The sequence below is a fragment of the Sphingobacterium siyangense genome, from assembly GCF_023277505.1.
GTDB classification, from domain to species: domain Bacteria; phylum Bacteroidota; class Bacteroidia; order Sphingobacteriales; family Sphingobacteriaceae; genus Sphingobacterium; species Sphingobacterium siyangense.
Map to the genome: position 1 here is coordinate 2997121 of NZ_CP080574.1, position 115343 is coordinate 3112463.

The following is a 115343-nucleotide window of genomic DNA, read 5'->3' on the forward strand; positions in this document are numbered from 1 at the left end:
TCATTAATTTCAACAGTTGTCTTACCGTCGTTTTGGGCAATATAGGCTTTGCTAAAATCGACGTCTTTTTCTTGGCAGATGGCCAGGTTAGCTAGTAATACAAAGCATATTAAAATAAAAAAGATATTCCTTTTCATCGTATCGTTATTTCATATAATTATTGATAAGACATGTTGCTGATAGCGTAACGTTTTACCGGTTATGGTCATGTCTGATTGGGGATTTCACTATGAAATGAAATATTCCCGACTGCAATTATAGGGAGTTTTCTGCTTGTTTTATAATAAAATTTGTACAATCAGAAATGAATTCTGCTAATTGAAGAGGTTATATATTCAATTTGTTTAATTTAATATTGATCTTAACTTAATACTGAGGAAACCTTGTGCTTTTATTTTTGACAGCGCAATGGAACACATTCAGCCTATCAAATCTTCCAATCAGAAAAGTTTCAATCTCGTATACGAAAAGTACCATCGACAGATTTACGGTTTTGTACTCAAGCGTACGCAATCGGATTATATTGCAGAGGAGGTAACGCAGCTGACCTTTATCAAACTCTGGAACCAAAGGGAGAAGCTCGACGAGCAGCTCAGTATTCTGTTGCAGCTTTTCGGTATGGCGCGGCAAGTCATGATCGATCTGCTGCGCAAGGAGGCTACACGTTTCAAATATGAAGGGCAGACAGCAGTGACACCTTTTACCGATAGTCTGATCCGGGCAATTGAAAATAAAGACCTTTTGCGTATGATGGAAAAAGATATCCAGAATATGCCGACGATGCGTCGGAAGGTCTTTGAACTGAGCCGTAAAGAAGGTCTTTCCCATAAAGAGATTGCCGCTCAGTTTTCAATTTCCACAAAAACCGTAGAACAGCATATCAGTAAAGCACTTCTTCAACTCAAACAACATCTCTATTCCATCATGCTATAAGTCCTTTATGTTAAGTATTGGCTCCATTTATTAAATAATTGTTAAGAACTAAGGGATCTCGTGCTGGCCTGCGTAATAGGAGTATGAAGCATGATAAAAAGCAGCATCAGATCAAAAAGAAGATCTGGAAAATGCCCTTCTTCGTGAACGAACTTTTCAAGGACGAAGATTGGGAGAAATTTGATAGCACAGCAATGGAGGAGCCTGTGCCTACTGAAACGATGAAAACGCTTATACAGACTGCCATTCAAAATCAGGAAAAAGCGCAGGATCAAAAGGCATTACATCGGTATCGGTTGGTAAAGCTACTGCGATACAGTGCCGCAGCTGCAGTTCTCTTTTTCTTTTCCTTCCATTTTGTTACCTGGTGGACAAAAGATTCAGTTGTACAGCCAGATGCTCAGCGGTCCGCTGCTAAACCAGTTATAGCGCATCAAGATACAGTCTGGACTTCAATAGAAAATAAAAATCCCTATAGTATAACGCTGGATCTACCCGATGGATCCCATGTGCGGTTGTTCGCACAAAGCCATATTCGCTATGTGAAAAATTTTGTTGCCAATGCCCGTGATATTGAACTTAACGGTAAAGCCCACTTTGATGTAGCATCGGATCCGAAACGCCCATTTTCGGTGTTTGCCAGCGGGACTAAAACAACGGCGCTTGGTACATCCTTTACCATTAATACCAAATTGAAGCGTCAGGCTGTGACTGTGGCATTACACACAGGTAAGGTGCTTGTATCCTCGCTTACAAACGGTTTCAAACAGATTTTTTTAGCTGACCCGGGCCAAAAGCTGACGGTTGATTCACGGGGTGCAACAAGAATTGAAGCCGTCAATAAAAAACAGCCATTGAACATGCCTGATCTGTCTGCCCCGGATTTATTAAATCTGAAAAATACACCGATGCCTGCTGTGCTAAAGGCGTTAGAAACAGCATTTAAAAAACAGATCCATTTGGGTGACAAGGGTATTGCCGCTATCCATTATACCGGTGAGATTGATGTACATCACGATTCATTGAAGGATATCTTGACAACAATCTGCCTGATCAATGAATTGCGCTTTGTCGCCAATGCGGATGGAAGTTATACACTATACAAACAGGAAAATACAATTACTGAACATCTAAATAACTAACAGATATGCTCAATAAGAAAAATCCACAAAAAAAGAACCTGCTTATTTTTGCGTTGCTTTCCGCTGGACTTACCCATGTACATGCGCAGCAGCAACAAGTAAAAGGGGCTGTACAAAATGAAAAGGGCGAGTTTCTCCCTGGAGTCAGTGTTAAGGCTATTCAGGTCAATGGAGGTCCCAGTGTGACCACCAGTACGAATAGCCAGGGGCTATTCCATTTTCAGAATTTAGTAGAACATGCAGGCTATCGATTTGTGTTTTCGGCGGTAGGATTTCAGTCCGATACGTTATCGGGTTATGTTATTGAAGCAAGAAAGCCTTTGTCGTTGAGTGTGAAGCTTCAGCATAATGCGGTTAAACTGGATGAGGTTGTCATTGGTTACGGCCGTGTATCCAGAAAGGACCTGACGAGTTCGATCAGCACCATCAAAGCGGAAGAAGCGAACGTCGGCGTATTTACTTCGCCAGCACAGATGCTGCAGGGGAAAGTTGCCGGCCTGACGATTTCAAGCAACAACAGTAATCCCAATGCTACGCCTTCTGTTAGTCTCCGGGGAGCGTCAACGTTACGTAGTGGAGAGGCGATGGAACCCTACTATGTGATCGATGGGGTTCCGGGTGCATCGCTAGCTTTGGTAGCGCCCGATGATATTGCTTCTATTGACGTGCTTCGCGATGCCTCAGCGACCGCAATTTATGGTTCAAAAGCGGCCAATGGCGTTATTATCGTTACAACGAAGCGTGGAAAATCAGGGCAGACCAATATCAATTACAACGGCTATCTGGCGATCGATAAAGTGGCTAAGCATTATGAGATGATGAATGCGGCGCAATACCGTTCTTATGTCAATGATAATGGATTTTCGATGGAACCAACGGACGACTTGGGGGCAGATACCGATTGGCAAAGAGCTGTGGAGCGGACAGGGATATCGAACAATCATAATATATCCATTCTTGGAGGAGCAGAAAAAACACAGTATAGCATCAGTCTCAATACCATCAAAAACAATGGGGTTATCAAAGGGACTGATATGGGGCGGCAGATTGCTCGAGCGTTTTTGCAGACCAAGGCGCTGAATGACCGGCTGACGGCTTCTTTCAATGTCAACGCAAGTATCACCAAGCAGAATGATGTGCTTGCTTTGGATCAGGGACTCAGCGTTTATGATGCGATGTATTATTACTTGCCTGTATCGCCGGTCCGAAATACCGATGGTTCCTGGTTTGAAAAAGCCGACCGTTCGCAATATGCCAATCCACTTTCCTTAATTGAAGAGAATACAAATTTTTCTAAAACTAAGGTGCTCCAGGCGCATGCAAAACTGGGCTATGAGATCTTGCCCGGGTTAACCTATAATATTGATCTTTCGCTGCAAAATAGGCAGTTTAACAATGCACAGTACTATTCCATGTTTTCGATGGCAGCACGTGGTCAGAATGGCAAATCTATCCGTGCCGCGGTAGAAGATGAACGGAAAGTGATGGAAATGAACCTGAGTTATGAAAAGACATTCGCCGGAAAACATAAGGTAGCTGCACTGGCAGGTTATTCATGGGAGGAGAACAACAATAACGATGGCTTTCAATTGACGACTTCCGATTATTACAGTGACGATTTGAGTTATTATAATCCGGGTATGGCCAATGTAGTTGATTTGTTGGGCTTTGGGAACTATTATCTTTCCACCTTGCGTATGATATCTGTTTATGGTCGTGTGAATTATGCCTATAACAACAAGTATCTCCTACAGGCGACGGTAAGACGCGACGGTTCCTCGGCTTTCGGAACCAACAATCGTTGGGCGACATTTCCTTCGGTGTCTGCAGCGTGGCGCCTTTCGGAGGAATCATTCATCCGTGAAACCGGAATTTTTGATGACTTAAAGCTGCGTGCGGGTTTCGGGGTGAGTGGCAACTCATTGGGCTTTGACGCATTTACAGCGCAGTCTGTACGTGGTGCCTCATCCAAGTTTTTCGATTATGTAAGTGCCGATGGTCAGGTAAGCCCATTACGTACTTTGATGGTGCTGCGCAATAGCAATCCGAACCTCAAATGGGAAACAACCAGTATGATTAATCTAGGCCTGGATTTCGGATTTCTAAAAAATCGCCTGACAGGGTCTTTGGAGGTCTATAAAAAGAAAACGAGTGACTTGATTTATGATTATCAGGTAAGCAAATCGAAATATATTTATCCAACGCTGACTGCCAATGTTGGTGAAATAGAGAATAAGGGGATTGAACTGAGTCTGAATGCAAATGCCATTGATAAAGAGGATTTCAAATGGAATACCGGATTGGTGCTGTCCCACAATACCAATAAGGTGGTGAGCATTGCCAACGAGCAGTTTACGCAGGATTATATCGAATTGTCGGATCTGGGTGGTGCTGGGCAGACCAATGTTTTTCAGCAGAGGCTGACACCGGGAGCACCTATAGGTCAGTTTTATACCTGGGAATGGGCAGGCTACAACGATGAAGGGGTGTCGGTATTCTATACCCGAGATGAGAAAACGGGCGAGCGTACAGGCGAAACAACCACAACACCACAGAAGAAAGATCAGGCTGTAACGGGAAGTCCACAGCCCAAGTTGACACTGGGTTGGAACAATAGCTTGTCGTATAAGAATTTTTCTTTAACCGGAATGTTCCAAGGTGCTTTTGGACAGAAAATTATGAACGCTACCCGAGCGCGCCATTCAAACGTTGTTGGTAATGCTGGGCAGAAAAACGTGCTTGCCAGCGTTGTAGAAACCGAGCGCATGACGGATATCAATGCACATTACCTATCGGATCGTTACCTGGAGAATGGAAGCTATCTGCGCTTGGCTTATGTTACGTTGGCCTATACGATACCGATGAAAAATATACCGATTAAAAACCTAAGAGTATATGCAACGATGAACAACGTATTTGTACTGACGAAATATAAAGGTATTGATCCCGAGGTGGGCTTGGGAGGCCTAACTCCGGGAATTGATAACCGCCAGACCTACCCACGGACGCGAACGTTTATGTTTGGCCTTAACTTTAATTTATAAGACAGACCTGTGGGATGGAAAAATTCTTATCGAAACAATCCTGTTGACATAAATGGAGCATGCCACATGGCCTATAGAACAAGAACTAATTTATATGAAACCAACACTATTAATTCGTTTATTAACCTTATCAGCATTGAGTTTTTCGCTGGGATCTTGTACCGATCTGGATGTTGATATAAAATCACAACTGACGGAATTTCCGGATTCGGAACGTGCGGCCGAGGCAATTCTTGCCGATGTATATGCCGCTTATCGAGGCGCAATGGGGCGCGATCATTGGATGGTCCAAACACTCTCGGCAGATGAAGCAGTGAGTGTTTCCATGGGGACAGACTGGTTTGATGGCGGTCGATACCGCGAATTCCATTTGCACAATTGGAACGCAGACAACGGCCTCTTACCAAGTATCTGGAACGATGCTTCCACTGGAATCACCTTAGCCAATAATGCCATTGCATTATTCGGGGAAGATAAAGAAAAGCTGACGGCACCTGCCCGCGCAATCCGTGCTTATTATTATTTTATACTGATGGATAATTTTGGCGCCGCACCGTTGATCACAGGGCCTGTTGATGCTGTCCCCGCACGTTCAAGCCGTGCTGAAATTTGCCGTTTTATTGAGGCCGAATTGCTTGCGGTGAAGGATTTGTTACCGACCACAGTTTCTGTAGCAACCTATGGAAAAGCAACGAAATATATGGCCGAAGCATTGCTGGCTAAGTTGTACCTCAACTGGGCTGTTTATACGGCTACGGACGTAGCCAATTACAATCCAAGTATACAAAATGAAAAATTAAATGATGTGGTTGCGATGTGCGACCAGATTATTTCCTCAGGACAGTTTAACCTGACGAGCCACAAGTTTATTGCCAAATTCCGCCCCGATAATGGTTATCAGGTAAAGGATTTTATATTTGCCATACCCTATGATCGTGAAAAACAGCAGGGTATGACTTATTCGCGCTTCTGGATACATCGAAGCGCCCAAAATCAGTTTGCAACATTGCCTCAAAGTGTTGGGGGGACTTTCCGTGTATTACCAAGCTATTTGGAGAAATTTAATCTGGAAGGCGACGAAAGAAATGCCTCATACATCGGCGGTAAGCAATATTATTGGTCAAATTATACAGAAGATAAGACTCGTCCTTTTCTGATCAGAACTTCCAAACGCGGCATAGATCAGGATTATAATGCTGCGGATGCAGATGCGCAGTTTGATTGGCAACTGGAGACCACTAAAGAAATTACTTTGCGTTCGGATGGTGCGGCCACGCTGAATGTAGGTAATGACCAAAAGGGACGCTCGATGGGGTACAGATCCATTAAGTTTTATATGGACGTAGCCGTTACATCAGCCAATCAGCGTAATCAGAGCAATGATGTACCTGTATTTCGCTATGCCGATATCCTGTTGATGAAAGCGGAGGCTATACTCCGTGGGGCTACCGCGACCAATGGTCAGACCGCACAATCTTTGGTTAATCAGATCCGAGCCTATGTCAATGCACCTGTACTCACGGCTGCCCCAAGTCTACAGGATCTGTTGGATGAGCGGGCACGTGAGTTTGCTGATGAGTCCTGGCGTAGAAATGACCTGATCCGTTACGGAAAATTTGAAGATAACTGGGGATTCCGATCGCTGTATCCTGCCGGCATGAGCGAGAAGTTCCGTCGTATTTTCCCTGTACCAACAACTGTATTAAACGTAAACACCCACTGGCAACAGAATCCTGGTTATTAAAATCTATTGATGAAACGCAGAACTTTTATGAAAAATTCCCTGGGCACGGCGATTACAGCCGGCCTGGGCGGAATTACGCTCAGTAGTTTCGGTCTGACAAAACCTACGCAACTTGAAAGCGAAGACATACAACAGCTTTTGAAACCCAAAGATGCCTATGATCTTCATTTTATGGCTGTAGGCGACTGGGGACGCAATGGTGCCGACCATCAGTTGGCTGTAGCGGGGCAGATGGGCCAATGGGCCGATCAGCATCCCAATGACTTTATCATTTCTACCGGTGATAATTTTTACCCTTCCGGAGTGGTCAGTGAACATGATCCCCTGTGGCATTATTCGTTTGAAAATATCTATACCGCATTTTCGCTGCAATGGGACTGGTATCCCATTTTGGGAAACCACGATTATAAATCAGATCCCGATGCACAGGTACGTTATAGTACGATCAGCAGACGTTGGAAGATGCCTGCGCGTTATTACAGCAAGACATTTGCACTTAAGGATGGAAAAAAAGTACTGATGGCTTTTATCGATACTAATCCGATGATTCCTGAATTTTACAGTAACAGCGAGTATGGGCCACATGTTGCGGGACAGCAACCTGAGAAACAGCTGGCCTGGCTAGATCAGCTACTGGAAAATTCGGATGCCCATTGGAAAATTGTCGTCGGTCATCATCCGCTGTATACGGCGGGGCCGCGGACGACGAATTACGATACCCTGGCGGTTCGAAAAGTCTTGGAGTCTATCTTTGAAAAGCGGGGAGTAGATATCTACCTTTCAGGACATGAACATTCGCTGCAGCACTTAAAAGTGGAAGGCAAGAAGTTTCATCAGTTTATCTCCGGGGCAGGATCAGAGGTAACGCCTGTAAAAACCGATCTGCCGTATAGTCGTTTTGCGAAAGATCAATACGGGTTTTTCTCTTTCTCGATCAGTAGCGAAGAAATAGCTTGTCAGGTTATCAGTCATGAGGGTATAGAGCTGTATCGGACAGTGCTTACAAAAGTATAAGGTCAGAGGGCAGGAGGTGTGGAGCAGATTCGTACCTGCTTCGTACCTTATTCGGATGCGATACAGATATTGTACAGCTGCTGAACAGCTATTGTACAGACCCTGAACAGGAATTACCTGGTCAGAATTTGGTCAATAATGATCAGCAGATTGTGGAGCTCCGAAGGTGGTCCGAACACAATACGAACACAACCCGAATACATTGGCGCTCGAGGTAAAAAAACAGACTACTCTGGGCTAAAAAAGCGGATTGGATTGAAAAAGGTCTCATTGAATAGAAGCATTCATCTAACATACTTTTTTGAGCGTTAGATGAATGCTTCATACGTTGTGTTAAATAGATATGCTGCAGGACTTCGCTGCGAAAAAGAATACAGCGAGCCATATGAGTCCTTTGGCCAGAAAGAAGAGAAATGCTCCAATTCCGGCACGCTTAAGCCATTTAGATTTGTTGTCTTTTTGCTCCATTTATGGGATTAAACACGAACACTCCAATTTTAGTTCGCACTGGCAATAGGAGTGAATACTTCGCCAAAGTTATAAAAAGTTTGGTTAGCAATCTCTACTGCGCGATCATAAGTGGCCGGATCTTCTGAATATTTGTTTAATACCGCTGTAAATCCAGCCCACATGTCACGACTATTTTCGCCATAACCTTCGAAGAAAGAAGTTCCTTTGGTAACGCCATATTTGTTGAGCATCTGCACGATATACGGACCACCCATGATTGAACCTTCTAGGACATATAATGATGCAAGTGCTTCCTGTACATTTGCTACAGCTGGTGCATTTGCTTCTGGCAGGTTATCTACGTTTCCACCCAAAGCTTCGATGTCGCTTTTGATGTAAGATGAGTTGCGGCGTTCGGCCAAATCTGGCAATACTTCTGCGGTAACAAAAGGAGCGATACTATCTTCTACGGCGCGGAAATAAGCATAAAAGCCTTTCAATACTTCTGCGTAATCTGCTTCTGAACGAATATTTTTCAATTGGCGCACGATCGTTCCTTCTACGTTTTGGTGAGCTGCGTGCGTTTGCTCTTTGATATGTTGACTTAACATGTTCTTATTTTTATTTATAACGATTCTATACAAAGATTCGTATTTATTTCCACAAATTTATGCTGTTTTCTGCTTTATCATCTATGAAAAATGGTTTTAATTTAAACATAAGTATGACAAAGTCCGGCTGCAATAAGTTTCTTACTTTAACCTAAAGTTTGTTTTAAGCAAGCGGTCTTCTAACGTTGTGACCGGAAAATAAGTCGTGGATGAAATTGCTGTGAGATTTTCATCTTTTGTAATGTCCTTTAGCGCTGTTGCAAGCCAGGCTTCCTTTGGATCCCCGGGATGGCGGGAGGTTTCTACCGGAGCTAAGGCCAGGTCGACGGGTATTCCATCAAAATAATCACACCAGCCATTGGCATTCCGGATGAGAAACGAGGCCAGGTATACATCGAAATCTCCAATGTGGACTGAAAAAAAACCTACGGGTTTGCCAAAAGTCTGCTGACCAATCAGGCGTATCGGAATATAAGGTTTGAAACTGCTGATCAGGAGTTCGCTTGCCGAAGCCGTGCGTTCAGATACAATGCATGAAAGCTGCTGTAGTGAATTGAAATGTCCCTTTTTGATAAAGTAATGCGTATTGGCTTTTTCACTATAATCTACATCGGCGAGGGTGGCAGGGCGTCCTTTGTATTGGACCACTTTGCCATTTGCATCCAGATAGGGTTGTTTAAGGAGTAGTTTTGCTTTGCCTTGCTGTACATTCGGATGAAATTGCTCGCTGAACATAACTTTTTTATCCAGTTTGGCTGGGCTAATGAGGTTGGCTAAATATTCTGCGGTCTCCACATAACCGCCACCGTTATGACGTAGATCGAGGATGAGATGAGTAACTTGCTTTTGAGCCAGTTCGGCTGCAAGCTGATCCAGTTCGGCCTTTACTGTCTGGAGCTGGGGAAAGGAGGGAATGTAAACATAAGCAATCCGTTTTTTTCCCGCAGACCAGTAGGACAGGTGTGTAGCATACCTGTAGGGTGTTTCTATGCTGGCTATGTGACCACTACTTTTCTTGTCGTTACGACGACGCTCCAAATATGAATATTTGGGTTTATTCGGGATGGTAGACAATTCGTAAGGTCTATCTTTCTTGTGCAAAGCGTATTGGCTGAGGGCAAAAAGTGCCCGCTCATAAGCCGTTTGCTCGGGGTCTATCTGTGCATATTTCGTCCGCGGATCAAAAGTGGTATATGAAGGGAGAGATTCCTGCCAGCGGTATAGCTGTTTGGCATACAGGTAGATTGAGTCGAGAGTCAATTCTTTTTTTGTTCCTGTTTTTGGACTAATAAATTCATCGGGCAAAGTTGTTGTTTTACTGCCGTTCTGACAAGCTGTTATAGCAGTTATTATAACTAATAGACCAACTGTTTGGCTGATTCGACTCATTATATAATGTGCATTTTGTTCCTTTTCCTTGTAGTTGATTCGCTACAAAATGGATAATTATCTGAAATTTAATACTTTTTTACTTTTTTATTTAATATAAAAGCCTAATTTTGTGCCAATTTATTTAATTTTTGATGCCTCCGCTACTGTGGAGCACTCAAAATGTCCCAAAGGTATCCCCTTTGGGATTTTTTATTTTAGGGCAATACAGGTCGCTCTGTTTTGCTTGGTACACTGGATAAACTCTCCAAAAAAGCCAAGATATTTTCCTGTTCTTTACTGCTCAATCGGACATTTTGAATATGCGGCGATAAGGTGCCATTGATCTGTTGTCCTGTCTTTTGAGGCATGCCCTGACTCAGCAGGTTGATCAGTTCACCTAAGCTCGAAATACTACCATTGTGCAGGTAGGGTGCAGTATGGATCACATTGCGCAGACCCGGCGTGCGAAATTTACCTTTGTCTGTTTCCAGTCCTGTTGTCTCAAAGCGACCATTGTCCAAGGCACCTTTGCTGGTAACAGCATAGCCCAGGTTATGAAAATCGAGATCGGTAAAGAAGGCACCATTATGGCAGTTGATGCATTTCCCTTTTGTGCGAAACAGATGGAGGCCTTCGAGCTGTGCATCGTTTAATGCCTGGTAATCTCCTTGGATAAAACGGTCAAAGGTGGTTTCACCACTGCTAATTGATCTTGAATACGCTGCTATGGCATCCAGCAATCCTTCGACGCTCATCGTCTGGCTCGAGTAAGCCGCCTCATATAAACGAAGATAGCCTGGTATAGCTTGCAGCTTAGCGGGTAAAGCAGTCGTATTTCCGCCCATTTCGATGGGGGAGTTGATGGCTTCGGCAATCTGCTCTCGATAAGTCGTTGCGCGGCCGTCGTGGAAGAGTTTGCCTTCCAGGTACCAGACATTTTCCATGGAAGGTGTATTGCGGTGATGCAGTGCGATACCATCTGCCGTTGTTTTTTGGTCGATCCAGTAGGTGTCCGGATTATGACATGAAGCGCAAGTCTTCATGCCATTACCGGTGCGGGGGTCGAAAAATAAGGCTTTTCCAAGTGCTACAAGCTCGGCCTTATCTTTCGATGGGTTTTCAGGTAAAGCGGCCAGTTCACGTACCTTGATATTGTTGTACCAAGTGGCAGCCGGCCATTGCGTTACCGATTTACTATATTGTTGACGTAAGGTTTCTTCAGGCAAAGTAGGAGCTGTAGGCTCTTCTGGGACAGAAGCGCTCTTGCTGCAACTGCATACTGCTAGTGCCGCGAAACATGCTGTGATTAAAGGTTTTGTACGATAGCGAAAATATGCGGTCAAAAATATCTTAGGCAAGGTGTTAATTAATTTAAAGAGATGTTAAAATCACCTTCTGATAATAAGTTTCCGTTTTTATCCATCATCTTCAAGGATTTAATTGCGTTTCCCTGTACAGATACGGGAATGGATAGCTTTATCGTCATCGTTGCAACATCAAAGACTACATTGTTGATAGTATATTCGTTATTGAGGTTATCAATCGCTATAAAATGGTCAAAATCTGCCTTGAAATAAAGTTCATAAGTCTCTTTACTGTTTATGTTCAGCACCAGGTCGCCGCCCTTTTTGCCAGTATAATCCTGCCATTTTATGACATTGTATAATGTTGGTAAGAATACCTCAAAAGCATCGGTGAGTTTCGTGTAACGTCCGGAGATCAGTTTGATGTGGTATTTGCCTGGTTTGAGATCTTCTGGAGTATTAAATTGTGCAATAAAAGATGTTGGAGGTTGAGAAAAAGAAAGTAAGGTCTCTTTTCCATCCTTATCGACCAGATAGCCCTTGGTTTGCGCCTCGTCTGGCAAAATATTTTCTCCTCGTACTACCAAATCCTCATTTTTTGGGTAACTAAGGTAATATTTGCCTTCAAGCAGATTCATTTCTGCCTGTACCAGCGGCTGGTTGTACTGGAATACCAATGTATAATTTTTGCTGGAACCATCTTGTGCCCGCACAGTATAGGTAATTGGTTTGTCGGATTGTAACTGTATTGCTGTCCCAGATGCAGGAGTAATTGTCGCTAATTCCGAAATTTTAATAGTGGGCGTAATGCTTTCGGGCTGCTCCACCAAGGGTGGCCAATATAAGATAATCTGGTCATTCACAATACTGGCTGACAAGGTTTTGCCATCAGCATCCTGAATGCTAAAGGATTCGATGTCGTTGTAGGGTAGGCTGGGGTATTCGGTTTTACAGGACCAGCATGTTAATGCTAGCATAAAAATAGCTAGGAATTGAATGATATGTATTTGTTTTTTCAAAAATGAGTGTTGCATAATTTTTTTTGGTTAAAAAATCGTTATGCGGATGATGATTAGGTTATAAAGATCCGCAACCCATCCACCAGGTTGCGGAATCTTTCATTCATTAAATAGGAAGGACTATAATGCCTTAACTTCGATATTGGTATCTGCTTTTACTTGTAATTGACCTGCCACTACTTGTTGGCCAACATTTGTAAAATTAATTAACTTAACAGCATACGAAGCTCCGGAAGAATTTCCGACCAACACTGTCAAAGGTTGGATTGCTTGGTTTGCATGGCTATCTAAATCATATTCATACCATTCGCCACTACCCTGTGATGATACTGGAGTCGCTGTTGCCCAATCTGATGCTGTAACGGAAGCGATGTCTTTTGCTACCGTTCTGATCGAATAAGATCCATTAGCCTTGATCGAACCATTTACATGGCTAAAGAATGCAACTTGGCCAGAGCTACTTAAGCTTTGTGCACCTGTAGCAAGGTCGACATATACTGCAGGCCAAGTTGCTGCAGCTGCTGGGCTCCACCATTGACCTACAACAGTGTAGTTACTATTTGCCTTAGCTTGGTTCAGCGCTAAAGGAGCTGTTGCTGATTCTGTTGTTGGGGCTGCTGCCCATACTGCTGCCGATAGCACAGTCACGGCCATCGCTGATTTTAAGATAGTTTTGATGTTTGAGTTCATGTTGAGATCTCCTCTTGTTTTAATTTATTTAATTTTGATGCCACCATGGCATACTGTGGATGCTTGTTTATGATTCCGTTATTGTACTTGGAGACAACTGTGTCTTTACAACATCGGCCCAGTCTTTAAATTGGAATTTGATCTGTAAGTTATCAAAGGTTCCGATTGGAAGATTTGTTGGTAAGGAAACCGTCATTTCGGTACGGTTATAAGATTTAATGGTCAATGGATAATCCTTTCCATTGAGTGTCATAATAACAGCTGTCGGATCTAAAATCACTTTATCTAAGTTGGCTTTAATGGTCCAGTCTTTATTTTTTGCCAAATTTAGACCCGATAAGCTAACAATTACATCCGGTTGACGATATGTAATTTTGAGCGGATTGGCTAATGTAATGGTATGGTTGATGTTGGTCACCTCTACATCATAAGTGCCTGCTTTAATATCGGATGGAATGCGGTTTTCCCGTTCGGTACCCGTATAGCTTAATTGGTATCCAATCACCGAAACTTTCAAGCTATTGGGCGTAGCCATCTTAAATCGCTCCTTGGTTTCTTGATTAATCAATGCAATACTCACCAATGAAGGATTGGTATGCATAAAGGTTCCATTAATGGCTGGAAAAGCACCTCCAGGGCCTTTTGTAAGCGAAATAGAAGATGTCGATGCAAAAGTCGCTTCAAAAGATGGTGTACTTTGTAATTCAATCTTTAAGCTATAGGTTCTTGTGGTACCTGTAGCGGACTTTACAGTATACGTCTGGTTCTTTTCATCTGTTTTAACAGGCAAAATTTCTTCGGCTATACTGGCTCCATTGGAGAGTTTAATGTTCGGATCTATCACCAATAGACCGTAGTAGTAGGGGACATAAACCGTAATGGTATTGGCCTCATTGTCGATGGCTCCATAAATAACTTCGTCATTTGGAAGATTGGTGACTTTGTATTCCAGTATTTTATCTGCTGGAAGTAAGGCTAGTTCTTCCGTTTTGGTGCAGCGGGTTAGCAGCAATCCTACAAAAAGGAAGCTTAAAATGCTGTATATTCTTTTCATGTTAGTTTAGTGTCTAATAAGTAAGCTATGCTTATTTTTTTAGTTAGTGATTGTAAATTTGGTACTGCCAGCTTTGGCAAGTACATATTGGAAAGAAAAGTAGGGTGTTGGTGAATCTTTAAACCAATCTTTTGGATCCAAGAGGTCTTTATAGATACTTTGTATCTTGATCTTGGCATAATTCCCCTGGGCTGTACGGACGATCAATGTATTGTTTTCGATAGGATAGCAAACGTGTTTTTTGTTTTCGGCTCCACCACCTTTGATTACGCCATCAAAATCATATAAATACCAACCTAGACCTTCACCAAATGCTCCTGAATCATCTGTACCATATGCTTTTTCACCTTTGCGAAACTCGGCGTCTGAAGGGATATCGATTACATCTTCAAATTTTTTCTTCACAATGAGTATACCGCCTTTCCCTGGGCCACCTTTACCAAATCCATTTGCTGTATTGTTGCAATTGATAAAACTGCGGTATATTTCTGAGCAAGAGATGTCCCATCGTGCGGTTAGTTTATAATCCGGTGTCACAGCTTTGTTCTGTTCCAGGCTGTAATATATTGGTGATTGCGCCGTGGTTGGTGCACTCCCAGCAGGTAAGTCTTCGCCAAAGTTCTTAACCGTAATCAAGCGGTTAAACATAGCTTCTGGTGCAACAGGATCTGGTTCAGGCTCTACTACTGTCGGCTCGCTTTTGCTACAAGACCCCAACACAATTAAAAATGCCAATACCGGTATGAATTTTAATAGGTTGCTGCGTTTCTTTATTTTCATTGTTACTAGTTTTTTGTGTTAGTCGATACTTTGTCCCTTTTCTATACATGTAGTAGGGTTGCTAGTATGTTATTTTTATTTAAATTGATTCTAAATAATAGTAAAGATAAAATCTTTTGCTGATAAAGTGTGTATGAAAATTGGTATTTAATATATTTTTTTCGGTTTTTGATTTTTGGTTAACAAAAGCAGCTGGAATTTTAACCAGGTGATTTGCTAGTATGTTTCTTTAGGCCTTCTCAATAGACCTTCTCAAACTTATATTTCAGTTTACTACTGTTTAACAAACTTTTTAAAATTGATGTTATAGGTTGCATTTCCATTAGCTGCAGTAATGCCGCCTGCTTGAATTACATAAAGCTCATCTGCTTCGTTATTCAATTTCTCACCTTTGTACATTACGATGTACCGATTGGCAGTAGGGTAGACAGCATGATTGTTTGCAAAATCATAGATAATCCATGTTGGGCCTGTCACTGGTGCTCCGGCACTTGACGCATCAATGCCGAGTTTGTCAGTCAACGTGATGTTGGCTGCTAATACCGATGTTAGTGTCAGCTTTTCAATACTCGTGTTTGCCTGATCAAAATAGCCCATTTTATAATTATCTGATGAAGTGTTTTGTAAAGTTGAACCATACATCCCCGAAAGATTGATCATACTCTTAGTTTCTTCCTGAACAGTATTTGTTTTAAAATCATAAAAAGTCTTTACGCCAGAAGGAACTGCGATTGTTGCAGTTGATGAAACAGCTGTCTCATCACTAAGTTTTGGGTCCTCAGGCCTTTCTTCTGGTTGCTCCGTTGGCTCCTCTACCACTGCCTCGTCCTTGCTACAAGAAGTAAAACCTAAACTCAATGCACATAGTAGTGCTGCTGTTGTAAATAATCTATTCATCTTTAATTTAATTGTGTAATTTTTCCTTATTATAATGTGTTTGTATTTAAATCTTTGCTGCCATCCTGCTGTACATAATATCTAAATGTATAGTATGGGGCAGGCCAATTGAGGTTGGTTACCGCCGCTGGGTTTCCCTTATAGGCATTGATCAGCTGTAATTTGGCATATTTGCCATCAGGTAAGCGAATCGCATAGGTACGATTGGGGAGCGCCTGCATAATATGGGTGCTCAAACTATAACGAAACCAGCCATCCGAACCATCTGTTGCTGCCCAGCCAATTTTGTTTACTTCACTTTTATTAAACTCTTCATCCGAAGGGGCTACAGTGACACTCTGATAGGCTTGTCGCAGTAAAACCACAGCGGTATTATTTGCCTGGCCGCCATATCCCGGATTGTATTCATGCTGGGAATTATTCACATAGATCTCCGAATTGTAAGGACCTGTAAAGGCAATATCCCAATCTTTTGTTTTAAGCCACTGCGCAGAATCGGCTTTGGTTTTAACCCATATTTGCTTTTGGTCTTTAAAACGAAAAAGAAATATAAAAAATGGTCTTTGCTCTTTTCCTTCAGTACCTTCACCCATGGCTGCATCGGTATCGCCAGCAAGATCTTTGATCAAGGTACTTTTGCCATCTTCTAATCCGATCGTATAGTCTTTGTCTTTCCCACAGGATACCACTGTCAATAGCAATAGTGCTGAAAAAATACAACGGCCAATCTTGTGAAAGGAAAGCCAGATGCTACATTCTCCAATAATCATGCGAATCGTTCTCATCTTTTATCTTGTACTTTGTGTGCTAAATTCTTGTTCATTAGTCCTTATTATTCTTTTATCCAACGGTAGCTCACGCCGCCCATAATAACGCGTCCAGGTTGCCCAAGTAAATAACGGCTTGTAAAATTGAATAGATTGTCACCGATCAGACGCAGTGTCAATCTGCGGTTCATCAGACTCTTTTCTACCGTCATATTCACCAGTGTATGATAGGGGATAAAGATGTCATATTTGTCGATAAACTGGTTGCCATTGTATTCCTGAAAAGGTGTGGCACTTCTGAAATTGACACGCGCATTGACATTGACGCCCCAGGGTTTATATTCGTATTGGGCTTTTGCGTTGAACATGTGTCTCGAACGGTCTTCAATACCCCAATAATCCGATTTTTTGCTCTGGCGATATTCGCCTGTAGCGGGATCGTTGATCTGGTTATAGGGATAACTTCCCTTGGCAATACTATCCAAAACACTCAGGTCTTTGGCAATCAGGTATTGATAGCCCATCGACAATTGCAGATCTTTGGTCGCCTGATAGGTCAATGAAACTTCAAAACCTTTATTCATGGCTTTGGGCAGGTTGCGGTAGCTATAGATCTGTGCTACTTTGGTCCCGTTACCCACACTGACTGTGTTGATCTGATTGTTGATCCGATGGTAGAAGACCGAGAAATCGGCCTGAAATCTATTGGACGGACTCCAGGTAAGTCCAATATTGTTTGAAATGCTGGTTTCGGCTTTGAGGTTACCCGCCACCAAATTGAGCATATAGCTGTTTTTATAACTCAGTTCTCCGGCTTGATCCATGGCTGCAATCACATCGGCTACGCGCTCTGAGCCCACGACCAAATAGTTGGCTGCTGGATTGAAAAAGACCTGATAGCGCATCTTATAGTCGGGTGCCTTAAATCCTGCTCCGATACCACCTTTGATCAAAAGCTTAGGGCTGAGATGATACTGCAGGCCTAAACTTGGACTCAGATGGCCGTTGTAGACATTGGTCTGATCGTAGCGTAGACCCAGCGTCGTCAATAAGCGGTCTACAGGTTTCCATTCGGTCTGCAAATAGGCGAATGCGCTGTTCAATGAGCGTTTGGCATCCAGATCCTGGTTGTCCATCAGTTCAAGACTGCCGCCTATACCACCGGTAAGTTTGACCTGTTGTGCGGGGCTATACGCAAATTGCTGTTCAATGCGGTGTACATTCTGACCGAATTGCTCGGCACTGGCAACAATACCTTGTTGCAACCATTGTGCGGCAATCTGGGAGTGGAAACGCGAGAAATAGTAACGCGTCATACTGCGCAGTCCCGACTCGAAATTATGGTCGTAACTCGCCGAAAGATTGATGTCCTGATCTTTTTGTTTATCCTGTAGTGTGGCCGATTCGGACCATGCATTGATCATTTCAGATTCTCGGGCTGCATAACGCCCTGTAACGCCCAAAGTGCCATTTTTGCTTGTACGATAACGTAGTCGCCCCTGGAAACTATAGTTGGTATAGGGCGGAAAAGTGGTACTCTTGGAGTCCAGATACTGCTTGTCGGTATTAAAACCATCCGTGCGGTAGTAATTGCCCGAAAAGACGGCGCTCCCGCGTTGATTAGCAAAAGGTGTTTCTGCTTCCAGCGTTGCATCAACGGTATTGAGACTGCCATAAAGAAGCGATGCCTGTGCCTGTGGTGTGATTGCACCATGGCGAGTAATGATATTGATCGCACCACCCAATGCGTCACTGCCGTATAAGCAGGAGGATGCGCCTTTGATAATTTCGATACGTTCGATGTTGGTCACCGAGATACGGGATAGGTCAAAGTTGCCACTATTGCGCCCCAGCATGGGTTGTCCGTCTACAAGGACCATCACGTAGTTGCTGCTGAAACCCTGGATCTGTACACCAACAGCTCTGGAGCCCCCGGCAATATCGTTGACGATGGCAATACCCGTCTGTTCTTTTAAAACTTCATCCAGACGGCGGCTGCCCATAAGCTCAATTTCACGTTTGGTGATGACTTTAACGGGCATGGCGGCATTTTCGGCCTTAACGAGATTGTCTACAGCCTGCACTTTGCCCTGCACATCAACTACATCCATCTGCCGTTCTTCAGCTTTTAACACAATGTTCAACTGCTGATTTTTGTCTTCCAAATCGATAACTTGACGGTACTGCTGATAACCCATGGCCTGTACCTGTAATTCGTAGCGCCCAGCATAGAGCTGACTAAATTGAAATCTCCCTGCAGTATCTGTTTTAAAAGCATATTTGTCCGGATAAAGATATACGGTCGCATTGGCTACGCCTTTATTGGATTCGTTTTTCAATACACCGGAGATTTTCCATTTTTCCTGTGCTTGCAGGGTATAAACCTGGCAGGCACATAAGGCGATCAGGGTGCTTGTTCGAATAGATGAGATGCTTCTAAACACTATTTTTATTTTTACTAATTCTAAATAATGTTACAAAAAACGGTAATCCGTCTGAATTTTTCTCTATGCAAAATGTCATAAATTCTATTTAATCCGTTTTTTGTGGACTGAAAAGTAGTTTGTTTTAAGGGGTATATTGCTGTTTAGTAGTGTTTTATAGTTCTTTTTACGTTGTGGAGTACTATTCTAAAAGATTCGATATAATTTGTATTTAGACTGATTATTGATTTGTTTTGTACTCAAGTTGAACGGCGAGATGCGAAAACCATTCCTGGAAATCCGCTATCGCCATCATGGAGATAAAGAATTACGATGAGTAGATTTTATGTTGTTATACTGTGTTTTGTGATGCAAATCGGTGGATGGGCGACGGCACAGCAGAGAATCATTACGTTAAACAGTTCGTTGACCGAAACGATATACGGACTGGGAGTGGGCGAGCGCATGGTCGCTACCGATGTGACAAGTATATCGCCCAAAGCGGCTGCAGCCTTGCCGAGGGTAAGCAAGAATCGGTCGGTATCGGCCGAAGGTCTGTTATCTTTTAAACCAAGCATTGTTATTGCGAATGAAGGCGACGTATCCAAATCGGTCATTCAGCAGATTCGTGCGGCTGGTGTGAAGTTTGTCTCCATTAAACCAAACTATTCTGTTCCGGGTGCACTTCGTTACATCCACGAGGTGGCAGATGCCGTCGGTGAATCTGCTGCCGGTAAAAATCTGGTTTCCCGCACGAAAGTAAGCTTGGATCATACCATGGAATTAGTGAAAAAGGAAAATCAGGGTAAAGCAGCACCCAAAGTATTGTTTTTATATGCCCGTGGTACAGGTACCATGAGTGTGGCAGGTAAGGGCAGTAGCTTGGATGCGATGATTAATCTGGCTGGTGGTAAAAATGCGGTCCAGGAATTTTCGGATTTCAAACCCTATACGACGGAAGCGCTGGTGCAGGCCAATCCAGATATTGTGTTGCTATTTGATTTTGGCGCGAGTAGTCTTGGCGGTGAGGATGCTATCCTCAAATTGCCGGGCATGCGTATTACGAATGCGGGTAAAAACGGCCGTATCTTGGTGATGAATGCCTCACTACTGGTAAATTTCAGTAACCGGCTGCCAGACGCAATCTTAGAATTGCACCGTGGATTTGGAAAAGTGATGGATTCAAAATAAAGCCGGTGCAAAAGAAACAGAAATTTATCCTATTGGCTTTGGGCCTGGTATTGGGTGTTGTAAGTATTGTTGCCTTGGGGATGGGGGCCTACCATATTCCGTCCGCTGATATCTTAACGATGTTGATGCAAAAATTGCACTTTGGGAGTGCCGAAGCTGTGCACAATATGCAAGGAGATGTTCTTTTTGAGATTCGTATGCCGCGTCTTTTGCTCGGACTTTTGGTGGGTGCAGCACTTGGTATATCGGGTGCTGCGATCCAGGGTATATTCCGCAACCCATTGGCAGAGCCAGGGTTGATCGGGATTTCTTCTGGAGCGTCCCTTTTTGCGGTACTGATTATTGCCTTTGAGACTTTTCTTTTCACCTCTTTAGCGGCCTGGATTGGATATTATATATTGGCTTTTGGTGCTTTTGTGGGCGCTGGTTTAACCGCTTTTTTGGTTTACCGTATCGCCAGTAAAAATGGTCGTCCAAATGTGACGACGATGTTGTTGGCGGGTATTGCCATCAATGCCTTTGCTGGTGCGCTGACGGGTTTGATGACTTATATGTCGACGGAGCAACAGTTACGTACCATCACTTTTTGGATGCTGGGCAGTCTTGGCGGGGCTACTTGGGATAACCTAAGGGCTTTGGCTCCCTTTATTTTGATCCCGGTGCTGATCTTGCCTTTTTTTGGAAAGTCATTGAACGCTTTTTCACTCGGGGAGTTGCAGGCAGATCTTTTGGGTATGCGTACTGATCGCGTCAAACGCTGGGTGGTTGTCTTATCCACGCTTGCTGTGGGAGCATCCGTTGCGGTGTCGGGCATTATTGGTTTTGTGGGATTGATTGTTCCACATACAGTTCGCCTGATGGGTGGGGCGGATCACCGATTTGTGCTTCCTGGTTCATTACTATTAGGGGCACTGGTGTTGACATTGGCAGACGTGATTGCCCGGGTCGCCGTGGCACCCATCGAATTGCCCATTGGCGTGATTACGGCTTTACTGGGTACACCGGTATTCTTGTATATTTTAATCAAAGATAAATAGTCTTTTGGCAGAGGCTTAAAAAATAATCGCATTATGCTACGTGTAGAGAAGATCAACTACGAAGTGAACGGACGAAAGCTCCTGAAGGATATTACCTTTCAGGTGCGCAAAGGGGAAATCCTGGCAATCCTAGGAGCCAATGGCGCGGGTAAATCGACGCTGATGGGAGTGCTTTGTGGTGAAAAAAAGCCGGATTCGGGAGCTATTCATCTCAATGGCAAGGCACTGTCGGCATACGAGCCTGCGGCTTTGGCCAAATGCAGGGCTTTACTGAGTCAACAGCAGCAGATGACATTGAGTTTTAGTGTAGAAGAGATTGTGCTGATGGGACGGTATCCGCATTATAAGAATAGTCCGAAGCAACAGGACTATAAGATCGTGGCCGAAACCATGGAACTTTGTGGGGTATCTGCTTTTGCTGAACGGGATTTTTTGAGTCTTTCTGGTGGTGAACAGCAGCGTGTTCATCTTGCACGGATCCTAGCGCAGGTATGGGATAATCCGGATGCGTTGTTGTTATTGGATGAACCGATTTCAGCATTGGATCTGCACTATCAGCAGAAAGTACTGGCCATTGCACGGGCACTTGCCCGAAAAGGATTTATGGTGGTGCTGATTGTGCACGACGTCAATTTTGCCGCCATGTATGCCGATCGTATTCTGATGCTCAAAAATGGCCGAAAGCTCTTTCATGGTACCCCGGTGGAGGTATTGGCCCAAAAGGAGATCTATACCATCTTTTCGGTCGAGTCCAATGTCATTATGAATCCAAGAACATTGAAACCCTATGTTCAGTTGGAGGAAATGGATATTGACTTGGATTAACTGTGTTATTTAGAAAGGTTATAAATAATTTTAGAATACCATCTTATTTCGTTAATTTTAACTGCTTCAGGCTTATTTAGGATTTGTAATCATGTTGGTGAAAAGTAAAATAGTAGAGTTGGCAGATTGGCTTTTTGAAGAAGAAATTCCGGATGGCTATGTTCCCGACAAACCTTTGGTCGAAAATAGGATATCCATATCCAAAGATCCTGTCCATATGGAGAATTTTCAGCTATCGACTTCAGGATTGTTTATCTTGCATTCGAAAATGCAGTTTGATCGGCCAGTGCAGGTGCTTACGGAGATCGAGGGCGAGACCATAACCAGCCAGTTTATCTTTTTTAAGCCGACAGATAGCAAATTGCCTTACGGCATGAGCCGGCATAATATACGCTACATTCCTTCGGTCAAATCCATTCATGAAGTGGAACCTGGTATTGAATACACGTATTTTATAGCCGTTATTTCCAAAGAGTATTACCTCAATCTGATCAAACGCGATTCGTTATTGCATCAGCAATTTGTGCATGAGATCGAAAAGGGAGAGTATGTGTCATTTTCGGAGGAGGATCTGATGGCAACCTACGAGATGCAGCATACCATAACTGAGCTGATTGAATCTAAAAAGAAAGGGGAGATCCGTCGATTACATACGGAGTCACGTGTTGTTGAGCTGCTGATGTATCAGTTTGAGCAATACAATGAGAAAACGGAAAGCAGTGATTCGCTCTTTCATGAGGAGGATGTGCAGCGACTGGAGATGGCGCGACAGATTCTTGAACAGCGTATTGCCAATCCACCAACGCAAAAAGAACTGGCAGCAGAGGTGCTGACGAGTGAAAGTAAACTACGTAAGGACTTTAAGGAATATTTTTCAGTGACCATTCACGACTACCTCACACGGGTGCGTATGGAAAAAGCCAAAAGTTATCTGCTCGAAGATAAAATGACGGTTTATGAGGTGGCCCTGTTGACGGGCTATGGTCATCAGAATAATTTTAGCAGTGCATTTAAAAAATATTATGGGATCTCGCCAGGTGAACTCAAAATGTAATGGTGAATTCAAAATGTCATAAAACGTTTTTATAATCTGTTTTTTTGGATGGGAAAGATCAGGTCATCTGTGATTGCATAACATTGATACGCTGTAGATAATTCCTTACTGTCTAGCCCTGTAAACTTACTAAATGCAGGCAGGATAATTTGATGATCAGAAACCATAAAACAGGGTAAGCGTAACTGCCTTCTCGGTGGTATGACAATACTGACTCCTGGATGCAGATGGCCGCTAATCCTGAAGGAAGATTGATCTTCCGCATCGATGGGGTGGTGTTTAAATTGTATCTGCTGCAGTTCAAAGATTTCGTCATGTTGGTGAATGTTAAATCGATCGGTCATTTGTTTCGACAGGCGATCATGGTTTCCTTTGACCAAGTGGAGGAGAAGCGTTGGATATCTCGTTTTGAATTGTTCCAATAGTAGCACTTCTTGATTGATACCTGCATGAACCAAATCTCCAACAACAATAACCTGAACGGGCTGATAATAATCCACTAGGCGCTCGAGTCGATTGAGATCGGCTATTGTGGTATCCATGGGGATTGCAATACCGTGCTTTCTGAAATGTGCTGCTTTGCCAAGATGCAGATCGGACAGAATCAATGTTTTTTCTGATTTCCAAAATATAGAGCGTTGATTGTTAAGGATTAATTGCTGCTTATTAAAGGTAATTGTTTGCTCTTTGATCTTCATTTTCTACGTTTCTTTTTTTGCATGTTGGCCTTTTCCATCCGTTGGATACGCTCGATCAGTGCTTCGCTCGACAGCGACTGCCGCAGGCTATCGACCTTGATCGGAAAGCTCAGTGGCGTGTACTCTTCGACAAAGGTATAACGTATTTTACTATTGTTTATCCTGTCGAATGCTTTTATTAAACGATATTCTTCCAATTGTTGGTTGAACACTTCGCTAAAAGCTTGTTTGAGGAGTAGGTTGCTCGGGTCGTGCTCCATTAATACCTTGAAAATAATTCCGGATGAAGCCTGTAGGGATTTATTGTTTTGCTGTGTACCCGGATAATTTTGAACCACCAATCCCGAAATGACAGCAATATCTCTAAATTTACGGCTGGCCATTTCTGCGGAGTTGATGCTGCTGATAACATCTTCCATCAGATTTTTACGGCTCAAGACCTCTTCGAGCTGTGATTGGCTCAGTTGGATGTCCTTGTCGGAATAGAGTTCAAAACCATAATCATTCATGGCCATAGAAAAACTGATGGGGTACAATTTGCTGATGCGATAGGCGACGAGCGCTGCCATGACCTCATGGATCAGTCTACCCTCCAAAGGGTAGAAAAAGAGATGATGTCCTTCTCTTGTTTTGATATGTTCGACAAGAAATTCCGCTTCGCTAGGCACGGCCGAAAGTTCGGTCTGTTTTTCGATCAATGGTGCCAGGAAATGAAGCTCTTTTTCACTGGAAGGAGCTCCTGTTGCTGCAGCCAATTTTTTACGAAGGAAATGGCTTAAATTGGACGATAAGGGAAGTCTACCCCCGAGCCAGCTTGGAGTAATGGCTTTACCCGACGAGTTTCTTACGAATACGGTCATTTCCTTGACCATCACAAGTTCCAGGACGCGTCCCGCAAGAATAAATCGCTCGCCTTTTTTGAGTTTACTGATAAAATATTCTTCGATCATGCCGATATAACCACCGGAGAGGAACTTCACGCGCATCATGGCGTCCCCTACAATAGCGCCTATATTGAGTCGATGCAGAAGTGCCAGGCGACGATTTTTGATGATCCATTTACCTTCTTCATCTTGGATAACCTTGTGAAATTCTTCGTAGCGTTTGCCAATTTTTCCCCCTGCGGTAATAAAATACATGCACCATTGCCATTCTTCCTGATCCATATAGCGAAAGGCATGGGTATTGGCGACGATCGCATGCAGTTCTTCCGAACGAAATCCCCCACCCAGGGCGATGGTTACCATGAATTGAACAAGCACATCGAAAGTTTGAACCATAGGGTCCCGGTTTTCGATCGTCTGCGTTTTTACAGCCTCCTTCAGTGCGGCGACCTCGATGAGCTCCAGGGAGTGCGTAGGGACGAAATAAATCGTAGAGGTTTCGAAAGGGCTATGGCCGCTTCTTCCAGCGCGTTGCATAAACCGGGCTACACCTTTACTCGAGCCAATCTGGATGACTGTATCAACGGGTTTGAAATCTACCCCTAAGTCCAAGGAAGAGGTCGACACGACTGCTTTAAGTTTGCCGCTGCTGAGATTATCTTCGATCCATTCGCGGATATTGGCATCAATAGAGCTGTGGTGTAAGGCGATTTGTCCGGCAAAATCTGGATGTGCCTGTAAAAGGAGCTGATACCACATTTCGCTTTGGCTGCGTGTGTTGGTAAATAGGATTGTGCTTTTGCTCTGGAGTATAATGGGGACGACCTGGTCCGCTAGGTTGCCACCGAGGTGTCCTGCCCAGGGCAATAGTTCCACTTTGCTGGGGTAAATTGGTTTGATCGCTATCTTCTTTTTCTCTTTAGCGACAATTTCGATACGTTTTTTTTCTGTTGGCAACAGAACCTCCATAGCTTCCTCGAGATTGCCTATGGTGGCAGTGATCCCCCAAACGCGCATCTTTTTATAGTGCGATTTGAGGAAGGCGAGCGCCAGTTCGACCATAACACCACGTTTGTTGCCCATCAGTTCATGCCATTCGTCCACCGTGATACACCGGAGATTTTTGAAATACTTATCCCGTTGTTTTTGTGCGAGCAGCAAATGAAGACTTTCGGGAGTGACGAGCAGAATATCGGGCATCGATCGCGTCTGTTGCGCTTTTACTTTCGGATTGGTGTCGCCATTGCGAACCTGAACGACCCAGTCCAGCCCAATATCGTCTATGGCCTTTTGCATTGCTCGTGCAAGATCTTTAGCCAATGAGCGTAAGGGTGTTACCCAAAGTAGCTTCAAACCCTTCTGGTGCTGATCCGGGTTATTAAGAAAGTCTATCAGTACCGCCATAAATAACGAAAAGGTTTTTCCAAATCCTGTTGGTGCAATAACTAGTCCGCTATATCCCTGCGCGTATTTCTCCCAGGCCTTGGTCTGAAAGCTAAAGGGAACATTTCCCTGGGATTCGAAATAATTGTTGACAATTCGAAATCCTTCACTATGTGCTATCTTCTCGTTCACGCTGTTTTATCGTCTCAAATTTTTATTGAATCAATTGTTTTATATCGTCAAGGGTGTCGATCTCTGCCGCTGTTTTGTCCTTTCGCCAGCGTAAAATCCTTGGGAAGCGTAATGCTACGCCAGATTTGTGTCTTTTGCTGTATCCTATCCCTTCAAAGGCAATCTCAAAGACAAGTTCGGGTCTAACCGTGCGGACGGGGCCAAATTTTTCCAGTGAATTTTGTTTGACAAACCGGCTTACTTCAAGGATTTCTTTGTCTGTAAGTCCCGAATAGGCTTTAGCGATCGTGACCAACTGATCGCCATCTTTTACGGCAAAGGTATAATCTGTGTAATGTGCACTCCGGCGACCGCTACCTTTTTGTGCGTAGATGAGTACAGCATCTATACTCATCGGATTGACTTTCCACTTCCACCAGCCTCCTTTTTTGCGACCGGCGTAATAAGGTGAGTCCATTTTCTTGAGCATGATGCCCTCACTGTTAAGCTCGCGAGCTGCAGTTTGGATTTGTTGAAGGGCTGTCCAGTCCTCGGCATTTATCAACGGTGATAGTTTTAATACGGTACCCGGATTGGCTGCATAAAGTTCTTCCAGCTGTACACGCCTGTATGCAAGTGGCTCCTGGCGGAGATCTATTCCATTCAGTTCCAAGAGATCATAAAGGTAGACTGCAATAGGTACTTCCTCACGCAAAGCTTTTGGGATTGTTTTGCGATTGATCCGTTTTTGTAGATCGGAAAAGTTAAGTACACGGCCGTCTTTAACAGCAAGAATCTCTCCATCGAGCACAAAGCTTCCGCTCCATTGACTGAGGGCTGCAGTAATTTCGGGAAACTGGGCTGTAACAAGTTCTTCCCCGCGTGACCAGATGTGTATGTCTCCGCTGCGCTTGATAAGCTGGCCGCGTATTCCATCCCATTTATATTCGACTTGCCATGTTTTAATTGACCCTAGTTCTTCCGGTTCTTTTTCAATAGGATAGGCGAGGCAGAAAGGATAAGGTTTGGAAAGATTGGTATCACTATACGTTCCATGAATAAGTTTTTCAAATTCGACTTCATGTGGATTCCAATCGCCCATGATGCTGTGCGCTACCGCACTCGCCTCAGTACCTGTATATTGAGCAAGGGCATTGATTAAGCCTTTTGCTGAAATGCCCAAACGGAAGCTTCCGCCCAGAAGTTTGTTAAAAATAAAGCGCTCGACGGTGCTTAGCCCGTTCCAGGATCGAAGAACGAAAGCTTTTTTCTCTGCAATGGATGCATTTTGTAAGGCAATGATTTCATCCATCCAGTCGCTAAGGCTTTTTTCTATCAGTTGCGATGCCGATGGCAAAAGTAGAGCCAAGGTTTCGGATAGATCACCTACAGCAGCATAGGATTCAATAAATAACCATTCGGGAATTTCTGTTATTTCTAAAGTCCAGGTTTTGAGGTCTTTAACCGCGATACTCCGTTTCGGTCTTTTCCCCGTCATCAAAGCGAGGAACCAAAGTTTATCTTTGTCAGAGGCTTCCCTGAAAAAATGCAAAACAGCCTCTTTTTTCAAATTGGTCTTGTTGCTGCTGTCGAGAGCATGTATCAATGTTGCAAATTCTTTCATAAGCTATCTTAAGTCGTTTGGACTTGGGGATCTTCTTCATCACCATACTGTGTGGTGACCTCTTCCGCTTCAATGCCGATTTCATTGAGATATTTGGCAAAGGTAGCTGTTTGCCCGTGGGTCACATATACTTTTTCGGCCGAACTGCCACGTACTGTCTGCAATAAACCTGACCAGTCGGCGTGGTCACTGATCGCAAAACCAGCATCTGCGCTGCGCCATCGTCGCGCCCCACGGATTTGCATCCAGCCCGAACAGATGGCATAGGCAACATTGGGTATTTTTTGAAGGAGCTGGCTGTCCAGCAGTGCTGGCGGAAGCAATACAATCTGCTTGTCTAGTTCTTTTGGAGCTGATTTTACGTCCGCAATCTGATAGGGTGGTAGTTTTACACCTGCCTGGCTGTAGGCCTCATTTAATTTAGCAATACTGTAATGTACATATACTGGACCCATTTTATGTACAGCATTTAGAATACGCTGCGATTTTCCAAGCGAATACCCTATAAATACGGATGTCTTATGATTGCTTTGGTTGTTCTTAATCCAAGATTGCAGTCGTTCATTTTGTACCGCTACAGACTCCCATCGATAAATAGGAAGACCGAAAGTACTTTCTGTAATGAGCTCATGGCATTTCATCGGCTCAAATGGTGTACATAAGCCATCCTCCTGAATTTTGTAATCGCCAGTAAATACGACGACTTTACCTTTATACTCCAGGCGAATCTGGGCAGAACCAATGATATGTCCGGCGGGGTGCAGAGAAACTCTGACACCATTGATGTGGACAGGTTCATTGTAAGCGATTCCCTGGATTTGAATATCTGGACCGATCCGGCTCCGAAGTATATTGACTGTGAAATGATGACAGAGGTACTTCTTCATTCCCCAGTGGGCATGATCTGCATGGCCATGAGAAATAACAGCCAAATCAACAGGCTTCCATGGGTCGAGATAAAACTTACCGGGAATGCAGTATATGCCTTTTGATGTAAAACGTATCATATTTGTTAAAACAGGCTTTGACAGACTAAAGTTTTACTTATTTCATGCGCTTTTTTTTGCCAGCGGTTTTCCGTAATTCGATTGGTGGTATTCAGTTAATTTTTTTAGATTTGTTAACCTTGATGCTAAGTTTTAATACACTATGATATTAATTGTTGATGATAATCCGGATAATATTTACTCTTTGCAAAAATTACTGGAATCCAAAAATTTTAAAGTTGATACCGCTCAATCAGGGGAAGAAGCTTTAAAAAAGATCTTAAAATATAAATATGCATTAATCATATTGGATGTTCAGATGCCAGATATGGATGGCTTTGAAGTCGCTGAAAATATAGCGGGATTTAGCAAAACAAAGGAAACTCCGATCATATTTTTGTCTGCTGTAAATACGGATAAACGCTTTATCACCAAGGGTTATGATTCGGGTGGATTGGATTATGTGACCAAGCCTGTGGATCCCGACATCCTGATGTTGAAAGTTAAGACATTTTATCGGCTGTATGAACAGACCCAAGCGCTTAAAGATATTCAACAAACTTTAGAACTTGAGGTAGAACGGCGCAAGCAGGCACAGCAGGAACTGCGGTCTAAGGTGGACTATTTGCATACGCTTTTGGAGTCTTTGCCTCAAATTGCTTTTACCTGTGACAGTGTAGGAAATATTGATTTTGTGAATGGTCGCTGGTTTCAGTTTTCTGATGATGCCTCAAAATTCCCACAGATCTATCCTGGCGATCAATCAATCGAAAAAGAGCTTCAAGCGAGTCTTCGTTCTGGAGAACCCTTGGAAATGGAAGTACGTATCCAAAGGAGGCCATGTGGGGAATACCTATATCAGCTTTTGCGTGTGTGGCCAATTTTGGAGAATGGAGCGAGTAAGTGGGTCGGGACTTTTACAGATATCGATGCACAAAAAAAAGCGGAAAAGGAAAAAGATGAGTTCCTGAGTATCGCGAGTCACGAGTTGAAAACACCTTTAACAAGTATTAAAGCCTATATGCAATTGCTCGACCGTAAACTTAAGCTGGAGGAGGAAAGTGCTGAGGCAAAGTATGTAACCCGGGTTCAGGGCCAAGTTGACAAACTCAACAGTCTTATTTCTGATCTTTTGGATCTGTCAAAGATCGATAATGGGAAGCTGCTAATCAATAAAAAGGTATTTTCTCTCGAGCATATGGTCAAAAGTGCCGTGGACTCCATTGTTCAAACGCATGACCAAAGCAGCATGAAGCTTTTCCGGCAAGGGGATATTACGGACGTACAGATTTATGGTGATGAGATCCGTCTAGAGCAGGTGTTGGTTAATTTTTTGACGAATGCATATAAATATGCTGCTGGAACTGAAAAAGTAATTGTTGACTGCTCTATTGAAGACAGCAACGTGAAAATAAGTGTAATAGATTTTGGGATCGGCATTCCAGAAGAGAAGCAAGGTGATGTGTTTGAGAAATTTTATCGTGTGGAAGAAACGTCGTTCGATTTTCAGGGGCTTGGGATAGGACTTTATATCTGTGCTGAAATTATTCGCGCCCATCATGGAACCATTGCTGTGGAAAGTTCGGGTGGACAAGGGGCGACATTTTATTTTACCTTACCTTTAAATTTACCTCTAGATGCCAAATAGTAAGACACTCAATAATCTAACGGTCGGAATAGGTTTTTCCTTAGTCATATTGCTGATAAGTTCTACTGCATCTTATGTTGGTATTCAGGAACAAAATAAATACCGTGAGGAGCTTGGTGTGACAAGGAAGATTATCAGTACATCCAATAATTTACTCATTGCATTACAAGGAGCTGAGACAGGAAACCGGGGTTTTCTTTTGACCGGAAAGGAAAGCTATTTAGAACCTTTTAATAAAGCATTAGAAAGCTTGCCCACAGAATTAAAGGCTATAGAGACGCTGACCAGGATGGATCCGGTGCAAAAAGTTCGTGTTGATAGTCTGTTAACTGCTGCGCAATGGCGAATAGAAGTCTTAAAGGAGGCCGTCGATACTAAAAGAAACGGTGGTGTGGTTAGCTTGGCTCAGTTGGATGTTAGTAAATCGGCTATGGATAAATGTCGCACGATTATTAATGACATTATCCAAAATGAAGACGATACAATCAATCAGAAATCTACCAATCTGGACAATTCGTCGTTTATCACGACACTTTTTATCGTTATCAGTGCATTGCTTTCTCTCATTATTACCAGCTATTTTTATTTCAGGTTACGGGCAGATTTCAAAAAGCGCGCTTTGCTAGAAAAATCACTTCGTGACAAGGATGAAGCGATTTCAAGACGATTAAATCTCGTTCAAAAAATAACCAATCGCATCGCATTGGGGGAATATGACGTCAAAGCAGAAGAGGTAGAGGATGATGATTTGGGAGCAATAGCCAAATCGGTCAACCGAATGTCCAAATCGTTGAAGAAATCTTTTGACCAACTTAAAGATAACGACTGGTTGCATGCCGGTTATGCAAAACTCTATACAGGGTTGGTGGGGAATAAGAGTGAAGAAACGATTGCGGTCGATTCTATCAAAACCCTGATCGGATATATGGGGGCTGTTAGTGGTGCAATCTATATCTTTAATAATGAAAGGTTGGAGCTGGCAGGAACGTATGGACTGGATAAACAGGTACAAAAATATTTTTTACCTGGCGAAGGATATATCGGTCAGGTATTTACGGATCGTGAACCAAAGACCTTGAATAATTTAAATACGGCAGACTATCTCGTGAGTTTTGCCAACGGAAAAATCAATGTACCTCATATTCAGCTTTTACCAATGCTGGTTGATGATCAGGTGCTGGGTGTATTGGAGGTTGGTCAAATGGAGAGTTTTACTGCAGTGGAAAAGATATTTTTGAGTGAATGTTCCCGACAGATTGGGATTGCACTAGTTTCAGCAAAAGGAAGGGCGAAAATCCAGACCTTATTGGAGGAAACACAGGTGCAATCTGAAGAGCTATTAACCCAACATGCCGAGCTTGAAAGCTTAAATACTGAATTGGAGGCGCAAACATTGCGTTTGCAATCTTCGGAGGAAGAACTTAAAGTGCAGCATGAGGAACTGATGCAGTCCAATCAAGAGCTGGAGGAGCGCTCGCGTTTGCTTGAGGATAAGAATCTGATGATTGCGGAAAGGAATCAGGAGATCCAACAAAAAGCTGAGGAGCTGGCGCTAAGTACCAAATATAAGTCGGAATTTTTGGCTAATATGTCCCATGAACTTCGTACGCCACTCAACTCGATCTTATTATTGTCGCGCTTATTGTCCGAGAATGTGGAGGAAAATCTGAATTCAGATCAGATTGAGTCAGCCAAAGTTATACAAAGTTCGGGAACAAGTTTGCTCACATTGATTGATGAGATTCTGGATCTTTCCAAAATTGAATCCGGTAAGATGACTTTGGATTATGCGTCGTTGGATCTGAATGATATTTTGTCGGATTTGAATAGTTTGTTTTTGCCGATTGTACAGGAAAAAGGTTTGCTGCTAAAGACGAATATCAGCGATAAGGTCAACCGGAGATTTCAGGGAGATCGGCTTCGCATCGATCAGGTACTCCGTAATTTGATCTCAAATGCGATTAAATTTACCAAAGAGGGCGAAGTACGTCTGGAAATCTATGAAGATCCAAGCGATAGCGATCGATTGGTGTTCGCTGTAGTCGATTCGGGCATTGGTATACCACTTGAAAAGCAAAAGATTATTTTTGAAGCCTTTCAACAAGCTGATGGCTCAACGAGAAGGAAGTTTGGTGGTACTGGATTGGGGCTTTCCATTAGCCGCGAAATCGCGCGCTTACTCGGTGGAGAGATCCGGTTGGAAAGCGAAGTAGGCAAAGGCAGTACGTTTTTGTTTATTATTCCGAAGTCGAAAGTTGAAGTCAAAGAGATATTGACCAAAGAGCAGCAATTGGTTGAGGAGATATCTTCGGAAGTAGAAGAGGTCATTGAGATTGTTAAAGAAGATAGTTATAATCCGGTCACGATTAGGATCCCGGAGGAGATTCCAGATGATCGGGATACGGTTGTAGAGGGGGATAAGGTGATTTTGATTGTGGAGGATGATATTAATTTTGCGAAGGCACTCTTGAAGTATACCCATACGCAAAACTATAAAGGTGTAGTTGTTGTGCGTGGTGACCATGCACTCCCAGCCGCTGAAAAATATCACCCCGTTGCTGTTTTGCTCGATATTCAATTGCCAATTATGGATGGATGGGCTGTCATGGATCAATTGAAGGGCAATAAGGCTACGCGGCATATTCCGGTTCATATTATGTCTTCGCTTGAGGTGAAGAAAGAAAGTTTGTTAAAAGGAGCGATCGATTTTATTAATAAGCCTGTTGCGTTAGAACAAATGACTTCGGTATTCCAAAGAATTGAATCGGCGTTAAGTCGTTCGCCGAAGAAGGTGCTTATTGTTGAAGAAAATCCAAAGCATGCAAGTGCATTGTCTTATTTCTTAAGTAGTTTTAATATATCACTTGAAGTAAAAGATAATGTAGAGGATAGCATTACAGCTTTACGTACAGCGGATGTGGACTGTGTGATTTTGGACATGGGAGTACCTGATGAAATGGGCTACCATACGTTGGAAGCAATCAAACAACATGAAGGACTGGAGAACTTGCCGATCATTATCTTTACAGGCAAGAATTTGTCCAAGGCTGAAGAGTTGAAAATTAAAAAATATGCAGACTCAGTTGTTGTAAAGACGGCTCATTCTTATCAACGGATTCTGGATGAGGTAGGGCTGTTTCTTCATTTGATTGAGGTTAATAATTCAGACGACGCTAGGAGGAAGAACAATGGGCTTGGAGCTTTGACCGACGTATTAAAGGGCAAGAAGGTTCTTGTCGCTGATGATGACGTTAGGAATATCTTCTCGATGACCAAAGCATTGGAGAAATTTCAAGTGAAGGTAATTCCCGCGATGGATGGTAAAGAAGCGTTGGAAGTATTAATGTCCGGAGAACCCATTGATATTGTACTGATGGATATGATGATGCCTGAGATGGATGGTTATGAGACGATTAAGAATATCAGACAACATGCTGACTATGCAAGATTACCAATTATCGCTGTTACGGCAAAGTCGATGATCGGGGATCGTGAAAAGTGTATTCAGGCAGGAGCTTCGGATTATATCTCGAAGCCGGTGGATATCGACCAACTCTTGTCTTTATTGCGTGTGTGGTTATATGAAAATTGAGGACAACTGATATATGGATCAACATAAGGTAATATTAATTGTGGACGACGATCAACGCAATATTTTTGCATTGCGTTTGACGTTAAAAGCTAAGGGATATCAGGTGTTGAGCAGCACAAGTGCGAGCGAGGCTATTGAGATCTTGGAGGCGAATAAAGGTGTGGCGTTGATATTGATGGATATGATGATGCCTGAAATTGATGGCTATGAGGCGATTCAGCTAATTCGCAATTCGAGTTTTATAGGCAAAATTCCGGTTATTGCCGTGACGGCTCAAGCGATGAGTGGAGATCGGGAGAAATGCTTGGAAGCTGGAGCCCAGTCGTATGTCTCGAAGCCGATTGATGTCGATAAATTGATGGGTGAAATTGAACGGTTAATCTAAATGTTGGGCTATAGTATCATAAAAGACCATGAAATAGATATTTTGCTTGAAGATATCTATCGAGACTACGGGTATGATTTTTTGCAGTATAGCCGTGCCTCGATGAAGAGGCGGATTAATCGGCTTATGACGAATGACCGTTTGGCAAGCTTTGCCGAACTTCGCTTTGTATTAAAGGACAATCCTGCATTTTTGCAACACTTTGTAGAAGAGATTACCGTTAACTTAACTGAGATGTTTCGGGATCCTTTATTCTTTCGTCAGTTACGGGAGGAAATTCTACCGCAATTGGGTACATACCCGTTGATCCGTGTGTGGATTGCTGGTTGCTCCACAGGAGAGGAAGCTTACTCGATGTCCATTTTGCTAAAAGAGGCCAATTTGTATCACAAGTCATTGATATATGCAACGGATATTAATCCACGGGTACTTGATATTGCCCGGAATGGTGTATATCCATTGAGCCAGATAAAATCTTTCTCTGAGAATTACATAGAATCTGGAGGAAAACAGGATTTTTCGAAATATTATACAGCAAATTATGAATGGGCGAAATTCAATGCCGATCTAAAGCAAAAAATGATTTTATCTACCCATAATCTGGTATCTGATACCTCATTTAATAGCTTTCAATTAATCCTTTGTCGTAATGTCTTGATCTATTTTAATAAGGACTTGCAAGAGCGTGTCTTTAAATTATTCGACGCGAGTCTAGAAAATTTAGGATATTTGGCATTAGGTAGTAAAGAAACCATACGATTTTCAGGTATTCAACATAACTTTACACCTGTAGGGGATCAAAAAATTTGGAAAAAACTTTATACCTTATAGGGGGGTGCAGGCAGACGTGAATCTTTTTGTGTCTGATGTAAAACAATGACGGTATACATAAACTATTTTATATGAGTAAAGCAAAAACGGTATTGATATTTGAGGACGATACCATTATTTTGGAGGTTATAACGGTTGTTTTGACAGATTTAGGGTTCCATGTTGAAGTTTCCGAAACTTCACATGATATTATCCAAAAGGTGGAATCTGCAGAGCCCAACCTTATCTTAATGGATAACTGGATTCCAAACATAGGTGGTGTTGAAGCGACTAGATTGCTTAAATCAGATAAGCGTTTTAGCCATATTCCCGTAATATACGTATCGGCAAACAACGATATTCAATCCCTAGCAGATCGTGCCGGAGCGGATGATTTTTTATCTAAACCTTTTGATTTGGAAGATTTGGAAAATATTGTCAATAAATATATTGTATAGATCAATTGTAAAGGTTGGACTTCTGTACTGCGCATCTCAGTTTCTTGCGGGTTAGTTTAGCCGATGGTAGAATGTTGGCCTGTGTCAGCGGTGACTAGGCTGTAGTGTATTATAAATTTGGTATCAAAGTGTTGGTGATTGTACTACCAGGTATTTAAACCTTCCTGTAAGATATTCTTGTAGGTTTCCACGTTGAACTTATAGAGGTCGGGAGCTTTGTGGGCTCCGCCTTTCCGTTGTTCGTCAAGTTTTTGAAGGATGCCCATGTTTTTCATTTTACGATAAAAATTGCCTCGATTAAGTTTTTTACCAAGTACTGTTTCATAGAGCCCTTGCAAGTCGGACAGTGTAAACTTGTCTGGTAGTAAATTGTATCCTATTGGTTTGTAAGAAAGCCGTTCGCGAAGAGTCCGAAGAGCCTTGCTGATGATTTTGCGGTGGTCCATGGTGATATTAAGTTCAGTGATGTCCTTAAAGTCGATCCACTGGCAGGTCTCACTTAAGGAATCAGGTTGAGGAACAACATGTTTGTAATTTACCAGCGCGTAGTAACCAATTGAAATAAAACGCTGTTTGTTCCACAGTGTGTCAGGGTAATCCGCAAAGGATTGCTGGCTGCGCTGTGGGTTTCCAAATACAGCAAATTCTTCCAAGAAGATATCCTTTACACCCGAGCGTTCATAAAGTACACGTTTGACCGCTTCGTCAGTATCCTCCTCTTTCCCCACATAACCTCCAGGAAGAAACCACTCTTTATTGTAGTTCATTTTTAGTAAAAGGATTCTCAAAGAACCTTGATCGAAGCCAAAGACGACGGTGTCTACAGAAATGTGAGGTAGAAATTTTTCATAACTCTCTGCCGATGCGTTAATAATCTGTGTTCTGAAATCCATGTACTTTCTGTCTTTGGGTTAATATTACAAAAAAATATCTCAATGGGAGGCAAGTTGGCCGATAAAAGTCGAACAATTCCTTGTGTCAAAAATTACATTAGGGGCTTTTTTGTTAAATCAATAGATTGATAGTTAGCTTTTTGTGTTATTTCGTTGATTTTATTTTGTATTTGAACAAAAAGGTTGTACAATTGTATTGCTTCATAAAGAAGCAATACAAGTAACTGATTATAACGTATCAAGCCAAATGTTTTTATTGCCGATAAGGCGAACGTTTTGACTACGAACTCATTTATTAAAATAACAGATTATATGAACGCAAGGAAACTACTATTCGCTTCATCTTCCAGTCTATTTTTAACGTTTTCGGCACAAGGCCAGGTTTATCAAAAGATTGAGAATAAATATGGTCCTGTATTGGGTTATTCGACAACTTCGGGAGTGAAGATCCTAAGCATTGCTGGAAATAAATTTAAGGATCTTAATCGAAATGGGAAATTAGATCGTTATGAAGACTGGCGTTTGACACCAGAAGAGCGCGCCAAAGATCTCGCCTCAAAATTATCTGTTGATCAGATTGCTGGACTTATGTTATACAGCAGACACCAAGCTTTACCAGCACCCGCCTTTGGATTTATGGCAGGCACCTATCAAGGCAAAAACTATCAGGAAGGTATTGTTTCACCTTGGGCCCTGACCGATCAGCAGCGCGAATTTCTGGAGAAGGATGGGCTTAGGCATGTCCTATTAACAGCAGTAAAAGATCCGGAAACCGCTGCCCGCTGGAATAATGAGTTGCAGGGTTTTGTGGAAGGGTTGGGATGGGGTATTCCGGCGAATAATAGTTCCGATCCACGTCATAATGCTGTTGTCAGTGCAGAGTTCAATGCGGGGGCAGGGGGGCAAATTTCGATGTGGCCGGATGGACTTGCGATGGCGGCGACATTCGATCCAGCTATCGTCAAACGTTTTGGGCAAGTGGCGGCTTCAGAATATCGATCATTGGGCATCACGACGGCATTATCGCCACAGATAGATTTGGGTACCGAGCCGCGTTGGTACCGCATTGGTATGACTTTCGGAGAGAGCCCCGAGTTGACCACAGCCATGGCTAGAGCTTATATCGATGGCTTTCAGACGTCGAGTGGAAAAGACGAAATTGCCTTAGGCTGGGGGTATAAGAGTGTTAATGCTATGGTGAAACATTGGCCCAGTGGAGGGCCTGAGGAAGGTGGTCGGGACAGCCATTGGGCTATTGGAAAGTTTGCGGTATATCCAGGTGATAATCTGAAGCAACATATTATTCCATTTGTCAATGGAGCTTTTCAGTTGACAGGAAAGACGAGCAAAGCTGCCGCAGTTATGCCCTATTATACGATTTCTTTTGGTCAAGACGAGAAGAATGGTGAAAATGTGGGAAATGGTTATAGCAAATATTTGCTTACCGACTTGTTGCGCGGCACCTACGGTTATGATGGTGTGATCTGTTCGGACTGGTTGATTACGGGAGATGAAGCGCCTAAACCAGATGGATTTGCAGGTAAACCCTGGGGGGTAGAACAGCTGTCGGTGGCAGAGCGTCATTATAAAGCATTAATGGCAGGTGTAGATCAATTTGGAGGCAATAACGATAAGGCTCCTGTTTTGTCGGCCTATGAACTGGGTGTCAAAGAGCACGGACAGAAATTTATGAGACAACGGTTTGAGGCTTCCGCTAGAAGGCTTCTGTTAAATATTTTCCGGGTAGGACTCTTTGAAAATCCATATTTGGATGTCGAGGAAAGTCGTGTCACTGTCGGAAATCCGCTCTATATGAAGGAGGGCTACGACGCACAGGTAAAGTCCGTTGTTTTACTAAAGAATAGTAATCAGCAATTGCCTATTCGTGGACGGAAGAAAGTTTATGTTCCGAAGATGTATAAGGCAGCAATGAAAGATTGGTGGGGAAACTATACACAGGCGCGATTGGAATACCCCGTTAACATCGATCTCTTGCGGAAATATGCTGATGTAACCGATAACCCCAATGAAGCTGATCTTGCAGTCGTGTTTGTACAGAGCCCGATCAGTGTCGAAGGTGGGTATAGTGAAAGGGATCGCAAGAATGGTGGAAATGGATATGTTCCCATTTCCTTGCAATATGGCACTTATACAGCCTCAAACGCAAGAGCGGAGAGCATTGCTGCGGGTGATCCAGTAATCGATCCGTCGATTAAGAATAGATCTTATAAGAATAAAATGGTGACTGCTGCTAATGTGATGGATCTTCAGACGATATTGGATACGAAGGATATGATGAAAGATAAACCAATTCTGGTTGCTGTAACTGCCAACAAGCCGATGGTATTTGCCGAGTTTGAAAAGGAAGTCTCTGGTATTGTCTTGAATTTTGGTGTATCGACACAGGCTGTATTGGATGTTATGTTTGGAAAGTATGAACCATCTGGTCTTTTACCGGTTCAAATGCCAGCGAATATGGCTACAGTAGAGAAGCAAGCAGAGGATGTGCCCTTTGATATGGAGGTATATGTTGATCAAGCCGGACATGCTTACGATTTTGGTTATGGTTTGAACTGGTCTGGTGCAATTAAAGATGAGCGCGTACGCGAGTTTGTTAAGAAATAGGTTTAATCCATAAATACCATGTAAGTCACCATCATAGTTTCAGTTCATTTAGATGGTCCCGGGGTCAATCAGCGCCAGATAATCAGAAATTACTTTTGATAAGGTCGAAGCATTTGCTCGGCCTTATCTATTTTTATTATTTAGGTTATTATTAACCTAAAATATAACCATATGAATGTTATTTTAATTGTCATACTTGCCTTCGTTGCTTTTCTTCTATATAGTCAATTTAAAAGTGAGAAACCTTAGCTTATTTTCATCTTCAAGCTCGACTGCCATATCGATGAGATTTTAATGAATCTTAACTTTTGAAACCATATAGTGTATAAAAAGAAAAGCCCCTTTGTGTTGAATAAAGGGGCTTTTAAGTACGCCAATCAGGATTCGAACCTGAGACCGTCGGTTTAGAAAACCGATGCTCTATCCAGCTGAGCTATTGGCGCGTCGCTTTCGGTAATGCAAAAGTAGACATTTGTGTTATATTTCCAAAATATCGCCAACTTTTTTTTGTGGTTTTTCAATAACTGATTGCTTTTCAACAAGATTATTTTATTGATCTAGGTCAAACAAAATGAATAAAACTGCTGTTACCTTTGTGTTGTTAAACAAATAGAAAAAACATAAAATTATGGCACAAGGAAAATGGGAACTAGACGCTGCACATAGCGAGATAGAATTCAAAGTTAAACACATGATGATTACGAACGTTAAAGGAAACTTTGACGGTTTTAAAATAGATGTTGATGCCGATGGCGAAGATTTTAAAAATGCCCTAGCGAAAGTTGTTATTGACACTGCGTCCATCAATACGCGTAATGAACAACGGGATGGACATCTAAAAAGTCCAGACTTTTTTGATGTGGAAAAATATCCCACCATTACTTTTGAGGCAACGAGTTTAGAAAATGAACAAATTAAGGGAAATTTGACTATTCGTGATGTCACTAGACCGGTCGTTTTTGATTTAGAATTTGCAGGTATCCAAAAAGACCCTTGGGGAAATACCAAAGCTGGTTTTATTGTAGAGGGCAAAATCAAACGTTCAGAATTTGGCCTTAATTGGAATGCGGCATTGGAAACAGGAGGGGTAATGGTGAGCGACGATGTAAAATTTAGTGCTGATATTCAGTTTATAAAAGCTCAATAAGCACAATATGTAAAATAAAATTTGGTAGGAGAGTGGAAATTCGTACTTTTGTCGCGGAGAGTTGGCAGAGTGGTCGAATGCGGCGGTCTTGAAAACCGTTAACTGTCACAGGTTCGGGGGTTCGAATCCCTCACTCTCCGCCAGGTGCAAATTTTAAAATTTTTAAAAAGCACTAAAAAATAGATAAATCCTGCAAAATCAATGATTTGCAGGATTTTTTTGTTTATGGGAATTGCTGAAATTTTCAAAAATACTCATAATTTTTGTGGCACATTCGTGGCACATTGAGTTTCTGCAAAAATGTGCCACAAAATGCCACATTGACAACTGAAAAAATCTTTGGTTCGACATTTATAACCCTTAAAAAGTTTAATTATGTTAGAACAAAGTTATGGGCTAACCTTCTTTCTAAAGAGCCCAAGAGAAAAAAGCCGAACTATCCGCCTTGTCTATGTTCGAATTACGGTGGATGGAATTACAAAAGAATGTTCCACAAAACGACAGTGGGATGTTACAAGATGGAACCAAAAGGAAGAAAAAGCTATAGGTACCAAGGAGGATGCTAAAGAGCTCAATTTCTTTTTAGATTCATTTAGGACCAAGATTAACAGCTATCGGACAGAACTGCTGAATAATGATAAGCTTATTACGGCTGTTGATCTTATCGATTTTGTGAATGGTAAGTACAAACGTCATAACTCCGTATTAGAAGAATTTCTGGAACATAATGATGAGATAGCTGCTTTAGTTAAAACTGGAGAGTATTCTGATGGAACACGTGAAAGATATGTTACTGCCCGTTCTCATGTAGCAGAGTTTATTAAATATAAATATGGACGTGAAGATCTTTCGTTTTCTGCACTAAACTATGAATTCGTGAAAAATTATGAATTATACCTAAAAACTATCAGAAATTGTTCGAACAATACCTCATTGAAATATATTAGTAATTTTAAGAAGATAGTTCTTCGCGCAATAGCTAAAGAAATTATTCCTAAAGATCCGTTTAAACTTTTTACCAGTAAGAAAACAAAGATAATAAAGAAACCTTTGACAAAGGCTGAATTACAGCGGATTGAAGAAAAGGTGTTTTCATCTAAAAGGTTAGCAGTAGTTAGGGATGTGTTTGTTTTTCAGTGTTATACAGGATTATCCTATATTGATGCTTTTCAATTAAAATGGAACGATATAAAAGAGGCTGATGATGGAAGTATGTGGATCATGTCTAGCAGACAAAAATCAAAATCTGGAACTGATATTCCTTTATTACCAGAAGCTCTTGAGATAATTGCTAAATATAGTAATGATCCTGAATGTATTAAAAGAGGAGCGGTTCTACCAGGCCGTTCTAATCAGAAAATGAATGAATATTTAAAGGAAATTGGTGAATTGTGTGGGATTTATGAAACTTTAAATACCCATAAGGCCCGTCGTACTTTTGCAAGTACAATTATTTTAAATAATGGTGTTTCAATTCATGTAGTTAAAGAAATGTTAGGGCATTATTCAATAAAGCAAACCGAAGAATATGCTATAACACAACAAGAAGCTATTGCACGAGAAATGAATAAATTAAAGCTAAAATTAACTAATAAAAATTGTATCGATAAGAATATTAGAGACTGTAACATGAACTGTGTCAATGGAATAATTCAATAAGATTATTTATATTCAATTATTCAAACGACATGGTCATGAAAGAAAAAGACCCATTCGACTTTGAACGCTTCAAGACAGAAGCCATGCAAGGTCTTTACGAAGGTAAAAGTTTGTCTCCCAACGATGGCGTCCTAGCGCCGTTAATGAAGCATCTGTTGGAATCAATGATGGATGGAGAACTGGAAAACCATTTGAACGAAGAGAAAGCGTCGGGCAATAGTAACCGGCGAAATGGTAAGACAAAAAAGACTGTCCGAGGCCTTAATACTGGGACATTTGAACTGGAAACAGGTCGTGATAGATCCGGCACGTTTGAGCCGAAAGTAGTACCTAAAAGACAATTAATCATTACTGAACAGCTTGAGGGACACGTATTGAGCATGTATGCCAAAGGAATGAGCACACGGGCGATAAGTGAGTTTATCCGCGAAATGTATGCAATGGAGATCTCTGCCACAGAAATATCACGTATTACCGAAAGTGTACTTCCAGCGGTAAATGAGTGGCGTAGCAGGCCTCTTGAAGCTGTTTATCCCTTTGTTTTCCTGGATTGCATGCACATTAAAGTTCGCCAGAATGGAACTGTTGAATCAAGAGCTATTTATAACATACTGGGAGTTGGCATGGATGGTAGAAAAGATCTGATCGGTCTTTATAGCTCAGAAAATGAGGGAGCTAAGTTCTGGCTTTCAGTTCTTACGGATCTAAAGCAACGTGGTGTTGAAGACATCCTTATAGCTTGTATTGATGGTCTAAAAGGGTTTCCCGAGGCCATAGAAGCTATTTTTCCAAAAACAAAGATCCAACTGTGTATTGTTCATCAGATCAGAACAAGCATGCGCTATGTAACCGAAAAAGATAAGAAGGTAGTAATGGAGGATCTAAAGCCAATCTATAAGGCCGTGAACGAAGAAATGGGATATGAAAACCTACTGTCTTTCGAAGAAAAATGGGGTAAGAAATACCCTCTTGCCGCCAAATCCTGGATCGATAATTGGACTAATCTTTCCACTTTCTTTGAGTACGAAGAACAGGTTCGCAAGATTATATACACCACAAATCCGATTGAGGGAATACACCGTCAGATACGAAAGATTACTAAGTCCAAGGGAGCGTTTAGCTCTGAACAGGCTTTATTGAAGCTGATGTATCTGATTATTAAGGACATTTCTAAAAAATGGACGATGCCAATACATAACTGGGGCTTGACTATATCCCAACTATATATTAGATTTGGGGATAGACTCAAACTCGAAAGAGGTTTTTAAGTTTTTAATCCAATGACACAGTTGGTGTTACACTCCCGAATATTAAAAATGATTTTGGTGATCTTGAAAAAGAAATGCAAATTTTACAAAATTTAGCTTATGCTGAAAACATTGATGAAGCTATTAGTAATTATAAAATCTTAGAATTTATTTTAAGGGTGGCTCAAGGAACTAATGGTAGTTTTTAATATATTGCTCTATTTGTGGGATTTACATATATCGTTTCACTTATTTAGCAGACAGTCAACCCAGTAAATTTGATCCCTTACTCGCTTCTGGCTTGAGTCTTACATATTCATCGACTTCCTCCCATAGTGGAGTTTTATTTGATAAAGCATTAATTACCTGAATTGGGGTACGGCCCGTTAGAGGATCTAAGCCAATTATAATAAAATTGCCATTGCGATAGTAGGTTTGGTAGGTCAGGATCCTTGATATCAACTGTGGATTTGTACGCGATCACCCGGTATCGGTCGGTTGTAGCGAGTTTGTCTTTTACGGTAGTATCGCTTAAGCTTTAAATACTGTTTATTATTCTTTTTAAGAATCTTATGAACAGTTGCCGTAGAGATTGAGACCCCATATAAACGTTTCATCTCACTAGCAATACTCCGATGCCCTAAATTGCGGTTTGTCCTTAAATCTAGAATTCGATCCTCATCTTCTTGAGTTATTTTACTATGGATTTTATGCGGCTTTCTACTACATAAAGTTATTGAAAGGATTTATATGAATCCCACATATGAAGTAAATTTTAGGTCCGAGACGTTGTGAAGTATTTGTGAAGCATTTTATTCTTTGGCTTATTTTATTATCTAAGGTGTAGGATTCAGAGATATCGTTTCACTTTCTTTAGCTGTAAGTTGTAAGTGATGTCTTTAATTTTGTACACATAAGTGCTTGAAAATGGAAGGCTCTTCACTTTCATTTTATTTTAACCACAACTTTTCCTTTCGCTCTTCCATTTTCGACATATTCCAAAGCTTTGTTGGTTTCTTCAAAAGGAAATACTTTGTCTATGATAGGCATAATAATTCCAGAATCTATCAATTTTGTAATTTCTTTGAGCTGATTTCCATCTGCCTTCATAAAAAGGAACGTGTAATCAACGCTCAATTTTTTCGCCTTTTTCTTAATCCCGAAACTCAGAAATCTTGTTACCATCTTTACCATCCAATTCGCATGGATAGCTTCAGCAAACTCAGGTGTTGGCGGACCGGAAATTGAAATGATCTTGCCTCCTGCTTTTAAAATATTTAATGATTTTTCAAGTGTTTTATTATCCTGGCTATTTAAAACGAGGTCATAATCTTTCAGTATTGCTTCAAAATCCTGTGTTTTATAATCAATTAAAATATCAGCTCCTATTTCTTTCAGGAAATCAAAACTTTTGGCACTTGCAGTTGTCGCAACAGTTGCGCCAAGATGTTTCGCTAGCTGGATCGCAATGGTACCTACTCCTCCCGAACCCGCCTGAATAAATACTTTTTGTCCTTTTTTTAACTGACCAATTTCCACCAGAGCCTGCCACGCTGTGAGTGCGACCAAAGGAACCGATGCAGCTTCTTCCATCGAAAGATTCTTTGGTTTAAAGGCTAAATCTTCTTCCCTCACCGTTATATATTCTGCAAACGTACCTATATGAAAGTCGGTCGGCCTGGCATAAACTTCATCTCCAACATTGTATTTTTTCACATTCTTTCCCACTTCCTTTACAATTCCAGCAAGATCGTGACCTAAAATAAGCGGCATTTTGTAGGGAAGAATAAGTTTGAATTCCCCTGTTTTTATTTTCGAATCTAACAGATTTAAGCCTGTTGCATAAATCTCCACCAAAACTTCATTGTTTTTAATTTTTGGTAAAGAAACATCTGTCAGCTGCAGACCTCCCTTTGTATATTTATTAATTAGAAATGCTTTCATGATTATTTCAATTTTATATACTCTTTTTTAGCATTGATTATATTATAGGCCATCTTAGGCGCAATCCTATTAAGAATGGAAATAACCTTTGTATCCCCCACTTTTATCGTTTCAACGTCTTTCTTCATACCTAAAATCAGCCCCTTGACCAGTTGTTGCGTACTTATCTTTTTATCTTGACGATCGGCGACCATATCGGTATCGACCAAAGGTGGAAGCAATTCAAAAACTTTCACCGAACTATTAATTGCCTGCAAATGTGACCGCAATGATTTTGTATAAAATGCCAAAGCTGTTTTCGAAGCAGAATACGTTGCTTCTAAAACTGACGGAACAATGCTCAGAATCGAAGTCGTATTGACAATCGCTGCTTCTGGGCGGGATTTGAGCATTTCCATAAACAGATTATTCAGGCGGATTATGCCGAAATAATTAACTTCCATTTCATAAACAGCACCTTCCAGATGCCTAGTATCGGCAATACCAAGGTTTAACGGAGCAACCCCAACACCTGCATTATTGTAAAGGATGTCAATACCCCCAAGTTCGCTTACCTTTTCATAAAGAGCAATTGCATCTTTCTCCTGCGAGGCATCGGACTGAATGATCGTTATTTCAGGATATTGCTTTTTTACGGCTTCCAGTTTTGACTGGTTTCTTCCTGTAATAATTACCCTGTTTCCCAGTGCTAAAAACTGTTTTGCAGCTTCCAGTCCTATTCCTGAACCTCCTCCAGTTATCAGGATTGTCTTATTTTTTAAATTCATAATGAGAAAATTTAATAAGAACTGAACCAATCTTTTAACTTCTCAAAAGAATGATTCAACTTGTATTTATGCCTGAGCTAATTTTGCCATAGCTTCCCCAATTGCATTTGCGTAAACCTTTGTATCACCAACAGGAATATCAAACAAATTGTTTTCCAGTCCAATAAACAGTTCTTCTGCCACTTCACTGGGTGCAATTCCTGCCGCCCCACCTATTTCAGCAGAAAAATCGGTGTTTACCAAGGGAGGATAGACCTCATAGACCTGAAGTTTTTGCTGCTCTTCATAAGTTTTTCTCAGAGCTGTAGTATAGCTATGTAGTGCCGCTTTAGTTGCACCATAGGTTGGAAGAAATTTATGACTTCCATATACAGCAATAGACGAAACATTGACCACCGCTGATTCTTCTTTTTCCAACAAATGTGGAATCATTAATTCTGTAAAGTGAATGATCGCAAAATAGTTCGTATTCATCTCGATCATTGCTTTTTCGTGTGCGTTGGTCGTTTCACTGAGTAAATATCCAAAAGCTGCTCCCGCATTATTAATGATGATATTTACATCATGATGATTTGTCTTCAAATCTTCTGCAATTCGTATCCTATCTGTTCCTACTGAGAGATCGCCCTGAATCGCAACGGCATCTTTCAACTCGGTCAACGCTCTTTGAAGACGGTCCTCACTACGTCCGTTTATAATAATTTTATTTCCTGCTTCATTTAATTTTTTGGCAATTGCCAATCCTATTCCTGCGCTTCCGCCACTAATGAATATAGTATTTCCTGTTGTTTTCATTTTGACAAATTTTGTTTGATATTATTATATATATAACTGTGTTCTTATTTATTTAAAAATGGATAATCTGTATATCCTTTTTCTCCGGGGGTATAAAAAGTTTCCTGATCTGGGATATTGAGTGCCGAATCTGTTTTAAAACGTTCAACCAAATCCGGGTTAGCAATAAATGGAACGCCAAAAGACACTAGATCCGCATCTCCATCCTCCAAGACCTGTGTGGCCGTTTCTTTATTGAAAGCACGGTTAATGATAATAGTTCCTTTATAAATTTCACGAAAATGCTTTGCCACGTGCTGAATCGCATTTTTATTACCCGTTACATCGGTGAAAGGCTCTATTAAATGAATGTAGGCCAGATCATAATCATTCAACCGCTTAATAATGTAGTCATAAGTTGCAATGGTCTCATCATCTACAGCAATTCCCATTATTCCATTCAACGATGGATTGAGACGCACGCCAACATTTTTGATGTCAGCCACTTCTCTGATCGCATCTAATATTTCAAAAAGAATTCTTGCGCGATTTTCAGGAGAACCTCCGTATTCATCTGTTCTGTTATTGGCATTTTTGCTGAAAAATTGCTGCAAAAGATAGCCGTTTGCACCATGAAGCTCTATCCCGTCAAAACCAGCGCGGAAAGCATTGATAGCTCCTTGTTTAAAATCGTTAACTGTCCTTTTGATATCTTCAATTGTCATCGGCTGAGGAGAAACGGTAGGTTTAAAGCCTTCTAAAGTAAATGCTTTCTGCCCAGGATTATAATCGGATGGAGCAAGAGGTAATCTGCCCTCATGCAAATCTGGATGTGAATAAGCACCTGTATGCCAGAGCTGAGCAAAGATCTTTCCTCCTTTGTCGTGAACAGAACCAGTGACCAATTTCCAGCCTTCAATCTGGTTATCGGTATAGATTCCGGGAACATTGATAAATCCGATACCCTCCTCACTGATAAAAGTGCCTTCGGTAATGATCAGTCCGGCTGTTGCACGCTGCGCGTAATATATCGCAGTCAGTTCGGTTGCAACATTACCCTCGTTGGCAGATCGGGCTCTGGTCATTGGAGCCATTACCATTCTGTTATTTAACCGTTTACCATTAAGCTCGTAGCTTTCAAACAACTTGTTGCTCATATTTCAATTCTTTGGTTTAATATTTAAAATATACTTTTTAGTCTATTTTGTCTCAAAAAAGAATTACAGCAGATACTGCTCTAATTCTTTTTTAAGGTCCTTAATAAGTTCTAGCATCAATTTTCTCGATCCTATCGTCCTGCTCATAACAATTCCACCTTCAATCGCTGAAAACATTTTAAAGGCAAAAACTTCTGCATTTAGGTTGTCTGAAAATTCACCGTTAATTTTTCCTTCTTTCAGTACATTTGAAAGAGCGATCTGACCAGCATTAAGTACTGCTGCAACCTTCTTTTTTATCGAAGGAAAATTATCATCAGCTTCAACAGCGGTGTTAAAGATGGGACAGCCTCCTGCTATATACGTATCAATCGGATTCTTATAAAAATCAAGATATAAAAAGATTTTCTCTTTCGCTGTTTTACCTTTTGATACAACGGATGCCACTCTTTCGGTCATTTTTTTTATGGAATAGTCTACAACCTGTTCCGAAAGATCCTCTTTTCCATTGAAATGCCCATAAAGACAGCCCTTGGTTAACTTGGTCGCTTCCAAAACATCGTCAATGCTCACACCCGATATCCCTTTCTCATTGTAAAGCGGGCTGGCGGTTTCAAGAATAAATTGTTTTGTTTTTTCTGCTTTTGTCAACATCTGTTTTATTATTTACGCTACAAATATACTAAAAAGTATATTTAGAAAACAAATAAAATATACTAAAAAGTATATTTTGACATTTTAAACATAGCATGCCAATTCCGTAAAAGTATTGCGTTATGACCGACTCGTAAAGCTTTATCCATTCAAGACGCTTTTTTATCTAATTGTTCATGTTGTTGGTATATTAGAATGAGGTAAAATTACCGGTTCTACTATCATTTTAACTGAATTCCACAGCTCTAATATTATATACTTTTGTGTTAGAGTGTTTTGAATAGTAAATCATTATAGGTTCATTTTTTTAGTATACTGTTTTTTAAACTCCCCGGGAGCCTGTCCGGCAATGCGTTTAAATAGTTTGGTAAAATAGGAGAGGCTTTCAAATCCGACATTGTAGCATACTTCAGATATATTTTTATCTTGAAGAAGTAGTCTTTGAGCTTGGTTTATTCTATATTGATTTACAAAATCGGTAAAGGTCATATCCGTCTGCTTTTTAAAATAACGGCAGAAGGCTGATGTACTAAGATGAACTTTTTTTGCAATCTCATTTACATCGGGCTTTTTGTCGAAGTTTTCATGGATATACCCGTAAATGGTTCCCATTCTAACCTTGTCATTCAATATGAATCTGACACTGGTATCCTGAGAATTTAGAATATGGTATTCTTTTGAGTTTGCAAGGATATAAAGAATTTCCATCAATTCAATTAGAGAGAAAAATGGATTTTCCTTATTTATATTTTGAAGCCTCTTACTGACAACGTCCTTTGTTTTTCCAAAAAAGGACATTCCCATACTCGCTTTCTCCAATAGGTTCCTGATGTGTTCATATTCATCAAAAGGAACTACGATATTCTGTACAAATTTTTCATGAAATTGTACCACGATCTGATTGTATTCAGTCTCAATGCCATAATCAAAATTTAGGTGTGGAATATTTGAACCGATCAGCACGAGATCATTCTCCACAAATCCCGCTATATTTTTGCCTACATGTCTGATTCCGTTTAGAGCCTCTACAAAGACAAGCTCTATTTCTGGATGGTAATGCCAATAAAAATAATTCTTTAGCCGGGGTGAAAAAATTTTAAAAGATTTACCCTTCTCAAATAAGATTTCCTCCTTGATTATTTTCATGTGAAACTGTATTGAATGATTATTGATGTAAATATATGAATAAATGGTCAATACAGAGCAAATAAACGCCTTTAATGTTAAAATTAATGATACTTATAATTTGGAATTTTGGATAAATAATTATTATAAATATTAAAGAAATGGAAAAATTTCAAGTAAAAGGGGAGAATAAAGCCCACAAGGAAATTCCGGGCAACCCATCAGTGGCAACAACAAGCCAGATTAAATTAAGTACTCGCGAGAATGGAGAACCATTACGTGTATTGAGTGAAGAAGATTGGAAATTCTGGATTGAAAACGGATATATTGTTGTTAAAAATGCTGTTTCAAAGGAACAAGCCAAAAAGCTTGCAGACTTCTTGTGGGATTATGAAGGGAAGGATCCCCAAGATCCAAATACTTGGTACAAACAATCGGCTGAAATGAAAATGTCTGAATTGAACAATACTGGAATGGTGGAAGTTTATAACCATAAATACCTTTGGGATAACAGACAAACCGAAAAGGTTTATAATGCATTTGTTGATGTATGGGGTACTGAAAAGCTATGGGTAACAATAGACAGAGCCAACCTCAATTTCCCGATTAGGCCTGGTTATGAATACAAAGGTTTTATTCATTGGGATTATGACCCAGAGACAAAGCCACAGAATGTTCAAGGTGTGCTCGCATTAGCAGACCAGACTGACGAAAATATGGGTGGATTCCAGTGTATCCCTGAGCTTTTTAGAACTTATGATACCTGGAAGTTAAACCAGCCAGAAGACAGGGATCGATATAAACCGGATACTACTGGTTTTAACCCGACGAAAGTAAAGATGGAAGCTGGTGACCTATTAATTTTTAACAGCTCCCAACCACATGGCATTCGAGTTAACAATAGTTACAAAGTCCGTATCGCTCAATATATTTCCATGATGCCTGCTGAAGAAGATAATATTGAAATGAGAGATTGGAGAGTAAAAGCATGGCGGGAGAAAATTACGCCTGAAGGTTATGCATTTCCAGGTGATCCACTACAGAGAGAGAAAGTTCATCCAATCGCCACACTTTCGCCGCTTGGCAGAAAACTGTTGGGACTGGACTCCTGGGAGTAATCCTGTACAGTTTATTAGTACTGTTGGTTTTAACGAAGTAAATAATGTTTAGATTAAGAAATTCTAGAACTTTAGACTGTTTTGGTTGTAAAGGAGCATGTCAGAATACGCATATTCTTAAAAGTAAAAAGAAAGAGGCAATGAAAAATATTAAAGCAATCATTTTTGATTTGGATAACACTATTTATGCTGTAGAGAGCATTTCGGATGCTTTATTCAAGGATCTTTTTGATTTGATTAGATCGGACGGACGCTTTGAGGGAGATTTTGGAGATGTACAGGATACAATCAAGAGAAAGCCATTTCAATTTGTGTCCGAACAATTTCGGTTTGATCCCGAATTAACAAATGAATGTACTGAACTGCTATCTGACCTGGTACATGAGGGGCCTATCCAAACTTTTGAGGAATTTTCAAAGATTGGAGAAATTAACTGCAAAAAATTTTTGGTAACAACCGGATTTATGAATCTTCAGTGGAGTAAAATCAAAAAATTAAGATTAGAACAGTTTTTCGAAGAAATTTTTATTGTAGATCCTCAAACGTATACAGAAACAAAAAAAGATATATTTAACAGGATTGTCTGTAATTATCGTTTTAATAAGAATGAGGTACTTGTTTTGGGAGATGATCTAAACTCAGAAATCAAAGCCGGTGAGGAACTTGGACTTAAAACGGTCGTATTTGATTATGAATATAAATTTTCTGGAAATACGGATCAAAAGGTGGTAAATAATTACAGACAGTTTATGGGACTTTTTTAAAACTATTTGCAAACTATGAAATAAAGGTCTTGATTTAATCAAGACCTTTTTGTTAATCGTCAAAACTTTAAAGGCAAATAACTTTGTAGATTCTCTGGTTATCCCATCAAAATCTTCTGCTATAACAGTTCTCCCATACCGAATACAGTCAGTCCTTTGGCAAATTGCTCCGCGACAGCATGATTTGCAGCTTCAATAAATTGTCCTGTTATAGGATCGACCACAGTACGCAATGGTCGGGTACCTTTTTCCGTTTCAATAAGTTTTACAATTGCATCGGCAACATCCTGAGGATTTGGTTTTTTAGATTGCATTTCGGCACCCAATGCTGTGATCATTTTGTTTGAAATATTCGCGACAGCGCCATATTTTTCATTTACATCTTGATCGGATGCTGGGTTGTTTTTTTGCTGCATTTCGGTCGGGAAAGCACCCGGCTCTACAACAGCAACATCAATACCTAAACGCTTTACCTCATAATGCAAACCTTCGCTGATCCCTTCTAGTGCAAATTTTGAGGCAGCATAGATGGTAGCAAACGGAAACGATACCCGCCCAAATCCACTTGTAACGTTAATAATCAAACCATCTTCCTGTTTTCGCATGGTTGGCAATACCTCTTTTATCAGTCTCCAAGGTGCGTATACGTTGATATCAAAGGTGGTGTGCAAATCAGCTGTAGTAAAACTCTCGGCTACGCCGTTCATGGCATAGCCTGCATTATTAATAAGGACATTAATGGTGCCTTCATTTTCTAAAATTTTCTCAACTGCCTGTTTCACACTTTGATCGTCTGTGAGATTGACATCTAAGACGGTCACGTTTTCTATCGCTTCGAGTACTGCTGCTTTGTCAGCATTTCGGCCTTTGGTATCTCGCATCGTAGCGTATACCTTATAACCTAAAGCTGCCACACTGTGGACTGTTAGCCATCCAAATCCACTATTTGTTCCTGTTATTAATACAATCTTTTTGCTCATCTTTTTTTATTATTTAAATGAATATGCAAATATTGATAATGACAACATAAAAACATTTACCAAATGGTAAAAAGCATCATCAACGGATATTACGGCGTATACGGCTGAGGGATTGTTGGGTAACACCAAGATAGGAGGCTATGTAAGAAAGTGGTATGCGGTTTATGAGGTTTGGGAATGCCGTAATAAATGATAGATATCGCGTGGTGGCATCTTCCGAGACTAAGGGACTTCTCCGTTCCATCGCAAGAGTAAGACATTTTTTTACCATTTTAGCTTTCATCATTTCCCAACCTACTATGGTATTAGAAATTTCATCCCAGTTTTTTTTACTAAAGACAAGCACCCTACAGTCGGTTACAGCTTGAACATATTCTGAGGCTGCGAGCTGGGCTTCAAACCTGTCGTTATCGACAACAAAGTTACCTTCATCAACAAAATAATTGGTAATCTCCTCGCTTTTGTTGTTGTAGTAACAGAAACGGAATACGCCCTCCAATACGAATGCAACATAACGTGGTACCTGTCCCGCTTCTGATAGATAATCATGTTTCTTAAATTCAAGCGTTTCAACCTTGCTCTGCAATAAATCGATCTGTTGTTTATTGAGGTCGCCAAATTGTAGAATAAAATTTATTAGCTCTTCCATTTAATAAATATACTATTCGTTATGAATGCTTCAATTACCAAATTGTAAAAAATAAAGCAGATTGATTGGATGCATTTTGGGTGGTTTTGGACAGATATGATTAAAGGGTTTAAGGTCAAAATTATTTTGTATTTATCATTTAACCTATTTGTAAATATTAATTATTTTTCTTTTTCCTGTTTGCTTTCCACCTAGCAAAGATAAGCAGAAAGGTATTCTTGGTATGAGGAAATGCGATCGAATTTTAGTGATTCTTGTTGATTAGCTTAATAGTATTAGTATCATTTTCTCTTATTCTATTAACTAATTGAGGAGCAATAGTCAATAAGTACCCTTGTATTACTTTGAAGGTATCCAACTTTCTGCATTTTGGTTATGATAATCCTCATTTAAGCAACGTAAGCATGTCCATTTAGAACCACCTTTGTAGTAACATTAATACGATTTAAAAAATGGAAAATAAACAGAAAGAAAAAGTGTGGTTCATTACAGGATCTTCAAGAGGATTTGGAAAAATATGGACAGAAGCTGCTTTGGAACGTGGAGACAAAGTCGCTGCTACGGCGCGTAATATCAATACTATTGCCGCATTAAAAGAAAAGTATGGGGATCAGGTTTTGGTTCTTGAAGTGGATGTAACCAATGCTCCGCAAGTGCAAAATGCCATTAGCCAGGCCAACGAATATTTTGGAAGATTGGATATTGTGTTCAACAATGCCGGATATTCTTTGGTGGGAACCATCGAAGAGGGCAGTACTGATGAAGTAAAAACGATGTACGAAACCAATATTATAGGACCTATCCATGTGATTCAGGCAGCATTACCAATACTGCGGGCCCAAGGTTATGGCCATATTTTGGGGACGTCGAGCGCTGTTGGTATTTATAGTAATCCTCTTATTGGGTATTATTGTTCCTCAAAATTTGCATTTGAAGCGATTTACGATAGTTTATCTAAAGAAGTTGCCGCATTTGGCATCAAAGTATCGCTGATTGAACCAGGAGCTTATAATACTGAATTTGGAAGTGCTGAATCGCTTAAAATAGCCAATAAAAGACTGTCGGAGTATGATGCTTTAAAAAGCAGGTTGACGGAAAATTTAAAAAAGCTGGAACGAGGAAATCCTGCAGCCACTCCCGAAGCAATATTTGCCGTTGTAGATGCTGAAAACCCGCCATTGAGATTGCTATTGGGTAAACATGATTTGCCACATATTCAACAAATCTATGCTGAACGCCTTCAGGAATGGGAAACTTGGAAAATTATTTCAGAAACAGCCCAAGGTTAATTCATCTTAGATATTTTGACAAGCTATTATTCGCTTTTCTTTGTGTGGGAAAAAGCGAATATTGCTTAACTTGTAATCTAGAAATTTTATAACATGGCTTCAAAAAAAACGGATCATTCCGTAAAAAGATTTCATACGCTGGCTGAGGTAATGGAGGCATCTGGTTTTCCGCCCCCAAAGCACCCTTTGATCGTTTTGCTGAACGGTGTAGACAAACCGCTTAAAGGCCGTGCACCCAACAAATCGCACGTATTAAATTATTATAAAATAGCTTTTAAGCCGGATGCTGGAGGAGAGTTAATGTATGGTCATACCAAATTTGATTTTAAAGAGGGCGGTTTGTTTTTTGTAGCTCCACAACAAATTCTCTCATCAATAGAAGAGAATGATAAAAAGGAAACTGCGGAACAAAAAATACTCAGTCCGCAGATCACATTGCTTATAGATCCTGATTTCTTACTGCAATACCCGTTGGCACAAAAAATCCATCAATACCACTTCTTCTCCTATGCTACCAATGAAGCACTGCACCTTTCGGCCAAAGAAAAAGAAACCATTCTGTCGTTATTCAGGGATATAGAAGATGAACTTGAGGACCGCATAGATAACATGAGCCATAGTGTGATCATATCGCAGATTGAACTGTTATTAAACTATTCACAACGTTTTTATAACAGGCAGTTTATTACCAGAAAACAAAATTATCCTAGTCTTACCGATCGTATAGATCAATTATTGGAGGATTATTTTAATAGCGATAAGGTCTTAAGTGGTGGAGTTCCAACCGTTAATTATGTAGCTGACCAGTTGCATATGTCAGCAAGTTATCTAAGTGATCTGTTGAGAAATCTTACAGGACGAAATACCCAGCAAGTTATCCATGATAAAATGATTTACCGGGCAAAGAATAAGTTATCTGGCACAGTTCTCAGTATTTCTGAAATTGCATTTGAATTAGGTTTCGAACAGCCCCAATCCTTTAGCAGGCTATTTAAATTAAAAACAAATCAAAGTCCACAGGAGTATCGAGCTCAATTCAATTGATTTTACAGTTGCTTGCACTCTTAGCACTATTGATACAGCTACGAATTTGTGTCTGAATTGTTTAGGAACCATTTTAGCAAATCAGTTATATATTTGGGCCTTTAACTTGCTATCAAATTTGGCTGCAACATTCAATATTTTGGCTACATAGCTAAAGTTATATATGCAGAACTTTGTTCTGTAAATTTAAGCAAAAAGACTATGTCAAATAAAACTAAAATTGCAGTAGTAACAGGAGGAAGCCGTGGAATCGGCAGAGATATAGTTATTAATCTTGCTAAAAACGGCAACAATATTATTTTTACCTATCATAGTAATACGGCCGAAGCTGATAAGGTTGTGTCTGAAGTATTATCGCTCGGACAAAAGGCAACTGCGTATCCATTGGACCTTGCCAATATAAAATCATTTGACAGTTTCGTAGATCGGGTGACTAAGCATTTATTGGAACATGAATGCTCACCGAACTTCGATTATCTGATTAATAATGCTGGGGTTGGTCTATATGGTTCTGTAGAAGATACTACCGAAGATGTATTTGATACCCTGATGAACATTAATTTTAAAGGAGTTTATTTCTTAACACAGATATTCTTGCCCCTGCTTATTGATGGAGGCAGAATTATCAATATATCATCTAGCTTAACTAGAATTTCTGCTCCTAATGTCTCTGCCTATGCAAGCATGAAATCTGCAGTTGAAACCTACACAAGATATCTGGCAAAGGAATTAGGCGCCAGACAAATTACAGCTAACAGTATTGCCCCCGGCGCTGTTGCAACTGATTTTGCAGGAGGTTCAACAAAGTCTGAAGAGAACACAAGAAATGCAATAGCATCCACGGCGGAAACAATCGCCATGGAACAAAAGCCTGCTGTGGGCGATGTATATTTTGGCCATTTCGGAGCGCGTCCGGGACCTGGCGACCGTTTGGGATTCGGTTGGTTCAAGGTCCTCAAAGTGGACGGCGATACTTATTATATTGCTAAATCCACGATCATGAGCAAAACCAGCAAGCCCAAAGAACAATTGGACAACAGTACTTTTGAGGCGGAAGGAACTCCAGTTAAGATAACAGAGCAGGCTGGATATCTAATCAATCTAAGATCTGCAGATCAGGGCCTGGAAATTTATTTTACAGATAAGAACTAATTTTAGAAATAATTTCACTCCTTTCTACATAGCTGAATCTGAACTCAGTAGTATTCAATTTTAGTTTAAGAGATAGGTCAATGGCAATATACTGAAAAAATGGGCAAGAAGTTATTTTAGCAACTGGCTGTGGGATTCATGCAACTCGGTTAACAAGTTCTATCTTTGTGGCTGGTAATGATGTCTATGTATCGGGAGTGAGTATTGACCCAAATTCAAATGAACCCATGGCTGTCTACTGGAAGAATGGACAAATGGTTATATTGGCAAAAGGGGAAACTTTTACTCAAGCATTGGCAATTGCAGTTGCTGGAAATGATGTATATGTCGCGGCTTTGTTTATTGGAGAGGGGACGAAGAGATCATATTTCGAGGGATTGGTTTGATACCTAAGGAATATGGAGATTGGGGTCACGAAATCTTAATAACTTTTGTAAATTAGGAAAGTAGTAAAAAGCATTGTCTGTTGACAACAGACAACGCTTTTTTTGTTTGATTATTTACTTATCGGCGTCTAAAGGAACAAGATATGGGCGGAAAATTGATCCTAAAGTTCTCACTTTTGGTTGGACAGCTATTCTTATGGGAAAGCTGTACCCATAACTCCCATCGGGTGACGGTAGAAAATACTAAAAATGAGATTACAGCAGTGTCATTTTCTACGGTTGGCGGATTGACAGCAACACCTTCAAAAGATTATACGATTAAGATAACAAGAGATAGTGTTTATTGTCTGTTTTCTGCAATTGATACAGCCCAGAGTACCCTAAAATCATATGGCAATACGGAAGACAAATGGAACTTCCTATTGGATAAAATTGATTTGGAAAAATTTATTGCCGCTAAAGAGGAGGAGTCGCATCAGCCATACGACGGAATAGATATAAAAATAAGCATTGCAACAAAAAAGGGGCAATATGTAAAACTGAATGCTTACGATAGCCCTAGCTGGAATCTCGTATATAGACAATTGGAGGAATCGTTCCCCCCAAAATCATATGGAAACAAAAAATTAGACAAGTGAATCAATTAAAGACTGTATCGCTTACAAGAGCTTTTCGTAACTTAGGTTGCTCTTCTCTTTTTGCTATTAGAATAGCAAAGGAATGGCACTCTTTGATGTAAATATATCGAGCTATTAAAATGTGAACCGAAATGGATGAGCAATTCAAACAACAAGTATATGAGGTTGCAAAGCTGATTCCCAAAGGTCGAGTAACGACCTATGGAGCCATAGCAAAAGCTTTGGGTTTTCCTAACCACTCAAGGCACGTCGGGAAAGCGATGGGCGGATGCCCGAAAGATGTTCCTGCTCATCGTGTTATATCAAGTAGCGGTAGACTTGCGGTGCCTGGATTTCAAAAACGGCTTGAAGCTGAGGGGCTTGTTGTGAATAATTTACGGATCAAGGATTTTAGGAAGTTGTTTTGGAATCCGATGGACGAATTAATCGATTAATTTAATAATATGAAATACTGTGCTTTTCTACGCGGCGTCAATGTGAAGGGAACCAATATGAAGATGGTAGATGTCTGTCAAGTTTTTAAGGACGCCGGTGTAACTGACGTTACTTCGGTACTGGCTTCTGGAAATATTGTTTTTTCGTCGGACAAGGCGGCCGACCCACTCAAGCGGCTATTGGAGGAGTCCATGTCGGCATATTTTTCTTATGAAGCTTTTTTATTCATCCGGTCGCGGGAAGAAGTGGAATCGCTGCAGGTAAACATTCCGTTTGAAATGCATACGGACTTCCATGTATATGCTTTTGTAGGGACAGAAGGTGTCGAAACAATACTGATGGATGAATTTAGCAATTCGACGCAGGTGCCAGGGGAGAAGGCTGAAATTGTCAATACAGTCTTTTATTGGCGTGTGCCCAAGGGAAATACTTTGGATTCCAGTTTTGGAAAGGTATTAGGAAGAAAGAATCTTAAAGATAAGATGACAAGCCGGAATATCAACACCTTTGAAAAGATAGTGAAAAAAATGGGTTAATCAACGGAATGAGCCCGATGAAATATCGAGCTCATTATTAAAACAAATCTAATAACTAAATTTGTTTAAACTTTTTGGGGGCAGTCTATACAGTCAGGCTCTTTTTTGTTTTATGGAATTCAACCGGGCGCGAAGCGGGGTCCCCTGGATGAAAACTTCTGTGGCATTGATCTTAATCGATCTCAGCCGATTTAGCCCAGATATTAATATGGCCATCTTTTGCATAGAGATCAATTTCGTGAATTTCCTCCGGACTAAACGACAGATTTTTCAGTGCACCAACGCAATCAACAACCTGTTGTGGTCTTGACGCACCAATGAGCGCCGATGTAACCTGCTTCTTACGTAATACCCAGGCAATCGCCATCTGTGCGAGCGACTGTCCTCTACGCTGTGCAATTGCATGTAAAGCCTGGATGTTCTTTTGATTTTCTTCGTTTAGGAATTTCGTCTGAAGTGATTTGGACTGCGAAGCACGACTATTCTCCGGGATATAATGTAAATATTTATCGGTGAGCATACCCTGTGCTAAGGGAGAGAATACGATAGAACCAATGCCTATCTCATCCAAGGTGTCAAGCAAGCCATCGGTTTCTACCCATCTGTTTAACATGGAATAGCTGGGCTGGTGAATAATAAAAGGTGTACCCAATGATTTCAGGATCGCATAGGCCTCTTTTGTGCGTTGCGAGTTATAGGATGAAATACCGACATAAAGTGCTTTTCCGCTGCGGACTAGCTGATCCAATGCCAACATGGTCTCCTCCAAGGGGGTATTGGGGTCGAAACGATGTGAATAGAAAATATCGACGTAATCGATACCCAGGCGCTTGAGTGATTGCTCACAGCTTGATATCAGATATTTACGGCTTCCCCATTCTCCATATGGCCCATTCCACATGTGATATCCTGCTTTTGATGAAATAATCATTTCGTCGCGTAAACCGTAAAATTGTTCTTTTAATATTTGTCCGAAGGCCTTTTCGGCGCTCCCAGTAGGAGGACCGTAATTGTTTGCGAGGTCAAAATGGGTAATTCCCAAGTCAAACGCGGTTGTGCAAATATCAACTTTGGTTTGATGGGGCGTGTCGTCACCGAAATTATGCCACATTCCCAATGAGATGGCAGGCAATAGAAGACCGGATTGACCACAACGATTATAGATCATATCTTGATATCGGTCTGGATTTGCTGTATACTGCATAGTCTTGAATAGTTTTAATCCAAACTAAGATAAATTTATGCTTATTTGCAAGTTTTAACTAGACACTTTATATGTAATTTTTTAGTGAAGGGCAACTTTCGAAAGGATCTTATGCAGATGTCCTTCAAGCGCATTTGGAAAACTGCAGGGGAATGTCTTTTATAAATCGAAATTTAATGTATTTTTATATGAAATCTAAGAAACTGATTAATTCGTACTATGAGGAAAATTCTGACCATCCTATGCTTTGTTTTTATTGTATTGGGGAATTGTTATGCACAATCAAAACATTTGCTTTTCAAGACTGATTTTGGCGATTTTAAAGTTGTACTTTATGACTATACGCCCAATCATCGCGATTTGATGTTGCGATCTATTCGGGATACTGTCTATCAAGCTGCATTGTTTAATCGCATTATCGAAAATTTTGTCGTGCAGGGCGGAGAGCATGATATTGATATTGAAAAACGTGAGGCGGCAGACCCCCTTCATAAAAAACCACGATTGGCAGCAGAGTTCGATGACCGGGCTTTTCATAAAATGGGTGCTCTGGGTGCAGGACGGGATGGAAATCCCGCGAAGGCATCTTTTTTGAATCAGATCTATTTCGTGGTTGGAAAGAAAATCACGGCAGCTGAGCTTGATAGTCTTGAATTAAAGAAAGGCATAAAATATACTGCAGCACAACGTAAGGAGTACTTAGCTCGCGGAGGACAGCCAAGACTCGATCATGATTTTACCGTTTTTGGTGAAATTTATGAAGGCTTTGAAGTGATCATGAAAATAAGTCGTGTAAAAACGGATAAACAAGATTATCCACTTCATAAAGTGCCTTTTAAGATTGTTGAAATAAGTAAATAACCTTGACCACCGAATTAATATTGATAAAAAAAAGGGCTTAATTGCCCTTTTTCTATTTACGATGTTGATCAAATTCTTCTTTAAGCTTCTGATAACGCTCTTTCCACTCGTCTGGTAGCTTTTTCGGGATATCTTTGAGACTTTTGAGCTGAAATGCAAATACACAGGCTGCGAAACCAACCGTACTAATAGCCATTCCTGTCCAGATCACTAGGGAGAAACCGGCAAATAGTGGATTCCAAAGCAAGATAAAGCTGAAAATAATGCCTAAAATGGCGAATAACAAATTCCAACCCCAAGATTTACTACCGTAATTTTTGAGATCAAAGGAAAAGGATAGCAGCTGGAACGATTTAAAAAGTGCATAAAAACCCACGATAAATGCCAAGGTGCTCGCTGATAACAGCGGATTGGCAATCAGCAATATGCCGAATAGGGTATAGAGGATGCCCCCGGTGAGGTACCAGCCCCAACCGTCCACTTCATCTTTATTCTGCACGGCAAATATGATTTCCAAAATACCGGAAATAATAAATGACCATGAAAATAGAATTGCTAATGTGAGAAATGCAGCAACAGGTGTGGAAATAGTATAGAAACCCAAAAGAATTAATAGAATACCGATAATCAATGGGATATACCAGTGCTTGATGGATGTCCGGATCGTTTTAAAAAATGAATTTGCCATAATAATGAGTTAAAATATTGCAGATAAAAAAGCCCCATTAATTTCTTAACGAGGCCTTACATATATAAAACTGATTAAATTAGGCAAAAAGAAAAATACTAGATCTTTCCAGTCTCTTTTAAAAGTTTGTAATATGCATACACGATATTGATTTCAGCATTTGTGTATTTCAATTCCGCTTCAAGTTTTGAGTTTGATGCATCCATGATATCGACGATCAACGCCAATTGGTTCAAATACTTTTTCTCAATAATACGATAGTTCTCATCTGCAAGCGCTTTATTGTACTCCAGAGTCTTGCGTTGTGAGTAGGCCTCATTGTATCTAATGTATGCAGTATTAACAGCTACGCTGGTTTTTTGTTTCAGAGCGTTTGCGTATTTCTCGTTTTTTTCAATTTGTAGATCATTTAGCTTAAGCTTTTTTCCAGTTGTGTAGACTGATGAAATCGTATAGCTTAGCGAGATACCCGTATTCCAGGTATTCATGTATTTGTCGATCACCGGCATCACATTGGTGATGGGTTTCACAAGACTGTTTCCCGCGAATACGCTAAGGGCAGGGGATCGTTCCGATTTTGTAATCGCCTTTTCTGTCTGCAGAAGCTCGGTCTCTTTGGCCGCAAGTTGAAGGCCCGGGCTGAACACATAAGCATCTTGTTTCAAGCTCGCGAGGTCTGCCAGCTGAAACCTGCTATCTAATAATTTATCATCCGGCTCAATTACTGTGCCCTCCTGTAGTCCTAACGCGACGATAAGCTCGTCATTCAGGATTTTCCGATTGTTTTGAATGACCTCTTTCGCTAGTTCCAATTCAGATATTTGCAATTGGTTTCGGATGACATCATTTTTGGTGATCATGCCCTGTTTATATAATTTTTCCGTCAGGTCTAGCCTTTTGTGGGCAAGCTCAATATTTTGATTATAGACAGCTTCTTGATTTTTAAGTTTAAATAGATCAAGGTAGTACCCTAAAACCAAAATTTTAATGTTCTGTTCTTCATTCTTATGATCTAATTCAGCCAGCTCCTCACCCAAGGTAGAGGCTTTGATGCTATTTTTTACCACACCTCCTTTCCAGATAAGTTCTTTCGCCTCCAAAGCATAATTATTGCCGAAATGGGGTAGAGGTACCTTTTCCGATCCTGATAAGTCTTTGTCAATCAACGCGGCATTGCCGAGGTAAAAGGCAGATGCCGAAGCGCTGATTTCGGGAAGCCTTCTTAATTTTGCCACTTCTGTTTTTTGTTGGGCGATACGTACAGCTGATGCCGAAACGATAAGATTTGGGTGGTTATGGATAGCAAGTTCGAACAGTTTTTCAATTGTTATTTTCCGGCTGTTTATGCTGTCTTGACCGTATGTTTGATTGCAAAAGAATGTAAAGAAGCATAACGTCAAGTAAAAACCTATTTTTCGGGCTCTTGACTTCGTATTCATGGTATTTAACTTTGTTTATATATGTGATACAAAGTTAGTATGCCTTGGGGGGACAAGAAATGTTTGATTCCTGCTTTATGATGTTCAATTGGTAACAAGGTTGGCTTGCTGTTCACGAAATAACTTGGGGGTTATCCCGACATGTTTTTTGAAAAACTTGCTAAAAGCATATTGATCTGAAAAATTAAATTCCTGTGAGATTTGATTGATTGTTTTGGTAGAAATGGTGAGTTGCGCTCTAGCTTCTGTGACTAGCCAGTTACTAATAATTTCAGAGGGCGATTCTTTTGTAATCTCCTTGACGCTGATCGACAGGTATTTGATGGAGATGTTGAGGCGGTCGGCGTAGAATGCTAGATCGCGCTGTTCTTTGTAGTGATCGGCTATAAGCTGTAAAAAATGCACGGTAATTTCTTCCTTTCTTTTGTTGTGTGTCTTTCCGGAGCTTTCGCCGGCAGTATAGATCACATCGGCCAAAAGGTAAATAATCGCCATAAAAATATTGATATTGGCTTTTTGGAGAAAATCCTTCTTCGGATCGATCGGTTTTTTACGGTTGCCATGCAAAGTGCATAACAATGTCCAGATAGCTTCAAAATCGTTGGGGGCGGGAGTAAAAGGTGTGGAGCGATTGGCATTGATTAACCGATACGCATCGTATCGACTGATCGACAATCGTATTCGGTTGGAAAAATTCCGGTCATAATGAAGTATTTTAAAAACAGCATCGGTACTAATTGCCGTAAAGCTGTAGTACTTATTGTATCCGATAAAGAGGATATTGCCAGCTTGGAGATCGGTAGGCGTACCATTGCTATTGACCTGAATAGAGCCTTTATACAGCAGGATACAAGTCGTCCATAAGGGGTGATAGTAGTAGTCTTCTCCCTGCACAGGAAGTTCCGATTGATCTATAAGTTCTATTTCATTCATTTTTTTCAATAAAAAAGTAAGGAATAGCGTAGGCAACTTTACCGCTATAATAGCAAAAAATTGTTATATACTGTTTAGCAAAAAGGGGCAATCAGTTTCTTTTGTGCTAGAAGCTCTGCAATATAGGATTGATTTATGGAGCAGCCTTAGAGCGACTCCATAAATTTTGTATTACCGCCCTTAAAAAGCGACTTTTTTAGGGTCTGATCCGGAAAAACCCATTTGAGGGAGTTCGAGGATAGTTTTGATATTGCTTGCTGTCAGCTCAAAATCGTCGATAGCTAAATTTCGTTTTATATTATCGGGATTGGTTGATTTTGGCAACGGCAAGATGCCCTGAGATAAGGCAAATTTGATACAGAGTTGTCCAACACTTGTATTCTTTTCCTTGGCCAGTGCAATGAGTGTTTCATCCTGCAATATTCTGCCCGAACCCAGGGGTGACCAAGCCTGAACAAGGATGTCATTGGATTGGCAGAGCGCCACGGTATCTTTCTGAAGATAACCCGGATGAAATTCAATTTGGTTCACAGCAGGTACGATTGTCGCTGACTCCAATAATTTGGCGAGATAGTCTTTTGGAAAATTACTCACACCGATAGCTCTTATTTTCCCCTGTTGATACAGATGCTCAAAAGCTCGCCAGGTGTCCGCGTTGATGTCAGACCAGTTTGCAAACTGTGTTTCGTTGGCTGGCCAGTGAATCAGGTAAAGATCGAGATAGTCCAATTGTAGATCGCTGAGCGATTGTTCAAATGCAGCAATTGTCTTATCGTATCCACGTTCGGTGTTCCAGAGTTTTGTTGTAATAAACAGTGAATTACGATCTATACCACTGTCTTTTATAGCCTTTCCGACACTCTTTTCGTTTCCATATATAGCTGCGGTGTCAATATGTGTGTATCCAGCGGCAAGAGCTTCTTTAACTGCCAGATAAGCTTCTTCGCCCTCGGGAATTTGCCAAGTTCCAAATCCAATTGCCGGAATTTCAACTCCATTGTTCAATTTGAATGTTTTCATTGTCAGTTGTGTTTTTTAATTTGAGCTAAAATAGGATTTCGCCTGTAGTATCCCGTCACTGAAATGTCAAGAGGAATACTTTTGGGCGGAGGTGAAGCGACTTATTCTGTATTGCCAAAATATATTTATTTTCACAATTTTATTGTCAAAAGGGGTGCAATTCCTCGTTAATTATGGCATTAATTCTTATCTTTAGGCGAATTTTTGAGAAATTCAGATTTTTCAATGATTTCACATAGCATTAAAAATTAAACATATTTCTAATAGATTACTATGTCAAACAAATCAAAAATTGTTTGGACAAAAACAGATGAAGCTCCTTTATTAGCGACTTATTCGTTTTTGCCTATCGTTCAAGCGATTACAGCTACAGCTGGTATCGATGTTGAATTGAGAGATATCTCTTTAGCAGGCCGTATTCTTGCTAGCTTTCCAGAATTTTTAAAAGAAGATCAAAAAATTGCTGATGCATTGGCTGAGTTAGGTCAGTTGGCAACAACTCCTGAAGCAAACATCATTAAATTACCGAATATCTCCGCATCAATTCCGCAGTTAAAAGGTGCTATCGCTGAATTACAGCAAGCAGGATACGCTGTTCCGAACTATCCTGATGAAGCGACTACAGATGAAGAAAAGTCAGCCAAAGCTAAGTATGCAAAGGTATTGGGTTCTGCTGTAAATCCTGTATTACGTGAAGGAAACTCAGATCGTCGTGCACCTAAAGCGGTTAAGAATTATGCAAAAGCAAATCCACATAAAATGGGTGCTTGGGCGAAAGATTCCAAAACAAAGGTGTCATCCATGACTTCAGGTGATTTCTACAGTTCAGAACAGTCTGTAACCGTTGAAAATGAAGGCCAATTCAAAATTGAGTTTGTTGATGAGCAAGGTGCGGTAACAGAATTAAAAGGACTTTCTGCATTGAAAGCGGGTGAAGTTATTGATTCTTCAACGTTGAGCTTAACTGCATTGAAAGCTTTTGTAGCTGATGCTATCGCTGAAGCGAAAGCCGCAGGAGTATTGTTGTCTGCACATTTAAAGGCAACAATGATGAAAGTTTCTGATCCGATTATATTTGGTGCTGTTGTTGAAACTTATTTTGCAGATGTTTTTGCGCAATATGGCGATTTGTTCAAAGAGCTGGGTATCAATAAAAATAACGGTTTAGGCGAGGTTTATGCTAAAATCGTAGGTCATGCAAAAGAGGCTGAAGTGAAAGCTGCTATCGACGCTGCTATCGCAAATGGTCCTGCTTTAGCGATGGTAAATTCGGATAAAGGCATTACAAATTTCCACGTGCCTTCTGATGTAATTATTGACGCTTCTATGCCAGCAATGATCCGTATCGGTGGTAAGATGTGGAATAAAGACGGTCAAGAAGAAGATACGATTGCTATGGTTCCTGATCGTTGTTACGCTGGTGTTTACGAAGCGACAATTGAAGACTGTAAAGAACACGGTGCTCTAGATCCAAAAACAATGGGCTCTGTGCCAAACGTAGGTTTGATGGCGCAAAAAGCTGAGGAATACGGATCCCATGATAAAACTTTTCAAGCTGCAGGAAACGGAGTTATTCGCGTTGTTGATGCGGAAGGAAATGTTTTCATGGAGCAAAAAGTAGAGACAGGAGATATTTTCCGTATGTGTCAAACGAAAGATGCACCGATTCAAGACTGGGTGAAATTGGCTGTAAATCGTGCCCGTTTATCTGAGACACCTGCTGTATTCTGGTTGGATAAAAACCGTGCACATGATAGAGAAATCATCAAAAAAGTAGAAAAATACTTGCCAAACTTTGATACAACTGGTCTGGATATTCGTATTTTATCTCCGATTGATGCAACGAAATTCTCTTTGGAGCGTATTCGTAAAGGCGAAGATACTATTTCCGTGACTGGTAACGTATTACGTGATTATTTGACGGATTTATTCCCGATCTTAGAAGTGGGTACATCAGCTAAGATGTTGTCGATTGTTCCATTGATGAATGGCGGTGGTTTATTTGAAACAGGTGCTGGTGGTTCAGCTCCGAAACACGTAGAACAATTCCTTCAAGAAGGTTACTTGCGTTGGGATTCATTAGGTGAATTCTTGGCACTTGGTGCTTCTTTGGAACACTTGTCTCAAACACAAAATAATCCAAAAGCGCTGGTATTGGCGGAGACATTGGATGAGGCAACGGAGAAATTCTTGGCTAATGACAAATCTCCGGCACGTAGAGTTGGTCAGATCGATAACCGTGGGTCGCATTTCTACTTGACATTATACTGGGCGCAGGCTTTGGCAGCGCAAACAAAAGATGCTGAATTAGCTGAGAAATTTGCGACCGTTGCAAATGTGTTAACAGAAAATGAAGCGAAAATCAATGCAGAATTGATCGCGGCTCAGGGCCATGCACAAAACATCGGTGGTTATTATTTCCCGAATGATGAATTGGCAGCTAAGGCAATGCGCCCATCTGAAACATTGAATAATGCAATTTCCAGCATTTAAGCGGTAATTGCTTTCATAACAAAGAAGCCCAGTTCGATTGATCTGGGCTTTTTTGTTGTTTGCAAAAAGAAGTAATTCTGCTATTTTAATGGATGTTTGACACCTGTAAAGGTCATCTTAACAGGTATGATATGTCCATTTTTGTCAAATTTCATTTCTTCGATGCAGGTTACCCGCTCATTGGCTCCATCTTTGCCAAGCGGTCTACGGTGATAGACAATAAAATATTTGTCCTCGTTGGGTACCTTGATGACTGAATGATGTCCGGCGCCAACAGCGACTTCAGGATCCCGTTCCAATATTGTTCCGATGCGCTCAAAAGGGCCAAAGGGCGAGTCGGCGATGGCATAAGCGACTTTGTAGTCGGGGCCTGTCCAGCCACCTTCCGACCACATGAAATAATATTTTCCATCTTTTATAAACATAAATGGTCCTTCGACGTAATCCTTAGGGGTGATTTCCTTGTAAAAGGTGCCATCATCAAAAGGGAGCAAGCCTGTGAAATCTGGTTTGAGTTTGACCATATTGCAGTGCTTCCAACCACCGTAATACATGTAGAAAGTGCCGTCTTTATCTTTGAAAACAAACTGATCTATCGGCTGAGCGCCATTGATAATATCGTTGATTAAGGGTTTGCCCAATAGGTCCGTATAAGGGCCTTCTGGCTTGTCGGCCACAGCGACCCCAATGCCTCCGATCTCTCCCTGATGCACATCATTGGCTCCGAAAAACAGATAATATTTGCCCTTATTTTCCAATACTGCAGGTGCCCACATCGCTTTTTTCGCCCATTTAACGTTGCTGTTCTCCAAGATACGGCTATGTTTTGTCCAGGTGGCCAAATCGGAAGATGAAAACGCGTCAAAGAATATCTGCTCTTCATAAGGCGCCGAATAGGTTGGGAATATCCAGTATTTATTGCCGTAGATAATACCTTCAGGATCAGCATAGTTTCCCGTGATAACAGGATTCTTCTGGGCAAAAAGTGTCGCGGTTAAAAGTAAGGTTGTTGATGTTAAAAATGTTTTAATCATTATGTCGGTTTAAACTTGTAAGGTACGGGATAGATTTTATTTGGATATGACTAAATGAATCATTTATATGACCATTTGTCTCATTGTTTTTTGAAATGTTAAAATTTTGTTAAAATCTTATTATGCTTTCGATTGTTTCCGATTTATTTCACATATTTGTTTATGTCATTTCCAAATGGCATAAATACTTTTCATAAAATAGGTTAATAATATGGCTAAGATACCCAAAGTCTCCCAGACTTTGGGTGTTTTTTTATTCTCGCTCCAAGCCAAAAATCATTACTAGTTTTCTGTCGTTATATAAATTCAAGGTTTGTTCGGCTATGTCAAACTGAATTTGTTTTTGTTCAAAAATTTGAAAAAAGTTATTTTCGATATTTACGCCATTGCAGGCGCGCATGGTGCTTGCTAGGTGCAGAAAGCTGATTTTATCGTCTTTAATGGCAAAATTTCCCCAAAAATTGTTGCATCCCGTTGTGCCGGCAATCGTACTATTTTTGGCATCGAACCCGATACTTGCTTTGCTAGAGCTAACATCCTTTCCATTTAACTGAAGCAGATTCCACTTAAAACGGGCAAGAAATGCAGCCACACTGGGCAGTTCGTTTGCACGTTCTCTCGACAGGACTTCAATTAAACTATAACTGACGGAGTCTGTATCTTTTTGTTTCGTTTGTTTTACGCGAATGCGGTAACGGTAGCCCTCCTGGTAATCGAATCCTTGAATTGTTGACGTGAGGTACTCCCATTTATTCCTTTTGTCAGATTTTACCTGCAGACATTTCAGTTTGCCAAGGCTCTGGGCATTCACGTAGTTTTCTCCAACTTCCCATGTGGCCACCGCTGTATTTTCCGATAGTGATTTTGTAATCGTTTTGGCTAAGGTATATGTCGAATGTGAACCGTTTTGACGTTTGAGGATCCTGATGTCATATTCAAATTTTGGGTCATAATCAAATTGCAAGATTTCGGCATAGAATTTCTCCCAATCTTTGCTGTTGTAGTATTTCACAAGATACGGCGGTGTTTGCTGAAGACCAGATTTTACTTTTACGCGAAATGAAGAGCTCTGGGCAAGTAAGCTTTGACAGGGGAGTAAGAGTGTTAAAAAAAGGAGTAATGAACTGTATGTGGAAGGCTTCTTCATAATTAGCATGTAAATATCAATAAAAACGTATCTTTAAACATGAATATTGCACGGGTGAATCTGTGCCTGCTACTTGTATTTTCTCTGTTAAGTCTGCAGGTTTACAGCCAAAATAGGAAGGATTATTTTAAAACGCAAATTGCCCTTGGGGAATTGACTGATCCACAACTGAAAGAGGTGTCGGGTATCACACCGGCTTATCGGGAGGGCAATTTTTGGGTGCATAATGATAGTGGTGATGGTGCAACTATCTATTTAATCGATCGTCAGGCCAAACTACTGAAGAAATTTTCACTCGAAGGGGTATCTGTCGTCGACTGTGAGGATATCGATCGGGTGAAATTTGGGGACACCTATTTTCTCGTCCTTGCGGACATCGGAAACAATACCGGGAAAAGGACCTGGACATGCCTTTATGTATTTCCTGAGCCTCAGGCTGATGATCCTGGGCTTATTCCGAAAAAGTCAATTCGGGCTATCTTTCTTAAATTTCCGGGCCAGAAACGTTTAGATGCCGAATCGATTATGATTGATCCAATAGACAAAATGTTGTATGTAATATCTAAACGTGAATTTCGATCGACTGTTTATTCCGCAGCGGTATTTACAAATTCTAAACAGCAGTATTTTACCTTAAATAGCGTAGCGGAGCTCCCATTTACTTTTGCTACTGCTGCCGCTATAGATCCGACCGGTACACAGTTGCTTGTAAAGAATATTACCCATATTTTCTATTGGCAGAGGAACCGGAGTAAATCCTGGAAACAGGTACTCCAACAAAAGCCGGCTATTCTGCCTTATCAGGTGGAGCCACAAGGGGAAGCGATAGCTTTCGATAGCATGGGAAATGGATTTTATACAATTAGCGAGCGTCCATTTGGTTTAAAATCCTATCTTTATTTTTTTGAAAGAAATCAATAAATTTATGATAAACACTAGACCTATTTTCAGTTATTCGCTGCATAATTTTCATCAAACCGAGCCTATCGAAAACTGCCAATTTTGTTCAAGAGGTATTAGACTGATGTTAATTGCCTTCGTTTTATTTTTATGTACCCCCACGAACACCTTTGCTGCTAAAGTGGACACCCTGTCCATTCAGAGCCCATCCATGGGTAAAGCAATTAAGACTGTCGTAATTCTTCCTCAAAATTACTCGAACAAAATCAGTTATCCGGTCCTTTACCTGTTGCATGGTTATTCCGGTAATTATAGCAATTGGGTTAAAAATTCAAGTGTGAGCGCATTGGCGGATCAGTATGGTTATATGGTCGTTTGCCCCGATGGTGGTTTTGGAAGCTGGTACTGGGATGTCGCGAATGATAAAAACTACCAATATGAAACCTTTGTGTCCAAAGAGCTGATTGATTATATGGATCAGCATTATTCGACGATCAAAGATCGGAGCGGAAGGGCAATTACAGGATTAAGTATGGGTGGGCATGGTGCGCTGTCGCTAGCCATAAAACATCAGGATAGCTATGGCGCTGCAGGAAGTACAGCTGGTGGGGTAGATTTTAGACCTTTTCCCTTAAACTGGGAAATTAAAGATCGCATTGGGAATTACGCTGATGTACCGCAAGAATGGGATAATCGGGTTGTTATTAATATGGTGCCCAAATTAATCAATAATAAACTTCGCCTAATCATCGATTGCGGTAAGGAAGATTTTTTCTATACCGTGAATGTTGCACTGCACGATAAATTGATGTACCATAATATAAATCATACCTTTGTTACAAGTGAAGGTGGACACAATTGGGAGTACTGGTCTCGGTCAATTGTTTATCAAATGGCTTTTTTTAAGGGATATTTTGATCAAGCGAAGAAAAATGAAAAGAAAAATGGATAAATATTTGGCATAAATGAATAAAATGCTATTTTTGTTAAACAGAGACCTTAACTAACAAATTATAAACTTATTATTAAGCCTTACAAATTGTAAGGCTTTTTTATTATTTTCAGCAAAATTTTTGACTTCAATTGATTATGTTTAAACCTATAAAGGTTGTATTTTGTTTTTCTTCCATTTTGTTCTGCGCGCAGCAAGCGTATAGTCAACAGTCTAAATCTATTTCTGGGTTTGTTAGGGACAGTATCAGCGGTGAGAATATCATTGGCGCCGTCATAAGAAACGATACAGAGAAAAAATCCACCGCTTCAAATAAATATGGTTTTTTTAGTTTGTCTGTACGTGATGCCAGCAAAGGGATGGAAGTATCATCTGTAGGCTATCGAACGAAAGCATTTTCTGTCCACCTTGACAAGGACTCCACTTATATTATTCAGTTGGTGCCTGAGGAAAATCAGCTCGCTGAGGTTACCGTAACCGGAAATAGGCGCAAATCAATAAAGGATCTAACCCCTGGGTTGACACAATTTAGCCCTAAGGAAATCGAAAAAGTTCCTGTATTATTTGGAGAAAAGGATATTCTCAAGACTATTCAGCTATTTCCGGGAGTAACCAGTGGGGGGGAAGGAAGCAGCAATTTTTATGTGCGCGGCGGCGGTGGCGACCAAAATCTGATTTTGCTGGATGAGGCTCCTGTCTATAACAGTTCCCATTTGTTTGGTTTTTTCTCGACCTTTAATTCCGATGCGATCAAAGACGTGAATTTCTACAAGGGAGGTGTTCCAGCCCAATATGGAGGCAAAATATCATCGGTCATGGAAATTACCACCTTGGATGGAAACAACCAGCATTTCAATGTAGAGGGTGGCTTGGGTCTTATTGCTTCGCGTCTTAAATTGGAAGGGCCGATTCAAAAAGGCAAGAGCTCATTTATGATCTCCGGTAGACGTACCTATGCCGATCTTTTCTTAAAGCTTTCAAGTGATGAGAATATTAAGAAGAGTGCGCTCTTTTTTTATGACCTCAATGCAAAATTAAATTATCGCATCAATGATAAGAATACACTTTACTTGTCTGGATATTTCGGCAAGGATGCGATGGCTTATCATGATTTGTTTGATTTCAATTGGGGAAATGCGACTGGAACCATGCGCTGGAACCATGTGTGGAGCAATAGGTTGTTTAGCAATACTACGCTTATTTTTAGCAAATTCAATTATCAGGTTAAGATTGAGGATGATAACAACTTTAAAATCCGTTCAGACATCTTTAATTATAATTTTAAACAAGATTTTCAATACAATCTTTCGGATCGTCACAATCTAAAATTTGGATTACAGGCAGCCTTGCAGGAAATCCGACCGGCAAGTATCGAAGCGGGAGAAGATTCGAAGGTGAATTCATTGCAAATTCAACATCGCAAGGGTGCTGATGTTGCTGCTTATTTAACCGATGACTGGTCTATTACCGATCGTTTAAAATTAAACTATGGATTGAGGGCATCTGCTTATGCAACATTGGGGCCAGGGACATTTTATACTTTCGATCCTGCAGGTGAGGCCGTAGATTCTACCTATGTGGGAAATGGCAAGTTGGGTAAAAAGTACTTCTATCTGGAACCTCGCGTTTCATTAAACTACGCTATCAATGATTTAACGACGGTAAAGGCATCTTTCAATACAAATGCTCAGTATCTGCATCAATTGAGCAATACAACCAGCAGCCTCCCTACCGATCAATATGTGTTGAGCAATAATACGATTAAGCCCCAGCTATCCAATCAGTATTCGCTGGGTTACTTTCGGAATTTTGCATCCAACAGATATGAATTCTCTGTCGAAGGTTATTACCGGGATTTAAAGAACCAGATTGACTATAGGAATGGCGCCGATCTACAGGCAAATGAACTGCTGGAAGGGGAATTGCTGTTTGGAAAAGGCAGAGCGTACGGAATTGAATGGTTTCTGAAAAAGAGACTGGGGCGATTTAGCGGCTGGCTGAGTTATACTTTGTCCAAAAGTGAGCGGCAATTTGAACAAATTAATGATGGTCAATGGTTTAACGCACGTCAGGACAAAACGCATAATATAGCTATCGTAGCGCAGTATCAGTTAAATCCGAAGTGGAATTTAAGTGCAAATTTCGTATACTATACAGGAGATGCTGTAACGATGCCCGCGGGGAAATATTTTGTTGACGATCGTACGATCTTTTATTACGATAAAAGAAATGGGCAGCGGATGCCTGCTTATCACCGCCTGGATTTGGCAGCAACTTATGATATTAAGCGGACAAAGAATAGCTACTCGAGCTTGTCGTTTGGTCTCTATAATGCCTATAATCGAAAAAATGCTTATTTGATCGACTTTAGAGAAAAAGAAGGGCAATCCAATGTCACCGAGATTTATCGGATAGCATTATTTGGGACGATCCCATCGATTACTTGGAATTTTAAATTTTAGCAAAGAATGAAGAAGATATTAGGAGTTATAGCTGTTGCATTATTTACTTTAGGGAGCTGCGAAGACAAAATAGATTTGGAACTGCCCGAAAATACAGGTCAATTGGTTATCACCGCAGATTTGATGGTTTCGGATCAGCAACATGAGATTAGTATACAGAAGGTTGTAAGCATTAAAGACTCTCTATTTTCTCCGATAACAGATGCGGAGGTGAGCGTTAAGAATATGCAAAATAATCGCACTTATACGTTTCAAGCGGGAGCTGATGGGTTGTATACCAATAAAACATTACGGTTACAGGAAAAGGTCACTTACCAGTTGCAGGTAAAGACCGCTGATGGAAGGGAGATCCAAGGGGTATCAAAGGTTCCCAGCTATGTGGATGTGGATTCTATAGGGCTTTCAGAGCGAATTATTTTTACTGATACAATTTACTATCCGACCCTCGTATTTATCGATCCACCGGAAAAAGGTAACTATTATAAGTATAAAATGTCGGTCAATGGAGGTAAATTACGTTTTATTGATGTCTTTGACGATAAGTATAACAATGGCTTAGAAGTGCAGCATGATATTGTCGACCGCGATAGAGATTTGAAAGTTGGTGATCGTGTGCGTATCCTACGTCAATGTATCGATGTAGGCGCCTACAATTACTGGAATAGTTTTCAAATGATTAATCCTGGTTCGGCTTCGCCAGCTAATCCGATTTCAAATTTAAGCAACAATGCACTGGGGTATTTCAGTGTCAGTGTAGGTAAATATTACGAATCTGAGGTGACGTTTGTTAGAAGTAAACCTTAATCTATTCTCGAAAGCTGATAGTGATTTTTTAATAAAAACTCTATTGTTTTAGGTAGAACATATTCGACACGAGGAATGGCTTTGATATTATCATGAAAAATAATAACAGAGCCATTTTTAATGTTGGACAGAACGTTTTCCAGGCATTTCTGGGGACTTAAATTCGGATCAAAATCACCCGACATAATATCCCACATGATCACTCGGTATTTTTTATAGAGTTGGCGGAGTTGGGATTTTGTTGCTCGGGCATAAGGCGGACGAAAAAGATCAGTCTGGGTCAGTTCCTGGCATTTCGCAACATTTGCCAAATACTGCTCATCATTTGTTTCCCAGCCTTTGAGGTGGTTGTAGGTATGGTTGCCTACCTGATGCCCTTCATCTAAAATTCGTTGAAACAAATGTGGATTTTTTTTAATATTTTCACCAACACAAAAAAATGTTGCCTTTGCCTGATATTTTTTTAGGATATCGAGTATAAAAGGTGTAATTTCAGGAATTGGACCATCGTCAAAAGTAAGATAGACTTTTTTTTCATGACGTGGCATATTCCATATTGATTTGGGATATAGCCATCTAAGGAAAAATGGAGATTTGACAAAATACATAACCGATAAATGAAGTTCAAATCTAAAAAAAAATGTATGGTTCTACATATGGACATGAAAAGATTTTATTATTCTGCAGTAGTATTTACTGGGTTATTTCTAGGAACTAACGATTTGGTTCAAGCCCAACAGGTTGTAGGAGTGGCAGAAGCCATTCGTATGACATTGGAACGGAACGTACAGATAAAACAAGCGGCGCTGAACAAAGATCTTGCTGAGCAGGACTTGTTTCAGGCAAAAAGTAATTTATTGCCGAACCTGAGTGCTAGCGTGGATCAAAGTTTTCGTTATGGCTTTGGTTTCGATTTAACTTCCGGACGAATCGTCAATAACACCTGGACAAAAGGAACCAGTGGCTCGGTGGGATCAAGTGTCAATTTATTTCAGGGCTTTCAACAGATCAATCAGATCAAAGCGAATAAGTTGCAACTGGAGTCTACGGCGACTCAGGTGGATAAGATCAAGAATGACCTTGTGCTCAATGTGCTGGTTAATTATTTGGAAGCTATTACCAATCATGAGATGATGGTTGCGAGTGAAGACCAGATCGCTTTGTCGAAACAGCAATTTTCACTGGACTCCATCCAGTTTGCAGTTGGTAATAAAACGATTGCCGATCTTGCCAAATCAAAAAATCAGGTTGCTACAAATGAATTGAACAAAGTTAATTTGAAAAATTCATACGAAATGTCTTTGTTGACCTTGAAGCAGCTGATGGAAATGCCTCCTGAAACGCCTATTTCCTTGGAACGTCCAAGCTTGGAATCTATATTGGTTCATGCAGTGGATAAAAATGCGGTGGATGTCTACCAGAAAGCGCTCACATTGCAGCCGGATATTCATAAGTCTGCATTGGATAAAGAGGTCGCATTGAAACAAATCGATATTGCAAAGGGGGGCTATTATCCGACACTCAATTTGAACGTGAGTTATGGAACGAATTACTCATCTGCGACAACAAGGCAAACAGATCCATTGGATCCTGCGACCCTTTTTAGAGTGCCTTTTGGCCAACAGATATCGGATAACAAGTCTTTTTTTACCGGTTTATCTCTTGCTATTCCAATTTTTTCAAGAAATCAGAATAAAGTAAATGTGGCCAAGGCAAAGATCGGTTTAAAACAGGCTGAAGCCTCCGAGCAATTGGCAAAAAATAACTTAAACAAGGCCGTTAATCAGGCTGTATTGGATGTGAATGCGGCCAAACAACGCTATAGCTCGGCTACCGTCGCATTTGAAAGTGCTGAAACAGCATTTAAGGCGACAAAAGAACGTTACGATATTGGTATGGCGAATTCACTGGAGTTGTTTACTGCTCAAACGGAACGAAATAAGGCCGAATTTGACCTTATTCAAGCAAAATATAACGTAATATTCAGATCAAAGATCATTGATTATTACCTCGGAAATCCAATTCAATTCGATAACAATTAACCTATTTGATTTAACAAAAGAAATGGCAAAGAAAAAACGTAGCATTGGAAAAATTATATTAATAATAGTTGTGCTCTTGGTAGTCCTTGGTTTTATAGGTTTTAAAGCAGGCTGGTTTGGCAAAGGAGAGATTACCAAAGTCGCGGTGGATGTAGTAAAAGAGATGGATGTTGATGAATTAGTTTCTGCAAGTGGGAAGATTCAGCCTGAAGTGGAGGTTAAACTGAGTTCAGAGGTATCTGGAGAGGTTGTAGAACTTAATATTAAAGAGGGTGATTTTGTTAAAAAAGGACAAGTACTCTGTCGGATCAAACCAGATATTTTGCAATCTGGTTATGATCGATCTGTTGCAGCAATGAATTCACAGCGAGCCAATTTAGCCGCTGCGCAACAGCAATTAAAACAACAGGAAGAAAACTTCAAAAATGTAGCTGCTACCTATAAACGGAATCAGGAACTTTTTGAAAAACGTGTTATTTCTGCCTCAGAAATGGATAAAAGTTCGGCAGAATATCATGCAGCACAGGCTTCTATCCAAGCACAAAGAGAGACTGTACGTTCTACAAAATATGGTATTGATCAATCACAAGCCTCAGTAAAAGAAGCACAAGATAATTTAAATCGGACGACAATTTACGCGCCATCAGATGGCATCATTTCTCTCTTGTCTATCGAAAAGGGAGAGCGTGTGGTTGGAACGGCGCAGATGGCAGGTACAGAAATTATGCGTATCGCCAATATGAGTTCGATGGAGGTTAATGTCGATGTAAATGAAAATGATATTAACAATGTAAGAGTAGGGAATCAAGCTGAGATTGAAGTCGATGCTTTTAAGGACAGAAAGTTTAAAGGTGTTGTGACCGAAATCGCTAGCTCGTCTAAAAACATCGCAACGACAACTACGGCGACATCATCGACAGATCAGGTGACAAATTTTAATGTAAAAGTTCGCATCAGCGCAGAATCGTATCAAGACTTGATGAAAGAGAATGTGGCATCGCCATTTAAACCGGGTTTGTCTGCAACAGTTCAGATATTTACAAAACACGATAAAGGACTGGTTGTACCGATTCAATCGGTAACCGTGCGCTCTGACGATAAAGACTCTACAAATACAAATAAGAAAGTTGATGAATATGTATTTGTCCTAAAAGATAAAATAGTTAAGCAGGTTTTGGTTAAGACAGGTATTCAGGACGATAAAAATATCATTGTTACTTCAGGACTTAAAAAAGGAGACGAGGTCGTTTCTAGACCATTTGATGCGATTTCCAAAACCTTAAAAGACGGTAGTCAAGTTGAAAAAGTTGATAAGTCAAAGTTATAAATCTCTTTGTAGATAATAATTAATAAAAAGGGAATTGTTTTTTAATAATTCCCTTTTTATTTTCCTTATAATTTATTAAATTTAAACAACCCAATTGTTAGCGGCTTATGAAAAGGCTATTGGCTTATTTTAAATTTAGTAAAACAGAACAAAATGGATTTTTCATTATTTTGGTGATTATCGTTTTGTTTGCGACGATTTATACGCTGATTAAACGTAATACGAGAGATCCTATTCCAAATCAGGCCAAACTTTTTGAACAGTCCTTTCACGATTCTATAGAGATTTCCAGTACACCCAACAAACAGGAGTTTAATAGCCCCTATGTGAATAAAAACGAAAGTGTTGTATCCATCTCGCCGACTACAGATTTAGATGATGAAAAGCTATTTTATTTTGATCCAAATAATTTACCTCACGCTGACTGGCATAAGTTGGGACTTTCTGATAAACAGATTGCAGTACTGAAAAATTATGAAAAAAAGGGGGGGCGATTTAAGGTAAAAACCGATCTGAAGAAAATCTACTCCATTAATGATCGACTTTACAAGAGATTAGAGCCTTACATCCAAATAAAAACAATTCCCGATTCGGAACGAACGAAACAACAGGACAGAGCGCCTTTGCTGTATGATAAATTTGAAAGAAATAAAGCTGAACTTATCGATATTAATACCTGTGATACCACGGCATTAATCAGTCTTAAAGGGATAGGCTCAATTCTATCCAAACGCATTTTGAAATATAAAGATGTTCTTGGTGGTTTCTATCGTATAGAACAGTTAAAGGAGGTTTATGGAGTTACGGCTGAAACGTATGATCTAATTAAAGACTATATTGTTGTAGCTAATTTAGATGGAATCAAAAAAATCAATATTAATAAAGTTGATGCAAATTCATTGGCTAAACATCCGTATCTTAGCCCTAAAGATGCGAAACTAATCGTCAATTATCGGGATCAACATGGAAGTTATGTCAATATAGAAGATTTGACAAAAATAGGAACACTTTCAGATCTTGCGATTGCGAAGATTGCGCCTTATTTAATATTTGAGAATGATTCAAGATAAATTGAAACTGGAAATCCGGGATATTGTGGATTTTCCTAAACCTGGTATTGTCTTTAAAGATATTACCCCTTTGTTGAAAGATGCGGCATTGTGTAGCGAAATGGTTGATGCGATTATTGATCAATTGCAAGGAATAGAGATAGATGCTATTGCTGGAATTGAGAGCCGGGGTTTTCTATTTGGATTTTTACTTGCCAATAGGCTGGGCTTGCCTTTTATTCCAATTCGAAAACAAGGTAAATTACCTTTTAAGACCGTGTCTGAATCTTATGCATTGGAATACGGCCAAGCAACGATTGAAATCCATGAAGATGCTTTTGAAAAAGGAAGCCGCATATTGGTTCACGACGACCTTTTAGCAACGGGGGGTACCGTCGTTGCTGCCAGTAAACTTATTGAAAGACTTGGTGGCGAGATCGTCGCTTATAGTTTTATCATCTCTTTAGACTTCCTAAAGGCGAAAGGAAGATTATCCAGATTCAGTGATAATATCTTTTCATTGGTAAGTTATTAATTTAAAAATATACGATTTAGAGCATTTCACATGATACTTTTTGCAAACGCTAAACTAAACATTGGACTGCAAGTAATTGCCAAGCGTACGGATGGATATCATGAGCTGAACAGTGTTTTTTATCCACTTCCAATTTACGATATTATCGAATTATTGGATACGACTGCTACGGAGACAACACTAAATATTCAAGGAGAACATATCCCAGGAAATCTCCGTAATAACCTTTGTATAAGAGCTTTTGAATTGTTGGAAAAAGATTATGGCATTCCGCCCGTTTCAATTGATTTGATCAAACAAATTCCGATTGGAGCAGGCTTAGGGGGCGGTTCTGCCGACGCGTCTTTTGTTTTGAAAGGGCTCAATACGCTCTTTCAATTGAATCTTACAGAAGAGCAACTAGCGGGGTATGCCGCAAAGTTAGGAGCCGATTGCCCATTTTTTATTGCAAATAATCCTGTTTTTGCAACAGGCATTGGGACTGATTTTAAAGACTTAAATCTAAGTTTGGATGGCTACCATATTGCAGTCATTATGCCCAATATTCATATTTCTACAGCTGAAGCTTATGCTGGTGTACAACCTAAGGTACCCGAAGTTAATTTGGAAGAAGCAATTCGTTTGCCTATCCAAGAATGGAAGTTTCATATTCGAAATGATTTTGAGGACGGTATTTTCGAGAGTTACCCATTGTTGAAAGAAATCAAAGAAACTTTATATCAAAAAGGAGCGATTTATGCTTCTATGTCAGGTTCCGGAGCGGCTATTTATGGCATATTTTGGGAAAAAACAGATTTAAGCGGGCTTGCAAAATATGGCAAGATCTATCATCCAACCAAGCTGTAAGAATATTATCGATTACTAAAAAAGCGTTATGTCTATCTGTTCAAACAGGTATACATAACGCTTTTTTAGTATGTTATTAATACTCTTCTTCCACTTGATAGTTTATGAGTTCTCGAGCCTCATTTAAAACCTTTTCTTTCCGTTCTTTTGTTAAGTTTAGGAGATCCAATTTTTCGGGATTACTGACGATATCTTTCACTAAAATAAGCTGATTTTTGAGCAGTTGTTGTTCTTCAAGGTCTGAAAGAGTTGTTAGACAAGTGACCGGATAAAAAACTGCTTTATCTACTCTTTTTTTAATGCTATTTTCTTTGGGGTAATCCCAAGAGAGCAGGTTGATATTATAATATTTAGCAAAATCAATCGAATCGGAGGTGAAGTAAGCATTGGTAATCAGCCAGCCTTCTTGAAACTGCAGCTGCTTCCCAAAAAACTGATACTTGATATTGCTAATATCGTTGAATCTGGAAAGATAATACATCGGCGTTGTGACCGATATTTTAGCGTCAATATCGTTTCGAAATTTACATTCCGCGGTAATGAGTTTGCCGTCCTTATAGGCGACAACGTCCAATTCATGCGAAACAGCATGCCCCTGCACGGTCTGTCCCGTGGTGCTTTCATAGCCGATGGATCGCAATAGGTGAGCAATGTATTTTTCGAAGTAGAAGCCTTCCGGACCAAGTTCACGCAGAGCTTTTTTAAGGCTATAGCGTGCGGCAAAGGAATTTCGTACTGTTTTCAACGTGTCAAAGGCCAGCTGATAGAGCTCTCTTGTTGAAATGCCATCATATATTTCGTTGAGTACCTTATCGTAGACCTGGTTGACCTGGTCAGCATTGGCACCCGAACGAGAAAGCGAATGGCGTAGCGAGTCACCATTAAATGGAACTAATTCACCGGAATATTTTTTGATTTGCATGTATTTCTAATTTGTTAAATACGAATATAAGAGATGTCGTCGGAGAAACAACATAAAAAACTATTATTCTATTCCTAAACTTTTTTAGGACACCATTTGTTTATAACATAGACGAAAAAAAAATAGAGATAATTATGAGTAACCTACTAAACTTTGCATTTGATAAGATAAAAACGAAGATCGAAGACGATTGTATCGAAGAAAATATTGGCACCTCTGAGCGTGTTCTGTCGGTGATTGCCGGCGGATTCATATTGGGCTTGGGTGTTAAAAAACTGTTTAAATCCCCACTTACTGGATTGTCTGGACTAACCCTTGGTGGAGCTTTGATCTATCGTGGCGTAACGGGTCATTGTGATGTTAAGAAAGTATTAGAAGATAAGGATATCAAAAAAGTAGAGGTGATTGAGCATCGCTATTTTGTTAAATAGCAAGTCGTGTAATTCTTGCTTAACGTAAAAGTGTTTTTAGTAGAGGCTTCTATGGAGCTGCTTGACAACAGTGAGGTGTTTACTTCGCCCTGCGAGCGGGGTTCGACTACGGTGAAAGCATGGTGACTGTACAACAAAAAGGTGGACTCAACGTGGACTCAACGTGGACTCACTGTGCTTACAGGGCGAATTTGATAATAGCCCGTCCGCTAGGTGGGGCATAGTTTTGACAATAAAAAGGGAGAAGATTAAAACTTAAAAAAGGCGAGCACTTCAAAAGTGTTCGCCTCTTTTTTATGTTCACCTGTTTGAACAGGCGGGATGGTTATACGTTAAAACGGAAGTGCATGATATCGCCATCTTGGACAATATATGTTTTTCCTTCCACTGATAATTTTCCAGCTTCTTTTACTGCATTTTCGGAGCCAAGTGTGACGAAATCGTCATACTTAATTACTTCAGCGCGGATAAATCCTTTTTCGAAATCTGTGTGGATGACACCTGCAGCCTGAGGTGCTGTAAATCCGTTCTCAATCGTCCAAGCGCGGACTTCTTGTACACCAGCAGTAAAATAAGTTGCCAGATTTAAAAGCGAATATGCGGCGCGGATCAGCTTGTGTACGCCAGATTCTTCAAGGCCAAGGTCATCTAAGAACATTTTGCGTTCTTCGTAGCTTTCCAGTTGTGCAATTTCGGATTCGATCTGCGCAGAGATAATCAATACTTCTGCTTTTTCGTCTTTTACAGCTTCCTTAACACGTTCGACATAAGCGTTTCCTGTGTTGACGGAGCCTTCATCTACATTACATACATAAAGTACAGGTTTAGCGGTCAATAATGCTAAATCCTGAATAAACTCAAAATCTTCAGCTTCAATCGCTGCAGTTCGTGCAGATTTGCCTGCCTCAAGATGATCTTTAACGATCGATAGGATGTCAAATGTTCTTTTTGCGTCTTTGTCGCCGCCTGTTTTAGCCATTTTTTCAACCTTTTGGATACGTTTAACAACAGTGTCCAAATCCTTAAGCTGTAATTCGGTGTCAATGATTTCTTTATCTCTGATCGGGTCTACCGAACCATCAACGTGGATCACGTTTCCGTCGTCAAAACATCTTAAAACGTGAATAATAGCATTGGTCGTACGAATATTTCCTAAGAATTGGTTGCCTAAGCCTTCACCTTTCGAAGCTCCTTTTACAAGACCTGCGATGTCGACGATCTCGATTGTATTTGGAACAACACGTTGTGGGTTGACTAATTCAGCTAATTTATTGAGACGGGCATCCGGTACGGTAATTACCCCAACATTTGGTTCAATTGTACAAAATGGAAAGTTAGCCGCTTGCGCTTTCGCGTTCGACAAACAGTTAAATAATGTTGATTTACCGACGTTTGGTAAACCTACGATACCGCATTGTAAAGCCATATATAGTGCAAATTTTTGAAATTGCACAAAGATAGAAAATTCACTGTAATTTTTAGCTATCTTGTCGAATGGTTCATTGGTACAAAATTGAACATGCCGATTTTCTGAAAAATCAGGGCATCAGCGAACATGAATTCGGTGGAAAAATTATTTGCATAACGTGGTTTGAAGACAAACTCTTTGCTTTCTCCCGAAAATGCCCTCATGCTGGAGCACCACTGAAAAATGGCTGGTGTGAGCGTGGAAAAGTAATCTGTCCTTTTCATCGCCACGAATTTGATTTAATTTCAGGTAGAGGTAATCCTGACCAGCATGATTTTATTACTGTTTACCCCGTGAAATTAGAAGATAAAGAATATTATGTCGGTTTGAAAATAGGCTTTTGGCAACGCTTATTCACTTAGAAAGTAACGAAAGTATCATATCTCACCGCGTGAATCGTATATCTAAGGAGTAAATAAGTATATTTGCTATCGAAAACAAATTAAAGACATGCAGGGGAAAAAGATTGGTATAATTGGTAGCGGAAGTTGGGCTACGGCTATGATCAAGATGCTATGCGAAAATGACCAAGACAAGCATATTTTTTGGTGGGTAAGAAAGGAAGAAGATGCAGAATATATTCAAAAATTCAAACACAACCCGACTTACCTGAGCAGTGTTTCGGTTGATCTTAGTATTACGACGATTGATACCGATGCAAAAAATGTAATTACGAATTCGGACATTGTCATTTTAAATACGCCTGCGGCTTATTTGAAGGATGCACTGGCAAATGTGACGAAGGAAGATTTTAGAAATAAAATTGTCGTTTCGGCCATTAAGGGGATTATTCCCAAAGATAATTTGATTATCGGTGAGTTTTTGGAGCAACGTTATGAGGTAGATATTGAGCAGATTTGTGTGGTTGGTGGTCCATGCCATGCGGAGGAAGTTGCCTTAGGCAAACTGTCTTATTTAACGTTCGGCTGTAAAAACCTAGATAGTGCTGCATTGGTTGCTTCCTTTTTATCTTCGAGGGTCATTAAGACGATTCTGTCGGAAGATGTTCTAGGGATAGAATTTGGTGCAGTATTGAAAAATATATATGCGTTAGCTGGTGGTATTTGTCATGGCTTGGGTTATGGTGATAATTTTCAAGCGGTGTTAGTATCCAATGCAATTCGCGAAATGCGTCGTTTCGTCGGTAAAGTGGACGGTGATACTTCCCGGGATGTGAATACTTCGGCTTATTTAGGGGATCTATTGGTAACAGCCTATTCTCAATTCAGCCGAAATAGAACCTTTGGAAATATGATTGGAAAGGGCTACAGCGTACAATCTGCCCAATTGGAAATGAATATGGTGGCAGAAGGGTATTACGCTTCGGCATGTATTCAGGAATATGCAAAAAAATATGCAGTGGAACTACCAATATGCGATGCCGTGCACCAAATTTTGTATGAACACCTTCCTGCATCTAAAATTATTCAAGCATTAAGCGAAAAATTAACATAATAAAGTAGCAATAGAGTAGATGATAACAAAAGAAGCGATTGCTTTAGCTTATAAAGAAATTCAGGACGAAATATGTCAGGCGTTGGAGAAATTAGATGGATCGGCGCGCTTTGAAGAAGAATTGTGGGAACGTGAAGGTGGTGGCGGAGGTCGTACCAGGATCATTCAGAATGGTCAAATTTTGGAAAAGGGAGGTGTTAACTTTTCGTCTGTCTATGGCAAATTACCCGAAGCAATCAAGAAATCATTTGCTGTAGAAGAAGATGATTTTTTTGCGACCGGAGTATCCATCGTCATTCATCCCAATAATCCCTTAGTCCCTATTATACACATGAATATCCGCTATTTTGAACTAAACGATCAGATTCGTTGGTTTGGTGGTGGAATCGATTTAACGCCGCATTATGTCGATGAAGAGGATGCCCGTTATTTTCATCAGCAGCTGAAAGATGTATGTGATCGTCATGATACTACTTTCTATGAAAAATTTAAAAATTGGGCGGATGATTATTTTTATATCAGACACCGCCAGGAAACACGGGGAATAGGAGGTGTATTTTACGATAAGTTGAATACTGAAAAAACAGGGATGAGCATGGAGGATATTTTTGCTTTTTCGTGTGATCTAGGCCGTACGTTTGCACCAACCTACACCGCTTTGGTGGAGAAAAATCGACATAAAGCCTTTACTGATCAACAAAAAAATTGGCAATTAATTCGTCGCGGACGCTACGTCGAATTTAACCTGGTATGGGACTCGGGGACTAAATTTGGACTTGAAACGAATGGTCGAATTGAGTCGATACTGATGAGTCTTCCTGCCCAGGCCAATTGGGTGTACGATTATCGTCCTGAAGAAGGCTCAGAAGAAGCCAAAACCTTAGCTTTACTACGAAAAGGTATAAACTGGATTTAAAAACATCGAAGAAAAATCAGATGGTTTCTTATCAAAAATTTACGTTAGAAAACGGCCTGCGTGTATTGGTACACGAGGATCATAATACGGCCATGGCTTGTGTCAATATCTTGTATGATGTCGGCGCGAGGGATGAGTCTCCGGAACAGACCGGATTTGCACACTTATTTGAACACCTGATGTTTGGTGGAAGTATCAATATTCCTAACTTCGATACCGAATTGCAAAAAGTAGGTGGTGAAAATAATGCTTTTACAAGCAACGACATCACAAATTACTACATTACCTTGCCTTCTTCAAATCTCGAAACAGCATTGTGGCTTGAGTCCGACCGGATGTTAAGTCTGGCTTTTTCAGCACAGAGCCTTGAGGTGCAACGAAATGTCGTGAGTGAGGAGTTCAAACAGCGTTATTTGAATCAACCTTATGGTGATGCATGGTTAAAATTGCGTCCATTAGCTTATCAGGTACATCCGTATCGCTGGGCGACCATCGGAAAAGAGTTAAGCCATATTGAAGAGGCTACCATGGAAGATGTAAAAGCTTTCTTCAAATTACATTATAATCCACAGAGTGCAATTATGGTTGTTTCTGGAGATGTACATTTTGAAGAAGTAAAGGCTTTGACCCAAAAGTGGTTTGGCGATATTGAGGCTGGCGAAAAATATAATCGTCAATTGCCTAAAGAGCCGGCGCAAGAGGAGATAAGGCGGGCGACTACTTGGGCAGAAGTGCCTTTAGATGCACTTTACATGGCATTTCATGGCCCCGCAAGATTGGAAGAAGGGTATTTCGCAATGGATCTTTTATCGGATATTTTATCAAGAGGATCTTCTTCACGTTTGTATCGTCGATTGGTAAAAGAGGGGCAGCTATTTAGTGAAATAAACGCCTATGTCATGGGAAGTATCGACAATAACCTTTTTGTTATTGAAGGAAAACCATCGGAAGGCATCTCGTTAGAAGAAGCTGAACGTGCAGTCTGGGCCGAATTGGAGGTCATAAAATCCGAGTTGGTACCTGCAGCTGAATTGGAAAAAGTAAAGAATAAGATCGAATCGACAAATGTTTTTGCGGAACTATCTATTTTGGATAAAGCCATGAACTTGGCTTTCCATGAGTTATTGGGTGATGCAGATGGCATTAACACGGAGGTCTCAAAATATTTGTCGGTGAGTGCCGAGGAAGTTCAACAGCAAGCTCAGGCTATTTTTAGACCGGAGAATGCTTCTATATTAATGTATAAATCAAAAGAAGAGGAGGCTGTACATGTTGGATAGAACCAAAGCACCTGAGTTCCGTGAAATTGGAAATATAAGTTTGAAAGAGCCAATCAAGAAGCAGTTTGAAAACGGATTGCCTGTCTATGTTTTCCAGTCGCCCGAGCAGGAGCTGGTGCGAATAGAATGGATCTTTGAGAATACCTATCCTGACGGGCAGATTGAAAACCCGTTGTTAAATAGTGCTTTAAGCGCCTTACTTAAAGAGGGGACAAATACCATGTCCAGTGCAGAGATTGCTGATAAAGTAGATTTCTATGGTGCATTTCTTGTCCCTGAATATTCTTTTGACGTAACTTCGCTGTCGCTTTATACATTGAATAGACATAGTCAGGTCCTTTTGCCTCTGGTAAAAGATATTCTGACAGAGGCGTCTATTCCGCAACAAGAATTGGATACCTATTTACGTAATAACAAGCAAAAGTTTCAAGTTTCTATGCAGAAAAATGATTATCTGGCGCGACGTAAATTCTATAACTTGATCTTTGGTAAGTATAATCGTTACGGGCGTACACCAAAACTGGAAGATTATGATGCGATTACACGTGCGCAGTTGATCGAATTGTATAAGCGGGAAATAGTTCCTAGCAACTGTACCTTAATTGTTTCAGGTAATGTTTCGGATGAGCTATTGCAAGAACTGGAACAAATTTTTGGTGTAGATTGGAAGGGAGTAGCTATTGACTCATCTTTGGATGGACCAGTTTTGGCACAAGGATCTAATGATTTGGTTTACGAGGAAAAAGAAAATGCATTGCAGTCTGCCATTCGTATAGGTTGCCAGACGATTGGAAGGACACATCCTGATTATCCTGCACTACAGTTTGTCAATACTTTATTAGGTGGTTTTTTTGGTTCCCGTCTGATGCGAAATATTCGTGAAGAAAAAGGGTATACCTATAGTATTGGTTCGGCTGTCGCAACCTTGAAGCATACTGGTTTTATGACTATTGTAACCGAAGTAGGAGTAGATGTAACGCATGCAACCCTGACAGAAATAGAAAAGGAGATCAATTTGTTGAAAACATCATTGGCCTCCGAAGAAGAGGTGAATCTCGTTAAAACCTATATGGAAGGTTCTATGTTGGGTTCATTGGAAAGTATCTTTTCGCATGCGGACAAGTTTAAAAGTGTTTTGTTAAATGGGATGACATTAACGTATTATTCCTATTATATGGAACAGATCCGAAACATGTCGCCGGAGAAGGTGCGCGACCTTGCCAATAAATACCTGGACTTTGACGCAATGGTGAAAGTTGTTGTAGGGAAAATCAGTCAAACTGAATCAGTTCATCAAGCGGTTGTAAATTAAATTTCTTAGACTACAAAAATCCAATACTACTTTGTATTTTTGGTTTTTGATAAAAAAGCGTATTATCCAGCATGGAATTAAAATTAAAAAGACCATTGGTATTTTTCGATTTGGAAACTACAGGTGTTAATGTGGCGACCGATCGTATTGTCGAGGTATCATTTTTGAAAGTGATGCCCAATGGTGAAGAAACAGTCTATACAAAGAAGATCAATCCAGAAATACCTATTCCCGCGGAATCCTCTTTTTTTCACGGTATTTATGATGAGGACGTGAAGGATGCTCCTAATTTTAAAGCAATAGCAGTGGAGCTTGCGGCTTTTATTGCGGATGGAGATCTGGCGGGATATAATTCCAATAAATTCGATGTCCCTATGCTCATGGAAGAGTTTTTGCGGGCAGGCGTTGATTTTTCATTGGAGGGAAGGGCATTTGTAGATGTTCAAAACATCTTCCATCAAATGGAACAACGAACCTTGAAAGCGGCATACAAGTTTTACTGCAATGAAAATCTTGAAAATGCACATACGGCTGAAGCTGATGTTCGCGCAACATATGAAGTATTGAAAGCACAGTTGACGAAATATGAGGGGGCAGCATTTGAAGATAAACATGGTGTAGTCTCTTATCCGGTAGTGAACGATGTCGAAGCCCTTCATGCATTTACCAATCTAAGCAAGCCAGTGGATTTTGCCGGACGTCTTGTATATAATGCGGAAGGATTGGAAACGATTAATTTTGGTAAACATAAAGGAAAACCTGTTATTGAAGTATTTGAGCAGGAGCCTAGTTACTACGCTTGGATGCAGAATGGTGATTTTCCATTGTATACCAAGAAGGTCTTAGAGAATATCTGGAATCGGTATAAAAAGGAAAAGAGTGAGCAAAAAGCAAAAGCAGCATCCACCCATTCTGTAGAAGATAAAAAACTTGCGAAAAAGGAATTCAATCAGCAAAAAGAAGAAGCGCCACAGAACATTTCTTTAGATATGTTGAAAGGATTGCAAGATAAATTTAAAAAATAACGTTAATTAATAGCTTAGAAAAAGGATTATGGAATTCAAACAAGAAGTGGAGCATGTACAGTGTTTGATTATTGGTTCGGGGCCAGCAGGTTATACTGCAGCAATTTATGCTGCACGTGCGGATATGAAACCAGTGGTTTATACCGGTATTGTTCCAGGAGGACAATTGACACAGACTACTGAGGTGGACAATTTTCCTGGTTATCCAAAAGGTATTACTGGACCGGTGATGATGGAAGATTTACGTGAGCAAGCTGAACGCTTCGGAACTTCAGTGCGTTTTGGATATGTGACTAAAGTAGATTTTACTGGTGAGGTACACCGTGTTGAGATCGATGGAACAGTACAAGTAACCGCAGATACTGTGATTATTGCAACAGGAGCTACAGCAAAATGGTTAGGCTTGGAATCTGAACAAAAATACAACGGTTTTGGTGTTTCAGCATGTGCTGTATGTGATGGGTTTTTCTTTAAAAACCAAGAAGTTGCTATTGTAGGTGCTGGGGATACAGCGGCAGAGGAAGCTACATACCTTGCAAAATTATGCTCAAAGGTACATATGTTGGTTCGTCGGGATGAGTTCCGTGCTTCAAAAGCAATGGTGCACCGCGTGATGAATACGCCAAATATTGAAGTTCACTACAATTCTGAGGCAAAAGAGGTTTTAGGAGATGGTCAAGTGGTGACCGGAATACGTGTTATTAACAATAAAGACCAGTCTGAAAAAGATCTAGAAGTAACAGGTTTCTTCGTTGCTATTGGGCATAAGCCTAATACCGAGCTTTTTACAGGTGTACTGGATATGGATGAAACAGGCTATTTAATCACAAAACCAGATAGTACTGCGACAAACATACCGGGTGTTTTTGCTTGTGGTGATGTTCAGGATAATATCTTCCGTCAAGCAATCACTGCTGCAGGTACAGGTTGTATGGCAGCCTTGGAAGCTGAAAGATACTTGGCAGCTAAAGAAAGCGGCGAATAATCGCTATAAGAATAAACCCATAACTTGTTCAAAAGAATTATTTTTCAAAAAGACGACCTATCTAGTAGTCTTTTTGAAAAATAATTTTATATTTGTGTAGTCGTTAACAATTGGCGTTGGCAACGATTACTAAACTATAGTACTAAATTTTGAACAAGTATGAAAAACGACCACTTTACAGTTCGCAAGAACAATTCAAATCCCACCTTTCTTTTTAATTCCTTTCTTTTTAATTGTCGAATGTGCATGTGCTGAAAAGCATACAATTCATCCATGTTTATATATCAATAAACATGCAGTAAAGTTTTTATAACAAGCGTACCAATGGCGTTGGCACTTGTTTGCATTTTCACATTAAATAGAACAGACAATGAAAAAATTTGGAGTACTGCGGTATTCTACCTTAGTCGTGCTTTTTTTGTATGCATTCGGAATCGTACAAGCACAAGAACCAAAACCCATTATTAATGCATCCTTAGTTGGAAAGGTTATTGATGCAACAACCAAGGAGCCCATTCAGGGTGTTACCGTACAATTGGAGGCTGTTACCCATAGCGTACAGACAGACAATCAGGGTAATTTTCAATTTGTTACTGGACAGAAGCTTCCTTTTACTTTAATTTTAAGTTTCTTAGGTTACGAAAAAAAACGATTGGTTGTCAATTCGTCGCCAGCTGTTATTGAGTTGACCCCTGCATCAGCGGACCTCGATGAGGTTGTCGTCGTTGGCTACGGTACGCAGAAACGTCGAGATCTGACAGGTTCGGTAGCCACATTGCCTGATAAGCTTCTAAAACAGCCTGTTTCATCACTGGATCAAACGTTAAAAGGTGGGATATCGGGAGTGCAGGTCACGCAAACCTCTGGACAACCAGGAGGTGGTGTCAGTATCCGAATTCGCGGGGGGGCATCCATCCAGGGAGGAAATGAACCACTTTATGTCATTGACGGATTTCCGGTGTATAACCAAACCGAAAGTACGGGGGTAGGAAGCGGGACGCCAGTGAATCCTCTGGCCAGTATCAGTCCTACGGATATTGAGAGCATTGAAGTCCTTAAAGATGCGGCTGCGACGGCTATTTACGGGTCCAGAGGAGCTAATGGTGTCATTCTGGTAACAACGAAGAAAGGTCGGGCAGGGCATGTACAATTAAGCTATGATGGTAGTTTTGGCGCACAAAATGTACTTAAACAAATAGACGTGTTGAATGCCCATGATTTTGCAGTTTTAAGAAATGAGGCATTGTATGATGCAAATCCAGGCTTAGGGGCTTATCAATACCGCACAAAGGCTGAAATCGATCAATTAGGTGATGGCACTAATTGGCAAAAAGAGGCCTTTCAAAGCGGTAAGGTTTATAATCAGCAGCTTTCGCTGTCTGGGGGAGCGGAAAAAATACAATATTATCTGGGAGCAAATTATTTCGATCAAGATGGTGTTATTATTAACACAAATTTTAAGCGTATAGGGTTTCGATCAAATATTGATGCTAATCCTTTCGATCGATTACAGGTCGGTGCAAATCTATCAGTTAATAAAACAAATGCGCAGATAGCTCCCACGGGTATTGTCAATGCCTTACTCATCATGCCTTCGACAGCGACCGTCTATGAAGCCAACGGTGCGTATACGTTACGGAATCCTTTTGAAAACATATTTGCCAATCCAATAGCAACCTTAAAAGAAACGACTAACAATTCTAATGGACTTCGGATATTGGGGACATCATTTGCTCAATATCGGATTTTAAAAGGTTTACAGGCAAAAGTATTGGTCGGTGTTGATTTAAATAGCAGAGACGATAAATATTATTTGCCATCTTATATTTATGAGGGAGCTGGTACTAAAGGAAAAGCGAGCTTAGGAAATTTTGACGGAACTTCCTGGTTAAATGAAAATACCCTGAACTATACGGGTTCAATTGGTCAACATAATTTTAATGCTTTGTTAGGATTTACCCAACAGGAGTCTAAAAATGAGATCTTTAATGCCGGTGCTGAAAATTTTGTAACCGATGAACTGTTATTCAACAGTTTGCAGAGCGGCTCTACTATCGTTCGGCCATCTTCTGACAGTTATTCCTGGGTCTTGCATTCTTATTTGGCGAGGATCAATTATAACTACGCAAATAAGTATTATGTTTCTGCAAGTTTGCGCCGCGATGGCAGTTCCCGCTTTGGTGCGGACAATAAATGGGGTAATTTTCCCTCTGTAGCATTATCGTGGCGTGTTGCAAATGAATCTTTTTTTAAGAAGATTTTTCCCGCTGTGAATGATTTTAAAATACGTACAAGTTTTGGTACCACTGGTAATCAGGAGATTGGGCAATACCAGTCGCTGTCGACCTTATATAGCTTGAATTATCTCTTTGGAAACAATGTTGTCGCCGGTTTTGCCCCACAACGTATTCCCAACAAAAATCTTGGCTGGGAGAGTACGTTGCAATACGATGGCGGCTTTGATATCAGTCTCTTTAACAATCGCCTTCAATTTACAGCCGATTACTATTATAAGAAAACCAAAGATCTCTTGCTGAATGTGGAAATACCGTGGACTTCAGGGTATGCCACTTCTCTTCAGAATTTTGGTTCCGTATCGAATAGGGGATTGGAATTGAGTTTAAAATCACGGAATTTACAGGGGAGAGTCAGCTGGAATACAGACTTTAACTTTTCCTTTAATCGCAACAAAGTGTTGACTATTGGTGAAGGTGCTCGTTCCTATATTTCTGGAAACTATATTATTAAAGTGGGCGAGCCAATCGGTACATTTTATGGAACGGTAACCGATGGCATTCTGCAATTGGGCGAAGAGAATAATAAGGGCAAGTTTACAGGAAATGCTACACCGAAAGCGGGAGATCGCCTATATAAAGATATCGATGGTGATGGTCAATTTACCACGGCAAATGATAGAACGATTATCGGTAATGCGCAGCCCGATTTTATTTTTGGGCTGACCAATAGTATTTCCTATAAAGGTTTTGATCTGTCGTTTCTTATACAGGGCACAGTTGGTAATGATCTGCTTAATATCAATAGACAGAATCTAGAGATGTTTACCGGTCAGCAAAACGCATCAAGTGATGCATTGATGCGCTGGACACCTTCAAATCCAAGTCAGTTATATCCGCGGGCAAAATTAGACCCGGCACCGGTATTTTCCAATCAATTTGTAGAGAGCGGTTCCTTTGTCCGGCTTAAATCATTGCATTTTGGATACAACTTCCCAAAGGAATGGCTTGAAGGGGCCAGTATCAAGAGTCTTAATCTCTATTTAACAGCACAAAATCTTTTGACATGGACAAAATATAAAGGTTTTGACCCAGAGGTGACGTCGGGAAGTAACGTGCAGATAGGGACCGATTCGGGAATTTATCCTGCAGCTAGATCTATTTCCGCAGGGATTTCTTTGACTTTTTAATATACCTGTAAATGTATTGAAGAGGGATTTTGTGATAAGCCCATTCGTATTGACAAGCAATTTATTCAAATGAAAAAAATACATCTTTTATCCACTGTCTTTTTGATCTTTCTAACAACAATTTCGTGCTCGAAATTGTCGGAAGATCCCGCAGGTGCTTTGGTGTCAGAACAGTTTTACCTTAATCAAGATCAAGCAATCGCGGCTGTGACTGGGACCTATAGAAAATTATATGAAACTGGTCAATCATTGTATAACAGCCTATTCCAGATCGGTGTTGAGATGGCTACAGATGATTATGAAGCAGGACCAAGAGCCAGAAATGCACATGTCCGGGCGATTAGCAATCTGACACATGATGCCTCCAATGATCGGATGGAGCAGCTTTGGAAGCAGAGTTACGATGCGATCAATGCTTCGAATGTTAATATTGCGAAGATTGGTGCAATGTCTTCGGGGCAAATTGAACCTACTATACAGCTGCGCTTGATTAATGAAGCAAAATTTCTGAGAGCTTTGCATTATTTTAATTTGGTACGCTGGTTTGGGGCCGTACCGTTGGTAACAAGTCCTGTTGAGACCTTGTCTCCGCAGGAACTTTATGTAGCTAAAGCTCCAGAAAATGACGTATATGAGTTGATTATCGCTGACCTAAAGGCTGCATCGGCGCTCCCGAATTACAAAAATTACAGTGACGCAGATAAAGGCCGCGCAAGCTCGGGAGCCGCCAAAAGCTTATTGGCAAAAGTCTATCTGACGCGAAGCGATTGGAGCAACGCAAAATTATTAGCCAGGGAAGTTATTGATAAGGAGGGATACGCGCTTTTCCCGGAATTTGCTGATGTCTTTGATATTGATAAGAAAAATGGTAGCGAACATATCTTTTCGGCTCAATTTAAGGGAAACAGTGGTTATCAAGGAAATTCTTTGGCGAGTAGGTCTGCACCTGCGGATATTCCGGGGATCAATGGCGATTATGCCGACGCACTGCACGTAGAAGGCGGATTGTACAAGAGCTTTGCCGCAAATGATAAACGTCTGACGGTAACCTTTACCACGGGGATGCTGTCGCCTACAGATGGCAAATATTATCCATTGGCTAAACCGCAATTCAATAAATATTATGATGAAACCGTTGTGGGGAACCAAGGGCAGTCTTCTAAAAACACACCAATCATCCGTTATGCGGAAGTACTGTTAATTTTTGCGGAAGCCGAAAATGAGTTGAATGGCCCAACGTTAGACGCTCGTAATGCACTAAATGCGGTGCGTCGCCGAGCCGGTGTGCAAGAGGTTTTAGCTTCGGAAACGAAGGACGTTTTTAGAGAGTCTGTTTTTGAAGAACGAAGAAAGGAGCTGGTCTACGAATATCAGCGCTGGTTTGATCTGGCGCGAAGGGGGGCTGTATATTATGTTGCTAAGCTGAAAGCTGCTGGAAAGACTAATGCTGCTGCCCGCCATATTCATTTTCCGACGCCACAACGCGAACTGAGTCTCAATCCAAATCTTTCACAGCATCCCGATTGGATAAATAAATAATTGACGAATAAAATTTTAAGTAAATGAAAACGAAACTTTTATATCTTATACTGTGTCTGTGCAGTTTGTCGGGGGCAAGCTGGGGACAAGATAGCCGTCCAAATATTGTATTGATTTTGGTGGATGATTTGGGGTTTTCGGATATAGAACCCTATGGAGGGACAGACTTTCATACACCGAATTTAGCCACCTTAGCCAAAGAAGGAACGAGGTTTCAGGAATTTTATAATAATTCCATTTGCGCTCCTACACGTGCATCCTTATTGACAGGACAGTATGCGCATCGTGCCGGTGTAGGGTATTTTAATGTTAACTTAGGCCTTCCTGCTTATCAAGGCTTCTTAAATCGTGAATCAAGGACCTTAGCTGAAGTTCTTAAAGAGGCTGGTTATTCAACCATTATTTCGGGCAAATGGCATGTGGGTGATGATTTCGATCAATGGCCAGCACAACGTGGATTTGAACGTTCTTTTAATTTTGTAGGTGGCGCGTCCAATTTTTATGAAATCAACGGTCCAGAACGTCCGACGGTTCCTTTATATCGGAACAACAAACCGTTCTACCTCCCAAAGGGGCGTTATTTGACTGATGAGATTACCGATCAGGCCATTGGTTTTCTCAAAGAACAGCAAAGCGAGAAAAAGCCCTTTTTCTTGTATTTAGCTTTTAATGCTCCGCACTGGCCTTTGCAGGCGCCAGAAGAAGAAACACAAAAATACAATGGCGTATATCGTCAGGGATGGGATAGTCTACGCATCAAACGTTATGAAAATGCGCAACGAACTGGCGTTTTCCCTTCAGAACAGACTATTGCGAAAAAGGATTCCGCTGTACAGTCCTGGGAGAAATTGACTTACGATGAGAAGCAGTATTGGCAGCGCCGGCAGCAGGTTTTCGCTGGTATGATTGATCGAATGGACCAGAGTGTCGGACGCATTAGGAAAACACTGAGAGAGTTGAAAAAAGACAAAAATACACTAATCATCTTCTTATCGGATAATGGTGCTCAGGGTGGCGATCGGGCCCGGATTTATACCGCAAGGAATACCGAAACCGTTGGTTTGCCCGGATCTTATGAGGTGCAAAATAGCAATTGGTCCCAAACCGGTAATTCTCCACTGCGTAGCTATAAAGATAATCCTTATGAAGGAGGCATCGGTGCCCCATTTATTGTATGGTATCCTAAGGAAGTAAAGGCGAATGCTATTAAGAAGGGAGTAGGGCATCTTATCGATATTGCTCCCACACTATATGACTTTGCTGGTGCTCACTATCCAACCCATATTGGAGATACTACAATAAATGCGCTCCCTGGCTTAAGCTTAAGAGCTGTTCTTCGTTCAGACCTTAATCAGGTCGATCGCAATGTTCCGCTGTTCTGGGAGCGGGCCGGAAATCGTGCTGTTCGATATGGAAAATGGAAACTAGTCTCCCTGTTTAGGAAAGAAAACAAACCAGAACTATACAATATTGATGAAGATCGGGGGGAAAACAACAATTTGGCTGATCGCTACCCAGAGATTGTGAATGATCTTGAAAAACGCTATGAGAAGTGGGCTAAAGAGAATGCTGTAGTGGATTTCAATCGGCTAAAGACAAACAATCAGTTTCGATAGTAATAAAAGAAGGTAATATGAAGAAGATAATTTTTACATTATTTACTTTGCTTGTCTTGATGGGGATAGGCAATGCACAGCAGAAGAAGCCCAATATCATCTTAATTTTGGCGGATGACCTGGGCTATTCAGATTTGGGAGCATATGGATCAGAAATTTCGACACCTAATTTGGATCGTTTGGCCAATGAAGGGTTACGGCTGAAGCAATTCTATAACAATTCTATTTGCGCACCTACACGGGCTTCTCTAATCACAGGACAATATCAGCATAAAGCTGGTGTCGGTTACTTTTCGAACGATCTTGGTCTTCCTGCCTATCAAGGCTATATCAATACTGAATCCCTCACTATTGCTGAAGTGCTCCGGTCTAATGGGTATATTACTGCAACATCCGGCAAATGGCATGTTTCGGGAAATGGAAAAAGTCTACCATGGGATCGTGGCTTTGATCTGGTATTCCCCAAACAGGAAAAAAATGCAGATTCAGGAGCTCCGACATTTAAAGCGCAAACGGACCCAGAAGGATACCCTTTGGAATCGTCGTTTTCAACAGAGGTAATCAATCGTGAAGCGGAAGGATTTTTAGATCAGATTAAAACCCAAGAGAAGCCTTTTTTTCTCTACCTGGCCCATACCGCACCACATTGGCCATTGGTGGCCTTGCCACAAGATATTGCGAAGTACAAAGGCCGTTATGATAAAGGATGGGAAGCTATTCGACAAGAACGTTTTGAACGGCAGAAACAATTGGGACTTACGCCGATAAAGACAGAAGCATCGATTCCTGATGAAGATATTTACGATTGGTCAAGATTATCATACGATCAACGACAGCTGTGGGCAAAGAAAATGGAAATCTTCGCAGCAATGGTTGACCGCCTGGATCAGACTGTAGGTAAATTACTGAAGAAGCTGAAAGACAACGGGCAATTGGACAATACGCTTATCGTGTTTCTCTCAGACAATGGAGCTCCAGCGGAAGATTTGGTGCGATGGTTTCATGGCGCTCGGTTGAATACGGGGCCTGTGGGAACAGAGGGCTCGTTTGAGTCACAGAGCAAAAATTGGTCGTACGCTTCCAATACACCTTTCAAGGCATTTAAAGATTATACCTATGAGGGAGGGATCAACGCGCCATTTATAGCATGGTTTCCGGGTAAGGTCGCGAAAGGCATCAGACAGGGGACCGGGCATGTGATTGATCTGGCGCCTACCTTCTACGACTTGGCTGGCGCTGTATATCCGAAAGATTATAAAGGAATTAAGTCGAACAAATTGCCCGGGAAAAGCTTGCTCCCTGTGTTATTTCAAGGTCAAGATACTGTGTCGCGGGCAGAGGGCTTGTTTTGGGAACGGGCTGGCAACCGTGCTGCACGTATCGGGAAATGGAAGCTCGTATCAACCTGGCCTTCCTATAAATGGGAACTCTATGATTTGGAACAGGATCCTACTGAACGCAAAGATATTGCTGGACTGCATCATGATGTTGTTTCTCGCTTATCTACAGCCTATTTTCGTTGGGCTAAGGATAATGGTGTTGTGGATTTCGCTGAATTAGAGGCTAGAGAACCCCAAAGCATGAAGGATTTTAGAGAAAGTAAAGTACAAGAGATTGCTCCACCGGCATTTCGCTTTTAAATAGAAAAGGGAGCATGTATTAAAATGCTCCCTTTTCTATTTGCCTTCTTCAATCTCAAAAACACTGTCGATTTTCCAATTTGCCTTATCTTTGGAGGCCGCTACAGCTAAGCGATCACAGCGCTCATTTAACGGATGCCCAGCGTGGCCCTTTACCCACACAAGACGCACATTATGCAGTTTATAGGCACTCATTAGACGTAACCAAAGATCTTTATTCTTCTTTCCGGCAAAACCTTTTTGTATCCAGCCATATACCCATTTCTTATCAATGGCATCAATGACATATTTGGAATCAGAATATACGGTAACTTGTTGCTGCAGGTTTTTCAGCGCCTCGAGACCAATGATCACAGCCATCAATTCCATCCTGTTGTTCGTTGTTTTGCGGTAACCGCCCGAAAACTCTTTTTCGATAAGTTTGCCTTTAAAGGCTTCATTATCGCCTGTATAAATAGTTCTTAAGATGGTTCCGTAACCTCCAGGGCCCGGATTTCCACTTGAAGCCCCATCTGTATATAATTCGATCATACCCTCCAAACTTAGATAAATTTGCGTTTATATCCAATACCAATAAACATCAATTAAATAAGGGATAAGCCAAAACCTTGATTATCCTCGTATTTATTATTTATACATCGTTATTTACTTTAGTTGTCACGGATTAAGGCATTAGACTTGCCCTGTTCGGAAGAAATTAGCGCTATTCATGTGATGCATACGTAATATATCCCTTACACAATTGAATTTTGCTGATTTATATGTATTTTGCCGGCTTAAACTCGTTATGTAATCGATAAAATAGCTTTATGAAGTTTCGAAAGATTTCTCTTTTTGTTCTTTTGGCGTCTGCGTGCTTAAACGTTTCAGCTCAGAACAATGTATCAACGCAAAAAATGGATTGGTTTGAAGATGCCAAATTGGGTATTTTTATTCACTGGGGTATTTATTCTGTAGATGGAATCTCGGAATCTTGGTCATTCTTCAATAATTATATTAACCACGACAATTATATCAAACAACTTAATGGGTTTACCGCAAAGGATTACAAACCGAAGGAATGGGCTAAATTGATTAAAGAAGCTGGTGCGAAATACAGCGTGATTACGACAAAACACCATGACGGAATCTCAATGTGGAATACGAAGGCTGATAAAGCGATCACTACATTACAAGATGCGGCTGCAAAACAGGATGTAATCACACCGTTTGTGAAAGCAATACAAGAAGAGGGCTTGCACACTGGACTTTATTATTCGTTGCCCGATTGGAGCCACCCATATTATGATGTTTTTACGCGCAATAGAAAGCGTTATGAATTGAAAGGTGAGCCTACACGTTGGGATAATTATGTGAAATATTACCAAAAGCAATTGACCGAGCTATCCGAACAGTATAAGCCCGAATTACTTTGGTTTGATGGGGATTGGGAGCATAGTGCCGAAGAGTGGAAAGCGAAAGAGACCTCAAATCTTTTGCGGAAATATAATCCGAATATTATTATAAACTCGCGATTGAATCATCATGGAGATTATGATACACCTGAGCAGGGGATTCCGGTCACGCGCCCCGATGCTAAATTTTGGGAGCTCTGTTACACCATGAATGATTCTTGGGGCTACCAACCCTTTGATAAAAAGTACAAATCACCCAATATGATCATCCGAACGTTGGTCGATTGTATTTCCATGGGTGGAAACTTATTATTGGATATTGGTCCAAAAGCAGACGGTACGATCCCTGAGGAGCAATTAAATATTTTGAAACAGCTGGGGCGATGGACGCATAAGCATGCGGCTGCGATCTATGGTACAAGAGCCGGTATTCCTTTTGCAAATTACGGTGGGAAATCTGCTTTATCAAAAGACGGAAAAACACTTTATCTGTATGTGTATGAACAGAAACCCGAATTGCAACTCAAAGGTTTAGTCAATCATTCGGCCATTAAAGGCATTTCAGTTGTTGGTGATGCATCCGCGAAAGTAAGTGTTAAATCTGAAAATGAAACCGTTCGAGTAGACTTGACGAAAGTAAACTTTGATCAGGATGTCACCGTGATTGCACTGAACTTTGCGGAAGCGCTTCGTTGGACTGCACCTCGGGAGACTGAAGTTACGTTGAAATCTGTGTTGGATAATAAGTTGACAGATCGTGCTTTAGGTCAGATCGCTTCAACACTGCATGCAGGAAAAAATATTTTTGATAATTCCGGATTAACCGTGGATGGCTTAGATACGAAATTGCCGAGTAGTAACGCGACTAACCCGACGGTATTAAAGTGGATTAAGGACCATGCCGAAGCACTTTATGAGACTGGAAAAGGCTTGCCTGAAGGACATTATGAAGGATTAAGTGCACTTTCCAAAGATCGCCAGACCTTGTATTTGTTTGTTGAAGGAAAACCTACAGGCCCAATTGCATTAAAAGGTGTCAAAAATGGAGTCGCTAGGATCCGGGTAGTCGGTGACGGTTCCATGATAAACCATGAGGTTTTCAATAAGCTTTATTGGAGTAGCATACCTGGTATTATCTACATTCAGGCACCAGCGGAGCGCTTGGATAAAAATATGACCGTTATCGCTGTGTTGTTGGATGCGCCAATACAACTATATCGCGAGAAAGTGGGTGCTATCGAAAATAACCTTTAAGAGGTTGGATAGTGCTTAGCATTGAAAAGAAGCCTAGGATAACAACATATCCCGGGCTTTTTTACGTAGGATATAAACCATTCTGATCAATTTCGGGGGTATGCGATGCATTTTCTCCTGAATTGTGGCAAGGAAGTATTTTTTATTATAACTTAGACCTATGAATCTAATCAAAACTGTTTTGATCCCAATTATTGTTTTTCTATGTATTTGTTGTTCTTCCGGTGACGGAAGTAAATCTGAGCGGTTGCGGGCAGATTCGTTAGTGAATGAAGTTGTCGATGGTAAGTTAGATATTACTACATTAGCAGAGTCGAATGAATTTATGTATTTCAATGATAAATACTTTCATGAACCAGCAGATTTAAAGGTCATTCCAAAATTTGATAAAGTGCAGATTCAAGTTGTTACTTACCGAATTTATCAGCATGTCAGACTGAAAAATAATCGTTATGAGTTTAATGTGCAGAAAGCCAGTGAACTGCATATTCCAAATAGCGCTTTTGTGTATTACCAACGTTCTTTTGATGATATGAACCGAAAGGCTGCCTTGAGTAAAGATTCTATCCGACTTGAGCTGCCGGATAACTATGCATCCTTGTTGATAAATGAATGATCCAGATCTACAGACATGATGAAAGTCATATAGAAAGTCAATCTTAACTATAGTATGGAGTAACAAACAGACTTAAGATGAAAAAGAAAAATATTGTTGTATTGACGGGGGCCGGTATTTCTGCTGAAAGCGGTATACCTACATTTAGGGATGCCAATGGATTGTGGGAGGGACATGACGTCATGGAAGTTGCTTCAATTGAAGGTTGGCACAAAAACCCAGCCTTAGTCCAGGAGTTTTATAATCTGAGACGGAAAGCCGCTTTGGTGGCACAGGCAAATGCAGCTCATTATGCGCTGGCAAGATTGGAATCAGCGTACCAGGTGAGTATTGTAACGCAGAATGTAGATCTGCTACATGAACAGGCGGGATCATCTCATATTGTTCATTTGCATGGCCGCTTGGATCAGGCCAAGTCGTCTATCGATGATCGCTTGGTGTATCCCATTGTCGGTGATGAGATCAAGATGGGCGATCTTTGCGAGAAAGGTAGTCAGCTGAGGCCAAATATAGTCTGGTTTGGAGAAGCTGTACCAGCCATTGAGGAGGCCATAAGCTTGGTTTCGAATGCCGATATTTTGATTATTATTGGAACCTCCCTACAGGTTTATCCTGCTGCAGGACTTAAAGAATTTGCGCCTAGTCACTGTCAAACGTTTATAATTGACAAAAAAATACCTAGTGACAGGGCTTTACGTAATATACAGTGTTTTGAGGAGTCGGCGACAATAGCTGTTCCCAATTTGGTAGAACAATTACTTTATTAAGTGTTGTATAGTGATATATAAAATAGAGGTTTATGAAAAAAATAATAGGGATTCTTTGCCTATCCGTTGCTTTTGCTGCATGTCAAAATAATTCGGAAATCAACGTAAATACGAGTTCAAATGATCAGCCTTTGACCTTGGATAGTGTCCAAGCCAGGCATTTGCTCAGTTTGCCATTGCATTGCATCGACGTGGAATATCCCAATAAGTTAGGGCAGGTACTCGGTAGTGATAGTGATCTAAAAGCACCGCGCACATTGCATCCAATTTTTTACGGTTGTTTTGACTGGCATTCTTCTGTACATGGATATTGGTCAATTGTACATATTTTGAAGGAATTTCCAAATTTGGACAGTTCGGGTGAAATTCGGCGCCAATTGAACCGAAATATTACGGCGGAAAATGTGGCCGTTGAATTAGATTTCTTTCAAGATAAGAACAATAAGAACTTTGAGCGCACGTATGGCTGGGCCTGGTTGTTGCAGCTGCAGAAAGAGTTATTAACTTGGGAAGACACAGATGCAAAACGCTGGGCGTCGAATCTTGAACCGTTGGTGAAACACGTTGTAAAATCTTATCAAGAATATCTGCCCAAATTAGTTTATCCGATTAGAACAGGGTATCATGATAATTCGGCATTTGGCCTTTCTCTGTCCCTGGACTATGCAAGAAGTACGGGAAATGTGACGTTTGAAAAATCATTAATGACGAATGCCTCCCGTTTATATAGTCAGGATAAGAGCTGCAATATTGCTTTTGAGCCAAGTGGAAGCGACTTTCTTTCCCCTTGTCTTGAAGAAGCCCTTTGTATGAGTTTGGTGCTGCAACAGGAGGATTACCGTAAATGGTTAAAGGATTTTATGCCAGATCTGTTTAATCCCGATTTCAATTTAGAACCAGGTATCGTAAAAGATCGAACAGACGGACATTTGGTCCATCTGGATGGACTTAATTTTAGTCGTGCAAACTGTTTAAATGGTATCGCAAAAGCGCTGCCTGAGTTAAGTTACTTGCATAAGTTGGCGAATAAACATTTAAAGTACTCTTTGCCCAATATTACCACCAAGGATGACTATATGGGGTCACATTGGTTAGGCACATTTGCACTCTATGCACTATCAAAGCATTGATTCGGGGAGATTATCTTCTCCCCATTTATCCCTTAGTGTTAATATTTCCTCGAGCGAACGGCCAAGCACAGTTAATTCATATTCTACCTTTGGCGGGACTTGCTGATATACTATTCTAGTGATCAGGTTGTCCTGCTCAAGTTCCTTTAATTTAGCAATCAGCATACGCTCTGATATGCCTACGAGCTTTTTCCGCAACTCACTATAGCGGAGTTTACCTTCATTTAGCAGATAGGAAAGCATGTTGATTTTCCATCTGCCGCCTATGGCACATCAGGAGTACCATCATTTCTACAACTCATTGCTTATGTGCATACTGAGTATTTTACTGTTGGCCACAGACAAACCTTTAAAATTATACTTTAAATCTTGCATCCGCTTAAGTATGATCATCAGAAAATTTAGGTCATTTCTGCGGCTTAATTTTCTGATGATCGTGTGTTTATTCCGATGAAACTGGAGCTTAAGATACAGGGGATAGCCTAATGGATTTAAAGGGTAAGCGGGATGGCTAGTCTTTCCTGTGATGTTATTGGATTCATGTACTGCTATACATGCTTTCGCTATAAATAGTCTGGACTATTCTTGTTTATGGCCGATAGCTACAAAATAAATGAAGAATAGGTTGGAATATAAAAAACGTGATTTGTGCTAATTTAAGTCTGTTGATTTATACATATAAATCTTGTTTTTTATCTTATATTGCCTTTTTTTTTGTTCAAATGAAGTTTTTGTCTTGTTTATTTAGCTGCCTGTTTTTTTTGCTAGGTTATAAAAAGGCTATAAAATTCAAGATTTGTGCTACTCCATAAGATCAAACTTATAATAAATTTGATCTATCAATCCCATAAGGATGTGACATGCTATGTATAGGTATATAAGACATCTTTTAATGTTATTGCCCATTGTTTTTTTCTGTATGTTTATTACAGGTAAAATAAACAAGGATGTCTTTTCACATGCTGCCTATAAAAACGCGTCAAAACCGTCAATAGCTTCATCACAATCCCATTTCGATTTTTTTGTCGGGTCGATCGATGAATGCTCATTCGAATTGAGTTATGATCAACATTTAGCATATGCCGTTCGGCTCTGTGCTTTGGGACTGATTCTGCCTATTTTCTTGCTATTTACGGATAAGAAGTCGTGGCATAGTTTTTATGAACTCCAAAATAAATATTTGTCTAACAGACTACCAGACAAGTGTATCCTATACCATTCCTTTAAAATTTTCGGTTAATCCCCTTTTTCTTTTCGTGAATATCATTGGTTGAGTCGAAACACGGCTATATAACCTATGTAACAAATCGTTGCTTGAAGAAAGCGGCTTAATCATCTGCTTTGCTATTAAATCATTTATATGAACACAACACTTTATGCATTAGCTATTACAGCTATTACGATCAGTTTTTTTCATACTGCATCGGGCCCTGACCATTATCTGCCCTTTATTGTATTGTCCAAATCGAAAAAATGGTCGTTTGGGAAAACTATATTATGGACAATTATATGTGGACTTGGGCATGTTTTCAGTTCGGTCATCCTGGGGGTTATTGGCGTTTATCTTGGATGGCAGCTCAATAAAATCAGCTGGTTACAGGACGTGCGTGGCAATGTTTCGAGTTGGGCACTATTTATTTTTGGACTTGGATATTTGATTTACGGGATTTGGAAAATGTCTAAGAAGCATTCCCATAAGCATTTTGATGTGATGGGCGATGAAGTTTATGTGCATGAACATACCCATGGGAAAAGCTCATCAGGGCATCATCACCATCATCAAAAAACGAAGGTAACGCCTTTGGTATTATTTGCAATTTTCGTCATGGGACCATCGGAACCATTGATTCCACTTTTATTCTTTTCAGGTGCACACCGCTCAATGACGGAGGTGATTACCCTGATTAGCACTTTTACCATCACGACAGTGGTAACCATGGTCGGAATGGTCTTGTTGGGAATTTATGGTTATAACTTGCTCAATACCGAAAAACTTGATCGATATGTACACGCCATTAGTGGCGCTGTCCTGTCAATTTGCGGTGGGGGGATGTTATTTCTGGGATGGTAATTTTTTAAATGTGAAGTTACCGCTTGGCATTTCGGCCAATTTGCGCTATCGTTATATGAATACAAAACCAGCGATAGAAGATAATTCGGTACGTGCTAAAGGTTATTTTGTCAATGACCTCCTGCTAAACTATGGCCTGGGAAAATGGAATTTTTTGATGCAGGTCCAAAACTTATTTGACACCAAGTGGAATGAAGCGCAGTTTGAGACCGAAACTCGATTAAGAAAAGAACAGCAGTCTGTTTCTGAATTGCATTTTACACCTGGAACACCTTTTATGGTAAAAGCGGGCCTGAGTTATAAATTCTAAAGACTGGGCGCGATGGTAGCTTTAAAATTTTCCTTTGTATCTTTAATAGGGATTATAACTCCTTATAAATAATGTATTATGGAAAAGAGTAAGTTACTTCGAATGGATAATATGGGTATCGTGGTGGAGTCATTGGACAACGCGATTTCCTTTTTTTCAGAACTTGGTTTATATCTGGAAGGGCGAGCGCAGATTGAAGGTGAATGGGCAGGTAGAGTGACTGGTCTCGGTGCGCAGCATGTCGAGATCGCCATGATGGTGACACCAGATGGACATAGCCGATTGGAACTTTCAAGATTTATTGATCCTGCGATAATTGCAGATCATAGAAATGCTCCGGTCAATGCCTTGGGCTATTTGCGGGCAATGTTTACCGTTGAAGATCTAGATGATGTACTGCGGAGGCTAATTGGCATTCACGGCGCTGTCCTCGTAGGGGAGGTGGTACAATACGAAAATGCTTATCGCCTTTGTTATCTAAGAGGAGTAGAGGGATTATTGATTGGTTTAGCCCAACCGCTATAGGGTAAATGATTGAATCGAATCTTTGTGCGAAAAAAGAAAATTTAAAAAATTTCTATGTCGTACAAAATAAATAGAAAACTAAGACGTTATTGATACAAATACTTTTCATAAAATAGGTTAATATATGGCTAAGACCCTAGAGTTCCCCGCTCTAGGGCTTTTTTGTAATTATACGTGTGGGAATAACGAAGTTTAGCACAATCTGTTCGGATTGTGTTCTTTCCTGATCAATAAAGTGAAATTTATCTGCTTGATGAAAGCATGAGGAAGGCCTAAGAATCTATTTTTTTAGACTCTATTTTCAATGATGAACTCGTCATTACATTCATGACTGGTTTTACAATTTTGACCAAGCTGGATGTAATTTAGGCAATTTTTGAACATGTGGTCATTAGTACAATCACACATAGGACGAGCAATATAATAACAGATGTGGTGTAAGGCGTTCTTCTCATAATACTTTTTTTTACTTAGTAGTTTACAAAAGCCGTGCCTTTATTTTTAGAACTTGCAGTGAGTCTGATTGTTGTAGCTTCGTGTCTACAGGATAGTCGATATGAAAAAGGGATTGTATGCTTGAAAAAGCTTGTGCTGATACCTTGCGCATCGATTTTGGGATTAACGGATCTGGCTCATATTGTTCCCTTGAAACGATGTTTTTTTGATAGCATATAGACGATCAGAATACCTAAAAGCATTACGATCGTATAGGCAATAAACGCGATGTTTTCAGACTGATGTTCACTGCCCTTTGAAACATTTTCTACCCATAACCCTGTGCTATTTTTAAACCCCAAAGCCCAATGGGTTAGGTTCCATCCGAAGTGCAGTCCTATAGATAGTGCAATATTGCGGGTTCTTAGCGCAGCAAGACCAAAAAGTACAGCTCCAAGTCCTGAACCCAGTACTGCCGCCTTTAGTGTAAAACCGGTAAATAAATGTTCTAAAATAAAAACAAGTACCATAATCGAAAAGGCTACAGCAGTGCCGAGTTTATCTTTCAGGCGCCATAAGAAATAGGTTCTAAAAACCAGCTCTTCCCGACAGGCGACGAAAAAGTAAAGAAGAATATGTATTGCCAAAAATTTAGTGTCGATAAATGCCTGTTTCTTAAAAGATACTTCGGCAAAATTTGTCAGTATTATAACCATAAGGCCGACCATAACAATACCTAAGCATAAGCCAGCGCTAAAATTGAGCACACTCCTTTTGTTAAATCCTAACCCGATTTGAGAAAAACTAATTTTATCCCAAGCTTTGAACAGGTAAACTAAACCCAAGCTGAGGAATGTCGCGAGGCTGAGTGAAAATAAATCGGGGAACATTGTTTGTTTGGTTATGCCCGCAGCGAAAGCAAACACCACGAGGGAAGCAAAGTAAAATAATATTACTTTCAAAAATACCATTTCTCTTTTCATGTCTTAATTGTTTAGCTCGATATGAATTTACGCTATTTTAGCTTAAATGAAAAAAATGATGTGCTACTTGTTGATCTTAAAGTGCAGGTCTTGTTCCTGTAGGTAGGTTCTTTTGCTTGTCACGTATTTTGCTGCTTAAAACAGGTTGATTTATCGTTCGTTTTTTCTTATATTAGGCAATAAACCAATGAATTATGGCTATGGTCAATCTAAAACGGAGAAAATTTATTCAAGGAGCGGGGGCAGTTTTAACTTTATCAGCCTTAGAAGTTAAGGGGCTTTCATTTCGTGATGCGATTAAAAATTTTCGGGTCGGACTGATTGGTGCAGGTTGGTATGGGAAAAGTGATTTATTCCGTTTAATTCAGGTTCGGGATGTCGATGTCATCGCCATATGCGACGTCGACGACAATCAGCTGCAGGAAGCTGGGCGGCTGGTTAGTGAGCGTCAGATTTCAAAAAAAGTTCCAAAACTGTATAAAGATTATAGGGAAATGCTCGCCAGTCATAAATTCGATCTCATTCTCATTGGAACACCAGATCACTGGCACGCCAGACAGGCAATTGATGCGATGCGTTCGGGTGCTCACCTCTATTTGCAGAAACCGATCAGTGTTGATGTGCTTGAGGGGGATGCTATATGGCGTGCGGCAAGAAAATATAATCGGAAAGTTCAAGTGGGAACACAACGGAGAAGTACAGCCCATCTCATTGACGCCAAGAAGCGAGTGATCGATAGTGGCTTACTTGGTAAGATTTCGCATGTGGAAATGTGCTGCTATTATCATATGCGAAAGAATGGCAATCCACCGATCGAGGCGGTTCCAGATTTCCTGGATTATGAACTTTGGACCGGACCAGCACCTTTGCGGGCTTATGATGGTTTGCCTCATGGTGGCTGGTGGCGAACTTTTATGGCCTATGGGAATGGAATAACCGGGGATATGGGAATGCATATGTTTGATACTGTGCGTTGGCTTCTGCAGCTTAAATGGCCCAAAAGCGTGCATGCGAAAGGTGGCATTTATGTGCAAAAAGGAGGGAAATCGACGATCGCGGATACGCAGACAGCCTTATTTGAATACGAAGATCTTAATTGTGTCTGGCAGCATAGGACATGGGGGGCAGCAGCAGACCCTGAATACCCCTGGGCATTTGTGATATATGGTGACAAGGGTACCTTAAAGGGAAGTGTGATGAAATATGAATTTATTCCAATCGGAGAAGGCAAGCCCATTCGACAGGATGTTATCTTAGAAAAAGAGAAGTTCCCCAAAGATTTGACGGAGCACCGAATCGAGTTGCATACAGCGCCTGCAACCAGACAACATATGCTTGACCTTTTATCGGCAATTGAAAATAATCATCTTCCTGTAGCGGATATTGAAGAGGGCTATATATCCACCGCGAGCTGCATTCTGGCGAACTTGTCGATGCAGTTGAATCGCCCCTTGATTTATGATCCAATACAAAAAATATGTGTCGATGATCCTGAAGCAACTCAATTACTGCAAAGACCGTATCGCAGTCCATGGCAACATCCGTAATAACATAGGTCAAGGGCGCTGAGCAAAGTTGAGGTCGGGAGTTATTCGGTATTGAACCGCAACGGTGCGGTAAATTGAACAAATATCAATATATTGGTATCAGGTGGTCATAACATAGAAAAAGGAATATTATGCAGACGATATTGGGTGCCAATGGACAAATTGGAGAAGAACTGGCGCGCGAGCTAAAGCGAAATTTTACTTCTGCTATACGCATAGTCAGTCGAAACGCAAAAAAAGTAAATGATACTGACGAAGTTTTTTCCGCGGATCTATCGATCCGTGAACAGGCATTCGAGGCGGTGAAGGGGAGTAATATTGCCTATTTCACTTTAGGGCTTCCTATAAGTTCGGATCTATGGGAGGAACAGTTTCCAGCTATTCTTCGTCATGTGATTGATGCCTGCAAGATCAACGGTACTAAGCTTGTTTTTTTTGATAATACATATATGTATCCTCAAGACGATCGTGTTTTGACGGAGGAAAGTACCTTTGCTCCTGTCGGAAGAAAGGGGAAAGTGAGGCGGAACATGGCAGAAATGGTACTTGCTGAGATAGCATCGGGCCAGCTTGAAGCCGTTATTTGTCGAGCACCTGAATTTTATGGTCCTGGCAAAACACAAAGCATTACCAATACCCTAATTTTTGATAATATCAAAGCGGATAAAAAACTGAAAGTGCCTTTACGTGTTGATAAGAAACGAAGTCTGATTTGGACTCCCGACGCAAGTCGAGCAACTGCACTTATCGGAAATACACTCGATACCTATGGACAGACCTGGCATTTGCCCGTGGATAAAGGGCATCCCACATACCGGGAATTTATCAGAATGGCAGCAGACATTTACGGTAAGGAGTTCAAATATACTGTTGTTCCCAAATTTATCTTTAAAATAGGAGCTTTGTTCAATAAACGGTTAAAGGAGCTTTTGGAACTTCTTACACGATACGAACACAATAATCTATTTGATGATTCAAAGTTTAGAAATAGATTTCCTGAATTTGAGGTTACTTCTTACGAGCAAGGAATCGAACAGATTCAGCAAGACAAGTTTTAACCTATGCATAAATGAGAGTGTAAGCGACTTCGTTCACCTGACGACAACCGCATCTGGTCATAATATTATGCTTGAGGAGCCAACTTTGGTCATCAGCGCTTTTTCACAGCTGCTGGGAAAACTGTAAGATAAGGAAACCGAACTTCAGCCTTGTGCTCTGAGATGAAGCAAAATACGTTGAATATCGGTTTTCTTTTATGATAAAGCTTTTTTGAGGGGCAAGTGAATCAATAATGGGCACGGAATAAGAAAACCTACGCTGCATTTGTAAATTCTAAATTTCTACAGAATTCGTTCCGTTCTTTACGCGTTTAAAAAGACGCGTGCGAGATGAATATTAATTCGACGATAATCCATAATTATGCTAGGCTTAGAAAATCGTTGTTCTTTCTACCTACAATCCTGTTAGCTCTGCTCATTCTATTTCTATATTTTAATCATGCATTGAATGTATATGGCTATACCGTCATTCAGAAGAGTAGCTTTTTCGCGATAAATGCTTATCTGGGGCAATATCCAAATCTTGAGTCCAATTTTACACAGTTTGGAGATTGTTTAATCAGTCTCTCGCTTTTGAGTGTCTTTCTGCGCTATGGTCCTAAATTATGGGAGGCGTTAATATCATCATCTCTAATTTCTGCTTTCTTTTCGATCCTTTTAAAAGTACTATTTGCTGTGCCACGACCCGCAGCAGTATTTAATCATACTAGTTTTTTGATTACCGGTAAGATGCTTCTTGGGAACAATAGCTTGCCTTCTGGCCATTCCATCACGATATTTACAACGTTGACTGTTATCATGTATGCTTTTATGCCGCAACGATTAAGTTATAAAATAATGTGGTTTTTAGGTTTAACATTTATTGGGTTAATGCTTGCTTTATCTCGCGTCGCATTGGGGGCACACTATCCTTTGGACGTGCTCAGTGGCTGTATTATAGGATATCTTTCGGGGCTGTTCGGAATTTTTTTTAGCAGGGAATTTAAAATATGGAACTGGATCAACAACAAACGATATTATCCAATTTTCATATTATTGTTCCTCGTTTTCAGTATTGTATTGATCAATAGAATAATTAATGATAATTTGCTAATATTTTATTTTACATTTATCTGCTTAATTAGTACACTTTATAAAATCATTACCGTTTATGCTAAAAAATAGCTTAAAATTAGTTCATTTTGTCCTTTTCATGAGTGTGTTGAATTTTATATTCTTCCATTTTCCATTTTATACTTTTGTTTTTAATAATGTTGATTACAGGAGTTTTGGGGGTATTGTTCTGATCGGTAGCTTAATGGTTCTGATGCTGGTGATGAATGCTTTTGTACTTTATCTATTTTTTTCGGCGTCCCGTCGCTTTGGGAAATCCATACTTGTTTTGTTCTTTCTGATCAATTCAGTCGCCGTTTATTTTGTTAACACATACAGCGTTATTTTGGATGAAACAATGATCGGTAATATCTTGAATACCCGATATTCAGAGTCCAGCGGTTTCTTTTCCCTGAAACTGATCGTCTATCTCGTGTTTCTTGGTATTATACCTAGTATCTTCATCATTAAAGCTAAAATAGTAAAGGATAAACCAAGAAAGTTTTTTATCACTTCCTCACTTTCGTTATTATTTATTGTTATTTTAATATTTGCCAATGCGACTAATTGGTTGTGGATCGATAAGAATTCGAAGACTTTGGGTGCACTTGCCATGCCTTGGTCTTATACCGTCAATATTTCGCGCTTTTATATTCATGAATATCAAAAAAATAAGAAAGAGATTCTATTGCCGGATGCGACAATAACTGACCACAAAAAGACAGTAGTTGTACTTGTTATAGGTGAATCTGCTCGAAGGGATAATTTTTCGTTGTATGGCTACCAGAAGAATACAAATCCTCTGCTTTCCAAGACACCCAATCTTTATCATTTTGACGCAACTTCTTGTTCTACCTATACGACAGCTGGAGTAAAATGTATATTGGAACATAAAAATACGGATGATTTGTACGAAATCCTGCCAAATTACCTTTACAGAAATGATGTCGATGTGATCTGGCGAACGAGTAATTGGGGGGAGCCGCCTGTACATATTAAAGAATATGAAACAAGTGATCAACTTGCTACAACCTGTAAAGGTGAAGGATGTGCTTACGATGAGGTACTTTTAACAGGTCTAAAGGAGCGGATATCATCCAGTAAAAAAGACAAGATTTTTGTTGTGCTCCACACAAGTACAAGCCATGGACCAACATATAGCAAGAAATATCCTGCTCAATTCGAACAGTTTAAGCCTGTCTGCAATAGTGTTGAGTTAGGGAACTGTTCTAAAGAAGAATTGATAAATGCTTATGATAACACGGTTGTTTATACAGATTATATTTTGCATAATCTTATTGAGGATCTAAAACAATTGAAGGAATATAACAGTGCCATGTTGTTCGTCTCGGATCATGGAGAATCACTGGGTGAAAATAACCTGTATATGCACGGACTGCCGATGAGCATTGCACCAAAAGAGCAATACGAGATTCCTTTTATCGTCTGGGTGTCTGATCATTCAAAACAGTTGAAACCAAATAAAACCTTGACCCAAAATCATGTATTTCATAGTGTACTGAAATTTCTGGATATGAAGAGCCCTATCTATGACGAGAATATGGATATTTTCAAATAGCGAGCAATAGCGATTGTCAAGGTTTATTGATTTTACAGTATGAAATCAGCTAAGAAGATTATAATTGAACCTGTAATAGATGATTCTTTTTCTATAAATCGGATAGATCAGCACCTTAACGATGATGAAACATTTAATAGACTGACCTATAATCGTATTTTTTTTGTCGAAACCGGTGCCGGCTATCTTTCTATTGATAATAATGTATTTGAGCTACATGACAATAGCATTTTTCTCTTATCCAAGGGACAGATCTATGCTTTTTCAGATCAGACTTCGGTAATGGGTTTTTCCATTTCCTTTGGAGATTGTTTTTGGCAAAAGACACCTCCGAGCGCAAGTAACTGTAAAGCTGTATTGTTCAATAACACCAGTGCAAATCCATATCTGAAGCCTAATACTACCGAAGTAGCGGAGCTGTTATTTCTATTCAATGCACTGTTGTCAGAATATTGTGGTCCCCAGTATATCAATCAGATGGATGCTCTTGCGGCGTTTTTGAAAATTATTATGATTAAACTTGCGAACGTTAAACTGACCGCGGAAGCAACTTTCGATAGTCAGGATTACATCTTGTATCGCAAATTTATGGAAATGCTCAGTGCACAGTTTGATCAATATCATGCCGTGTCGGATTATGCCAAAATGCTTCATATTTCAGCACGAAGATTAAGCGAACTTTGTAAACGATGTAGCGGGATTAAGGCGAAGGAGATCATTAATGGGCAGCTCATAGCAGAAGCGAAACGATTGCTGCAGTTTAGTGCGATAACAGTGAAAGAAATCGCCTATGCACTTAATTTTAATTCGGCAGAACAATTTAGTCATTTTTTTAAAAAGAATACAAAACTGTCTCCCCTGAACTACCGTAATCAATTTGTTGATGCAGATTGAAAGTTGCACACGGTAAATTTTGACATTTCAAACGTACTTATTGCTATTCCTATGGGGCTGTTGCCATCATAACTTTGTCCTAAATATCTTAAAGTTATGGCAGTAAATCATCTAAAAAAAGTGGCCGGCATTGTTATTCCGGACAGTAAAATCGCAACGCAAGCGACAGCATTACTATTGGAACATGGTACTGAATTTATCTACAACCATTCGTTGCGTGTCTTCCTATTTTCATCTTTGAATGCAAAACGCAAAAATTTGGTCTACGACAGTGAATTGTTGTATGTAGCTTCCGTATTTCATGATTTGGGCTTAGTATCGCATTACAGCAGTGCAGATCTTCGTTTTGAAGTGGATGGCGCTAATGCCGCCCGAGACTTTCTAAAAAGCCATGGTGTAGAGTCGACGAAATTACAGCTCGTATGGGATACCATAGCACTCCATACAAGCATAGGAATTGCTGAACACAAAGAAAATGAAGTTGCCCTGATGTACTCGGGCGTTGGGCTTGATGTGATGGGTGAGGGCTATGCGCATTTAAGTGCCAAAAATAGAGAAGAGATTGTTCAAGCCTTTCCAAGGGATAATTTTAAAAAGAAAATTATCCCGACTTTTTTTGAAGGTTTTGAGCATGAGACAGAAACCACATTTGGCAATATAAAGGCAGATGTGTGCGCTTTTATGATCCCTAATTTTGAGCGAAAGAACTTTTGCGATTGTATTCTTCATTCGCCTTGGTCTGAATAGTAAGTCTAAGTCCGAGGTCTGAATAACAAGTTCGGATCACATAGCTTTCGGGACTATCTTGCTTTAGCGATAGTCCCGCGCTATTTTCTCCTATTCAATACTATCCCAATAATCGACGACTGACTTCTAACCGAGCTAAAGCACATCTTGTATGTATATCATGTATTGGATATTTGAAAATCGTTAAATTTATGTCTTAACTTTATAAAGGCTCTAGTAC

Annotated in this window: 100 protein-coding genes and 2 tRNA genes (1 of these 102 running past the window's edge); 64 read left to right on the forward strand and 38 right to left on the reverse strand. The window is 40.4% G+C overall.

All coding sequences use genetic code 11. The annotated features are described in order from the left end of the window. Window positions 1-137, reverse strand: the 5' portion of a protein-coding gene (locus tag K2F45_RS12100; RefSeq protein ID WP_248933700.1) for a DUF4932 domain-containing protein. It extends 1006 nt beyond the left edge of the window; the window shows 137 of its 1143 coding nt (coding positions 1-137); it begins with the start codon at window positions 135-137; its stop codon lies beyond the left edge, outside the window. Window positions 138-408: 271 nt separating this feature from the next. Between K2F45_RS12100 and K2F45_RS12105 the strand changes: the two genes are divergently transcribed. The 5 genes from K2F45_RS12105 to K2F45_RS12125 all read left to right on the forward strand — a co-directional run bounded on the left by K2F45_RS12105 (window position 409) and on the right by K2F45_RS12125 (window position 7877). Further along, a complete protein-coding gene (locus K2F45_RS12105) occupies window positions 409-933 on the forward strand; it encodes an RNA polymerase sigma factor (RefSeq protein WP_075992419.1) in 525 nt (174 codons plus the stop codon). An 83-nt stretch (window positions 934-1016) separates the two neighbouring features. Then, complete coding sequence (locus K2F45_RS12110; protein WP_248933701.1) at window positions 1017-2075, forward strand: FecR family protein; 1059 nt, start codon at window positions 1017-1019, stop codon at window positions 2073-2075. A gap of 5 nt (window positions 2076-2080) precedes the next feature. Then, the gene (locus K2F45_RS12115; protein WP_248933702.1) at window positions 2081-5119 is read left to right on the forward strand and encodes a SusC/RagA family TonB-linked outer membrane protein; all 3039 of its coding nucleotides are present in this window, start codon (window positions 2081-2083) and stop codon (window positions 5117-5119) included. A 94-nt stretch (window positions 5120-5213) separates the two neighbouring features. After that, window positions 5214-6863, forward strand: a complete 1650-nt coding sequence (locus K2F45_RS12120) for a RagB/SusD family nutrient uptake outer membrane protein (RefSeq protein WP_088161403.1) — start codon at window positions 5214-5216, stop codon at window positions 6861-6863. A 9-nt stretch (window positions 6864-6872) separates the two neighbouring features. Beyond that, window positions 6873-7877, forward strand: coding sequence for a metallophosphoesterase (locus tag K2F45_RS12125; protein WP_248933703.1), 1005 nt, complete (start codon window positions 6873-6875; stop codon window positions 7875-7877). 497 nt (window positions 7878-8374) lie between these two features. Here the strand turns inward: K2F45_RS12125 and K2F45_RS12130 are convergent, their stop codons facing one another. The 10 genes from K2F45_RS12130 to K2F45_RS12175 all read right to left on the reverse strand — a co-directional run bounded on the left by K2F45_RS12130 (window position 8375) and on the right by K2F45_RS12175 (window position 19264). Beyond that, window positions 8375-8938 (reverse strand): biliverdin-producing heme oxygenase, encoded by a 564-nt coding sequence (locus K2F45_RS12130; protein WP_088161405.1) that lies wholly within the window; start codon window positions 8936-8938, stop codon window positions 8375-8377. Window positions 8939-9079: 141 nt separating this feature from the next. Then, complete coding sequence (locus K2F45_RS12135) at window positions 9080-10327, reverse strand: S41 family peptidase (RefSeq protein ID WP_248933704.1); 1248 nt, start codon at window positions 10325-10327, stop codon at window positions 9080-9082. A 197-nt stretch (window positions 10328-10524) separates the two neighbouring features. Then, window positions 10525-11667, reverse strand: a complete 1143-nt coding sequence (locus K2F45_RS12140; protein ID WP_248933705.1) for a cytochrome-c peroxidase — start codon at window positions 11665-11667, stop codon at window positions 10525-10527. Window positions 11668-11675: 8 nt separating this feature from the next. After that, window positions 11676-12590 (reverse strand): DUF5018 domain-containing protein, encoded by a 915-nt coding sequence (locus tag K2F45_RS12145; protein WP_248933706.1) that lies wholly within the window; start codon window positions 12588-12590, stop codon window positions 11676-11678. A gap of 162 nt (window positions 12591-12752) precedes the next feature. Continuing rightward, on the reverse strand, window positions 12753-13322 hold the full coding sequence (locus K2F45_RS12150; protein WP_075992426.1) for a hypothetical protein: 570 nt from the start codon (window positions 13320-13322) through the stop codon (window positions 12753-12755). A gap of 67 nt (window positions 13323-13389) precedes the next feature. Continuing rightward, window positions 13390-14376 (reverse strand): hypothetical protein, encoded by a 987-nt coding sequence (locus K2F45_RS12155; RefSeq protein WP_075992427.1) that lies wholly within the window; start codon window positions 14374-14376, stop codon window positions 13390-13392. A gap of 39 nt (window positions 14377-14415) precedes the next feature. Continuing rightward, window positions 14416-15156: an HmuY family protein gene (locus K2F45_RS12160; protein WP_248933707.1), complete on the reverse strand. Its 741-nt coding sequence runs from the start codon at window positions 15154-15156 to the stop codon at window positions 14416-14418. A 273-nt stretch (window positions 15157-15429) separates the two neighbouring features. Then, the gene (locus tag K2F45_RS12165) at window positions 15430-16053 is read right to left on the reverse strand and encodes a hypothetical protein (RefSeq protein WP_248933708.1); all 624 of its coding nucleotides are present in this window, start codon (window positions 16051-16053) and stop codon (window positions 15430-15432) included. A gap of 29 nt (window positions 16054-16082) precedes the next feature. Further along, window positions 16083-16838 carry an HmuY family protein gene (locus tag K2F45_RS12170; protein ID WP_083663609.1) on the reverse strand — a complete coding sequence of 252 codons (756 nt, stop codon included), beginning with the start codon at window positions 16836-16838 and terminating at the stop codon, window positions 16083-16085. A gap of 47 nt (window positions 16839-16885) precedes the next feature. Then, window positions 16886-19264 carry a TonB-dependent receptor gene (locus tag K2F45_RS12175; protein WP_248933709.1) on the reverse strand — a complete coding sequence of 793 codons (2379 nt, stop codon included), beginning with the start codon at window positions 19262-19264 and terminating at the stop codon, window positions 16886-16888. A 312-nt stretch (window positions 19265-19576) separates the two neighbouring features. On the opposite strand from K2F45_RS12175, the gene K2F45_RS12180 reads away from it, so the two are divergent. From K2F45_RS12180 to K2F45_RS12195, 4 genes are all read left to right on the forward strand, one after another. After that, complete coding sequence (locus tag K2F45_RS12180; protein WP_248933710.1) at window positions 19577-20434, forward strand: heme/hemin ABC transporter substrate-binding protein; 858 nt, start codon at window positions 19577-19579, stop codon at window positions 20432-20434. 5 nt (window positions 20435-20439) lie between these two features. Continuing rightward, window positions 20440-21471: a FecCD family ABC transporter permease gene (locus K2F45_RS12185; RefSeq protein WP_075992431.1), complete on the forward strand. Its 1032-nt coding sequence runs from the start codon at window positions 20440-20442 to the stop codon at window positions 21469-21471. A 33-nt stretch (window positions 21472-21504) separates the two neighbouring features. Then, window positions 21505-22296 (forward strand): heme ABC transporter ATP-binding protein, encoded by a 792-nt coding sequence (locus tag K2F45_RS12190; RefSeq protein ID WP_075992432.1) that lies wholly within the window; start codon window positions 21505-21507, stop codon window positions 22294-22296. Window positions 22297-22387: 91 nt separating this feature from the next. After that, window positions 22388-23350: a helix-turn-helix transcriptional regulator gene (locus tag K2F45_RS12195; protein ID WP_075992433.1), complete on the forward strand. Its 963-nt coding sequence runs from the start codon at window positions 22388-22390 to the stop codon at window positions 23348-23350. Window positions 23351-23379: 29 nt separating this feature from the next. Here K2F45_RS12195 and pdeM read toward each other — a convergent pair whose 3' ends face one another. From pdeM to K2F45_RS12215, 4 genes are read right to left on the reverse strand one after another with little or no spacing between them, the layout of a single operon-like run. Continuing rightward, a complete protein-coding gene (pdeM, locus tag K2F45_RS12200) occupies window positions 23380-24048 on the reverse strand; it encodes a ligase-associated DNA damage response endonuclease PdeM (RefSeq protein ID WP_075992434.1) in 669 nt (222 codons plus the stop codon). Continuing rightward, window positions 24045-26507, reverse strand: a complete 2463-nt coding sequence (locus K2F45_RS12205) for a ligase-associated DNA damage response DEXH box helicase (RefSeq protein ID WP_248933711.1) — start codon at window positions 26505-26507, stop codon at window positions 24045-24047. The genes pdeM and K2F45_RS12205 overlap by 4 nt, the downstream gene beginning before the upstream one ends. Window positions 26508-26529: 22 nt before the next feature. Further along, entirely contained in the window at window positions 26530-28110 is a 1581-nt protein-coding gene (locus K2F45_RS12210) for an ATP-dependent DNA ligase (RefSeq protein ID WP_248933712.1), read from the reverse strand. Window positions 28111-28118: 8 nt separating this feature from the next. Beyond that, window positions 28119-29117, reverse strand: coding sequence for a ligase-associated DNA damage response exonuclease (locus tag K2F45_RS12215; RefSeq protein WP_248933713.1), 999 nt, complete (start codon window positions 29115-29117; stop codon window positions 28119-28121). 142 nt (window positions 29118-29259) lie between these two features. Between K2F45_RS12215 and K2F45_RS12220 the strand changes: the two genes are divergently transcribed. From K2F45_RS12220 to K2F45_RS12240, 5 genes are all read left to right on the forward strand, one after another. Beyond that, window positions 29260-30744: a hybrid sensor histidine kinase/response regulator gene (locus tag K2F45_RS12220; RefSeq protein ID WP_248933714.1), complete on the forward strand. Its 1485-nt coding sequence runs from the start codon at window positions 29260-29262 to the stop codon at window positions 30742-30744. Continuing rightward, window positions 30734-34336 carry a response regulator gene (locus K2F45_RS12225; RefSeq protein ID WP_248933715.1) on the forward strand — a complete coding sequence of 1201 codons (3603 nt, stop codon included), beginning with the start codon at window positions 30734-30736 and terminating at the stop codon, window positions 34334-34336. Before K2F45_RS12220 ends, K2F45_RS12225 begins: the two co-directional genes overlap by 11 nt. Before the next feature lie 13 nt (window positions 34337-34349). Beyond that, complete coding sequence (locus K2F45_RS12230) at window positions 34350-34721, forward strand: response regulator (protein WP_088161415.1); 372 nt, start codon at window positions 34350-34352, stop codon at window positions 34719-34721. Then, window positions 34722-35552 (forward strand): CheR family methyltransferase, encoded by an 831-nt coding sequence (locus K2F45_RS12235; RefSeq protein ID WP_075992440.1) that lies wholly within the window; start codon window positions 34722-34724, stop codon window positions 35550-35552. It begins immediately after the preceding gene. Window positions 35553-35623: 71 nt separating this feature from the next. Beyond that, window positions 35624-35989 carry a response regulator gene (locus K2F45_RS12240; RefSeq protein ID WP_153847546.1) on the forward strand — a complete coding sequence of 122 codons (366 nt, stop codon included), beginning with the start codon at window positions 35624-35626 and terminating at the stop codon, window positions 35987-35989. 143 nt (window positions 35990-36132) lie between these two features. On the opposite strand, the gene K2F45_RS12245 is transcribed toward K2F45_RS12240, so the two are convergent. Next, window positions 36133-36882, reverse strand: a complete 750-nt coding sequence (locus tag K2F45_RS12245; RefSeq protein ID WP_248933716.1) for an NUDIX hydrolase — start codon at window positions 36880-36882, stop codon at window positions 36133-36135. 312 nt (window positions 36883-37194) lie between these two features. On the opposite strand from K2F45_RS12245, the gene K2F45_RS12250 reads away from it, so the two are divergent. Next, window positions 37195-39507, forward strand: a complete 2313-nt coding sequence (locus tag K2F45_RS12250; RefSeq protein WP_248933717.1) for a glycoside hydrolase family 3 protein — start codon at window positions 37195-37197, stop codon at window positions 39505-39507. A gap of 369 nt (window positions 39508-39876) precedes the next feature. On the opposite strand, the gene K2F45_RS12255 is transcribed toward K2F45_RS12250, so the two are convergent. Beyond that, window positions 39877-39950: transfer RNA gene (locus K2F45_RS12255), tRNA-Arg, on the reverse strand. Between the two features lie 185 nt (window positions 39951-40135). Here K2F45_RS12255 and K2F45_RS12260 point away from each other — a divergent pair. The 4 genes from K2F45_RS12260 (at window position 40136) to K2F45_RS12275 (ending at window position 43581) form a co-directional block, all read left to right on the forward strand. After that, on the forward strand, window positions 40136-40654 hold the full coding sequence (locus tag K2F45_RS12260; RefSeq protein WP_075992444.1) for a YceI family protein: 519 nt from the start codon (window positions 40136-40138) through the stop codon (window positions 40652-40654). 55 nt (window positions 40655-40709) lie between these two features. Then, window positions 40710-40797: transfer RNA gene (locus tag K2F45_RS12265), tRNA-Ser, on the forward strand. A 232-nt stretch (window positions 40798-41029) separates the two neighbouring features. Continuing rightward, entirely contained in the window at window positions 41030-42313 is a 1284-nt protein-coding gene (locus K2F45_RS12270; RefSeq protein ID WP_248933718.1) for a site-specific integrase, read from the forward strand. A gap of 35 nt (window positions 42314-42348) precedes the next feature. After that, entirely contained in the window at window positions 42349-43581 is a 1233-nt protein-coding gene (locus K2F45_RS12275) for an IS256 family transposase (protein WP_248931832.1), read from the forward strand. Window positions 43582-44505: 924 nt separating this feature from the next. Here K2F45_RS12275 and K2F45_RS12280 read toward each other — a convergent pair. The 6 genes from K2F45_RS12280 to K2F45_RS12305 form a co-directional block, all read right to left on the reverse strand. Next, the gene (locus K2F45_RS12280; protein WP_075992447.1) at window positions 44506-45504 is read right to left on the reverse strand and encodes an NADP-dependent oxidoreductase; all 999 of its coding nucleotides are present in this window, start codon (window positions 45502-45504) and stop codon (window positions 44506-44508) included. Window positions 45505-45506: 2 nt separating this feature from the next. Then, window positions 45507-46271, reverse strand: a complete 765-nt coding sequence (locus K2F45_RS12285; RefSeq protein ID WP_075992448.1) for an SDR family oxidoreductase — start codon at window positions 46269-46271, stop codon at window positions 45507-45509. A 66-nt stretch (window positions 46272-46337) separates the two neighbouring features. After that, entirely contained in the window at window positions 46338-47066 is a 729-nt protein-coding gene (locus K2F45_RS12290; protein ID WP_248933719.1) for an SDR family NAD(P)-dependent oxidoreductase, read from the reverse strand. Window positions 47067-47110: 44 nt separating this feature from the next. Further along, window positions 47111-48202 carry an alkene reductase gene (locus tag K2F45_RS12295; protein WP_248933720.1) on the reverse strand — a complete coding sequence of 364 codons (1092 nt, stop codon included), beginning with the start codon at window positions 48200-48202 and terminating at the stop codon, window positions 47111-47113. Window positions 48203-48265: 63 nt separating this feature from the next. Then, window positions 48266-48856, reverse strand: coding sequence for a TetR/AcrR family transcriptional regulator (locus tag K2F45_RS12300; protein ID WP_248933721.1), 591 nt, complete (start codon window positions 48854-48856; stop codon window positions 48266-48268). 291 nt (window positions 48857-49147) lie between these two features. Continuing rightward, window positions 49148-50002, reverse strand: coding sequence for an AraC family transcriptional regulator (locus K2F45_RS12305; RefSeq protein WP_075992451.1), 855 nt, complete (start codon window positions 50000-50002; stop codon window positions 49148-49150). Between the two features lie 140 nt (window positions 50003-50142). On the opposite strand from K2F45_RS12305, the gene K2F45_RS12310 reads away from it, so the two are divergent. Both K2F45_RS12310 and K2F45_RS12315 read left to right on the forward strand, forming a co-directional pair. Next, window positions 50143-51099, forward strand: a complete 957-nt coding sequence (locus K2F45_RS12310) for a phytanoyl-CoA dioxygenase family protein (RefSeq protein WP_248933722.1) — start codon at window positions 50143-50145, stop codon at window positions 51097-51099. Window positions 51100-51239: 140 nt separating this feature from the next. Then, the gene (locus K2F45_RS12315; RefSeq protein ID WP_075994774.1) at window positions 51240-51863 is read left to right on the forward strand and encodes an HAD family hydrolase; all 624 of its coding nucleotides are present in this window, start codon (window positions 51240-51242) and stop codon (window positions 51861-51863) included. A gap of 119 nt (window positions 51864-51982) precedes the next feature. Here the strand turns inward: K2F45_RS12315 and K2F45_RS12320 are convergent, their stop codons facing one another. Continuing rightward, window positions 51983-52843, reverse strand: coding sequence for an SDR family oxidoreductase (locus K2F45_RS12320; protein ID WP_248933723.1), 861 nt, complete (start codon window positions 52841-52843; stop codon window positions 51983-51985). A 79-nt stretch (window positions 52844-52922) separates the two neighbouring features. After that, the gene (locus K2F45_RS12325; RefSeq protein ID WP_075992454.1) at window positions 52923-53492 is read right to left on the reverse strand and encodes a Crp/Fnr family transcriptional regulator; all 570 of its coding nucleotides are present in this window, start codon (window positions 53490-53492) and stop codon (window positions 52923-52925) included. Between the two features lie 452 nt (window positions 53493-53944). Here K2F45_RS12325 and K2F45_RS12330 point away from each other — a divergent pair, with 452 nt between their 5' ends. From K2F45_RS12330 to K2F45_RS12360, 7 genes are all read left to right on the forward strand, one after another. Beyond that, complete coding sequence (locus K2F45_RS12330; protein WP_075992455.1) at window positions 53945-54781, forward strand: SDR family NAD(P)-dependent oxidoreductase; 837 nt, start codon at window positions 53945-53947, stop codon at window positions 54779-54781. A 93-nt stretch (window positions 54782-54874) separates the two neighbouring features. Continuing rightward, entirely contained in the window at window positions 54875-55825 is a 951-nt protein-coding gene (locus K2F45_RS12335) for a helix-turn-helix domain-containing protein (protein ID WP_075992456.1), read from the forward strand. A 201-nt stretch (window positions 55826-56026) separates the two neighbouring features. Continuing rightward, a complete protein-coding gene (locus K2F45_RS12340; RefSeq protein WP_075992457.1) occupies window positions 56027-56977 on the forward strand; it encodes an SDR family NAD(P)-dependent oxidoreductase in 951 nt (316 codons plus the stop codon). A 167-nt stretch (window positions 56978-57144) separates the two neighbouring features. Then, the gene (locus tag K2F45_RS12345; RefSeq protein ID WP_075992458.1) at window positions 57145-57363 is read left to right on the forward strand and encodes a hypothetical protein; all 219 of its coding nucleotides are present in this window, start codon (window positions 57145-57147) and stop codon (window positions 57361-57363) included. Between the two features lie 143 nt (window positions 57364-57506). After that, window positions 57507-58001: a hypothetical protein gene (locus tag K2F45_RS12350; RefSeq protein ID WP_248933724.1), complete on the forward strand. Its 495-nt coding sequence runs from the start codon at window positions 57507-57509 to the stop codon at window positions 57999-58001. Between the two features lie 131 nt (window positions 58002-58132). Further along, window positions 58133-58435, forward strand: a complete 303-nt coding sequence (locus K2F45_RS12355) for an MGMT family protein (RefSeq protein ID WP_075992460.1) — start codon at window positions 58133-58135, stop codon at window positions 58433-58435. Between the two features lie 9 nt (window positions 58436-58444). Continuing rightward, window positions 58445-58972 (forward strand): DUF1697 domain-containing protein, encoded by a 528-nt coding sequence (locus K2F45_RS12360; RefSeq protein WP_075992461.1) that lies wholly within the window; start codon window positions 58445-58447, stop codon window positions 58970-58972. 172 nt (window positions 58973-59144) lie between these two features. Here the strand turns inward: K2F45_RS12360 and mgrA are convergent, their stop codons facing one another. Beyond that, window positions 59145-60176 (reverse strand): L-glyceraldehyde 3-phosphate reductase, encoded by a 1032-nt coding sequence (mgrA, locus tag K2F45_RS12365; RefSeq protein ID WP_075992462.1) that lies wholly within the window; start codon window positions 60174-60176, stop codon window positions 59145-59147. 219 nt (window positions 60177-60395) lie between these two features. Between mgrA and K2F45_RS12370 the strand changes: the two genes are divergently transcribed. Next, window positions 60396-61037: a peptidylprolyl isomerase gene (locus K2F45_RS12370; RefSeq protein ID WP_075992463.1), complete on the forward strand. Its 642-nt coding sequence runs from the start codon at window positions 60396-60398 to the stop codon at window positions 61035-61037. A 52-nt stretch (window positions 61038-61089) separates the two neighbouring features. Here K2F45_RS12370 and K2F45_RS12375 read toward each other — a convergent pair whose 3' ends face one another. The 4 genes from K2F45_RS12375 to K2F45_RS12390 all read right to left on the reverse strand — a co-directional run bounded on the left by K2F45_RS12375 (window position 61090) and on the right by K2F45_RS12390 (window position 65117). Further along, window positions 61090-61725, reverse strand: coding sequence for an HdeD family acid-resistance protein (locus tag K2F45_RS12375; protein ID WP_075992464.1), 636 nt, complete (start codon window positions 61723-61725; stop codon window positions 61090-61092). A 98-nt stretch (window positions 61726-61823) separates the two neighbouring features. Then, entirely contained in the window at window positions 61824-63164 is a 1341-nt protein-coding gene (locus K2F45_RS12380; RefSeq protein ID WP_248933725.1) for a TolC family protein, read from the reverse strand. Between the two features lie 84 nt (window positions 63165-63248). Further along, window positions 63249-64097 (reverse strand): helix-turn-helix domain-containing protein, encoded by an 849-nt coding sequence (locus K2F45_RS12385; RefSeq protein WP_248933726.1) that lies wholly within the window; start codon window positions 64095-64097, stop codon window positions 63249-63251. A 180-nt stretch (window positions 64098-64277) separates the two neighbouring features. Further along, complete coding sequence (locus K2F45_RS12390; RefSeq protein ID WP_248933727.1) at window positions 64278-65117, reverse strand: aldo/keto reductase; 840 nt, start codon at window positions 65115-65117, stop codon at window positions 64278-64280. A gap of 273 nt (window positions 65118-65390) precedes the next feature. Between K2F45_RS12390 and K2F45_RS12395 the strand changes: the two genes are divergently transcribed. Continuing rightward, on the forward strand, window positions 65391-67610 hold the full coding sequence (locus tag K2F45_RS12395) for an NADP-dependent isocitrate dehydrogenase (protein WP_248933728.1): 2220 nt from the start codon (window positions 65391-65393) through the stop codon (window positions 67608-67610). Between the two features lie 80 nt (window positions 67611-67690). On the opposite strand, the gene K2F45_RS12400 is transcribed toward K2F45_RS12395, so the two are convergent. Together K2F45_RS12400 and K2F45_RS12405 are read right to left on the reverse strand one after the other, a co-directional pair. Continuing rightward, window positions 67691-68644, reverse strand: a complete 954-nt coding sequence (locus K2F45_RS12400; RefSeq protein WP_088161433.1) for a glycoside hydrolase family 43 protein — start codon at window positions 68642-68644, stop codon at window positions 67691-67693. Window positions 68645-68897: 253 nt separating this feature from the next. Next, complete coding sequence (locus K2F45_RS12405; RefSeq protein ID WP_248933729.1) at window positions 68898-69791, reverse strand: DUF4377 domain-containing protein; 894 nt, start codon at window positions 69789-69791, stop codon at window positions 68898-68900. Window positions 69792-69830: 39 nt separating this feature from the next. Here K2F45_RS12405 and K2F45_RS12410 point away from each other — a divergent pair, with 39 nt between their 5' ends. From K2F45_RS12410 to K2F45_RS12425, 4 genes are all read left to right on the forward strand, one after another. After that, window positions 69831-70712: a hypothetical protein gene (locus tag K2F45_RS12410; RefSeq protein ID WP_248933730.1), complete on the forward strand. Its 882-nt coding sequence runs from the start codon at window positions 69831-69833 to the stop codon at window positions 70710-70712. Between the two features lie 4 nt (window positions 70713-70716). Beyond that, a complete protein-coding gene (locus K2F45_RS12415; protein ID WP_083663817.1) occupies window positions 70717-71643 on the forward strand; it encodes an alpha/beta hydrolase in 927 nt (308 codons plus the stop codon). Window positions 71644-71780: 137 nt separating this feature from the next. Continuing rightward, on the forward strand, window positions 71781-74105 hold the full coding sequence (locus K2F45_RS12420; RefSeq protein ID WP_075992472.1) for a TonB-dependent receptor: 2325 nt from the start codon (window positions 71781-71783) through the stop codon (window positions 74103-74105). A 6-nt stretch (window positions 74106-74111) separates the two neighbouring features. Then, window positions 74112-74909: a DUF4249 family protein gene (locus K2F45_RS12425; protein WP_075992473.1), complete on the forward strand. Its 798-nt coding sequence runs from the start codon at window positions 74112-74114 to the stop codon at window positions 74907-74909. Here the strand turns inward: K2F45_RS12425 and K2F45_RS12430 are convergent. Further along, complete coding sequence (locus tag K2F45_RS12430; RefSeq protein ID WP_420833021.1) at window positions 74906-75457, reverse strand: polysaccharide deacetylase family protein; 552 nt, start codon at window positions 75455-75457, stop codon at window positions 74906-74908. The two genes, K2F45_RS12425 and K2F45_RS12430, sit on opposite strands and share 4 nt — an antisense overlap. Before the next feature lie 114 nt (window positions 75458-75571). Between K2F45_RS12430 and K2F45_RS12435 the strand changes: the two genes are divergently transcribed. The 5 genes from K2F45_RS12435 (at window position 75572) to ispE (ending at window position 80708) form a co-directional block, all read left to right on the forward strand. After that, window positions 75572-76951, forward strand: a complete 1380-nt coding sequence (locus K2F45_RS12435) for a TolC family protein (protein ID WP_172840684.1) — start codon at window positions 75572-75574, stop codon at window positions 76949-76951. Between the two features lie 22 nt (window positions 76952-76973). After that, complete coding sequence (locus tag K2F45_RS12440; protein WP_075992476.1) at window positions 76974-78278, forward strand: efflux RND transporter periplasmic adaptor subunit; 1305 nt, start codon at window positions 76974-76976, stop codon at window positions 78276-78278. 107 nt (window positions 78279-78385) lie between these two features. Then, a complete protein-coding gene (locus K2F45_RS12445; protein ID WP_075992477.1) occupies window positions 78386-79348 on the forward strand; it encodes a ComEA family DNA-binding protein in 963 nt (320 codons plus the stop codon). After that, a complete protein-coding gene (locus tag K2F45_RS12450) occupies window positions 79335-79862 on the forward strand; it encodes an adenine phosphoribosyltransferase (RefSeq protein WP_046676245.1) in 528 nt (175 codons plus the stop codon). Before K2F45_RS12445 ends, K2F45_RS12450 begins: the two co-directional genes overlap by 14 nt. A gap of 30 nt (window positions 79863-79892) precedes the next feature. Further along, window positions 79893-80708 (forward strand): 4-(cytidine 5'-diphospho)-2-C-methyl-D-erythritol kinase, encoded by an 816-nt coding sequence (ispE, locus tag K2F45_RS12455; protein ID WP_248933732.1) that lies wholly within the window; start codon window positions 79893-79895, stop codon window positions 80706-80708. 76 nt (window positions 80709-80784) lie between these two features. On the opposite strand, the gene K2F45_RS12460 is transcribed toward ispE, so the two are convergent. Continuing rightward, window positions 80785-81630 carry an ATP cone domain-containing protein gene (locus K2F45_RS12460; protein ID WP_248933733.1) on the reverse strand — a complete coding sequence of 282 codons (846 nt, stop codon included), beginning with the start codon at window positions 81628-81630 and terminating at the stop codon, window positions 80785-80787. A 134-nt stretch (window positions 81631-81764) separates the two neighbouring features. Here K2F45_RS12460 and K2F45_RS12465 point away from each other — a divergent pair, with 134 nt between their 5' ends. Further along, complete coding sequence (locus tag K2F45_RS12465; protein WP_046676248.1) at window positions 81765-82061, forward strand: YgaP family membrane protein; 297 nt, start codon at window positions 81765-81767, stop codon at window positions 82059-82061. Window positions 82062-82386: 325 nt separating this feature from the next. Here the strand turns inward: K2F45_RS12465 and ychF are convergent, their stop codons facing one another. Further along, window positions 82387-83487, reverse strand: coding sequence for a redox-regulated ATPase YchF (gene ychF, locus K2F45_RS12470; RefSeq protein ID WP_075992480.1), 1101 nt, complete (start codon window positions 83485-83487; stop codon window positions 82387-82389). 68 nt (window positions 83488-83555) lie between these two features. Here ychF and K2F45_RS12475 point away from each other — a divergent pair, with 68 nt between their 5' ends. The 11 genes from K2F45_RS12475 to K2F45_RS12525 all read left to right on the forward strand — a co-directional run bounded on the left by K2F45_RS12475 (window position 83556) and on the right by K2F45_RS12525 (window position 98721). After that, window positions 83556-83891: a Rieske (2Fe-2S) protein gene (locus K2F45_RS12475; protein ID WP_075992481.1), complete on the forward strand. Its 336-nt coding sequence runs from the start codon at window positions 83556-83558 to the stop codon at window positions 83889-83891. Window positions 83892-83979: 88 nt separating this feature from the next. Continuing rightward, complete coding sequence (locus K2F45_RS12480) at window positions 83980-84984, forward strand: NAD(P)H-dependent glycerol-3-phosphate dehydrogenase (protein WP_070560849.1); 1005 nt, start codon at window positions 83980-83982, stop codon at window positions 84982-84984. A gap of 19 nt (window positions 84985-85003) precedes the next feature. Continuing rightward, window positions 85004-85900: an oxygen-dependent coproporphyrinogen oxidase gene (hemF, locus tag K2F45_RS12485; protein WP_075992482.1), complete on the forward strand. Its 897-nt coding sequence runs from the start codon at window positions 85004-85006 to the stop codon at window positions 85898-85900. Between the two features lie 20 nt (window positions 85901-85920). Further along, the gene (locus tag K2F45_RS12490; protein WP_075992483.1) at window positions 85921-87180 is read left to right on the forward strand and encodes a M16 family metallopeptidase; all 1260 of its coding nucleotides are present in this window, start codon (window positions 85921-85923) and stop codon (window positions 87178-87180) included. Beyond that, complete coding sequence (locus K2F45_RS12495; RefSeq protein ID WP_075992484.1) at window positions 87170-88492, forward strand: M16 family metallopeptidase; 1323 nt, start codon at window positions 87170-87172, stop codon at window positions 88490-88492. The genes K2F45_RS12490 and K2F45_RS12495 overlap by 11 nt, the downstream gene beginning before the upstream one ends. Before the next feature lie 71 nt (window positions 88493-88563). Next, window positions 88564-89517 carry a 3'-5' exonuclease gene (locus K2F45_RS12500; RefSeq protein WP_075992485.1) on the forward strand — a complete coding sequence of 318 codons (954 nt, stop codon included), beginning with the start codon at window positions 88564-88566 and terminating at the stop codon, window positions 89515-89517. Window positions 89518-89545: 28 nt separating this feature from the next. After that, on the forward strand, window positions 89546-90502 hold the full coding sequence (gene trxB / locus K2F45_RS12505; protein ID WP_075992486.1) for a thioredoxin-disulfide reductase: 957 nt from the start codon (window positions 89546-89548) through the stop codon (window positions 90500-90502). Window positions 90503-90872: 370 nt separating this feature from the next. Then, on the forward strand, window positions 90873-93926 hold the full coding sequence (locus K2F45_RS12510) for a SusC/RagA family TonB-linked outer membrane protein (RefSeq protein ID WP_075992487.1): 3054 nt from the start codon (window positions 90873-90875) through the stop codon (window positions 93924-93926). A 69-nt stretch (window positions 93927-93995) separates the two neighbouring features. After that, the gene (locus tag K2F45_RS12515; protein WP_248933734.1) at window positions 93996-95465 is read left to right on the forward strand and encodes a RagB/SusD family nutrient uptake outer membrane protein; all 1470 of its coding nucleotides are present in this window, start codon (window positions 93996-93998) and stop codon (window positions 95463-95465) included. A gap of 23 nt (window positions 95466-95488) precedes the next feature. Beyond that, a complete protein-coding gene (locus tag K2F45_RS12520) occupies window positions 95489-97081 on the forward strand; it encodes an arylsulfatase (protein WP_075992489.1) in 1593 nt (530 codons plus the stop codon). Window positions 97082-97098: 17 nt separating this feature from the next. Further along, a complete protein-coding gene (locus K2F45_RS12525; RefSeq protein WP_075992490.1) occupies window positions 97099-98721 on the forward strand; it encodes an arylsulfatase in 1623 nt (540 codons plus the stop codon). 36 nt (window positions 98722-98757) lie between these two features. Here the strand turns inward: K2F45_RS12525 and rnhA are convergent, their stop codons facing one another. After that, window positions 98758-99252 (reverse strand): ribonuclease HI, encoded by a 495-nt coding sequence (rnhA, locus tag K2F45_RS12530; RefSeq protein WP_248933735.1) that lies wholly within the window; start codon window positions 99250-99252, stop codon window positions 98758-98760. Window positions 99253-99530: 278 nt separating this feature from the next. On the opposite strand from rnhA, the gene K2F45_RS12535 reads away from it, so the two are divergent. The 4 genes from K2F45_RS12535 (at window position 99531) to K2F45_RS12550 (ending at window position 103882) form a co-directional block, all read left to right on the forward strand. Beyond that, window positions 99531-101369, forward strand: coding sequence for an alpha-L-fucosidase (locus tag K2F45_RS12535; protein WP_276521459.1), 1839 nt, complete (start codon window positions 99531-99533; stop codon window positions 101367-101369). A gap of 160 nt (window positions 101370-101529) precedes the next feature. Continuing rightward, on the forward strand, window positions 101530-101985 hold the full coding sequence (locus K2F45_RS12540; RefSeq protein ID WP_075992493.1) for a hypothetical protein: 456 nt from the start codon (window positions 101530-101532) through the stop codon (window positions 101983-101985). Between the two features lie 77 nt (window positions 101986-102062). Then, on the forward strand, window positions 102063-102752 hold the full coding sequence (locus K2F45_RS12545; protein ID WP_248933737.1) for an SIR2 family NAD-dependent protein deacylase: 690 nt from the start codon (window positions 102063-102065) through the stop codon (window positions 102750-102752). Window positions 102753-102784: 32 nt separating this feature from the next. Further along, window positions 102785-103882 carry a DUF2891 domain-containing protein gene (locus K2F45_RS12550; RefSeq protein WP_248933738.1) on the forward strand — a complete coding sequence of 366 codons (1098 nt, stop codon included), beginning with the start codon at window positions 102785-102787 and terminating at the stop codon, window positions 103880-103882. Here K2F45_RS12550 and K2F45_RS12555 read toward each other — a convergent pair. Further along, window positions 103871-104149 (reverse strand): winged helix-turn-helix transcriptional regulator, encoded by a 279-nt coding sequence (locus K2F45_RS12555; protein ID WP_276521469.1) that lies wholly within the window; start codon window positions 104147-104149, stop codon window positions 103871-103873. The genes K2F45_RS12550 and K2F45_RS12555 overlap by 12 nt on opposite strands. Window positions 104150-105242: 1093 nt before the next feature. On the opposite strand from K2F45_RS12555, the gene K2F45_RS12560 reads away from it, so the two are divergent. The 3 genes from K2F45_RS12560 (at window position 105243) to K2F45_RS12570 (ending at window position 106788) form a co-directional block, all read left to right on the forward strand. Beyond that, window positions 105243-105953 carry a hypothetical protein gene (locus tag K2F45_RS12560; RefSeq protein WP_248933740.1) on the forward strand — a complete coding sequence of 237 codons (711 nt, stop codon included), beginning with the start codon at window positions 105243-105245 and terminating at the stop codon, window positions 105951-105953. A 10-nt stretch (window positions 105954-105963) separates the two neighbouring features. After that, window positions 105964-106263 (forward strand): TonB-dependent receptor, encoded by a 300-nt coding sequence (locus K2F45_RS12565; RefSeq protein ID WP_216640355.1) that lies wholly within the window; start codon window positions 105964-105966, stop codon window positions 106261-106263. A gap of 78 nt (window positions 106264-106341) precedes the next feature. After that, entirely contained in the window at window positions 106342-106788 is a 447-nt protein-coding gene (locus K2F45_RS12570; protein WP_248933741.1) for a VOC family protein, read from the forward strand. Between the two features lie 632 nt (window positions 106789-107420). Here the strand turns inward: K2F45_RS12570 and K2F45_RS12575 are convergent. Beyond that, window positions 107421-108206: a CPBP family intramembrane glutamic endopeptidase gene (locus tag K2F45_RS12575; RefSeq protein WP_248933742.1), complete on the reverse strand. Its 786-nt coding sequence runs from the start codon at window positions 108204-108206 to the stop codon at window positions 107421-107423. Between the two features lie 194 nt (window positions 108207-108400). On the opposite strand from K2F45_RS12575, the gene K2F45_RS12580 reads away from it, so the two are divergent. From K2F45_RS12580 to K2F45_RS12605, 6 genes are all read left to right on the forward strand, one after another. Further along, window positions 108401-109753 (forward strand): Gfo/Idh/MocA family protein, encoded by a 1353-nt coding sequence (locus K2F45_RS12580; RefSeq protein ID WP_075992501.1) that lies wholly within the window; start codon window positions 108401-108403, stop codon window positions 109751-109753. A 131-nt stretch (window positions 109754-109884) separates the two neighbouring features. Further along, window positions 109885-110811, forward strand: a complete 927-nt coding sequence (locus K2F45_RS12585; RefSeq protein ID WP_248933743.1) for an NAD-dependent epimerase/dehydratase family protein — start codon at window positions 109885-109887, stop codon at window positions 110809-110811. Window positions 110812-111141: 330 nt separating this feature from the next. After that, window positions 111142-111975 carry a phosphatase PAP2 family protein gene (locus K2F45_RS12590; RefSeq protein ID WP_075992503.1) on the forward strand — a complete coding sequence of 278 codons (834 nt, stop codon included), beginning with the start codon at window positions 111142-111144 and terminating at the stop codon, window positions 111973-111975. Then, on the forward strand, window positions 111962-113482 hold the full coding sequence (gene eptA / locus K2F45_RS12595; RefSeq protein WP_075992504.1) for a phosphoethanolamine--lipid A transferase EptA: 1521 nt from the start codon (window positions 111962-111964) through the stop codon (window positions 113480-113482). Before K2F45_RS12590 ends, eptA begins: the two co-directional genes overlap by 14 nt. A gap of 39 nt (window positions 113483-113521) precedes the next feature. Next, window positions 113522-114376 (forward strand): helix-turn-helix domain-containing protein, encoded by an 855-nt coding sequence (locus K2F45_RS12600; protein ID WP_248933744.1) that lies wholly within the window; start codon window positions 113522-113524, stop codon window positions 114374-114376. Between the two features lie 96 nt (window positions 114377-114472). Continuing rightward, window positions 114473-115123, forward strand: a complete 651-nt coding sequence (locus K2F45_RS12605) for an HD domain-containing protein (protein WP_248933745.1) — start codon at window positions 114473-114475, stop codon at window positions 115121-115123. The last annotated feature ends 220 nt before the right edge of the window (window positions 115124-115343 follow it).

Excerpts from the sequence above, each read along its gene's own strand:
- K2F45_RS12305 (WP_075992451.1), bottom strand. The coding sequence starts at position 50,002 with ATGAAAATAATCAAGGAGGAAATCTTATTTGAGAAGGGTAAATCTTTT.
- K2F45_RS12500 (WP_075992485.1), top strand. The coding sequence starts at position 88,564 with ATGGAATTAAAATTAAAAAGACCATTGGTATTTTTCGATTTGGAAACT.
- K2F45_RS12390 (WP_248933727.1), bottom strand. The coding sequence starts at position 65,117 with ATGAAAACATTCAAATTGAACAATGGAGTTGAAATTCCGGCAATTGGA.
- K2F45_RS12220 (WP_248933714.1), top strand. The coding sequence starts at position 29,260 with ATGATATTAATTGTTGATGATAATCCGGATAATATTTACTCTTTGCAA.
- K2F45_RS12300 (WP_248933721.1), bottom strand. The coding sequence starts at position 48,856 with ATGTTGACAAAAGCAGAAAAAACAAAACAATTTATTCTTGAAACCGCC.
- K2F45_RS12315 (WP_075994774.1), top strand. The coding sequence starts at position 51,240 with ATGAAAAATATTAAAGCAATCATTTTTGATTTGGATAACACTATTTAT.
- pdeM (WP_075992434.1), bottom strand. The coding sequence starts at position 24,048 with ATGAAGATCAAAGAGCAAACAATTACCTTTAATAAGCAGCAATTAATC.
- K2F45_RS12230 (WP_088161415.1), top strand. The coding sequence starts at position 34,350 with ATGGATCAACATAAGGTAATATTAATTGTGGACGACGATCAACGCAAT.
- K2F45_RS12460 (WP_248933733.1), bottom strand. The coding sequence starts at position 81,630 with ATGCAAATCAAAAAATATTCCGGTGAATTAGTTCCATTTAATGGTGAC.
- K2F45_RS12270 (WP_248933718.1), top strand. The coding sequence starts at position 41,030 with ATGTTAGAACAAAGTTATGGGCTAACCTTCTTTCTAAAGAGCCCAAGA.
- K2F45_RS12110 (WP_248933701.1), top strand. The coding sequence starts at position 1,017 with ATGAAGCATGATAAAAAGCAGCATCAGATCAAAAAGAAGATCTGGAAA.
- K2F45_RS12510 (WP_075992487.1), top strand. The coding sequence starts at position 90,873 with ATGAAAAAATTTGGAGTACTGCGGTATTCTACCTTAGTCGTGCTTTTT.
- K2F45_RS12280 (WP_075992447.1), bottom strand. The coding sequence starts at position 45,504 with ATGAAAGCATTTCTAATTAATAAATATACAAAGGGAGGTCTGCAGCTG.
- K2F45_RS12170 (WP_083663609.1), bottom strand. The coding sequence starts at position 16,838 with ATGAGAACGATTCGCATGATTATTGGAGAATGTAGCATCTGGCTTTCC.
- mgrA (WP_075992462.1), bottom strand. The coding sequence starts at position 60,176 with ATGCAGTATACAGCAAATCCAGACCGATATCAAGATATGATCTATAAT.
- K2F45_RS12190 (WP_075992432.1), top strand. The coding sequence starts at position 21,505 with ATGCTACGTGTAGAGAAGATCAACTACGAAGTGAACGGACGAAAGCTC.
- K2F45_RS12235 (WP_075992440.1), top strand. The coding sequence starts at position 34,722 with ATGTTGGGCTATAGTATCATAAAAGACCATGAAATAGATATTTTGCTT.
- K2F45_RS12215 (WP_248933713.1), bottom strand. The coding sequence starts at position 29,117 with ATGATACGTTTTACATCAAAAGGCATATACTGCATTCCCGGTAAGTTT.
- K2F45_RS12580 (WP_075992501.1), top strand. The coding sequence starts at position 108,401 with ATGGCTATGGTCAATCTAAAACGGAGAAAATTTATTCAAGGAGCGGGG.
- K2F45_RS12520 (WP_075992489.1), top strand. The coding sequence starts at position 95,489 with ATGAAAACGAAACTTTTATATCTTATACTGTGTCTGTGCAGTTTGTCG.
- trxB (WP_075992486.1), top strand. The coding sequence starts at position 89,546 with ATGGAATTCAAACAAGAAGTGGAGCATGTACAGTGTTTGATTATTGGT.
- K2F45_RS12350 (WP_248933724.1), top strand. The coding sequence starts at position 57,507 with ATGGGCGGAAAATTGATCCTAAAGTTCTCACTTTTGGTTGGACAGCTA.
- K2F45_RS12160 (WP_248933707.1), bottom strand. The coding sequence starts at position 15,156 with ATGAAAATAAAGAAACGCAGCAACCTATTAAAATTCATACCGGTATTG.
- K2F45_RS12275 (WP_248931832.1), top strand. The coding sequence starts at position 42,349 with ATGAAAGAAAAAGACCCATTCGACTTTGAACGCTTCAAGACAGAAGCC.
- K2F45_RS12295 (WP_248933720.1), bottom strand. The coding sequence starts at position 48,202 with ATGAGCAACAAGTTGTTTGAAAGCTACGAGCTTAATGGTAAACGGTTA.
- K2F45_RS12550 (WP_248933738.1), top strand. The coding sequence starts at position 102,785 with ATGAAAAAAATAATAGGGATTCTTTGCCTATCCGTTGCTTTTGCTGCA.
- K2F45_RS12465 (WP_046676248.1), top strand. The coding sequence starts at position 81,765 with ATGAGTAACCTACTAAACTTTGCATTTGATAAGATAAAAACGAAGATC.
- K2F45_RS12370 (WP_075992463.1), top strand. The coding sequence starts at position 60,396 with ATGAGGAAAATTCTGACCATCCTATGCTTTGTTTTTATTGTATTGGGG.
- K2F45_RS12490 (WP_075992483.1), top strand. The coding sequence starts at position 85,921 with ATGGTTTCTTATCAAAAATTTACGTTAGAAAACGGCCTGCGTGTATTG.
- K2F45_RS12535 (WP_276521459.1), top strand. The coding sequence starts at position 99,531 with ATGAAGTTTCGAAAGATTTCTCTTTTTGTTCTTTTGGCGTCTGCGTGC.
- K2F45_RS12590 (WP_075992503.1), top strand. The coding sequence starts at position 111,142 with ATGAATATTAATTCGACGATAATCCATAATTATGCTAGGCTTAGAAAA.
- K2F45_RS12120 (WP_088161403.1), top strand. The coding sequence starts at position 5,214 with ATGAAACCAACACTATTAATTCGTTTATTAACCTTATCAGCATTGAGT.
- K2F45_RS12115 (WP_248933702.1), top strand. The coding sequence starts at position 2,081 with ATGCTCAATAAGAAAAATCCACAAAAAAAGAACCTGCTTATTTTTGCG.
- K2F45_RS12515 (WP_248933734.1), top strand. The coding sequence starts at position 93,996 with ATGAAAAAAATACATCTTTTATCCACTGTCTTTTTGATCTTTCTAACA.
- K2F45_RS12320 (WP_248933723.1), bottom strand. The coding sequence starts at position 52,843 with ATGAGCAAAAAGATTGTATTAATAACAGGAACAAATAGTGGATTTGGA.
- K2F45_RS12435 (WP_172840684.1), top strand. The coding sequence starts at position 75,572 with ATGAAAAGATTTTATTATTCTGCAGTAGTATTTACTGGGTTATTTCTA.
- K2F45_RS12395 (WP_248933728.1), top strand. The coding sequence starts at position 65,391 with ATGTCAAACAAATCAAAAATTGTTTGGACAAAAACAGATGAAGCTCCT.
- K2F45_RS12195 (WP_075992433.1), top strand. The coding sequence starts at position 22,388 with ATGTTGGTGAAAAGTAAAATAGTAGAGTTGGCAGATTGGCTTTTTGAA.
- K2F45_RS12285 (WP_075992448.1), bottom strand. The coding sequence starts at position 46,271 with ATGAATTTAAAAAATAAGACAATCCTGATAACTGGAGGAGGTTCAGGA.
- K2F45_RS12240 (WP_153847546.1), top strand. The coding sequence starts at position 35,624 with ATGAGTAAAGCAAAAACGGTATTGATATTTGAGGACGATACCATTATT.
- K2F45_RS12360 (WP_075992461.1), top strand. The coding sequence starts at position 58,445 with ATGAAATACTGTGCTTTTCTACGCGGCGTCAATGTGAAGGGAACCAAT.
- K2F45_RS12425 (WP_075992473.1), top strand. The coding sequence starts at position 74,112 with ATGAAGAAGATATTAGGAGTTATAGCTGTTGCATTATTTACTTTAGGG.
- K2F45_RS12125 (WP_248933703.1), top strand. The coding sequence starts at position 6,873 with ATGAAACGCAGAACTTTTATGAAAAATTCCCTGGGCACGGCGATTACA.
- K2F45_RS12135 (WP_248933704.1), bottom strand. The coding sequence starts at position 10,327 with ATGAGTCGAATCAGCCAAACAGTTGGTCTATTAGTTATAATAACTGCT.
- K2F45_RS12415 (WP_083663817.1), top strand. The coding sequence starts at position 70,717 with ATGATAAACACTAGACCTATTTTCAGTTATTCGCTGCATAATTTTCAT.
- K2F45_RS12480 (WP_070560849.1), top strand. The coding sequence starts at position 83,980 with ATGCAGGGGAAAAAGATTGGTATAATTGGTAGCGGAAGTTGGGCTACG.
- hemF (WP_075992482.1), top strand. The coding sequence starts at position 85,004 with ATGATAACAAAAGAAGCGATTGCTTTAGCTTATAAAGAAATTCAGGAC.
- K2F45_RS12605 (WP_248933745.1), top strand. The coding sequence starts at position 114,473 with ATGGCAGTAAATCATCTAAAAAAAGTGGCCGGCATTGTTATTCCGGAC.
- K2F45_RS12310 (WP_248933722.1), top strand. The coding sequence starts at position 50,143 with ATGGAAAAATTTCAAGTAAAAGGGGAGAATAAAGCCCACAAGGAAATT.
- K2F45_RS12450 (WP_046676245.1), top strand. The coding sequence starts at position 79,335 with ATGATTCAAGATAAATTGAAACTGGAAATCCGGGATATTGTGGATTTT.
- K2F45_RS12525 (WP_075992490.1), top strand. The coding sequence starts at position 97,099 with ATGAAGAAGATAATTTTTACATTATTTACTTTGCTTGTCTTGATGGGG.
- K2F45_RS12375 (WP_075992464.1), bottom strand. The coding sequence starts at position 61,725 with ATGGCAAATTCATTTTTTAAAACGATCCGGACATCCATCAAGCACTGG.
- K2F45_RS12150 (WP_075992426.1), bottom strand. The coding sequence starts at position 13,322 with ATGAACTCAAACATCAAAACTATCTTAAAATCAGCGATGGCCGTGACT.
- K2F45_RS12105 (WP_075992419.1), top strand. The coding sequence starts at position 409 with ATGGAACACATTCAGCCTATCAAATCTTCCAATCAGAAAAGTTTCAAT.
- K2F45_RS12570 (WP_248933741.1), top strand. The coding sequence starts at position 106,342 with ATGGAAAAGAGTAAGTTACTTCGAATGGATAATATGGGTATCGTGGTG.
- K2F45_RS12210 (WP_248933712.1), bottom strand. The coding sequence starts at position 28,110 with ATGAAAGAATTTGCAACATTGATACATGCTCTCGACAGCAGCAACAAG.
- K2F45_RS12330 (WP_075992455.1), top strand. The coding sequence starts at position 53,945 with ATGGAAAATAAACAGAAAGAAAAAGTGTGGTTCATTACAGGATCTTCA.
- K2F45_RS12600 (WP_248933744.1), top strand. The coding sequence starts at position 113,522 with ATGAAATCAGCTAAGAAGATTATAATTGAACCTGTAATAGATGATTCT.
- K2F45_RS12225 (WP_248933715.1), top strand. The coding sequence starts at position 30,734 with ATGCCAAATAGTAAGACACTCAATAATCTAACGGTCGGAATAGGTTTT.
- K2F45_RS12355 (WP_075992460.1), top strand. The coding sequence starts at position 58,133 with ATGGATGAGCAATTCAAACAACAAGTATATGAGGTTGCAAAGCTGATT.
- K2F45_RS12430 (WP_420833021.1), bottom strand. The coding sequence starts at position 75,457 with ATGCCACGTCATGAAAAAAAAGTCTATCTTACTTTTGACGATGGTCCA.
- K2F45_RS12245 (WP_248933716.1), bottom strand. The coding sequence starts at position 36,882 with ATGGATTTCAGAACACAGATTATTAACGCATCGGCAGAGAGTTATGAA.
- K2F45_RS12130 (WP_088161405.1), bottom strand. The coding sequence starts at position 8,938 with ATGTTAAGTCAACATATCAAAGAGCAAACGCACGCAGCTCACCAAAAC.
- K2F45_RS12165 (WP_248933708.1), bottom strand. The coding sequence starts at position 16,053 with ATGAATAGATTATTTACAACAGCAGCACTACTATGTGCATTGAGTTTA.
- K2F45_RS12180 (WP_248933710.1), top strand. The coding sequence starts at position 19,577 with ATGAGTAGATTTTATGTTGTTATACTGTGTTTTGTGATGCAAATCGGT.
- K2F45_RS12585 (WP_248933743.1), top strand. The coding sequence starts at position 109,885 with ATGCAGACGATATTGGGTGCCAATGGACAAATTGGAGAAGAACTGGCG.
- K2F45_RS12340 (WP_075992457.1), top strand. The coding sequence starts at position 56,027 with ATGTCAAATAAAACTAAAATTGCAGTAGTAACAGGAGGAAGCCGTGGA.
- K2F45_RS12495 (WP_075992484.1), top strand. The coding sequence starts at position 87,170 with ATGTTGGATAGAACCAAAGCACCTGAGTTCCGTGAAATTGGAAATATA.
- eptA (WP_075992504.1), top strand. The coding sequence starts at position 111,962 with ATGCTAAAAAATAGCTTAAAATTAGTTCATTTTGTCCTTTTCATGAGT.
- K2F45_RS12410 (WP_248933730.1), top strand. The coding sequence starts at position 69,831 with ATGAATATTGCACGGGTGAATCTGTGCCTGCTACTTGTATTTTCTCTG.
- K2F45_RS12575 (WP_248933742.1), bottom strand. The coding sequence starts at position 108,206 with ATGAAAAGAGAAATGGTATTTTTGAAAGTAATATTATTTTACTTTGCT.
- K2F45_RS12145 (WP_248933706.1), bottom strand. The coding sequence starts at position 12,590 with ATGCTAGCATTAACATGCTGGTCCTGTAAAACCGAATACCCCAGCCTA.
- K2F45_RS12290 (WP_248933719.1), bottom strand. The coding sequence starts at position 47,066 with ATGAAAACAACAGGAAATACTATATTCATTAGTGGCGGAAGCGCAGGA.
- rnhA (WP_248933735.1), bottom strand. The coding sequence starts at position 99,252 with ATGATCGAATTATATACAGATGGGGCTTCAAGTGGAAATCCGGGCCCT.
- K2F45_RS12155 (WP_075992427.1), bottom strand. The coding sequence starts at position 14,376 with ATGAAAAGAATATACAGCATTTTAAGCTTCCTTTTTGTAGGATTGCTG.
- K2F45_RS12250 (WP_248933717.1), top strand. The coding sequence starts at position 37,195 with ATGAACGCAAGGAAACTACTATTCGCTTCATCTTCCAGTCTATTTTTA.
- K2F45_RS12325 (WP_075992454.1), bottom strand. The coding sequence starts at position 53,492 with ATGGAAGAGCTAATAAATTTTATTCTACAATTTGGCGACCTCAATAAA.
- K2F45_RS12335 (WP_075992456.1), top strand. The coding sequence starts at position 54,875 with ATGGCTTCAAAAAAAACGGATCATTCCGTAAAAAGATTTCATACGCTG.
- K2F45_RS12560 (WP_248933740.1), top strand. The coding sequence starts at position 105,243 with ATGAACACAACACTTTATGCATTAGCTATTACAGCTATTACGATCAGT.
- K2F45_RS12440 (WP_075992476.1), top strand. The coding sequence starts at position 76,974 with ATGGCAAAGAAAAAACGTAGCATTGGAAAAATTATATTAATAATAGTT.
- K2F45_RS12545 (WP_248933737.1), top strand. The coding sequence starts at position 102,063 with ATGAAAAAGAAAAATATTGTTGTATTGACGGGGGCCGGTATTTCTGCT.
- K2F45_RS12260 (WP_075992444.1), top strand. The coding sequence starts at position 40,136 with ATGGCACAAGGAAAATGGGAACTAGACGCTGCACATAGCGAGATAGAA.
- ychF (WP_075992480.1), bottom strand. The coding sequence starts at position 83,487 with ATGGCTTTACAATGCGGTATCGTAGGTTTACCAAACGTCGGTAAATCA.
- K2F45_RS12540 (WP_075992493.1), top strand. The coding sequence starts at position 101,530 with ATGAATCTAATCAAAACTGTTTTGATCCCAATTATTGTTTTTCTATGT.
- K2F45_RS12475 (WP_075992481.1), top strand. The coding sequence starts at position 83,556 with ATGGTTCATTGGTACAAAATTGAACATGCCGATTTTCTGAAAAATCAG.
- K2F45_RS12405 (WP_248933729.1), bottom strand. The coding sequence starts at position 69,791 with ATGAAGAAGCCTTCCACATACAGTTCATTACTCCTTTTTTTAACACTC.
- K2F45_RS12445 (WP_075992477.1), top strand. The coding sequence starts at position 78,386 with ATGAAAAGGCTATTGGCTTATTTTAAATTTAGTAAAACAGAACAAAAT.
- K2F45_RS12400 (WP_088161433.1), bottom strand. The coding sequence starts at position 68,644 with ATGATTAAAACATTTTTAACATCAACAACCTTACTTTTAACCGCGACA.
- ispE (WP_248933732.1), top strand. The coding sequence starts at position 79,893 with ATGATACTTTTTGCAAACGCTAAACTAAACATTGGACTGCAAGTAATT.
- K2F45_RS12380 (WP_248933725.1), bottom strand. The coding sequence starts at position 63,164 with ATGAATACGAAGTCAAGAGCCCGAAAAATAGGTTTTTACTTGACGTTA.
- K2F45_RS12420 (WP_075992472.1), top strand. The coding sequence starts at position 71,781 with ATGTTTAAACCTATAAAGGTTGTATTTTGTTTTTCTTCCATTTTGTTC.
- K2F45_RS12385 (WP_248933726.1), bottom strand. The coding sequence starts at position 64,097 with ATGAATGAAATAGAACTTATAGATCAATCGGAACTTCCTGTGCAGGGA.